The sequence below is a fragment of the Massilia sp. BSC265 genome, from assembly GCF_000740675.1.
Taxonomy (GTDB): Bacteria; Pseudomonadota; Gammaproteobacteria; order Burkholderiales; family Burkholderiaceae_D; genus Telluria.
The window spans coordinates 1-113,176 of sequence record NZ_JPXI01000030.1 but is presented as its reverse complement, the minus strand read 5'-3'; the positions used below and the strand labels follow the sequence as shown (position 1 = coordinate 113,176).

Here is a 113,176-nt window from a genome sequence, read left to right as displayed (position 1 = left end):
CCGGCCAGCACTGGCACGCCGGCCTTCACCAGCGCGGCGGTGACGCGCTTGGGCGCCGCCAGCATCGCCCCACGTTCCTTGGTGCCGTAGCGCGCCTTGAGCGGGGCTTGCCCATCCTTGTCGAGCAGGCCGGCAAAGGCGGGGTCGGCGAGCAGGTCGTCGCCGCGCCAGGCCGCCATGCTTTCCAGCACGGCGAAGGTCGGGATCACGAATGCGTTCCGGCTGGCGGCCAGCCGCGCCAGTCCTTCCGCGTCTTTTGCGTCGCCCGGGAACAGGTGGACCAGGCCGTCGGCGCCGGCCTCCAGCACGTCGCGCGCATCCTTTTCGTTGCCGATGTGGACCACGGCCAGCTTGCCGCGCTTGTGGGCCGCATCGATCACGGCCTTGGCGGTCGCCAGGTCGAGCGGCTTGAAGCCGTAGCCGCCCTCCATCACGATCTTGATGAAGTCCGAGCCTTCGGCGATGCGGGCGTCGACGAAGGCCTGGGCCTGTTCCGGCCCGGTGATGGTCGGGATCGGGATGCCGAACTGGGTGCCGTGGCCGTTCGGGCCGGTGACCAGGGTGCCGGCCGAGAACAGGTCGGCATGGCGGTGGTTGCCGCCCCGTGCCATCTCCCCCTTCGCCTTCTTCATCATGCCGACCTCGGTGAACATGTCGACCTGGGTGGTCACGCCGAACAGCACCGGCAGCTCGTGGAAGCGGAAGGCGTGGGTGTGGGCGTCGATCAGGCCCGGCAGCAGAGTACGTCCTGCGCCATCGACGACGCGCGCATCGACGGGCGCCGGGCCGCGGAAGTCGGCGTCGACGATGACGCCCTTGTCGAACAGGACCGAGCGGCGTTCGTGCACGCGCTCGCCGTCGAAGACGCGCACGTCCTGGACCAGGGTGGGAGCGGCATGGGCGGAGGCAGCCAGCAACAGGGCGGCGGCGGCGGACAGGACTTTCAGGGCAATGGGCTTCATACCTTCCTCGCTTGGGTTGATGTGAAGCCAGTATGCGAAAACGACGATGGCGCCGGTAGAAGCAGGCGCCATCGGTTTGTCATGACAATTGTCATGTACCGGATCTAGCCGGGAGGGAGGTTATCCCAGAGATCGCCCGTCGGGCTGATGCGGGGCGCGGTGACGCCGAAGTGTTGATACGCCAGCGGCGTGGCAATGCGCCCGCGCGGGGTGCGCTGCAGGTAGCCCTGCTGGATCAGGTAGGGCTCGAGCACGTCCTCGATGGTGTCGGCCGCCTCGCCGATCGCCGCCGCCAGGTTGCCGATGCCCACCGGACCTCCTGCAAACTTGAACAGCACCGCTTCCAGCAGCTTGCGGTCCATGACGTCGAAGCCGACGGTGTCGACATCTAACATCTTCAGGGCGCGGTCGGCCATGTCGACGGTGATCTCGCCGGTACCCTTCACTTCCGCGTAGTCGCGCACGCGGCGCAGCAGGCGGTTGGCGATACGCGGCGTGCCGCGCGCCCGCTTGGCGACTTCACGCGCGCCCTCCTCGTTGATGGGGGCTTCGAGCAATGCCGCGCTGCGGGTGACGATCTTGGTCAGCTCCTCGACGTTGTAGAACTCGAGGCGCGCGACGATGCCGAAGCGGTCGCGCAGCGGGTTGGTCAGCATGCCGGCGCGGGTGGTGGCGCCCACCAGCGTGAAGGGCTGCAGGTCGAGCTTCACGGAACGCGCGGCCGGGCCCTCGCCGATCATGATGTCGATCTGGTAGTCCTCGAGCGCCGGGTACAGGATCTCCTCGACCACCGGCGACAGGCGGTGGATCTCGTCGATGAACAACACGTCGTTCGGCTCGAGGTTGGTGAGCAGCGCGGCCAGGTCGCCCGGACGCTCCAGCACCGGCCCCGAAGTCTGGCGCAGGTTGACGCCCATCTCGCGCGCGATGATGTGCGCCAGCGTGGTCTTGCCGAGGCCCGGCGGGCCGAACAGCAGCGTGTGGTCGAGCGCCTCGCGGCGCTTGCGCGCGGCACTGATGAAGATCTCGAGCTGGTCGCGGATCTTGGCCTGGCCGACGTACTCGTCCAGCTGCTTGGGGCGCAAGGCGCGCTCGATCGCCTCCTCGTTGGGCGAGGCCGGCGCCGCGTCGATCACGCGGTGCTCGGTGAAATTGTCGGTCTGGATGCTCATGCTTATGCTTTGGACAGTGCCTTGAGTGCGAACTTGATGCCGTCGGAAACGCTCGACCCGGCCGGCATGTTCTTGGTCGCGAAGAGTGCTTCCTTGTCAGAATACCCCAAAGCGACCAGCGCATTGAGCACGTCGGCCTGCGCATCGTCGCGCACTACCCCGCCGACCACGCCGATGTCGGCGCCCAGCTTGCCCTTCAATTCCAGCAGCAGGCGCTCGGCGGTCTTCTTGCCGATGCCCGGGATCTTCACCAGACGGCCGGCTTCCTGCAACGTGACGGCCTGCGACAGGTCGGCCACCGTCATGCCCGACAGGATAGCCAGGCCCATGCGCGCACCGATGCCGGTGATCTTGATCAGTTGGCGGAACAGCGCGCGTTCGGAGGCGGTCCCGAAGCCGAACAGCAGGTGCGCATCCTCGCGCACGACCAGATGGGTGAACAGCACCACCTTTTCGCCGGTGTGCGGCAGGTTGTAGAAGGTGCTCATCGGCACGTCGACTTCATAGCCGACGCCATTGCAGTCCACCAGCACGTGCGGCGGCGCTTTTTCAAGCAGGATTCCGGAGAGACGACCGATCATCGTGTGTTCCTTTTTTTCTTCAACGCTTAAACGAGGCGGCTGCGTTTCATGCGCAGCGTGCTTGTCGTGGGCGACAGGGCGCCGACCAGGGACAGCGTGTCGATGCTGTGAGCGTGGCAGATCGCCACGCCGAGGGCATCGGCGGCGTCGGTGCCAGGCAGGCCCGGCAGCTTCAACAAGCGCGACACCATATCCTGGACCTGGGCCTTGGCCGCCTTGCCGGTGCCGACCACGGCCTGCTTGACCTGCACGGCCGTATATTCGGCCACGTCGAGGTCGGCCCCGACCAGGGCCGTGATCGCGGCGCCGCGCGCCTGGCCCAGCAGCAGGGTCGACTGCGGGTTGACGTTCACGAAGACTTTTTCGACGGCCGCGCAGGTGGGTCCGTAGGCGGAGACGATTTCGCCCACGCCGTTCAGGATGACCTTGAGCCGCGGGGGCAGCGCGCCTTCCGTGCCGGTCTTGATGGTGCCGGACGCAATGTAGCGCAGCTTCGTGCCGTGTTTTTCAATGACGCCGAACCCCGTCGTACGCAGGCCCGGGTCGATGCCGAGAATAATCATTGTGGAATGATATACGGCTGCGCGGTGTTCGTGGGAAAAATACTGTGCAAAAACACAGTGCGTGGCGAATGTTACCACGTAGGGTGGGCGGCTTTGCCGCCCACGCGTTCAACGACAGCAAAAGAACCGGTATGCGTCCATACCCAAGCTGGTTGAACGCGTGGGCGGGAAAACAGTCCACTGGACTGTTTCCCCCCGCCCACCCTAAGGTGAGCGGTTCCGTCTGATGGATCAGTGACGGAAGTGACGGGTACCGGTGTACAGCATCACGACGCCGCGCTCGTCGGCCGCATCGATGACTTCCTGGTCACGCATCGAGCCGCCCGGATGGATCACGCAGGTCGCGCCCGCATCCACCACCACGTCCAGGCCGTCGCGGAACGGGAAGAAGGCATCCGACGCCACCGCCGAACCAGTCAAGGAAAGACCGGCATTCTGCGCCTTGATCGAGGCGATGCGTGCCGAGTCGATGCGGCTCATCTGGCCGGCGCCCACGCCCAGGGTCATGCCGTTGGCGCAGAACACGATGGCGTTCGACTTGACGAACTTGGCCACGCGCCAGGCGAACATCAGGTCCTGCAGCTGCTGCTGGGTCGGCTGCTTCTTGCTGACCACGCGCAGGTCGCCCAGGCCGACGTTCTTGGCATCCGGCGCCTGCACCAGCACGCCGCCGCCGACGCGTTTCAGGTCATAGGCGTTCTGGCCTTCGCCCAGCGGGATCTCGAGCAGGCGCACGTTCTGCTTGGCCGCCATGATCTGGCGCGCCTCGGCGGTGAAGCTCGGTGCGATCAGCACTTCCACGAACAGCTTCGATACGGCCTCCGCCGCACGGCCGTCGACGTCGACGTTGAAGGCGATGATGCCGCCGAAGGCCGAGGTCGGGTCGGTCTGCAGCGCGCGGGTGTAGGCGTCCAGCGCATCGACGCCGATCGCCACGCCGCACGGATTGGCGTGCTTGACGATCACGCAGCCGGCCGGCTGCTGCATTCCGCCGAGCGACTTGACGCATTCCCAGGCCGCATCGGCGTCGGCGATGTTGTTGTACGAGAGTTCCTTGCCCTGCAGCTGGCGGTAGTTGGCCAGCGCGCCCGGGGTGGCGACCAGGTCGCGATAAAAGGCGGCGCCCTGGTGCGGGTTCTCGCCGTAGCGCATGTCCTGGACCTTCTCGAAGCTCATGTTCAGGGTCTGCGGATAGCCCGAGCGGGTCGCATGCAGGCGGTCTTCGCCCAGGCTGGTCAGGTAGTTGGTGATCGCACCGTCGTACTGCGCGGTGTGGGCGAACACCTTCTTGGCAAGGCGGAACTTGGTCTCGTAGCTGACCGGGCCGGCGGTGGTGCCGGTGCCCTTCATTTCGGCCAGCACCACGCCGTAGTCGGCCGGGTCGACGATCACGACCACGTCGCGGTGGTTCTTGGCCGCCGAGCGCAGCATGGTCGGGCCACCGATGTCGATGTTCTCGATCGCGTCTTCCAGCGAGCACTCGTCCTTGGCGACGGTCTGCTGGAACGGGTACAGGTTGACCACCACCATGTCGATCTGCGGGATGCCGTGCTCATCCAGCTTGGCGACGTGCTCCGGCAGGTCGCGGCGTGCCAGGATGCCGCCGTGCACCTTCGGGTGCAGGGTCTTGACCCGGCCGTCGAGCATTTCCGGGAAGCCGGTGTAGTCGGCGACTTCAGTGACTTGCACGCCATTTTCCTGCAGCAGCTTGGCGGTGCCGCCAGTGGACAGGATGTTGACGCCGAGGGCTGCCAGGGCCTTCGCGAAGTCGAGGACGCCGGTTTTGTCGGAAACGGAAATCAGTGCTTGTTTGATCATGGTGAGGCCTGTGGTTGAAAATTCTTGCGCCCGTCAGATGACGAAGGCGGCGGACGGCGAACCGGCCGCGCCCAGACGCACGGCCACGCCATGCAATGAGCTTTAGAGGAGCCCGTGCTCCTGCAGTTTCTTGCGCAAAGTATTCCGGTTGATACCCAGCATCTGCGCAGCGTGCGACTGGTTGCCGTCGGCGCGCGTCATGACCACTTCAAGGACCGGCTTTTCGACCGTCAGGACCATCATGTCGTAGATGTTCGTCGGCTTCTGCTCGCCCAGATCGTTGAAATAGTCCTCGAGGCTTTTCTGGACGACTTCCTGGATACTTTCTTTGCTCATGTTCTCTGCTGCTTCATCCTGGTTAATGATTGCTCGCCACGTTTTTTGGCGCAGCGTGTCCCCGTCTTATTCTGATTCTTGTGACTGCTTTGTATGCTGCTATTACCTGTACTTATGCTGCCATCGCCGCATCGACCACATGCGCGGCAGGATGAGCGGGGCGGTATTGTAACCGCTCGCCGTGCCGGAGTTGCGATTTGAAAAACGCGTCGACTGCTGCCAGTTGCTCGGCGGTCGATTCCAACAGGTTCATGCCCTGGCGGAATTCTTCCCCGCCCGGCAAGTCCTGCACATACCACCCGATGTGTTTACGGGCGGTGCGCACGCCGACGTACTCGCCATAGAAGGCATAGTGCGCCGGCAGGTGTTCGTTCATCAGGCCGCGTACTTCTTCGACCAGCGGCGCCGGCAGATGCTCCCCCAGGCGCAGGTAGTGGTCGATCTCGCGGCAGATCCAGGGCCGGCCCTGGGCGGCGCGGCCGATCATCACGGCATCGGCGCCGGTGTAGTCGAGCACGTACTTCGCCTTTTCCGGGGTGGTGATGTCGCCGTTGGCGACCACCGGGATGCCGACCGCCGCCTTGACGGCGCGGATGGTGTCGTACTCGGCCTCGCCCTTGTAGCCGTCGGCGCGGGTGCGGCCGTGCAGGGTCAGCATCTGGATGCCGGCCTTTTCGGCCATGCGGGCGATGCGCAGGGCATTCCTGTTCTGGCGGTCCCAGCCGGTGCGGAATTTCAGGGTGACGGGGACGTCGACGGCCTCCACCACGGCATGCAGGATGCGCTCGACCAGGTCTTCGTGCTGCAGCAGGGCCGAACCGCACCAGCTGTTGCAGACCTTTTTCACCGGGCAGCCCATGTTGATGTCGATGATCTGGGCGCCGCGCTCGACGTTGAACTTCGCGCAGTCGGCCAGGTCTTTCGGGTCGGCGCCCGCGATCTGCACCGCTTTCGGTTCCATTTCCCCCGCATGGTCGGTGCGGCGCGAGGTCTTTTCGCTGGCCCATAGGCGCGGGTTCGAAGCCGCCATCTCGGACACCGCATAGCCGGCGCCCAGCTGCTTGCACAGCTGGCGGAACGGGCGGTCCGTCACTCCGGCCATGGGGGCGACGAAGACATTGTTACGCAGGATGTATGGACCGATTTGCACAGCGGAAAAGTCTCGAAAGTTTCTCGGGGAACCTATTATTTTACCTCAATCGCTGCTCAAAATAGCGGCAGAATTTTTTTGGATTGTTGCGTGTGTGATATTGGCAGGGGTGAAGAGTGGGGGTAGCGACTACGTCAGATCATCCAACACCGCCGGCTGCAAGTGAGAAACCTCGCCCCAGCTTACCAAGCGCAGCACGCCCTCCTCCATCACAAACCGGTTCACGCTCGCATTCAGCACCTTAAAATCGCGCGGCGTCTCCAGCGACAAGCCGAGCGCGGCCCGGTACGCACACTCCAGCACCCCGCCATGCGCCACCAGCGCGATGGTCTTACCTGGATGCGCCGCCGCATGCTCTGCGATCGCCCCGGTCACCCGCTCGTAAAACTCGCGGAAGCTCTCGCCCCGGTTTGCACCGGGCGGCAGCACGCCATCGACGTCGCGCGCCTGCCAGGCCGCGAACTCGAGCGGAAAGCGTGCCGCGATCTCGCTATACAGCAAGCCCTCAAAACCGCCATAGCAGCGTTCGCGCAGCGCCGGCTCAATGTCCACCTGCGTGCCGATCTGCGCCCCGCGCGCGCGGGCAATGGCGTCAGCGGTCTGGCGCGCACGCTGCAGGTCGCTGGAAACGATGTGGTCGATCCGCTCGGCCGCAAGTGCGGCGCCCAGCAGGGCGGCCTGGCGCTCGCCCTCGGCGTTGAGGGCGATGTCGAGGTGGCCCTGGAGGCGCTTCTCGGCATTCCAGGCGGTCTCGCCATGGCGGATCAGGAGGATGGTGGTTGGCGCTACTGCGTTGTTTTTGGAAAGCATGAGGTCCGCTCGCCCGAACCTCGGGGCAAGTGTTAAGTTATCAAAGTTGCTACCACTTCAGGATTCAGCGAATACACGCCGAAGGTACGCGCTTCGTCCAGGATATGCCCGTGGATCGCCAGGCGCAGTTCCGTCCCGGCAAAGCGGCCGACCAGCGGCAGGCGCGGGATGTCGAGGGCATACAGCGTAAACACGTAAGTATGCACGCGCTCGTCGTTCCAGGGCGGGCACGGGCCATCATACCCGTAATACTCGCCCGCCATGGTCGGGTCGTTCGCGAACCAGCCGGTGTAGTCGTTGATGCCCTGGCGCAGCTGGTGCTCGGTGCCGTTCTTGATCGTGAACGGTACCAGCGGACCCGGCTTGCCGTGCGGTGTGACCATGTCGGAAAACATGCCCTCGGACAGCGATTTCAGACAGACCGGGATGTCCACCAGCGACCAGTGGAAGAAATCCACCCGCGGCAGGGAGGCTGGCACGGTCTTGCCCTCCTGGTTGACGTCGTCGCCGACGGACGGCACGTCAGGGTCATGGCAGATCAGCACCAGGGACTTGGTGCCGGCAGGCACGTCGTCCCAAGCGAGATGCGGATTGCGGTTGTCGGACAGCCTGACGTGGCTGTCGGGATCGCCCACCGCAAACGCACAGTGCGGCGGGATCGGCCCGCCTTCGGTAAATGAATCGCTCCAGATTCGCATACGTCCTCCCAGCCGTTGATATTATTGACCCTTGTCGACGGCGGGGGTTTCAGCGCTGCACACCACCTACCGCGACAGGATCAACCTGCAGCCAGAAAGTGACGGGACCATCGTTGATGAGTGAAACTTTCATGTCCGCGCCGAATCTGCCGGTCTCGACAATGCCATGGCGTTCGCGGGCTTGCCGCACCACATGGTCGAACAGGCGCCGCCCGTCCTCCGGCGCGGCGGCCGGCGAGAACGAGGGACGCGTGCCCGACTTCGTATCGGCAGCCAGCGTAAACTGCGGCACCAGCAGCAGGCCCCCTAGCGTGTCCGTGATGCTGCGGTTCATCTTGCCGGCCTCGTCGGAGAACACGCGGTAAGCCAGGAGCTTGGCCAGCAGGGCCTCGGCTTCGCGCTCGGTGTCGCCCTTCTCGGCGCACACCAGCACCATCAGGCCGGCTTGAATCGCACCGACGGTTTCGCCGTCGACGCGCACGCTGGCTTCGCTGACGCGCTGCAGAAGACCGATCATGCGAGCGTCACACGGGCAAACTTGCGCTTGCCCACCTGCATGACGAAGGTGCCGGCGTCGACCTGCAGCCCCTTGTCGCTGACGACCGCGCCGTCGATGCGCACGCCGCCCTGGTCGACCATGCGCATGGCTTCCGAGGTCGAGGCGCACAGGCCGGCTGCCTTCAGCAGCTGGGCCACGCCCAGCGGCGCGCCGGACAGCGCTACTGCCGGCACGTCGTCCGGGATGCCGCCCTTCGAGCGGTTGACGAAGTCGGCCAGCGCATCCTCGGCCGCCTGGGCCGAGTGGAAGCGTGCCACGATTTCCTTGCCGAGCGCCACTTTCGCATCGCGCGGGTTGGCGCCGCCAGCCACCTCGGCCTTGATGTTCCGGATGTCGGCGATCGAGCGGAAGGACAGCAGGTCGTAGTACTTCCACATCATGTCGTCCGAGATGCTCATCAGCTTGCCGAACATCGTGTTGGGCGCTTCGGTGATGCCGATGTAGTTATTCTTCGACTTCGACATTTTTTCGACCCCGTCCAGGCCCTCGAGCAGCGGCATGGTCAGGATGCACTGCTGTTCCTGACCGTAATCTTTCTGTAACTCACGGCCAACAAGGAGGTTGAACTTCTGGTCTGTGCCTCCAAGTTCCAGGTCTGCATGCAAAGCGACCGAATCGTAGCCCTGCATCAGAGGATAAAGGAACTCATGCACCGCAATCGGTGTCCCACTCTTGTAGCGCTTGGTGAAATCATCGCGCTCCATCATGCGGGCGACGGTATAACGTGAGGCGAGCTGGATCATGCCGCGCGCGCCCAACGGGTCGCACCATTCGGAGTTATAACGAATTTCCGTGCGCGCGGCGTCCAGCACAAGGGAAGCCTGGCGGAAATAGGTCATGGCGTTTTCCTCGACCTGTTCGCGGGTCAGCGGCGGACGCGTGGCATTGCGGCCCGAAGGGTCGCCGATCATCGAAGTGAAATCGCCGATCAGGAAGATCACCTGGTGGCCGAGGTCTTGCAGCTGGCGCATCTTGTTCAGCACCACGGTATGGCCAAGGTGCAGGTCAGGCGCAGTCGGGTCCAGGCCCAGCTTGATGCGCAGCGGCTTGCCCGACTGTTCGGAGCGCGCCAGTTTCTGGGCGAATTCGCTTTCGATCAGCAATTCATCGACACCGCGCTTGGCAATGGCCAGGGCCTCGAGCACCTTGTCCGTCAACGGCAGGGGGGCGGAAGAATTCACCGGAGCACCGCTACCGGACGAAACATTGGAAGTCATATATGCGAGTTAAGTATTCGTGTAGGAAGTTTGCCAAGATGGTTGTAGGACCAGTTCTTTTGGTATAATTCACGATCGTTTTTAAGTTTCCCGAAGAAAACTTTGCAGAACGATAAGAAACGGGATCCTGAAAGTTCAGCCGCAAATTTTAACTGATTGCATGAACCCTATACATAAAATCACTGGCAAGAGCCTGCTCCAGCTGCTGCCCCGAACTCGCAAGGCGCGTATCATCGGCGCCGGCGCCGCGCTCCTGAGCGTGTGTGCCTTCGGTGCAGTAGCAGTGGCCCCGATCGCTCCCGATGCGGCAGACATGCCGGTCAAGTCGATCGAACAGGACCTGGAACTGCCGAACCTCGCAGACCAGATCGCCGCCCTCCAGCAAGCCGAGCAGCAGTTCATCCACGAAGAACGCATTCGCCCAGGCGATTCGCTCGCTTCCCTCTTCACCCGCCTTGGCGTCAACGACGCCGACGCCCACAAATTCATCCGCACCGACAAGACCGCGTGCCGCCTGCTGTCGCTCAAGACCGGCAAGCGCGTCCAGGCCGAAACCGATGAAAATGGCCTGCTGCTGTCGATGCGCGCCACGATCACCGACGGCAAGGCCGGCGATGCGCGCCAGATCACGGTCGAGCGCCAGGGCGAGAAATTCGTCGCCACCGATGCTCCGGCCAAGCTGGAGCGCCGTGTCGAGATGCGTTCGCGCGAAATCACCACCTCGCTGTATTCCGCGACCGATTCGAACGTGGACGGCGGCAGCATGCCGGACTCGGTGGTCGGCCAGATGATCGAGATGTTCTCGACCAACATCGACTTCCGCTCGGACCTGAAGCGCGGCGACCGTTTCAGCGTCGTCTACGAAACCTTCTGGCTCGACGGCGAACTGGTCAAGACCGGCCGCATCCTGGCAGGCGAATTCGTGAACCGCGGCGTGGCTTACCAGTCGGTCTGGTACGAAGACCCGGTCACCAAGCAGGGCGGCTACTACAGCCTGGACGGCAAGGCACTCAAGAAAGCCTTCCTGAAATCCCCGCTGCAGTTCTCGCGCATTTCCTCGGGCTTCTCGATGCGCGTGCACCCGATCTCGGGCAAGTGGAAACAGCACAAGGGCGTCGACTACGCCGCCTCGACGGGCACGCCGATCCGCGCGGTCGCCGATGGTGTCATCGACTTCGCCGGCAACAGCGGCGGCTACGGCAACCAGGTCGTCCTCAAGCACTGGTCGAACTACAGCACCGCTTATGCCCACATGAGCCGTTTCGCCCCGGGCATCCGCAAGGGCAGCAAGGTCAGCCAGGGCCAGATCATCGGCTATGTCGGCTCGACCGGCTGGTCGACCGGCCCGCACCTGCACTACGAGTTCCGTGTCGCCGGCCAGGCGCAGAATCCGGAAAAGTTCAAGTCGCTGGCACAGCAGCCGCTGAGCCAGGCGGAACTGAACCGCTTCCGCATGGCCGCCGCCGAGATGAACCACCGCTTCTCGCTGCTCGCACCGAGCGGCAACGCGATGGCGGCACGCTAAGCCCCTCCGACTCCCCTCAACGCCCCGCCGCATCGTGCATGCCGCGGGGCGTTTTGTTTTCCCATATCGACAATACGAGGGGGCGAACCGTGCTCAGGCTTCTCAGCCTCATCCTGCTCATCCTCATCGGCGCACCATCGAGTGCCCAGCAGGCTTTTCCCTTCCATAACAAAGCCGGGCAGCTTCCCGGTTGGTTTTCGCGTGGTGGAGCAAGTGGACCCGAGCCGCAGCTATCCTTCGACCGCGCCGCAAGGTACGCGATGGAGCACGTCTATTTCGGCACCAGCTACCTGCGCCTCGATCCGCTCGACTTCAGCGACTATACCCGCGATGAAGTGGCCCAGTCCTATGCCCTGAGCGCGCGCTATGTCCTCAACTTCCTGAACGGCGCCTTGAAGGGCGACAAGAGCGGCTTCGCCTACCTGATGAAGAAACCCGAACAGCTCGGCATGCCGCGCCACAGTGTCGACAGCCAGTTCTTCGCGGCGCGTCCGTGATCGCATATTTATATAGACAGGAGACCAGATGAAACCCGTTTTCGCCACCGCCTCGCTGTGCCTGGCCCTGTTCGCAAGTGCGCCGCGAGATGCTTTTGCGGAAAACCCGGCGGAAAGCCGGCAACAGATCGAGGCAGTGATCAAGGCCTTCGGCTCGGGCAAGCGAGAAAGCTTCACTGCCCGCTGTTCATCCTGTCGCAGGTCTCGCGGTCGAGGATCGCCCGAATTGCCGCGGTGAGGGGATGGGCAGCGGTATGGTGTTGGCCATAGCCCAGGTTGAAGGCGTAGTCGAAACCGGGCGGGTTCTTGCCCTGGTTGTGCTGCAGCACGGTTTCCAGCTTGTCCAGGGCCTTGGCCAGCCGCGCTTCAGGCGTCTCGGCCGCGTCGTACTCTTCCCATAGCGACATCACCTGGGTGCGCAGCGGCGCGTCCAGTGATGCGGTCAGCTCCAGCATGTCCTGCCGTTCCTGAAGCTGCTTGGCTTCCTTGTCCACTTGCGCAACGGCGGGAATGTCGCCATGAATTGCTTCGCCGAGGTCGTGCACGATGCACAGCTTGAGCAGCCTGAGCATGTCCACGCCCGGCAACTGGTCTTCGAAGGCCAGCGCCAGCAGGCATAAGCGCCAGCTGTGCTCGGCCGTGCTTTCCGAACGGCCGCCCGCGGTATGGCCGCTGCGCAGCGTGTCCTTGAGCGCCTCGGCCGCCTTCAGGAAGGCTAGCCTGCCTTGTATTAACTGCTCGTCCATGTCCTGAAAGATACCACGGGCGGCCGCGTCGAACTCCACCAATTCCCGCAGTCCGCGTGGGCCAGCGGCTTCCGCTTTTTGGCTCGACCGTTTAGACTGCATGACCGGCAAGTCCGCACCAGGATTGCCTATTCCATTCGAGAGAACATGAGCGAGACCTCTTCCCTGATCATCGGCCTGATGTCCGGCACCAGCCTCGACGGCGTGGACGGCGTGCTGGCCGACTTCGCCGGCGACAGCATCCGCAGCATCGCAGCCGCCTTCACGCCCTTCCCGCCCGAACTGCGCAGCGAGCTGATGGCCCTGCAGGCCACCAGCGAGAACGAACTCGAGCGCGAAGCGCTGGCCGCCAATGGCCTGGCCCTGTGCTACGCCGACTGCGTGCGCCAGTTGCTGCCGTCCAGCCCGGGTCCGGTCGCGGCCGTGGCCGTGCACGGCCAGACCATCCGCCACCGCCCGGAACTGGGCTTCACGCGCCAGACCAACAACCCTGCCCTGCTGGCCGAACTGACCGGGGTCGATGTGATCGCCGACTTCCGCACCCGCGACATCGCGGCTGGCGGCCAGGGTGCACCGCTGGTGCCGGCTTTCCACGAGGCCGCCTTCGGCAAGCCGGGCACGGCCCGCGTGGTGGTGAACATCGGCGGGATCGGCAACATCAGTGTGCTGCACGGCGACGGCCGCGTCACCGGTTTCGATACCGGTCCCGGCAATGTGTTGATGGACCTGTGGATTGGCCGCCACCTCGGCAAGGCCTACGATGAAGACGGCGCCTGGGCCGCCAGTGGCGCCGTCTACCTGCCGCTGCTGGATGCACTGCTGGACGAGCCGTTTTTCCGCCAGCCGGCGCCCAAGAGCACCGGCCGCGACCTGTTCCATGCGGGGTGGCTCGATGCAAAGCTGAAGGACTTCGGCGCACTTGCAGCGCAGGACGTGATGGCAACCCTGACGCGCCTCACGGCGGTGACGATCGCCGACGCCATCCGCGGCGAACATGCGGCCGTGGATGCGGTGTACATCTGCGGCGGCGGCGCCTACAACGCCACCCTGCAGCGCGAGATCGGCACGGCGCTGGGCGGGGCATTGGTGCAATCGACGGCGGCGCTCGGCATCGCGCCGAACCGGGTCGAGGCGCTGGCCTTCGCCTGGCTGGGCTACCGCTTCCTGCAGCGCGCGCCGGGTAACCTGCCGGCCGTCACCGGGGCACGCGGCCTGCGCATCCTCGGCGCCCTGTATCCGGCATAAGCGCCGGCGACAACGACAAAAGGCCGGCATGTGCATGTCGGCCTTTGAAAGGAACGGCCCGGATGCACCGGGCCGTCGGCTGCCCGGACTAGCGGGCGGCCTGGGGGACTGATGGTCGTACGGAGGCCGTCAGTGCCGTACGGAGGCTGTTACGCGGAGAACGACGAGCCGCAACCGCAGGTCGAGGTGGCGTTCGGGTTCTTGATCACGAACTGGGCGCCTTCGAGGTCGTCCTTGTAGTCGATCTCGGCGCCGACCAGGTACTGGTAGCTCATCGAGTCGATCAGCAGCTGGACACCGTTCTTTTCCATCGTGGTGTCGTCTTCGTTGACAATTTCGTCAAAGGTGAAGCCATACTGGAAGCCGGAGCAACCGCCGCCCTGCACGAACACGCGCAGCTTGAGGTCGGGATTGCCTTCTTCCTCGATCAGCTGTGCAACCTTCTGTGCGGCGCTGTCGGTGAAGTTGATCGGGGTCGGGATCGTGTCGTGCTCTTGCACTTCGGCGACTGCGGTCATGAAACACTCCTGGTGAAAATACGCGAATTACGCTATGCGGCCATTATAGACCGTTGGCGCAACTACTGCTGGAACTCGCCTGCTACCCGGCCGTCAGGGAAGGCTCGGCGTCGGCCAAATGAAACACCGGCTCGCCCGCGGGTTCGTGCGTCAGTTTCCCGGTCACGAGGGCGCCGCCATGCATTTCAAGCAAACGGTAATGTACATCACCATGTATGCGGCCTTTCGGCTGCAATTCAAGAAGTTCTGACGAATATACCGATCCGGCGATATAGCCGTTGACCACCAGGCTGGCGCAACGCACCTCCCCCTCGATCCGCGCATGCTCCGACACGATCAGCATGCTGTCGGCCCCTTCCGCCGCGACCACGTTGCCGTGCACCTCACCGTCGATGCGCAGCCCTCCGGTGAAGCACAGGTCGCCCTCGATCCGGGCCGAGATACCGACCAGGCTGTCAATCTCGCTTTTTACTTGTCGACCGAACATGTTCCACCCCTTCCAGTAGGACGCCGGCACGCCATCGCCGGGCGCTGTAATCAACCTGTGCATCGGTCAATTTACCGTTCTCAACAAGAGTGGCCTTGATCTAGATCGCTTGGCGCGGAGTGTTGCCAAAATGCAGGAAAGGAAGGGGACGCCGCGCGGGCAAAGCCGCGCGGCGGGAGGGAAAGATTACGGCAGCAATGCGACCTGCTTCAGGCCGGTGGCTTCGTCGAGGCCGAACATCAGGTTCATGCACTGCACCGCCTGGCCGGAGGCGCCCTTGACCAGGTTGTCCTGCACCACCAGGATCACGACAGTATCGCCGCCGTCCGGGCGGTGCAGCGCCAGGCGCAGCATGTTCGAGCCGCGGGTCGAGCGGGTTTCCGGGTGCGAGCCGAAGGGCATCACGTCCACGAACTCGCTGTCCTTGTAGGTCTCCTCGAACAACGCCTGCAGCGCCGCATCGTCGATGTCCTTGGTAAGGCGCGCGTACAGGGTCGCGTGCATGCCGCGGATCATCGGCACCAGGTGCGGGGTGAAGATCAGGCCGACTTTCTGGTCGGTGTAGCGCGCCAGCTGGGCCGAGGTTTCCGGGGTGTGGCGGTGGCCATGCACGCCGTAGGCCTTGAAGTTGTCGCTCGCTTCCGAGAACAGCGTGCCGATCTCGGCCTTGCGGCCGGCGCCCGAGACGCCCGACTTGCAGTCGGCGATCAGGCTGCCCGCGTCGATCAGGCCGGCCTTGAGCAGCGGGACGAAGCCGAGCTGCATGGTGGTGGGGTAGCAGCCCGGGTTGGCGATCAGGCGCGCGTTCTTGATGTCCTCGCGGTTCAGTTCCGGCAGGCCGTACACGGCCTCCTCGATCAGCTCGGGGGCGGTGTGCGGGATCTTGTACCATTTTTCGAACGTTGCCTGGTCCTTCAGGCGGAAGTCGGCCGCCAGGTCGATGACCTTGACGCCGGCCGCCAGCAGCGCCGGCGCCTGGGCCATGGCGACGCCGTGCGGGGTCGCGAAGAACACCACGTCGCACTGGGTCAGGTCGGCCTTGTCCGGGCTCGAGAAGGCCAGGTCGACGACGCCGCGCAGCGATGGGAACATGTCGGCTACCGGCAGGCCGTCTTCCTTGCGCGAGGTGATCGCGGTCAGCTGCACGTCGGGGTGCACGGCCAACAGCCGCAGCAATTCCACGCCCGTGTATCCGGTTCCGCCAACAATGCCAACTTTGATCATGTTTCTTCCTTCGGTAATGGTGAAAAGGCCCCTTCCGGATCCCTCCTCCGGGACGAGGCTGCAATTTTAACAGCCTTGTACGGAGCAGGCTTCGCCGCGGCCGCGTTTCCTCCGCGTGCCAAGGACTATAATTTCCTAATGAAAATAACCACGTCGGATGGATGAGCATGCTGTCGATCGGCGAACTGTCGAAACAGACCGGCGCCAGCGTACGTTCGCTGCGCCACTACGAACAGGCCGGCCTGCTGGCATCAAGCAGGGGGGCGAACGGCTACCGCCGCTTCGACCCGTCCGCGGTCGGCTTCGTCGAACGCATCCGCATCCTGCTGCGCAACGGCTTCACGCTGGAAGAAATCCGGCCCGTGGTGTCGATGCTCGGAGCGCAGCCGCCCGACCTGCGCAGCATCTGCCCCGAGGTGATGGCCCTGTATCGCGTCAAGCTGGGCGAGCTCGACGGTCGCATCGCGTCCTTGCAGCAGATCCGCGCCAGCGCCGCCGCGCGCCTGGCCTTCCTCGAAGCGCAACAGCGGGACGGCGGACCTTGACTATCGCCCCGTACGGTCGAGCCTGACCGGAATCGGATGCGCCGCGGTCTCGGCGTCCCAGGTGAGCGACAGCACGCACCAGCGGGTGCCGTCGTGCAGCAGCTGGAAGCTGTTGACGCCGCGTACCCGCACCGGGCCGTCCGGTCGGTCGCGGGTTTCGTAGCTGCTGTAGACGTGCGCCAGATGGCCCCAGTCCTGCACCTCGTGCGCGATCTCGCGTTCGTAGAAGCCGCGGTGGCCGAGCAGGCGCTCGTTGAGGTCGGCGAACTGGCGCGGCGTCTGGGGCGCGGCGAGGAAGCCGGCCGTTCCGTGGGTGGTGGCCGTCACCAGCGCGCCCGGTGCAAACAACTTGTACATCCGCTCCCAATCCTTTTTCGCGCCGGCAGCTCCCGAGACGATCTCGTACAGGGCCTGCACGACGGCCTGGGGCGAGCGCCCGTCCGGATGGTCCTGGACCGGGCCGCAGGCCGGGGCGGCCCCGAGCGGATTGTCCTGGGCCAGGGCCGGGAACGCCAGCGCCCAGGCAAGCAGCGCGGCGGCAAGGGAAAAGCGGGTGGACATTGCGGTGTTCCTTTCGTAGAAGCGCAGTGCGCGGAAACACCATGCTGCGGGCTGACGCTAGTGGCAGGGTCAAGCGGTTTTTCACGTGCAAAAAATATTTGCACTCCTGGCACCACATGCAAATATTATTTGCGTGCTGCGCTGCAGACCAAAACTTCGCACGTTTGCCATCGTGTTTGCACAGTTGGCTGGCTGAGTCAACATGGCTCCCTGAACGCGCCCTCTTGATGCTGCTGCGCTTGCGCCCGGCGTTCCGGGTACCCTAGGCCGTGCCGCGCGCGCCGGCCCCGGTATGGAGTTCGGGATAGTAGAGCGCGTGCGCTTCCAGCGTGGAGCGCACGCCGACCTGCTCCGCATGCTCGTCGAGCCAAAGGCTGGCGGCTTCCCGGCCGGCCTCGTGCATCTGCAGGATAAAGGGCCACTCGACATTGAACTTGCTCGATATGTCCAGGTTCGACAAGGTGCCGTTGCCGCTGATCAGGTGCAGGCGCATGGGTGCGGCATGCACCTGCTCGCCGTGCTCCTCGTCGACCAGGGCGCCCAGATGCTGGATGGCGCTCACTTCGCGGATGAAGCTGACGTTGAAGGCGACTTCGGTGACACGGTTGCTGATATCGGCCACGTTTTGCGGCAGCTGGTTGCGCGCGATCGGATTGTTCTGAACGATCAGGATGTCGGCTGAGCCGCCATCGTCCGCCAGCGGCGACAGCGCCGGATTACCGACGAAACTGCCATCCCAATAGGCCTCTCCGTCGACCTCGACGGCGGCGAACACCTGGGGCAGGCAGGCTGATGCTGCCACCCGCCGTGCGTCGAGCTCGTCGCGCACGAATATCTTGGCCCTGCCGGTGCGGATGTTGGTGGCGGGGACATACAAACGGATCTCCTCGCAGTTGCGCACCCGCTCGAAGTCGATCAGCGCGGACAGCAGGGCCTGCAGCGGATTGGCTGCCACGGGGGCAGCCCCGGGCGCCAACATGCCGCTCATCATTTGCAGCAGGTGGTAGGCGGGCGAAGCCTGCATCGAGCCGGCACCCGCCAGGTAGTCCATCGGCGTGCGCCGTAGCGGGCTGAACATATGGGTGCCGCTGAGCGCCTGCCAGAAGCGCCGCAGCGCCTGGCGTGCACCCTCGCGCCCGCCGCCGCGCGCATAGCCATCCGCCAATACCGAGGCGTTGATCGCGCCGCCGCTGGTCGCGCTGATGGCGGTGATGTCGAAGCGGCCATCCTCGAGGAGGCGGTCGAGCACGCCCCAGCCGAAGGCGGCGTACGCGCCGCCGCCCTGCAGGCCCAGGCTGATTTTTCTGTTGGCATTCGTCACGGAGGAACCTTCGGCAGATGGGAGCATCAGCCCAGTCTACTCCGGGGGCACGGGAATCGACGCGCGCCAGCCAGGTATGCCTTGCCCGCGTCAACCCGCCTTGCCGGGCCAGGCGGACAGCGCCTGCCCGGCCACTGCCTGCAGCATCTCGCGGCTGAAGCCGGCCTTGACCTGCACCGCGATCCCGTGCGTCACGGCCATGATGAAAGCGGCCAGCGCAGCGGGCTTGGCCGATGCCGGCAGATCCCCTTCCGCCTGCGCACGCTCGAAGCGCTCGCGCAGCCGCGCCTCGCCCTGGGCGCGGCATTCGATCAGCGCCTGGCGTACCGGCTCGGCATTGTCCGATCCAGCCAGCACGCCGTTCACGCCGAGGCAGCCGCGCTGGTCCTCGAACATCGTATTGAGCTCGACCGTCCGGTGCAGGACGTGGGCCGCCACCTCGCGCGAGGTCGGCAGGACGAGGGCTTCCGGGATGAAGGCCAGGTAGCGCTCGTTATAGCGGGCCAGCGCCTGGCGGAACAGGGCTTCCTTGTTGCCGAAGGCGGCATACAGGGCCGGCCTTTCCACCCCGGCCGCCTCGGTCAGGTCGACATAAGCCACTGGTCGACCGCGTGATCGACCATTGCGGCGGCTCGACATCCTGGTCAACAATGCGGCCATCGCGGTGCAGGGCAAGACCGTCGACGATCCCGCCCTCGACCCACCCAACCTGGACCGCCGGTGGCAGATCAACGTGCTGGACACGGTGGCCCCACGCGCGCCGCGGCCCCACGGCTGGCGGACGGCGGCCGCATCATCTTCATCGGCTCCCTGCCCGGCACCACGGTCCCCTTCCAGGGCGCCGCCGACTACGCCGGCACCAAGGCGGCCCTGATCGGCTATGCGAAGGGCGTCGCCCGCGACCTCGGCCCGCGCAACATTACCGCCAACGTGGTCCAGCCCGGCGTCATGCCGACCGACATGTCGGCCGACGTGCTGGGCGACGAGGTGCCCGCCGCGCTGCTCGACCTGCACCCGGTCCGCCGCATCGCGACGCTCGAGGAAGTCGCCGGCGTGATCTGCTTCCTCGCCGGCCCGCACGGGGGCTACACCACCGGCGACGTGATCAGCGTGTCCGGCGGACTCGGCATCTGACGCAGGCCCGCCAGCAAAGGAGCAGCAATGCACACACGATTCGATACGCCATCGACCGTCGGCGTCCCGGCACCCTTGGCCGACGGCGCCAGCTCGTATGCGCTCGCCCCGGACAGGGGCGCGCGATTGTGGACGACAACCGCGGAATGGAGCGGCGCGGCATGACCACCATCGGCATCGTGGCGCAGGCGAAGTCGGCGGCCAGATCGCGCGCGCCGCCATCGCCAGCGGCTACCGGGTTGTCATCGCGAATTCGCGCGGCCCGGAAACCCTGGCGGCGCTCATCGAAGAACTGGGACCGGCGGCGCGTGCGGCAAGCGCTGCCGGCGCGGCGGACGCTGGTGAAGTCGTCGTCATCGCCGTGCCGCTCAAGCTGGCGAACGACATGCCCGTGAATGAACTTGCAGGCAAGATTGTCCTGGACACCAATAACTACATGGCCTGGCGCGACGGACACTTCCCGGCCGTCGAGGCGGGAACGAAGACGGTGTACGAACTGCGCCAGGAGCATTTGCCCCGGTCAAAGGTCGTGAAGGTATTCACGCACATCCAGGCGTTGGCGAATAAGGATGAATTTGGCGGTGCCTTACGCGGGGGTGCATGAATCGCTTGAAATTGCGGCACAAAAACAAAAAGCCGCCCACCTTGCGGAGGACGGCTTCTGCAGCAGCACCCGGAGGCGCTGCCAGACAGCAGTGAAACGAATTAACGCTTCGAGAACTGCTTTGCGCGGCGTGCTTTACGCAGGCCGACTTTCTTACGCTCGACTTCACGGGCGTCACGGGTGACGAAACCGGCACGTGCCAGGTCGCCCTTGAGGCCTGCGTCGTAGTCGATCAGAGCGCGGGTGATGCCGTGGCGGACGGCGCCTGCCTGGCCCGACTCGCCACCACCGTGCACGTTGACCTTGATGTCGAAACGCTCGACGTTGCCGGTCAGTTCCAGCGGCTGACGGATGACCATCAGGCCGGTTTCGCGCGAGAAGTATTCCGATGCCGGCTTGCCGTTCACGATGATCTGGCCGGTGCCGGCCTTGATGAACACGCGAGCGACTGCACTCTTGCGACGGCCGGTGCCGTAGTTGTAGTTACCGATCATGTCAGTTCCTTAGAGGGTCAGTGCTTGTGGTTGCTGTGCTGCGTGCGGGTGGGTGGGTGCCTTCCGCGTACACTTTCAGCTTCTTGATCATGGCGTAGCCCAGCGGGCCCTTCGGCAGCATGCCTTTGACAGCCTTTTCCAGGGCACGGCCCGGGAAGCGCTGTTGCATTTTCAGGAAGTTGGTTTCGTAGATACCGCCCGGGTAGCCCGAGTGACGGTAGTAGGTCTTCTCGGTGGCCTTGGTGCCGGTCACGCGGAGCTTGCCTGCATTGACGACGATGATGTAGTCGCCGGTATCGACGTGCGGAGTGAACTCCGGCTTGTGCTTGCCGCGCAGTCGGAGTGCCACTTCGCTGGCAACACGTCCGAGGACCAAGTCCGTCGCGTCAATCACAAACCAGTCGCGCTGGACTTCATGGCCCTTAGCGGAAAAAGTTTTCATGTTGACTTCCTAATAGGTTAAATGCTCACTGTGGTGGTTCCGCCCTTGTTGCAGCGGACTCTGCCTTATTATCTTCCCCGAGCAAAGGGAAAGCCCACGATGATAGCCGAACAGCGGCCAGCCCGTCAATGCGACGATCACGGCCTGTCGCATTTTCCGCCCGCTTGTCTGATCTATTCCTTTCTTCTGAGACAAAGCGTTCCCGGCTCGCATAAATTCATGCGATGGTGCAACTATCCGTTGACCATCAAAACGATGCCAATCTACTATGCATGCATCGTTTGAGGAGATTGTGTGAAGACAAGATCGTTACTCCCCGTCGCTGTTCTCTGGCTGGCGACAAGCACGGTTGCAGCGGCATCGGCACCACCCGCCCAGGCCGGGCCCGCCGCCGCCCGAAACTGCCATCTTCCCGGCGTCACCGACACCTTGCACTGCGTCACCCTCGACGTCCCGCTGGACCATGCCCGGCCGGCCGGCGGCAAGCTGAAACTGCACGTCACGGTCGCGCCGGCGCACCGCAAGGGGGTGCGCAATGACCCGCTGTTCGTGCTGGCCGGCGGTCCCGGCCAAGCGGGCAGCGAAGTGGTCGGCCTGCTGACGACTGCCTTCAGCCGTGTGCGCGCCACCCGCGACATCGTGTTCATCGACCAACGCGGCACCGGCCGCTCGGGCAAACTCGATTGCAAGAACAAGCCTGAGCACGAGCACATGACCGAAGAGCAGATGAATGCCGAGGCGCTCGCCTGCATCACCGGCACCAAGGCCCAATGGAGCGCCTACACCACCGACGCCTCAGCCCGCGACATTGAACTGGTGCGCCGTGCTTTCGGCTACGGTGCGGTCAATGTCTGGGGCGGCTCCTACGGCACCCGCCTTGGGCAGGCCTATGCACGCCTCTATCCTGCCAGCGTGCGCAGCCTGGTGCTGGATGGCGTCGCCGCACCCGACCAGGTGATCCAGGCGGGCGCCCGCGACGCCCATGCCGCGCTCGACAAGCTGTTCGCCCAATGCGCCGCCGATGCCGGCTGCAACAAGGCCTTCCCGAACCTGCGCACCCAATTCGACGGCCTGCTGGCGAAGCTCGAAGCCGGCCCTGTGCGCGTGACGCTGCCCAATCCGCGCACCGCACAGCCGATCGACATCACCATGACCGCATCGCGCTTCCTGAGCACCGTGCACGGCATCCTGTACTCGCCGGCGGATGCGCGCCGCCTGCCTTTCCTGATCCATAACGCTGCCCAGGGGCGCTGGCAGCCCTTCGTGGCGCGTCAGAACATCGTCGGCGATCTCGGGGGGCCCGGCCACATCGCGGTACTGATGCACCTGGCCGTGGTCTGCGCCGAAGACGTGCCGCGCCTGACGCCCGAGCTGATGGCCTCCGACGCCGGCAAGCTCACCAAGCCGCTGGCCCGGCAGATGCCGGCCTTCTGCAAGCAGATGAACGTGCCGGCCGTTCCGTACAAGGAACCGGCGCGCATCGACGCGCCGACCCTGCTGCTGTCCGGCGCGCTCGATCCGGTCACGGCGCCGCGCCGCGCCGAGAGCGCGGCCCGCTACATGAGCCGCGCCCAGCACGTGGTGGTCGACAATGTCGGCCATGGCGTCTCGCAGCTCGGCTGCGCGCCGCGCCTGCTGCGCACCTTCCTCGACAAGCCGCAAGACAAGCTGGACGCCAGCTGCCTCAAAGAGATCCCGCCCCCGACCTTCCAGCTCGGCAGCGCCGGCCCGCAACCATAAGGCACAGAACATGATTGAAGTCCACGATGTACGCAAGAAGTTCGGCGCCGTCCAGGCGCTGGGCGGCGTCAGCTTTACCGCGCGCGACGGCCAGATCACCGCGCTGCTCGGCCCCAACGGCGCCGGCAAGACCACCCTGCTGCGCACCCTGGTCGGCCTGCTCAAGCGCGACCACGGCAGCATCTCGATCGACGGCGTCGATCCGGAAAAAGACCCGATGAAGGTACGCCGCAACATCGGCTTCCTGACCGACCAGTTCGGGCTGTACGAGCGCCTCACCACGCGCGAATACCTCGCCTACTTCGGCGAACTGAACGGCATGGAGCGCCCCGCCATCGGCAAGCGCATCGACGAAGTGTCCGAACTGCTCGGCATGGAAGACATCATGGCGCGCCGTAGCAAGGGCTTCTCGCAGGGACAGCGCATCAAGGTGGCATTGGCGCGCACCCTGCTGCACCGCCCGCGCCACCTGCTGCTCGACGAACCGAGCCGCGGCCTGGACGTGATGAGCACGCGCGCGCTGCGCACCGCCCTGAACGCCCTGCGCGCAGACGGCTGCTGCGTGATCATGGCGACCCACGTGATGCAGGAAGTGACGGCACTGTGCGAGGACGTGATCGTCATCGCCGGCGGCCATACCGTGGCCCAGGGCTCGCCCGACGAACTGTGCCGGCGCACCGGCATCACCGACCTGGAAGACGCCTTCGTCAGCCTGGTCGGCACCGAGGAGGGGATCGCATGAAGTCCAAACTGATGATTGTCTTGCGCAAGGAACTGCGCGAAACGCTGCGCGACAAGCGCACCCTGGGCATGCTCGCCCTGGTCACCCTGCTGTACCCGTTCATGATCGGGCTGGTCCTGCACCAGTTGATCGACAAGAACACCAAGTCCGAACGCGAAGGCATCGAGTTGGCGGTGATCGGCGCGGCCAAGGCGCCGACCCTGATGGCGCAGCTGGGCCAGAAGAACATCACGGTCAAGGACACGGCGCCGATGGAGGAAGACGCCATCGGCGAACTGCTGCGCGCCAAGAAGGCCGTCGCGGTGCTGCGCCTGCCGGATGACTTCACCGAGAATTACTATGCCATGCGTCCTGCCCGTGTCGAGATATGGTACGACTCGGCGGCGGAAAACTTCAGCCAGCGACGCGAAGTGGAAGATGTGCTGGAGGCCTATGGCAGGAACGTCGCCAGCGCCCGCCTGCTGGCGCACGGGGTGTCGCCGGCTGCGCTGGCGCCCATCATGGTGCAGCAGTACGACACGGGCACCAATGCTTCGCGCTCCGCGGCCCTGATCGGCGGCCTGCTCGGCATGCTGTTCCTGCCCGCCTTCATCATGACCATGTCCGCCGCGGTCGACAGCACGGCGGGCGAGCGCGAACGCCGCTCGCTCGAAGTGCTGATGGCGCAACCGGCGACTACCTGGGAACTCATCGGCGGGAAAATCCTGGCCGTCAGCCTGCTGGGCATCGTCGGCGTCACCATCGAGCTGATCCTCGGGCACCTCATCCTCAAGTGGCTGCCGCTCGAGGAAATCGGCCTGTCGTGGAGCCTGGGCTGGGGCCAGTTGCTGCTGGTATGCCTGGTCACGGTGCCGCTGTCGCTGCTGGCAGCCGCGCTGTACGTCACGCTGGCGATGAATGCCAAGACCTTCAAGGAAGCGCAAACCATCCTGAGCATTGTGATGCTGGTGCCCTTCATCCCGAGCATGGTCGTTTCCTTCATGGACCTGAAGACCGCGCAATGGATGTACCTGGTGCCGATGCTGTCGAACCAGACCCTGGCCAAGGAACTGTCCAAGTCCGGCGACATCGGCGCGCTGCCCTTCCTGCTGACCTTGCTGTGTTCGGCAATCCCGGCCCTGCTGCTGGCGGCCTTCGCCAGCTGGCGCATGAAGAGCGAGCGCTACGTGCTGGCGGTCTGAGGCCGCCGTCGCAATGATGTACCGAGGGGGCGCCGGCAAGGGCGCCCCTTCTGTTTTACAATGCTTCGGCAACAGACCTCAGCGGAGAAAATACATGGAAGTGAAAGTCAGCTGGAACGGCCCGTCGGGCATGAGTTTTCGTGCCGAGACCGGCAGCGGCCACATGGTGACGATGGACGGCGCGCCCGAAGGCGGCGGCCACAACCTGGCGCCGCGCCCGATGGAGATGGTCCTGGTCGGCACCGGCGGCTGCACCGCCTATGACGTGGTGCTGATCCTCAAGCGCGGGCGCGAGGACGTGCGCGGCTGCGACGTGACCTTGCAGGCCGAGCGCGCGGAGACCGACCCGAAGGTGTTCACCAAGATCAACTTCCACTTCACGGTCACGGGACGCAACCTGAAGCCGGCGGCGGTGGAGCGCGCGGTCAGCCTGTCGCACGACAAGTACTGCTCGGCGTCGATCATGCTGGCCAAGACGGCCGAGATCACGCACACGGTGGAGATCGTCGAGGTCTGAACCCCGTTCAGATGCGATAGGCCGTCGTCGTCATCACTTTCGACATCGCCGTCATCAGCATCCGCACCGGCAGCGGCGTCTCCGCCGCTCCCAGCGCCTGCGCCGATGCGCCGTGTGCGATTTCGTCGACCCGCATCTGTTCCACGATCGCACGCGATTTCGCGTCCTGCGGCGGCAGGTCTTGCAGGTGGCGGTTCAGGTGGGCCTCGACCTGGCGCTCGGTCTCGACCACGAAGCCGAGGCTGTGCGGATCGCCCAGCTTGGCAGCGATACTGCCCAGCACGTAGGAACCCGCATACCACAGCGGATTGAGCAGGCTCGGCTGCGAGCCGAGCTCGGACAAGCGCTCGGCTGTCCAGGCCAGGTGGTCTTCTTCCTCGCGCGCCGACTTCTCGAACTGCTTGCGGATCGCCGGGCTCTTGCCGAAGCGCGCCTGCGAGTCGTACAGCGCCTGCGCGCACACTTCCCCGACATGGTTCACGCGCATCAGGCCTGCGCTGTGGCGCCGCTCGTCGTCGCTCAGTTCACAGTCGGTGGCGTGGACGCCCGGGTTCGGGCGCGAGGACGAGGCGACGCCGCCGACCACGCGCAGGGCCTTGTCGAAGCCGGCGATCAGGCCGTCGAGGGAGGAGTTGGAACGGTATGCGCTCATGATGCTCGTGATTTTATCAATGCGATATTCGAAAACATCATTATAGGCCCAGCGACGGAAGTTCAGGCGTCCGGCGCCTGGGGTGCGGCCTTCCTGCGGACGATCCAGTCCGCCAGCGGACCCGTTGCCTCCAGCCCCGAGATGTTCTTCGCCACCCCCAGGTTCAGCTCGAGCAGGAAAGGAATCGATTCGATCGGGATTTCCGGGCAGTGGCGCTGGAACGCGTCCATGAAGCGCCCCGACTCGACGGTCGGCATCACTTTTTCGCCGCTCATGAACTGCAGCACGCTGGTGATGGTATGGCCCTTGCCGAGCGTGTGATAAATGAAACGGTTGAACTCACGGTCGACCTTCTTGAAGTCGATCGCTTCCTCCGTCATCAGCGCCGCCAGGTAGAACAAGCCCAGCGACACCCGGAACCAGTCGGTCGACTCGGTCCGGTCACGTCCCTCGCGCATCAGCGCCAGCAGCTTGTCCTGGATGGCCTTGTTCATGCTGCCATTATCCATGTTTCCAGAATTTACGCGAGTAATGTTCATTAAGGGAAACTAGTGGTGCGTGGCGTCATCCGCTCTGTCACCGGATTATGCAGTCTGGACCATCAAAGCACCCGTGCGTCGCAGAGAACCCACGCATTCCAAGACAATTTAATACAATGCAAGTGTTGAAAAAGGTTTATATGCACGCTTGAGGACATGGCATGGAATTAAAGATCCGCAATTTGTCGAAGACGTACGCCAATGGCGTGGTCGCGCTCGACCGTGTCACCCTGAACATTCCGGCCGGGATGTTCGGGCTGCTCGGTCCGAACGGCGCCGGCAAATCGACGCTCATGCGGATTCTTGCCACCCTGCAGGAGTGCGATTCGGGGTCGGTCTTCCTGGACGACATCGATGTCCTCGACGAAAAGGACGAGGTGCGCCGCATGCTCGGCTACCTGCCGCAGGATTTCGGCGTCTACCCGAAAGTGACTGCTTACGAACTGCTCGACCATTTCGCCCAGCTCAAGGGCCTGTCGCACAAGCACCGACGGCAGGAGGTGGTCGACGGCCTGCTCCAGCAGACCAACCTCTGGGATGTGCGCAACCAGCGCCTCGGCACGTTCTCGGGCGGCATGCGCCAGCGCTTCGGCATCGCCCAGGCGCTGCTGGGCGACCCGCGCCTGATCATCGTCGACGAGCCCACCGCCGGCCTGGACCCGCAGGAGCGTGTGCGCTTCCACAACCTGCTGTCCGAGATCGGCGAGGACAAGACCGTCATCCTGTCGACCCACATCGTGTCCGACGTGGCCGACCTGTGCGCCAACATGGCGATCATCCACAAGGGCCACGTGCTGCTGTGCGGCGACCCGCAGGAACTGACCTATGAGGTCGAAGACTATATCTGGGCGCGCTTCGTCACGAAGCAGGAACTGCCGGTGTTCCAGAAGCGCCACCAGGTCATCTCGACCCGCCTGCTCACCGGCCGCACCCTGATCCACGTGTATTCCGAGACCGACCCGGGCGACGGCTTCGAGCCGGCCCGCGCCAGCCTGGAAGACGTCTATTTCGCCACCATCGCCGGCAAATTCAACGCCGCCGCCGGGAACTGCTAGCCGATGGCCCCGCTCTTTGCCATCGCCGGCTTCGAGGCGCGGCAGCGGCTGCGGCTGCTGTCGACCTGGATCTACTTCGGCATGTTCCTGGCGCTGGCGATGCTATGGATGGCGGCGGCGGGCGGCGCCTTCCGCGACGCCATCGTCACCTTCGGCGGCCGGGTCCTGATCAATGCGCCGCGCCAGATCGCGCTGACCGCGTCCTTCCTCGGCTGCTTCGGCGTGGTCGTGGTGGCGGCCGTGATGGGCCGCTCGGTGCAGCAGGACTTCGAATACGAGATGCAGCACTTCTTCTTCAGCGCGCCGATCCGCAAGGCGGACTACGTGCTGGGGCGTTTCCTCGGCGCCTTCGCCGTGCTGGCCGTCATCCTGTCGAGCATCGTGCTGGGCGCCTGGCTCGGGACTTTCATTCCCGGCATCGAGCCCGACCGCCTGGGACCGAACGGCCTGGCGAGCTACCTGCTGCCCTACCTGCTCACGCTGCTGCCCAACACCTTCATCTTCGGCGCCCTGTTCTTCGTGCTGGCCGCGCTGTCGCGCCGCATGCTGCCGGTCTACGTGGCCAGCATCGTCATGATGATCGGCTACATCGTCGCGCCCTCGCTGGCGCGCGACCTCGACTACAAGACCCTGGCCGCGCTGATCGACCCCTTCGGCACCACGGCCCTGATCCGCCTCACCGAATACTGGCCGATCGCCGAGCGCAACACGCGCCTCCTCACGCTGGAAGGCGTGTACCTGGTGAACCGCCTGGTCTGGGTGGGCTTCGGGCTGGTGGTCCTGCTGCTCGGCTACTGGCGCTTCCACACCACCGGCAATCTCGACCTGCGCCACAGGAAAGGCCTGGGCCAGCAACTGAGCGATACCCTGGCTGTCCCTGCTCCGCAACAACTGTCGCACGCTGCCGTCGATACCCGCGAGCCACCCGACTTCGAGCGCCGCAGCCTGGCCGCGCTGCTGGGGAAGTCGGTTCTGTACAATCTGCGCGAGTCGAGCAGGAACGTCTACTTCCTGGCGCTGGCCATCGCCGGCGCCCTGATCCTGGTCGCCAGCTCGCTCGACCTCGGCTCGATCTACGGCACCAGCACCCTTCCCGTTACCTACATGGTGCTCGACCTGATCCGCGACGTGTTCGAGCTGTACATGCTGGTGGTGACGACCCTGTTCGCGGGCGAGATGGTGTGGCGCGAGCGCGAGGCGCGCATGTCGCAAATGCTCGACGCCATGCCGGCGCCGACATGGCTGCCCCTGGTGGGCAAGACCCTGGCCCTGGTCGGCCTGCAGGCCCTGCTGCTGGCCATGGCAATGCTGGTCGGTATGCTGATCCAGCTGTTCAAGGGCTACTTCGGGCTCGAGCCGGGTCTCTACCTGCGCTTCCTGTTCACGGTGCTGCTGCCGCAGTATGCGCTGCTGGCGGTGGCGGCCATCGCGGTGCAGGTGATCGTCAACAACCGCTACCTGGCCTACTTCATCCTGATCGCCGTCTACCTGGTGTTTGGAACCGCGCGCGGCTTCGGCTTCGACCACCCGATGCTGGTGTACGGCAGCACGCCGTCCTTCACCTATTCGGCCATGAACGGCTTCGGCCATTTCCTGGTACGCGAGCACCTGTTCCAGCTGTATTGGAGCGGCCTGGCCCTGATGCTGATGGTGGCCGCGCGCGTGCTGTGGGCCCGCGGCGTCGACAGCGGCTGGCGCGAGCGCCTGCGCCTGGCGCGCCGCAACCTCTCCCGGCCGGTGCTGGCCGGCTTCGGCGCGGGCCTGCTGGTCTTCGTGGGCACCGGCGCACTGCTGGCCTACGAACTGCACGCCGGAGGCTACCGCACCAGCGCGCAGCAGGAAGTCCTGCGCGCCGAATACGAACTGCGCTTCCGCCGCTACGCCAAACTGCCGCAGCCGCGCATCACCAATGTCGACCTGCAGGTCGACATCCGCCCCGAGGCGCGCACCCTGGCCGTGAAGGGTTTCTACCAGCTGGAAAACCGCACCGGAGCGCCACTGCGCGACATCGTCCTGTACCAGCAGCGTGGCGCCGAACTGGCCGTCCGTTTCTCGCAGGCCGCGCAGCAGGTGAGCGCCGATCCGGAACATGGCTTCTACCTTTACCGACTGGCCCGGCCCCTGGCGCCCGGCGAACGCCTGGCACTCGAGTTCAGCGTGCGCTACCAGCCGGGCGGCCTGCTCGGACTCGGCCGCGATACACCGGTCGTCAAGAACGGCACCTTCTTCACCAACGAGGTCATGCCGCGCATCGGCTACCAGCGGTCCGTGGAACTGGTGGATGACCGCGACCGCAAGCGCCGCGGCCTGCCGCCCAAGGACCCGCTGCCGGCGCGCGAAGACCCAGCGGCACGTGCCAACAACTTCCTGGGCCCGGACGCCGACTGGATCGGCTTCCAGGCCGTGGTCAGCACAAGCCCGGACCAGATCGCGATCGCCCCGGGCACCCTGCAAAAGGAATGGATGGACAAGGGACGGCGCTACTTCCACTACCGGATGGACAAGCCGATCCTCCACTTCTACGCGGTCCAGTCGGCGCGCTACGAAGTGCGGCACGACCGCTGGCAGGACGTGACCATCGACGTGTTCTACCACCCGGGCCACGACACCAATGTCGAGCGCATGATCCGCGGCGCCCAGGCCGGCCTGGACTACGCCTCGCGCCGCTTCGGCCCCTACCAGTTCAACGAGCTGCGCATCGTCGAGTTCCCGCGCTACGCCACGTACGCGCAAGCCTTCCCCGGCACCATCCCGTTCTCGGAAAGCGCGGGCTTCATCGCCCGCATCGACGACGATTCGCCGAAGGACATCGACTATCCCTTCTACGTCAGCGCCCACGAAACCGCGCACCAGTGGTGGGGCCACCAGCTGGCGGGCGCCCACGCGCGCGGTTCCACCGTGCTCTCGGAGAGCCTGTCCGAGTACACCGCGCTGATGGTCATGAAGCGCGCGGTCGGCGGCCAGAAGATGCGCCGCTTCCTGCGCTACAACCTGGACGCCTACCTGAGGGGCCGCGCCACCGAGCGCCGCAAGGAGCTGCCGCTGGCGCAGAACGAGAACCAGGACTACGTCCACTACCGCAAGGGCAGCCTGGCGCTCTACCTGCTTGCCGACCTGCTGGGCGAGGATGTCGTCAACCATGTACTGAGCAGCCTGCTGCAGGAATACGCGTCCAAGGGCGCGCCCTACCCGACCGTGCTGGCGCTGGTCGATCGGCTGCGCGCCGTGACACCGGCGGACAAGGCCTACCTGATCGACGACCTGTTCGAGCACATCGTACTGTACGAAAACCGCACCGACAGCGCCACCGTCCGCCAGCGGCCGGACGGCAAGTTCGAGGTGACGATACGGGCACATGCGGGCAAGGTGCGCGCGGACGAGCTGGGCGGCGAGAAGCCGGCGCCGCTCAGGGACTACATCGAATTCGGCGTCGACGACCGTAACGGCAATCCGCTGGCGCGCGAGCGGCGCCTGGTCGACAAGGCCAGCCAGACCGTGACGCTGGTGGTCGGCGGGCGTCCCGCGCGGGCCGGCATCGACCCCGACAATAAATTAATCGACAGAAAACCCACGGACAATATGGTTCCTGTCGACAACCTATAAAAGCCAAGTTATTATTTCAAAACTATTACCTGAAGGAACATCATGTCGAACCTGGTTGCCGAGATCGCGGAAAAGATCCAGATGCTGAGCACTGAGGAAAAACACGCGCTGGTGCGCCTGCTCCTCCAGGATAGCGATGGTCTCGACGAGGATGCCGACGAAGCCTGGCACAACGAAGTCGTGCGTCGCGTCAAGGCGATCCGCAACGGCGAAGCGGCCATCCGTTCACTGCAGGAATGGCAGGAATAGGCCCCTGCCCTCACGATGCACACCGAGAAACCGCGGCCTGGCCGCGGTTTTGCATTTCAGACTCCCGCGGTATGTACGGAACCGATGAAGCATTCGTTCGCTCTGCTCCTGTTCGGTCGGCAGACCGTGATCGGCGTGGCCATCGTCAGCGCGGTTGGCCAAGCCGACCGCGCTACGGAAAGCCACCGTTTCAAGCCTGGGTCCAGTAATCCACTACGAGCGAACGCTCCAGGCAGCTGCCCAGGGTGCCCACGAAGCGCTGGTGCGCCGGGTGCACCAGGTAGGCGTCGCGGTCGGCGTCGCTCATGAACGTCAGGGTGAAGCAGTGGGTGAAGCCCTGGTTCAAGCCTTCCGGGCTCACGTTCGTGCCCCACTCGTAGGCGTTGATGCCGGGAATCTCGGCGGGCAGCCGGCCGAAGTCGGCGACGACGGCGTCGACCGCCTCCTGGCTGGCGCTTTCCTTGAATGCGAACAGCACGACGTGACGCAGGGATGGTGTGGCTGGCATACGACTCCTCTATGGTTGGTTGCGCTTGGTTGTCCCTTGCTTCGCTCATTATTTTGCCCACTGGAGCGAAGGGATGTATTCGGGACTCTCGGAAATCGAATTGTGCCCCGTCCCGGCGAGCACCCGCAGTTGCGCCACGCCTCCAGGGAAGCGCGCCAGCAGGCGCTCGCTGCTTGCCGCCGGGATGATCTCGTCATGCTGGGCGGCGATCAGGAGCGTGGGCGCCTGCACGCGCGGCGCATACTCGGACGAGGCATATGTGTCCCGCAGCAGCCAGCGTACCGGAAAATACGGAAACTGTCGGGCAGCGATTCCCGCCAGGCTGTCATAGGGCGTGACCAGCACCAGCCTGCTCACCGGCCGCTGGCTCGCCACCTGCACCGCCACGCCGGTGCCAAGGCTGCGCCCGACCACCACGACGTCGCGGTGCTCGCGCGCCACCCGGTCGAACAGGGCCAGCGCATCGCCGACCAGGGCCCGTTCGGATGGGCTGCCGGTGCTGCCGGTATAGCCGCGGTAATGCAGGAGGTAGAGGGCGCGCCCGGGAAAGGCGCGCTCCAGGATGGGCAGGCTGCCCGTGACGTCCTCGGCATTGCCGCCAAGGTAGATCAGAGCCCGCTCACCAAGCAGCGGCCGCTCCGACACCTTCACCGATGCCCCGTCCACCTCGAGCGTCCAGGTCTCTGGCGCCTGGTAGGCGGCCACTGCCGGAGGGTAATAGATCAGCGAGCGCTGCAGGAAAAACAGCGCCAGGCAGGCGGCCGCGTAGACGGTCATGGCCAGCAGCAGGATAACGATGAGGGCCTGCTTCATGCAGCCACTTGCCCTCGTGTGCCTAGTTCAGCTTTGTGAGCTGGAGCGTGAATTCCTGCTCCTTGCCGTCCGCCGTCCAGCGCTGCCGGGCTTCCAGGGTCGCGTCATCGAGCCGGCGCCAGATGAACTGGCTCGGCGCATTCACGGGTTCGAAGGCGGCCGAATCGGCGCCGATGCTCGACGCCTTCCAGGTGAATTCCCCCCACTGCGAGATCACCTCGCCATCCTTCAGGCTGATGGTGGCGCCGTCCGTATGCCCTGTAAAAGCGCTGTCCGGGAAGCGGTGCGACTGGAACACGGCGGGATCCGGCCGGGTATATTCTTCGAAGAACTCCTTGCCGTCCGGGGCGACGCCCTTCCAGCGACCTTCCAGGAACTGCAGCTGCGCGAAATCGTCGAGGCTGAACATACCGGTCTCCTTGTCGGGTGCAGGCCATCGATCTTACACGCAGATGCTGCAGCATCCGCGTTCGCCACGAGACAAATCCGGGACGTTCAGGTTTCGGCAGCCTCGGCCGGGGCTGGCGCACTTGCGTGTGACTTGCCGGCACGCGCCGGCTGGCGGCCGCGCGGCAAGGCGGCACGTGCCGGCGGCCGCGGCAGGGCCTGGGCAGGGGCTTGCGCATTGCCCTGTGCATTGCTTTGATCCGCGAGCTGGAAGGTATCCACCAGCCGGGCCAGCCCGGCGGCCTGTTCGCGCATCGCGGCCGCGGCGGCGGCGGCCTGCTCGACCAGCGCCGCGTTCTGCTGCGTCACCTGGTCCATCTGCACGAGCGCGCCGTTCACCTGCTCGATGCCCTCGCGCTGCTCTTCGCTGGCCGCCGCGATCTCGCCGATGATGCCGGAGACGCGCTTCACGCTCGCCACCACCTCGTCCATCGTGCGACCGGCCTGGTCGACCAGGCGCGAACCGGCTTCCACGCGCGACACCGAGTCGCCGATCAGGCCCTTGATCTCCTTCGCCGCCGCGGCCGAGCGCTGCGCCAGGTTGCGCACCTCGCCCGCCACCACCGCGAAGCCGCGGCCCTGCTCGCCGGCCCGCGCCGCCTCGACAGCGGCATTCAGCGCCAGGATATTGGTCTGGAAGGCGATGCCGTCGATGACGGTGATGATGTCGGCGATCCTGCGCGAGGCTTCGTTGATCGATCCCATCGTGGTCACCACCTCGGCCACTACTTCGCCGCCGCGCGCTGCGGTGTCGGCGGCGCTCGCGGCCAGCTGGTTCGCCTGGCGCGCATTGTCGGCGTTCTGGTTGACGGTCGAGGTCAGCTCTTCCATCGACGACGCGGTTTCCTCGAGCGAGGCGGCCTGCTGTTCGGTGCGGCTGGAGAGATCGTGGTTGCCGGCCGAGATCTCGGCGGCTGCAGTCGCCATGGTTGCGGTCCCGGCGCGCACCTTCGAGACGATGGACGCCAGCGAGGCGTTCATGTCCTTCAGCGCGGCCATCAGTTCGCCCGCTTCGTCCCTGGTGCGGACCTTGACCTCGGCGGTCAGGTCGCCCTGCGCCACCTTGCGCGCCAGGCCGACTGCGCGGTCGAGCGGGATGCTGATGTTGCGGCCCAGCTGGTAGGCCATGAAGACCGCCAGGATACCGGCGACCACGCCGCCGCCGATGAGGGTGTGGCGCATGGCGGACTGCAGTTCGGCGATTTCCCGGGCGTGCTGGGCCAGTTCCTCGGCTTCGGCGCGCTTCAGCTGCTCGACCATGGCGCGCATCGCATCCATGCCGGCCTTGCCCTTGCCCGCCTGCTCGTCGGCTACCACCGCCGACAGGTCGGCCTCCAGGGCGCCGCGGCGCAAGGCAATGGCCGGGTCGATCGCCTGCGCCAGCCAGTCGCGCTGCTGCCGCGCCAACTGCCTCAAACGGTCCTGCTGCGCCTGGTCGCCGGCGGTGAGCAGCAAAGCCTTGTCGAGGTGCTGCTGGAAGTCGCGCTTGCCGGCCGTATAGGGCTCGAGCGACGCCTCCTTGCCCGTCAGCGAGAAGCCCCGCTGGCCGGTCTCGATGTTCACCAGCGCCAGCATGGCCGCGTCCACTTCGGCGGCGGTCTGGTGACTGCGGATGTTCGTTTCGTCGGCCTCGCCCAGTGCGGTGAAGTTGGCGTAGGCCATGGCGACCACGATGGCGGTGATGCCCATCAGGATGCCGTAGCCGAGGTACAGGCGGGTCGCGATTTTCAGGTCGGAGAGCTTCATGGGTTCGGACGGGTCTCGATATCGTTGTAAGTGTTATGCCTGTGGTCAGGCGACCGAATGAAGAAACTTCAGGGGGAATACTTGTTCGATTATTACCGGAACATATGATTAATGAAAAGCAAATTTTTATGATCTGGGGAATGGAGACACTGGGATATGCGCGGGAAGTATGCGGACCCTTGGCGCAAAAAAAAAACGCGAACCACAGGTTCGCGTTTTCCACTGACGGGAGCGCAGCGCTTTTACTTCTTTGCCGCCGCCGATGCGATCTTCTTCGCCGCCGGCTTGCGCACCGCCGTCTTGGCAGCCGCTTTCGCTGCGGTCTTCGCCGGCGCTTTCTTGGCAGCCGGCTTCGCCGGTCCCTTCACGGCCGGCGAAGCCGCGCCATCGGCGCCATCGGCAGCACCATCGGCGCCGTCAGCCGCTGCCGCCTTGCCCTTCGCGCCTGGCTTGGCCTTGCGCTCCTCGAACTCGAAGCTGATCTTGCCGTCCTTGCCGCGCACCAGGAAGGCCTTGAAGGCACGGCGCGTGCGCTGCGAAACGAAGCCCGGCAGCAGATCGGTCTTGCCGTCGCCCAGCAGCTTGGCCATCTGCTCCGGCAGGATTTCCTGCTGCAGGATGATGCGGCCGCTGCGGAAGTCGCAAGCCTTGGGCTTGGCCACCGTCTTCTCGCACACGTAGGCCAGGCCCATCTCGTACACGCCGCTATTGCACTTCGGGCAGGGGCCGAGCGCGGTCTGGCCGGTGAAGTCGACGCCCTCGCCTTCCTCGCCTTCGTCCTGGTCCTGGCCGAAGTCGAACTCGAGCTTGAAGTTCTGGATGTCCTCGTCACGCACGATGCGCAGGATCGCCGCGAACGGACGGCCCATCTTCGAGCGGAAGCCCTGCAGCGGGCCGATGGTGCGCTTCTCCAGCAGCTCCTCGACTTCCTCGATCTCGAACTGGCGGCTGCCCGGCGTCTTCGACATCGAGAAGTCGCACTTGGTGCAGGCGAAGCGGCGGTAGTTTTCCTTGACCACGCCCTGGCAGTTCGGGCAAGGGGTCTTCAGGGTCGCGTACTCGCCCGGGATCGTCTCGTTGTCGTATTCCTTGGCGCGCTTGACGATAATCTGCGTCATCTGCGCGATCTCGCGCATGAATTCGTCGCGCGAAATCTTGCCCTTCTCCATCTGGGAGAGCTTGAACTCCCATTCGCCGGTCAGCTCGGGCGCGGTCAGTTCGTTCACACCCAGGCCGCGCAGCAGCGTCATCAGCTGCGATGCCTTGGCGGTCGGGATCAGCTCGCGCCCTTCGCGCACCAGGTATTTTTCGGTCAGCAAGCCTTCGATGATGGCCGCGCGCGTCGCCGGCGTGCCCAGGCCCTTGCCGGCCATGGCGTCGCGCAGCTCGTCGGAGTCGACCAGCTTGCCAGCCCCTTCCATCGCCGACAGCAGCGTCGCTTCGGTATAGCGTGCGGGCGGCTTCGTCACCAGGCCGTTCGGCGTGACCTTGTCGGCCAGGACCTTCTCGCCCTTCTGCACCGGCACCAGGTTGGCGCCGTCCTTGTCGTCGCCGGTGGTGTCCTTGCCGTACACGGCCAGCCAGCCGGGGTTGGTCATCACCTTGCCCTCGGTCTTGAACTGGTGGCCCGATACTTCCGTGAAACGGGTCGTCACCAGGAACTCGGCCGGCGGGAAGAACACGGCCAGGAAGCGGCGCGTGACCAGGTCATAGAGTTTTTGTTCCGGCTCGGTCAAATTCTTGGGGATGACGCCGGTCGGGATGATCGCGAAGTGGTCCGAGATCTTGGTGTTGTCGAAGATGCGCTTGTTCGGCTTGACCCAGCCGTTCTTCAGGACCTGCTTCGAAAACTGCTGGTAGTTGTTGGTATCGTTCAGCGACTCCATCGTGCTCTTGACGGTGGCGATGTAGTCTTCCGGCAGATGGCGCGAATCGGTACGCGGGTAGGTCAGCACCTTGTGCTTCTCGTACAGTGCCTGCGCCAGGCCGAGCGTGTTCTTGGCCGAGAAACCGAAGCGGCCGTTGGCCTCGCGCTGCAGGCTGGTCAGGTCGAACAGGGCCGGCGCCATCGAGGTGGTCGGCTTCGATTCTTCGGTGACAATGCCCTGCTTGCCGCGGCAGGCGGCGACGATCGAATCGGCGGCAGCCTTGCTCCACAGGCGCTCGGCCCGCTTTTCCGGATCGTTCTCGTCCTTCTTGAAGTTCTGGTCGAGCCAGCGCCCTTCGTAGACGCCGGCGGCGCACACGAACTCGGCGCGCACTTCCCAGTAGTCGCGCGGGACGAACTTCTTGATCTTCTCTTCGCGCTCGACCACGATCGACAGGGTCGGCGTCTGCACCCGGCCCACGGTGGTCAGGTAGAACCCGCCTTCTTTCGAATTGAAGGCGGTCATGGCGCGGGTACCGTTGATGCCGATCAGCCAGTCGGCCTCCGAGCGGCAGCGCGCGGCGTCGGCCAGCGGCAGCATCTCTTCGTCGCTGCGCAGGTGGGCGAAGCCTTCGCGGATCGCGGCCGGCGTCATCGATTGCAGCCACAGGCGCTTGACCGGTTGCTTGGCCTTGGCGGCCTGTGCAATCAGGCGGAAGATCAGTTCTCCTTCGCGCCCCGCGTCACATGCATTGATCAGGGTGGTGACGTCCTTGCGCTTGATCAGCTTGTTGAGCACCTTAAGGCGCGATTCGGTCTTGGCGATCGGGTTCAGCGCAAAGTACGGCGGGATCACCGGCAGGTGGGCGAAGCTCCATTTGCCGCGCTTGACGTCGTACTCCTCGGGCACCGTGATCTCGAGCAAGTGGCCGACGGCGGACGACAGGATGTATTCGTCGGATTCGAAGTACTCATCGTGCTTGGTGAAGCCGCCCAGCGTCTTCGCGATGTCGTTCGCGACCGACGGCTTCTCTGCGATGATGAGGGATTTGGTCATAGTGTTTCTCAGGTGCTCTATATATAAGTGGCTTTTGCCCGCGCATCATACATGCTCCCGGGCTGGACGGTTGTCAACAACCGTAGTGTCTGAATAGTAACAATTGGATTGAGCGGCCAATGATAAGCGCGATGACAGCCGCACCGCAAGTGTGCGTATCGGCGCAGGCAGCAGCTTGCGGCCTCGTCGGCTTGGTGCGAAACGGCTCGTTTGCCCCTTCGGCGTCAAGGAAAAACAGTGCGCAGCCATCCAAGAAAAATAAGGCTTTCAAAATTATATAAGCGCTTATATGATTAGGTCGTCGTCCGACAACACCCTTTTCCCGGGAGCGCTCATGAATGCCACCACTGCCTCGCCCGCCCTGCCCCCCGCCGCCCCAGGCACCGGCATCGCCCGCTTCACGTTTGTCCGCATCCTGCTGGCGCTGCTGGCCGTCTGTGTGCCGGTCGCGCTGGTGCTGGTGCTGTCCAGCCAGATCCCCGACAAGGCCTTGCGCGCCTACTGGCCGCCCCTGCTTGCGGCCCTGGCCGGGTATGCCGGCTACGCCTTCTACGTGCGCCGCATTGAACGGCGCGCGCTATCGGAGCTGCGCGGCCCCACGGCCGTGCGCGAACTCGGCGCAGGCCTGGCCATCGGCGCCGCGATGTTCCTGGCGGCGGTCGGGATCCTGGTTGCCAGCGGCAGCTACGCGCTCACCGGCACCGGCGACTGGACGATCCTGGCGAAGTCGTTCACCGACATGGTCTTTGTCGCCCTGGTCGAGGAAATCCTGTTCCGCGGCGTACTGTTCCGCCTGCCCGAGCGCTCGCTCGGCACCTGGTGGGCCCTGCTCGTGTCCGCGGCGATCTTCGCGTTGGCGCACCTGCCGAACGCCGACATCACCCTGCTTGCGGTCCTGAACACGGCGCTGGCCGGCCTCGTATTCGCCGCCGCCTACCTGGCCACGCGCCGCCTGTGGCTGCCGATCGGCGTGCACTTCGCCTGGAACTTCATCTCCGACGGCGTGTTCTCGCTGCCGACCTCCGGGCATCCGGCACGCGGCGTGCTGCAGGGCCGGCTCACGGGCCCCGAATGGCTGACCGGCGGCGCCTACGGGCTGGAAGGCTCGGTCATCACCTTCACCGTGCTGGCCCTGGCCACCGCGCTGCTGCTGCGCCGTGCCGTGCGCGCAGGCCACATCCTGCCGCGGCCATGAAGCAGGGTTTGGGCACGCAGTTGCGCCACCTGATCGAACTGCTCGATGGCGCGGTGGGGCAGTCCTACGTCGAGGCGGGACTGGCCTACCGGCCGCGCTATACGCCGGTGATGCGCGCCCTGCTCGCCTCGGCGCCGTTGACGATCGGCGAGATCGCGGCGCGTGCCGGCATCACCCAGCCGGCAGCCACGCAGACGGTGGCCCTGATGATCAAGGAAGGCCTGCTGGTGGCCGACGCAGGCAAGCTGGATGGACGCCAGAAGATGATCAGCCTGAGCGAGGCCGGACGCGCGATGCTGCCGCGCCTGGAGGGGTGCTGGAAAGCGACGGCCTTGGCCGCAGCGAGCCTGGATGCCCAGCTGCCTTATCCGCTGTCGCAAGTGCTGGCCGAGGCCATCGACGCATTGAAGCAGGAGTCGTTCGGGGACCGGATTCGCGCGGCACGCAAGGAGCAGGACGGCTGGTAAGGTTTCCAAAACGGTCGAATCTGTCATGCCGTCGTCATTCGCGGGTGTCACCATGCCGGCACTTTTCAATGACCGGAGCAATGCATGTCCCGTTACCTCCCCGCGTTCGCCAGCGCCGCCGTGCTGGTCCTGCTGTCCGCCTGCGGCAGCGATGATCCGTCCACGCCGGTGCAGACCGCGCCGGTGGTCCAGCAGCCGGCGCCGCCGGTGGCCGAGACCGCTACCGCCGTCGCCTTCATGTCCGACGTCCACTTCCACAATGTGTACGGCGACTTCAAGAGTCCCCAGTTTGCCGGCATCCCCACGAAGGACGGCAAGAACGCGACCATCCGCACGATGTATGCGCAACTCACCTCGACCCGCCTGTTCAACGAAAACTACTTCGCCTTCCGCGCCGCGCTCGACGATGCCTACGCCAAGGGCATCCGCCACGTCGCCTTCCCCGGCGACTATTCCGACGACGCCCAACCGATGAACATCGACGGCATCGCCGAGGTGCTGAAGGAGTACCAGGCCAAGGGCATGCGTTTCTTCCTGGCGCCGGGCAACCACGACCCGAACGAGCCCTTCGACGACCTGGAGGCGGGCAAGAACGACTTCCTGACCAAGGACGGCAAGGAACAGAAGGTGTACGCCACGTCGAATCCGGCCTGCCTCGCCAAGGACCCGACCGTGGTCTGCACCGACCAGCTGATGGAACAGGGCTACGACAAGCTGCTGGCCAAGCTCGGCGAATTCGGTTTCAACCCGAACAAGGCCGACCTGCACTGGGAAACCCCGTTCACGAAGTACACCAACAACAAGTACAGCTACGACGAAGCGCTGGCACAGTCGGCCGCGAACAAGCGCGAGTTCGAGATCTGCGCCGAAGGTTCGGGCGGCAGCTACAAGGCCGCCGGCGAGGCGAAACTCGGCAAGCCCTACACCAGGTGCGCCACCATGGTCGACGCCAGCTACCTGGTCGAACCCGTCAAGGGCCTGTGGCTGCTGGCGATCGACGCCAACGTGTTCGTGCCGAGCGCAAGGTTCGATCCAAGCAATCCGAAGAAATTCAGCGGCTACGACGGCGCCGGCAACGCGGGCTGGAACAAGGTCCTGACCCACAAGATGCACCTGGTCGACTGGATCAAGTCCGTCACCGCGCGCGCCAAGCTTGAGGGCAAGCAGCTGATGGCCTACTCGCACTATCCGACCATGGACTTCTATGCCAACCAGACCGAGGCCATGAAGGCCGCCTTCAAGCCGGGCGCCTTCCAGACCGCGCGCGTGCCGGATGCGGCCACCGCGGCCGGCGTGGCGGCGACCGGCCTGCGCTGGCACGTGGGCGGCCACATGCACTTCAACGGCACCAACGACTATGCGGACGCCAACGGCAACTACCTGGTCAACGTGCAATCGCCTTCGCTGGCGGTGTACGGTGCAGCCTACAAGATCATCAGCTACAAGGACCTGGACACCGTCGAGGTGCAGACCGTGGCGCTGAACTCGGTGGCCCGCTTCAACGAGCTGTTCCCCTACTACCAGGTCGAGAACGATTACCTGAAGGCGAGCACGCTGCCGGCCGACGTGGCCAAGCGCTGGGACCGCGCGATCCTCGACACCCGCTCGTACGGCGAATACACCCGCAACTACTTCGGCGAGCTGTCGCGCCTGCGCTTCATGGACGAATACTGGCCATGCGAGATGAAGGAAGCGGCGATGAACCTGAACGGCAGGCAGATGCTGGTGCTGTCGCAGCTCCAGACCCGGGTCACCCTGGCCCAGTTGAAGGATAACGCGAACGTCGTGCCCTTGAGCGCGAACTGCGCCGCCGCCGGCACGGCGTCGAGCATGCCTGTGGCCGCCGTACAGCTGACCGCCGACTGGGCCGAAGCGACTGCGCGTGCCGAGAAGCTCGCCGCCGCAGCGGGCCTGAGCCTGGACTCGTTCGCGAAGATCACGCCATATGATTTCTACGGCGACTTCCACCGCACCGTGTATGCGGGTGAGCTGGCCCTGCGCGACATGGGCAGCGAGCGTGTCAGCCAGTACAAGGTCCTGATGTCGGCCTTCCCGGCGGCGACGAGCGCTCCCGTGAAGATCGGTGACAAGCTGTCGGACCAGAACCCGGTACACCTGGCTTTCCAGCACCAGTTCAAGCAGGTGTTCTCGATCTTCAAGGGCCTGGGATCTGCCAAGCCGAGCGACCGCTTCACGATCGACCTGAAGGGCAAGAAGATCAACAACGCCAATGGCGCGGGCCTGAGCTTCAACTAGCGTGATCCGGCGGCGCCTGCGGGCGCTGCCGGATCACGCACATGAAACGGGGCTTTGTATGAGCTGGCCCCGTTTTCCTGTTCCGGATGTGACCCCGTGTTCAGTTGCCTTACAGCTGGTTCAAGGGAATGGCGATGCCGACCACGCGGTATTGGTTCGGGAAACTGCCACGCAAGCTAGCCTTGCCGCTCGGCAGACTGATGCTGTACAGGCTGTTCATCATGCCGGCGCTGTATACGGATGCCAGCGCATGGGCATTGGTGGCCGCCCCCGAACGAATCGTGCTGTGAATGTCGAAACCGACTGCCGCGCCGGCATCGACGCCCAATTTGCCGGTGGCGGCCAGCGTGCCGTCGTTCGGCGGCGACTGCAGCGCAATCTGGTCCAGCATGGTGTCGAGTGCGTACAGCGTGGTCGCGGTGCTTGGGGACAGGTCGTTGTTGGTGTAGGCCGAACCGGTGACCCAGGTGGCCGTCGGCCCGATAGCATTAAGCGCCGTGGCGGGCGGGTAATCCAGGGGATCGTCGACGATGGTGGTGCCTCCGGCATTGACGTTGTGCCGCAGGTTCTGCCCGGTATCGCTGACGACGCGCAAGCGGTCCGCCGCCGGGTTGAAATCCACGCCGAACGAGGTCCCTTCGAGCATCACCGACAGCTGGCTGACCTTGCTGGCCATGGCATTGCGCAGGTCGAGCATGTACACACCACCCATCTTGCTGACGCCGTAGAGCTTGCCGTCCTGGACACGGTAATCGATGCCGACCAACATATCGCCGCGCATCAAGCCGCTAATAAAGCCGATGCTGCGCGCATTGCCGGGGCGGTTTTCGTTGAAGCAGAGCAGTTGCATGTCGTCGGTCAAGCCGACCACCCAGAGTGCGCCGGGATGGCCGCGGCGGTCGGGGTCGGCGCAATGCGATCCTGCGCGCTTGCTGCCGTTGTTGCCGGCATAGTTGTCGGAAGAAAGGCTTGGCAGGGATGCGACGGCAAGGCCGGCGGCAACGGCGATAGTGACGATTTTTTTCACGATACTTCTCCTGAGAAATGCGGTCTCATGGGTCGAAACCGCGGTACTCCTGTGAACGAAAATGTCGAACCGGATGATTCGATGCCAGTACTACGCAGCGCAGGGCCGGATGGATGCAGCAAGGCCTAAATATATTTCGAGCATGTTGCCCCAACGGTGCCGATCGGCTTGCCGCACGGTGACAACAGTCAGCTTGTAGAGAAAAGCCGCTCGTCCGCGTGAACCCGACCGTGAATGGCAAGCGACCAAGGGCACGCCCTGCCCCCATCCACCCGACCATGGACTGCCGTGCGGACAGCACCCGACCAGTTCGACTATGAAGCAGCATTACGCGCCTGCGCCAGGGGGACCGGCAAGCCTTGCGCGGCCTGTACGACCAGGAGGGTGCACGGCTGCTGGGCGTGGCATTGCGCGACATGGTCGTGCTGGCAGCACCGCAGGATATGGCGCCCGGATGGGTGCTCGAACTGGACGACGGGCACGCGCTGCGCCTGCAGCCGCTGGCCCGAACCGCCGTCCCCGACCAGCGCGTCTTGCAGTTGTGGACCAAGGCCGAGGGCTGGAAAGGACCGGTATCCTTGGGCCTCGTCACGCCTGGCCAGCCAACCCGGGTACGGCTCGACAAGCTGCTGCTGCCCGTGCAGCCGAACCAATTGTTCGAGATCACGCTGGAGCCGCGCGGGGGCTCTCCGATCGGCCGTCCGACCGGCCCGATCCTCTATATCGGACGTGCAGCGAAAATGTCTGAAAAATGAAAAACGGGGCTCGTGGCCCCGTTGGTGTTTTCTGGTTCAGAACTCAGTGCAGCAGGCGTGGTTCCTGCTCGTCGTCACCGAAGAGGTCGTCGAACATGAGCGCATCGGGCTCCTTGCCCTGGCTCCACAGGACCATCAGCACGATAATCTTGAGCTTGCCCAGCGCCACCGGCGATTCGTCGCAGGCCAGCGCGCGTTCGATGACGATCTCGCGCTGCACGGGGCTCAGCACCTTGGCGCTTTCGAGGAACTGGATGAAGCCGATCGCGGCGCTACCCAGTTCGATGTACTCCTCGTCCACATAATAGCGGATGCCGGTGCATGCATCGATGGCGTCGGAAACTGCCGCTTCGGTCAGCCCGGACAGCCAGTCCAGCGCCTCGGAAATCTCGATGTCATCGAAACCGACGGCGGACAGCTTGCGTGCCAGGGCCGCCGGCTCGGGGCAGGCGTCAGGACGATAGTACGTCTCGTAGAGGTAGACCAGGATGTCGAACATAGTGACGCTACTGTAGCAGCTAAGCTCGCCGAGGCACAAGTGTGGCACGCGACGTGGCGTCCTCCGCGTAAAAAACGTTGTTTCGCGGCCTTGTTCGTTCGCTCAGTTTTGTCGATATTTAACAATTTACAGGCCAAACATTTCACAAAAATATCTCAAGAAGAATACTCTTTCCTGCATTGCCCCATGCGGCATGCATACGCTAGCACAGGCATACTTCAGGGTTTACGCCGTTCGAACCACGCGCTGCACCCGGCCATCGGGCAAGCGTTCGAGCAGCCCTGCAAGTTCGCGCGCCAGCAGTTCTCCGGCCAGTGCGCCGGCATCGATGCCCAAACGATCGAGCAGCGCATCCGGTTCGATTGGATCGTGGCCGAGTACATCCAGCAAGGCGTCGTTGCCGCGAGCGACCGGCCTGGGCATGGCATGCCGCACGAGCGGTGAAACACGCAAGGCCTGCAGCACTTCGTCGACGGTCTCGACCAGCTGTGCGCCTTCACGGATCAACTGGTGGCAACCCTTGGCCAGTGCCGAATGGATCGACCCGGGCAATGCGAATACGTCGCGCCCCTGCTCGGCCGCCATCTGCGCCGTGATCAGCGAGCCCGACTGCGCCGCCGCTTCGACCACGAGCACGCCGGCCGCCATGCCGCTGATGATGCGGTTGCGGCGTGGGAAGTTGCCGGCAACGGGCGGTGTGCCGAGTGCATATTCACTGAGGATGCAGCCTTCGTCGGCAATGCGGTGCGCCAGTAGACGGTTGCGTGCCGGGTAGACACGGTCCGCTCCGGTGCCGATGACCGCGACGGTCGATCCCGGGCCGCGCAGGGCACCTTCGTGTGCGGCGGTATCGATGCCGAGCGCCATGCCCGACACCACGCACAGGCCCGCCTGCGACAGGCTTTCGGCAAAGGCTTCCGCGTTGGCCCTGCCCTGCACGCTCGCATTGCGGCTGCCGACCACGGCGATCATGGGCGCGGACAACAATGCCCGCTGTCCATTTAAATAAAGCAGGAGCGGAGGATCGGAGATGTGCCGCAGGGCTTCCGGATAATCGGCGTCGTACAGCGTGAGGAGGTGGTGGTTCGCCTGCGACAGCCAGGCCAATGTGAGCTCGACCTGCCGTGCCAGTTCGGACGAGATGGGCGCGCACAGCGCGGCGGCCTGCGCGGCCGGCACGTGGGCGGCAAGGGCCGCATGGCCGGCGCGGAAGATGGCCGCGGGGGAACCGAATGCAGCCAGCAGCAGGTTCGCGGTCCGGCACCCCACCCCGGCCGTCTGCTCCAGTCGGATCCAGTCGGCAATGGCGCGGGTGTCTGGAGGGCTGGATGGGTGGGGGGCCGTGTCCTGCACGGTAGGATTTACTCCGGTGAGCGCGCCACGTCGCCGACTTCCACCGGCGCCGTCACTTGCATGATCAGGCCGTACGAGACGTTACTGAACACGCGGAAAATGAACAGGCTGCCGTATTCCTCGTCGGGCAGCTTGATGGTCTGTCTGCCGAAGCCGAGCACGCCTTTCTTGGCGGGGTCCGGCACCGTCTTCCCGAGATGATAGAGCTGCAGCACGGAACCGACATCGAGTCCGTCAATACTCCCTCGATTGACGGTGACCACCTGGCTCTGGCCGGCGTAGCTCACGCCTGCATGGATCGACATCACGCGCGCGTCGACCGCCTGCGCCGGCGCATGCGGCATGTAGTTGCGCACCGGGGTCGGCGGCATCGGGATCAGGAGATCGCCGACGCCCATTTCCTGGCGCGTCTCGGCAACGCGGAAGGTATGCGCATCCACGCCAGGCGCCGCTTCGCGGTCGAGCGTGACGGTGCCCAGGTAGGCGGCTTCGTGCGCCAATACCTTGCCGGTCTGCGGATCGCGCAAGGGGCCGCTCGGACGGAAGACCTGGAAGGTCTTACCGCCCTGCAGCTTGCCTTTGACATAGACACGGTCGCCGGTGCCGAGGTAGACGCGTCCTTCCTGCGACGCGACGATGCGCGGGGCGGCGGCCAGCGCGCTGGCTTCGACCAGCAGCGGCTGGGTCAGGTAAGGCTCGATCATGCCTGCCGGGATCGATTGCACGGCGTCGCGCTCGAGCGATTCGCTGCGCAGTTGCGGCGACAGCTTGGTGAGGGGCGGCTCGTTTGGCCCGTCGCCACGGCGGCCGTCGCTGCCCGGGCGGGTCAGGGACAGGCGCCCGCGCGTACGGTCGAAATAAATGACCTGGCCGGGATAGATCCAGTGCGGGTTGCGGATCTCTTCGCGGTTCATGCCCCAGACCTGGGGCCAGCACCAGGGGTTCTGCAGGAAAGTGCCGGAGATATCCCAAAGGGTATCGCCCTTGACCACGACATGCTGATCAGGGGCGTTCGGGCGGAACGCGCAGCTTGCGGCTGATGCTGGAGCGGCCTGGACCGGGCTTGCCACGGCACACGCGACGAGCGCCGCGGCAGCAGCGCGGGTCACGACTGTGCTAAAATTTTTCATTGAAACGTCCGTCATTGCGTCCGTAAATTCTCGGCTTTGACACCGGATGGCTGGCAGCGCGCATCGTCTGCTGGAAATTGACAGCACGATGACCCGCTCCTGATCGACAAAAGGTTGCCGTACTGAATCAAATTCTGCACATAAATCCCTGAACTAGCAAGACAAACCGCGTCCTGCCGGAGCGGCGATGTGTTGCATTTCCGTACGCCCTCCGCGTTTGCCAGACCTCTTATTGAACTGATATTCCCTCTTACTATCCGACCATGGCCTTACTGAAGATCCTCCGCTACCCCGACCCACGCCTGCACAAGGTTGCCAAGCCGGTCACCGAATTCGGCACCGAGCGCCTGCGCCAGCTGGTCAGGGACATGGCCGACACCATGTACGATGCACCGGGCGTCGGCCTGGCCGCGACCCAGGTGGACGTGCACGAGCGCGTGATCGTCATCGACGTCAGCGAGACCACCGACCAGCTGATGGTCTTCATCAACCCGGAAATCACCTGGGCCAGCGAAGAGAAGCAGGTCTACGACGAAGGCTGCCTGTCGGTGCCCGGCATCTACGACGGCGTCGAGCGTCCGGCGCGCGTCAAGTGCAAGGCCTATGACGTCGAAGGCAAGGAGTTCGAGGTCGAGGCCGACGGCCTGCTGGCCGTGTGCATCCAGCACGAGATGGACCACCTGATGGGCAAGGTCTTCGTCGAGTACCTGTCGCCGCTCAAGCGCAACCGCATCAAGGCCAAGCTGCAGAAGGAAGAGCGCAGCATGGAGCGCGACGCCGCGCTGCGTAGCGCCCGCCGCTGATCCGCCGATGAAAGTCGTTTTTGCCGGCACCCCCGAGTTCGCCGCCGTCGCCCTGCGTGCCCTGCACGAGGCCGGCTTCGAGATTCCCCTGGTCCTGACCCAGCCCGACCGCCCCGCCGGGCGCGGCATGCAGCTGCAGGCATCGAGCGTCAAGCAGTACGCGCTGGCGCACGACATGGAAGTAGCGCAGCCGCTGTCGCTGCGCATGGACGCGAAAGACCCGCAGCGCGCCGAAGAAGCGCATGCCGCCCATGAACGCCTGCTGGGGCTCGATTACGACGTGATGGTGGTGGCGGCCTACGGCCTGATCCTGCCGCGCAGCACGCTCGCTATCCGCCCCTGCATCAACATCCACGGTTCGCTGCTGCCGCGCTGGCGCGGCGCCGCACCGATCCACCGCGCGATCGAAGCCGGCGACCTTGAAACCGGCGTGACCATCATGGGCATGGAAGAAGGCCTCGACACCGGGCCGATGATGCTGATCGAGCGCGTCGCCATCGAAGACACGGACACCACCGGCAGCCTGCACGACAAGCTGGCCGCGCTGGGCGGCCGCATGATCGTCGAGGCGCTGCGCAAGATGGAAGCCGGCCAGTTGGAAGCCGTGCCGCAGCCGGAAGAAGGCGTGACCTACGCCGCCAAGATCAGCAAGGAAGAAGCCAAGCTGGACTTCGGCTTGCCGGCCGAGCTGCTGTGGCGCCGGGTGCGTGCGTTCAATCCCTTCCCGGGGGCGCACGGGCTGGTCGACGGCGTGACCGTCAAGGTGTGGAATGCGGAACTGGCCTCCGGCGATGGCGAACCAGGCCAGGTGCTGGCGACGGGTCCGGATGGCATCGTGGTCGCCTGTGGCCAGGGTGCACTGCGCATGACTGAACTTCAAAAGCCTGGCGGCAAGCGCCTGGCTGCGGCGGAGTTTCTCAAGAGCTTCCCGTTGACCGGAAAAAGCTTTTCGTAGGTCGGCAAGCCGGCCACCCTACGGCAAAGCGCTCTACAAAAGAAAATCGGGGCATCCGCCCCGACCATTCACTTCATCACTTCTCTTGCGATGCTACCGCGCGCTGCGCTTCCATGTACTCGCGCAGTACCTGGTTGATACGGGTCTGGTAACCCGGACCAGCCGACTTGAACCATTCGAGCATGTCCACGTCCAGGCGGATCGTCACGATCTGCTTTACGCCATTGATCGTTTGTGGCTTTACGGCGACAGCCGGTTCTTCGATGCGGTTCACCGGCTGATCCCAATCCGGCTCATATTCTTTGTTCATGCAATCATCCCGTTAAAAGCTCCGCCAACACTGTGGCGACGGCGTTAATTGTCGTCCGTGTATGTAACGTAAAGATTGCGGATGTGTGAGGTTTTGTAACGCCATGTAACAGTTGGGGAAATCCATACATAAAGATACATACACGGATCGGCAATTCCGGCCTCGGCAGAGCGATGCCGCGTCATGACGTATAATCGTAGACCGCCCAACAGTAAACGGCCAGTAAAGCCGTTTTTCGAGAAAGACGCCAACATGAACGCCCCACTTCGCCCCATCTCTCCGATCGACTCGCAGCTGCGCGACATCCTGAAGCGCCGCATCATGATCCTGGATGGCGCGATGGGCACCATCATCCAGCAGTACAAGCTGGACGAAGCGGCCTACCGCGGCGAACGATTCGCGGACTTCAGCGCGCCGCAAGGCGCCGGCCGGCGCGAGCTTTTTGTGAAGGGTAACAACGAACTGCTCACCCTCACCCAGCCGCAGGTGATCCAGGAGATCCACGAGCGCTACCTCGCTGCCGGTGCCGACCTGATCGAAACGAATACCTTCGGCGCGACAAGCGTGGCGCAGGAGGACTACCACATGGCGCATCTCGCCTACGAGATGAACGTGCAAGCCGCCAGGCTCGCGCGCGCCGCCTGCGACAAATACAGCACCCCGGACAAGCCGCGCTTCGTGGCCGGCGCCCTCGGCCCGACCCCGAAGACCGCCTCGATCTCGCCCGACGTGAACGACCCGGCCGCGCGCAACATCACCTTCGACCAGCTGGTCGAGAGCTACCACGAACAGGTGCGCGGCCTGGTCATTGGTGGCGCCGACGTGCTGCTGGTCGAGACCATCTTCGACACCCTGAACTGCAAGGCCGCGCTGTTCGCGATCGACCAGTACTTCGACGAGCATCCGGAAACGCCGCGCCTGCCGGTCATGATTTCAGGCACCGTCACCGACGCTTCGGGCCGCATCCTGTCGGGCCAGACCGTCCCCGCCTTCTGGAACTCGGTGCGCCATGCCAAGCCCATCACCATCGGCCTGAACTGCGCCCTCGGCGCCGCGCTGATGCGCCCCTACGCCGAAGAGCTTGCTAGAATCGCCGACACCTTCGTGTGCATCTATCCGAACGCCGGCCTGCCCAACCCGATGAGCGACACCGGCTTCGACGAGCTCCCCAGCGACACCTCGTCCCTGCTGGCCGAATTCGCCGACGCCGGCTTCGTCAACATTGCCGGCGGATGCTGCGGCACCACGCCCGAGCATATCGCGGCCATTGCGAAGGTCCTCGAAGGCCGCGCTCCGCGCCAGGTGCCGGAGATCCCGGTGGCGATGCGCCTGTCGGGCCTGGAGCCCTTCACCATCGACGACAGCTCGCTGTTCGTCAACGTCGGCGAGCGCACCAACGTCACCGGCTCCAAGGCCTTCGCGCGCATGATCCTGAACGAGCAGTTCGACGAGGCGCTGTCGGTGGCGCGCCAGCAGGTCGAGAACGGCGCCCAGGTCATCGACATCAACATGGACGAGGCGATGCTCGACTCGCAGGCGGCGATGACGCGCTTCCTGAACCTGATCGCGTCCGAACCGGACATCTCGCGCGTGCCGATCATGATCGACTCCTCCAAGTGGAGCGTGATCGAAGCCGGCCTCAAGTGCGTGCAGGGCAAGGCCATCGTCAACTCGATCTCGATGAAGGAAGGCGAAGAGGAATTCATCCGCCAGGCCAGGCTGTGCCGCCGCTACGGCGCCGCCGTCATCGTGATGGCCTTCGACGAGCAGGGACAGGCCGACACTTTCGCCCGCAAGACCGAGATCTGCGGCCGCGCCTACAAGGTGCTGACCGAGCAGGTAGGCTTCCCGCCGGAAGACATCATTTTTGATCCGAACATCTTCGCGATCGCCACCGGCATCGAGGAGCACAACAACTACGCCGTGGACTTCATCGAAGCCACCGCCTGGATCCGCAAGAACCTGCCGCACGCGAAAGTCTCGGGCGGCGTATCGAATGTCTCGTTCAGCTTCCGCGGCAACGACCCGGCGCGCGAGGCGATCCACACCGTCTTCCTGTACCACGCGATCAAGGCCGGCCTGACCATGGGCATCGTCAACGCCGGCATGATCGGCGTCTACGACGACCTGTCGCCGGAGCTGCGCGAGCGCGTCGAGGACGTGGTGCTGAACCGCCGTCCGGACGCCACCGAGCGCATGATCGAATTCGCCGGCACCCTGAAGGCCGGCGGCGGCAAGCAGGAACAGAACCTCGAATGGAGGGAAAGCCCGGTCGAGAAGCGCCTGGCGCACGCGCTGGTGCACGGCATCACGCAGTGGATCGTCGAAGACACCGAAGAGATGCGCCAGCAGGTGGCCAACAGTGGCGGGCGCCCGATCCACGTGATCGAAGGCCCGCTGATGGACGGCATGAACATCGTCGGCGACCTGTTCGGACAGGGCAAGATGTTCCTGCCCCAGGTGGTGAAGTCGGCGCGCGTCATGAAGCAGGCCGTGGCCCACCTGGTGCCCTTCATCGAAGAAGAAAAGGCGGAAGAAGAACGCCGCACCGGCGTGGTCGCCAAGCCGAAGGGCAAGATGGTCATCGCGACCGTCAAGGGCGACGTGCACGACATCGGCAAGAACATCGTCTCGGTGGTCCTGCAGTGCAATAACTTCGAGATCGTGAACATGGGCGTGATGGTCCCGGCCGCCGACATCCTGGCCAAGGCCAAGGAAGAGAACGCCGACATCGTGGGTCTCTCCGGCCTGATCACGCCTTCGCTGGAAGAGATGGCCCACGTGGCGCGCGAGATGCAGCGCGACCCCTACTTCCGCGAGAAGAAGATTCCGCTCCTGATTGGCGGCGCCACCACCAGCCGCGCCCACACCGCCGTCAAGATCGCGCCGCACTACGAAGGCCCGGTCGTCTACGTGCCGGACGCCTCGCGTTCGGTGTCGGTAGGCCAGTCGCTGCTGACCGAGGACACGCGCGACGCCTACATCATCGAGCTCGCCCAGGACTACGAGCGCATCCGCGTGCAGCACGCCAACAAGAAGGCGCTGCCGATGCTCACGCTCGAACAGGCGCGCGCCAACAAGGCGCGCCTGGAATACATCCCGGCCAAGCCGAAATTCATCGGCCGCCGCGTGTTCAAGAACGTCGACCTTGGCGAGCTGGCGCGCTACATCGACTGGGCGCCCTTCTTCCAGACCTGGGACCTGGCCGGCCCCTACCCTGCCATCCTCACCGATGACGTGGTGGGCGAAGCGGCCACCAAGGTGTTCGAGGAAGCCCAGGCGATGCTCAAGAAGATCATCGAAGGCCGCTGGCTGACCGCCAACGGCGCCATCGCGCTGCTGCCCGCGAACTCGGTGGGCGACGACGACATCGAAATCTACACCGATGAATCGCGCGAGGCGGTCGCCTTCACCTGGTACGGCCTGCGCCAGCAGGGCGTCAAGCCTGTGGTCGACGGCGAACAGCGCCCGAACCAGTGCCTGGCCGATTTCGTGGCGCCGAAGGAATCGGGCATCCCCGACTACATCGGCATGTTTGCGGTCACGGCCGGCTTAGGGATAGAGAAGCACGAGCAGCGCTTCGAGGCGGCCCACGACGACTACTCCTCGATCATGCTCAAGGCCCTGGCCGACCGCCTGGCCGAGGCCTTCGCCGAATACCTGCACGAGCGCGTGCGTACCGACCTGTGGGGCTATGCGGCCAACGAGGACCTGTCGAACGAGGCCTTGATTGCCGAGTCCTACCAGGGCATCCGTCCGGCGCCGGGCTACCCGGCCTGCCCGGAACACACGGTGAAGGCCGAGCTGTTCCGCACCCTGCAGGCGGAAGAGATCGGCATGGAACTGACCGAGTCCTTCGCGATGTACCCGGGCGCGGCGGTGTCGGGCTTCTACTTCGCGCACCCGGAATCGAAGTACTTCGTGGTCGGCAAGATCGGCGAAGACCAGCTCGAGGACATGGCGCGCCGCCGCGGCATGGACAAGAGCGAACTCGAGCGTTACCTGGCGCCGAACCTGTCGTAATCCCTGCGCCGCCGCGCTGCCATGAAGATGGCGCGGCGGCCTGTCTTCCGCCTTCAAAAAAACTTCTTTCTGGCGACACTGTCTAAGGCAGTGTGTGCGATCCTGCTTGAAAGGAGGACATCATGGCTCTTGCGTCCAAGCGCTGGCAGGACCAGCTCATGGTCCTGATCGGGGTCTGGCTGTTCGTCTCGCCGTGGGTACTCGGCTACCCTCCCGACTCGCCTCCGGCCATGAACGCCTATATCGCCGGCGCGATCATCGCGCTGCTGGCCGCATTCGACCTGGTCAAGACCCGTGTCTGGGCGGTGCTGCTGAATATCGTCGTGGGAGTGTGGGTGGCGGTATCCCCCTGGCTGGTCGGCGTCGTGCGTGACCCGGCCATGACATGGAGCCTCGTCATCGCGGGCGTCGCCACGATCGTGCTGGGAGTGTGGGAGCTGCGCAGCGATCCGGAGCTGCACAGGCAGTGGACGCACTCCGGCACGACCGGATAATCCGCTGACGCGCTGTTGTAGGGTGGGCAGGAAACCTGCCCACCCTACGTTGACACGGCCAATCCGACGCTACGAAATCGCGAATCAAATCGCATAGCGAACGACCTTGTCGCTCCATTCGAAGGCCGATATCTCGAGTTCGGCCAGGTCATCCCCATCCATCGACAGTTCCTGCAACGCAGGCATCACTTCGTCCTGCGCATCGTCCATGCGCTCGATCGCCTCCGCCAGGCGCAGCAGCTCGCCGAAGAAGCCGCGGCGCACCAGCAGCGCATGGCGCACTTCGTCGATTACGGGAATCTGTTCGACGATGTCCTGCATCGGGATGCAGAACAGCGTATCCATCAGCGACATCATACCCACCGTGAAGGCGACGTCCGAGACGTTGCGCTGGCCAGGGCGCAGGCGCTGCGCCAGCAGTTCCATCAAGCGCGCACGGGTGGTGGCCAGCATCAGGAGCGGGCTCATGTTATGGCCGCGCACGCCGGGTTCGGCATACAGCAGGATCTGCAGCCAGCGCTGCAGCTGGCGGCGGCCCAGCAGCATCAGCGCCTGGTTGACCGACTCGATTCTCCGCCCTGCCCCGGCCGCCGGCGTGTTCACCAGTCGCAGCAGGTTCAGCCCGAGCGTCACGTCCTTTTTCACGGCATGCTCGATCTCGGCATTGTCCGCGTCCGAGGTCACCAGGTTCATCAGGTCCATCACCGCCGCCTGCGACGGCGACAGTTTGCGGCCGGCGATGACGGTCGGCTTGGCAAAATAATACCCCTGGAAGTAGTCGAAACCGATGTCCAGGCAAGTGCGGTACTCGTTGTGGGTTTCGACCTTCTCGGCCACCAGGCGCTTGCCGGTGCCGCGCAGGCGCGGCGCCAGCGACAGCAAGGTCACTACCGGCAGTTCGCGCAAGTCAATCTTGACGTAGTCGATCACCGGCAGCAGGCGGGCCAGGCTAGCGCCGTGGGCCGAAGCCTCGGCCGCGAAGCGAAAGCCGTGCTGCGACAGTTCGGTCATGCGTTGGATCACGGCATCGTTCGGCTCGACCGAGCGCACGATCTCGAGCACGGTGCGTTCGCGCGGCAGGAAGGCGAACATGTCGCTGTTCAAGACGTCCGTGTCGACGTTCAGGAAGGCGGTGGCGTCGCCGATGGCGCGCGCCAGGCCCAGTTGCGAGGCATGGTGGATCACGCTGGCGCTGGCCGACAGGCCGGAATCGATCTCTGCCTTCCCCTGAGCGCTGCCGCGGAACAGCAGTTCGTAGCCGAACAGCGCCTGGTTACGGTCGAGCACCGGTTGGCGCCCGAGGTAGAAGTTGCGCAGTGTCAGAGGCTGGGAAGCCTGGTCATGGCTGGCGGTATCGGTCATGTCGTCTCGGAAGGCTCGCGAACATGGTTACTTTACCGTATCCGCCCCTGTTAGTGGATTAGTAGCATTAATTAATCGGTGGAATGTTAGCCCTTGTCATTATTGAGGCAGCCCATCCACGAAGAGCTTCAGTTCGCCGGGCGCGAAGTGGGTCCAGGTTTCGTTGCTGGTCAAGGGTTCGGTCACGATGATGGCGACCCGGTCGTTCGGGGTGGTCACCTGCGAAAAGTCGACCGACAGGTCTTCGTCCGACAGGTGCGCTGCGGCGAACGGGTACTGGCGCACGATGTAGCACAGCTTGGTCGAGCAGTGCGTGAACAGCGCGGTGCCGTCCGAGAGCATCATGTTGAAGGTACCATGGGCGGCGACTTGCGGCACCAGTTTTTCGAGTGCGGCGCGCAGCTCGGCAAGCGAGGGCGCCGTGCCCGACGAGCCGTCGCCGAACTCGTCGCGCAGGCTTTGCATCAGCCAGCAGAACGCCAGCTCGCTGTCGGTATTGCCCACCGGGCGGAACGGCCCGTGCAGCGCGGGTGCGAAGTCCTTCAGGTCGCCGTTGTGGGCGAACACCCAGTAGCGGCCCCACATCTCACGCACGAAGGGATGGCAGTTCTCGAGCGCGACCTGGCCTTGGGTAGCCTTGCGGATATGGGCGATGACGTTGGTGGACTTGATCGGGTAGCGCTTGATCAGTTCGGCGATGGGCGAGGCGATGGCGGCCTGGTGATCGACGAAGTGGCGTACACCCTTGCCTTCGAAAAAAGCGATGCCCCAGCCGTCGTGGTGGGTATCGGTGCGTCCGCCGCGGTGGGCGAAGCCGGTGAAGGAGAAAACGATGTCCGTGGGGACGTTGCAGTTCATTCCGAGGAGTTGGCACATGCGCGCAGCTTACCACGCCAGAGGTGCCGGAGGCAGCGACACTGCCCCACGAAACGGCGAGTCACTGTCCCTGGATGGGGCAGTGACGCCTTTCTGAAGATCAGTGCAGCACTACAGGCTGGCTCATCAGGGTGTCATAGGAACCCAGGAAGTCGTCGATTTCTTCCATGGTCGGCTCGCTGGCGATGAGGTTGTTCACATCGCGGCGGAAAGATTGAGCCAGTTTGCCGCCGATGAACGCTTCGCGCCGGCCGGCCTTGTCGACGATCTCGTACCCGCCAAAGCGCAGGGCTTCGAGGTCGCGATCAACGCCAAATTCGACGACGCTGTACTGTTCGCTGTTGTAGATCATGTTCATGATGACTCCTTCTCTCGATCAGAGTGGTTGTGCGATCAACCGCTTGGCGGCAGGCGGTTGATAGATCACTTCGGTTAAGAGGTGGGGCTCGCTGAACCGATTTCAAGTACACGCAAGGTCAAACAAGGATGTCAGGCGTGGACGGTCGGACCCAGGGCCAACAGCTGATCGTATGGCGCTGCTTGCAGCCACGATCGCAACTGATCAAGATGCTCACTGCTCGCCACACCGATGAACAGGCGTTCGGGGCCTTGGCGCAACAGTCGATTCAATGTTACACGCAAAACCAGGTTCCCGGTACAGCACACGCACCCGGGTGCGAGTCGGATAAGTCTTACGGAAGGAAGATCGGGGATGGGCGTGCTGCCTGAGGCAAGCCCTTCGAGGATGACGGCGCTGAAGAATTCAGCCTCTGCCGCCCGACCGACTGCCGGCACGGGGCCATCGAGCAGTGTGGCAATGGCGGCCTCGCGCGCGCCCGCGCTGGGGCCGGTGACCAGGGTAACCGGAACAGGTCCGGCCAATCAGACGCCCTTCTTGGCGAGCTTGCCCGGCTCGACGCCGAGCTGCTTGAGCTTGCGATACAGGTGGGTGCGTTCCAGGCCGGTCTTCTCGGCCACGCGCGTCATGCTGCCGCCTTCGCGGCCCAGGTGGTGTTCGAAATACATGCGCTCGAAGGCGTCGCGCGCTTCGCGCAGAGGCAGGTCAAAGGACAGCGTGTAACCTGTTCCTTCGCCCTGCGAAATCGCATGCACCAGGCGCGAGCCGTTGGCCATCTGCGGCGCCGCCTGCGCGAACATCGGGCTAGCCGCGGCGCTGGCCATGCCGGCGCCGCCGCTGTCCGCCACGGGAATGGTGGCGGCCACGACCGGGCGCGGCGGCACCAGGGGAGCGCGCGCCACTTCCTGCGCGCGGGTCAGGCCCTGCTGCACGGCCTTGAGCAGTTTCTGCAGGGCGATCGGCTTTTCCAGGAAATTCAGGGCGCCGATGCGGGTCGCTTCGACGGCGGTGTCGATGGTGGCGTGGCCGGACATCATGATGACCGGCATGGTGAGCAAGCCGTCGCGCTGCCATTCCTTGAGCAGGGTGACGCCGTCGGTATCCGGCATCCAGATATCGAGCAGCACCAGGTCGGGGGCGCCGGCGGCGCGCGCCTCGCGCGCCTGCTGCGCATTCTCCGCCAGCGTGATGGCGTGGCCTTCGTCGCCCAGGATTTCCGAAAGCAACTCCCGGATGCCCATTTCATCATCAACTACGAGTATGTTCGCCATCTGTTTGCCTTCCTGATCTCTTACCCGTCTTGGAGCGCCTGACAAAACCTCCATAGCCGCGCTGCAGCTCCTTGCCGTACAAGCGTACCGTCTTGTTCGCTGCGTCGGAGGGCCGAATCCCTTGCTCTGAAGGTGTTGTCAGGCGCTCTTGGCGTGATTGTATGCCTCTATTATATTTCGGCCAAGTTCGCCTCGGGAGCTAACTTTAACAGCAAAATGAATACTGACGCGCCACATCCGTCCGGACGGTTTCCGATATCGATCCGGCCACCGTGTTCGTCGATGATCTTTTTGACCATCGGCAGGCCCAGGCCGGTGCCGCGCGCCTTCGAGGTGACGTAGGGTTCGAAGGCGCGCGCCAGGATGCGCGGCGAGAAGCCGGGGCCGTTGTCCGTGATCGCCAGGCGCACCGCGGTGCCGGCGGCGCCGTCCGCGCCTTCGTAGTGGATCGCCTCGGTGGTGACGTCCACCCGCGGGGCCGGCGCATCGGGCGCGCGGTCGACCAGCGCATCCTGGGCGTTCTGGATCAGGTTGTGGATCACCTGGCGCAGCTGGGTGGCGTCGCCCATCACTTTGGGCAGGTCCGGGGCCAGCGCGGCGTGGATGATGTCGGAGCCGTCCTCGGCCAGGTAAAGCTGCAGGATCTCGTCGATCAGGCCATTCAGGTCGAGCGGCTCCAGCACCGCCGGCGGCGTGCGCGCATAGTCGCGGAAGTCGTCGACCATGCGTTTCATGGCGTCGACCTGGTTGACGATGGTGCTCGTGCTCTTCTTCAGCAGTTCGGCTTCCTGGGGCGGCAGGCTCGATTCCAGCTTCATCTGCAGGCGTTCGGCCGACAGCTGGATCGGGGTGAGCGGGTTCTTGATCTCGTGCGCCAGGCGGCGCGCCACCTCGCCCCAGGCCACCGAGCGCTGGGCCGAGATCACGTCCGAGATATCGTCGAACACCACGATGAAGCCGCTGCCGGTGCCCACCGGCAGGCGCGAGCCGCGCGCCAGCAGCGTGATATCGTGGTCGTGCTCGTCGCCGCTGCCGCGGCGCGGGATCTCGATCTGCTGCTGCCAGTGGGCGCGTTTGCGCCCGCTGCCGGCCGCCGACTGCGCGCTCTGCGCCGAGATCGCGCGGGTGACACAGTTGTAGAAGGTCTCCAGGCCCGGGATGCTGGCCAGCGGACCGGCCAGCGCACCGGGCTCGACCTGCAGGATGCGATAGGCGGCGTCGTTCGAGTTCACCACCCGCCCTTCGGCGTCGAGCACGATCACGCCCGCCGACATATTGGCCAGCACCGACTCCAGGTGGGCCTTGGCGTTCTGCAGCGCCATGCGGTTGCGCTCGACCGCGCTGCGCGCCTCGAACAGCTGGCCGGTCATGGCATTGAAGGAGCGCGTCAGGGTGCCGAGTTCGTCGTTGGTTTCGACGGTCGGGCGCGGCGACAGGTCGCCCTCGGCCACCGCCTGCGTACCCTCGGCCAGCACCAGCAGCGGCTGCGCCAGGTTGCCGGCGATGAGGAAGGCGCTGCCGATTGCCCCGAAGATCGCCAGCAGCAGGGTCAGGGTCAGGGTCACGACGTACATCTTGCGCAGGCCGCGCCGGGCCTGGTCGCGCGAGCGGTATTCCTCGGAGGCGCTGCGCAGCACCACTGCATTGGAGGCCAGGTTCACCGGCACCGACTGCAGCAGCTGCAGGTAGCGCGGCTCCATGCCGGACGCTTCGGGCACCGCCAGCACGACCCGCAAGCGCAGGCCGGTGGCGGCGTCCAGCGCGTTCTGGCCTGGCGCCCCCGCCTGTGCGGACGCCTCGCGGTCGATCGTGCCTTCCGGGCGCGCATAGCCGCCCGGAAGTGCCGCCGACTTGAGCATGTCAGGCGTCGGGCGGTCCAGTTCGAGCTTGGCGTTGCGGTCCTGCGCGCTCGATGCCAGCACCGTGCCGTCGGCCGTGAGCAGCATCGCACTCTGCAGCCCGCTGATGTCGTTCACCAGGCCGGTCAGGACGCCCTGCACCATCACCGCATCCTGGCCCGCGAGCGTGGCGGCCGCGGTCTGGCCGGTGGCGCCCAGCTCGGCCACGGCTTCGTCGAGGGCGGCGCGGCCCAGGTTCAGGCCGGACTCGATGGCAGCTTCGATCTTGACGTCGAACCAGCTCTCGATCGAGTGCGAGACGAACTGCACCGACACCATGAAGATCACCAGCCCCGGCAGGATGCCGATGCCGGCAAACAGCAAGACCAGCCTGGCGACCAGGCGCGAGCCGAACTTGCCGGCCTTGTAGCGTGAGTACAGGCGCGCCAGCGCGACGATCACCAGGATCAGCAGCAGCCCCGCAATGCCGGCGTTCACGCCCAGCAGCCAGGTGTAGTAACGGTCGAAGAAGCCCGAGTTGTCGGATGCCGAGGCGAGCAGGAACAGCAGGATCGAGCCGATGGCGCAGCCCACCACCAGTGCGTAGCGCAGCGCCCGGTTGAACGATTTACCCCGCATTGCGTTACTCCGCACGGTAGGTGAAGGTCTTCCGGTTGGTGCTCAGGCGCCAGCTTGAGTCATTGATGGCGTTCACCTGCAAAGGCTTGTTCAGGAAGTCGCGGTCCATGAACATGCGCACCGACACGTTGTAGACCTCGCCCTTCTTGAGGGCGTCCCTGGGTGCGATCAGCCAGCGCGCCGGGCGCCGGATCAGCGACAGGGCGTCGTCGAGGGTATTGAAGGGCTGCGGTACGCTGCCGCCGGTGGTGACGATGTACTGGCGCGTGAGCATGTCGTAGGAGATGCCGATGGTGCGCCTGGAGAGCACCGCCTTCTCGTCGCGCCACCACCAGCGCGGGCGCGTCATCTCGATCTCGGTGGTGAAGTGCAGCTTGATGCCGTGCTGGAGCGCGTCCTGCAGTTCGTGGTTCAGGTCGAAGGCAAACGCGGTGTTCAGGCGGTAGCCGTCTTCGCTGGCCTGGATTTCGACCTTGGTGATGTCGATGACCTCGGCCGCCCGTGCCTGCGTGCACGCGAAGACCAGCAGCAGCTGGCAAGCGAGGAGGCAAAGAAAACGTAAGGTCACAGGTACGCCGGAGCCTAAAAATTGAAAGCCGAGGTTGTCTAATGGATCATCGCGCCATTTATTTTTTTTGGAATAGCGCATAGAACAAGCCGTCATGATCCTGCCCGGCACCGCTGGCTGGCAGCAGCTGGCCCGGCGCGTCGAGGCGGAGGGCGTCGTGGCGCGCCGCGAACGCGGCAGCCTGCGCCTCCGATTCCTGGGGCCAGAGCGAACATGTCACGAACAGCAATTTACCATTGGGCAGGAGCATCTGCCAAAGATTGTCGAGTATTTTCGTGGAAAGTGTTGCAAGTTGGAGCGTGTCGGACTTGCGGCGCAGCCAGCGGATGTCCGGGTGGCGGCGCACGATGCCCGAGGCCGTGCACGGCACATCGGCCAGGATGCGGTCGAAGGGACGGCCATCCCACCAGTCCGAAGTCTGGGCCTCGGCCGCAACCAGCTTCGCACCCAGGCCCAGGCGGCCCAGGTTGTCCTTGATGCGCGCCAGGCGCTGCGGATCGGCATCGACCGCGGTCAGGTCGACGTCGGCGGTCTCGAGGATGTGTCCGCTCTTGCCGCCCGGCGCCGCGCAGGCGTCCAGCACGCGCATCCCATCATGCAGGTCGAGCAGCGGCGCGGCCAGCTGGGCGCCGGCGTCCTGGACCGACACCACGCCCTCGTGGAAGCCCGGGATGTGGCTGACGTTGACAGCCTGCGCCAGGCGCACGGCGCTCAAGCCCACCTGCGCCGCCTCGATACCGGCATCCGCCAGCGTCTTCAGGTAGGTCTCGACGTCGAGACGGCGGCGGTTCACGCGCAGGGTCAGCGGCGGATGCACGTTGCCGGCCGCGAGGATGCGTTCCCACTCGGACGGGTATGCGGCACGGGTACTGTCGATCCACCATTGCGGATAGTTCCAGCGCGCCAGCGGCTGCTTCAGCGCTTCCGCCACCAGGGCCTCGCGCTCGCGCAGGAAGCGGCGCAGCACGGCGTTGACCATGGCCTTGGCGTGGGCAAAGTCCGGATGGCTGGCGGCGGCCCCCACGGCCTGGTCCACCACGGTGAAGGCTTCGTAGGGCGCACTCGCGCCCGGCGGCGGGTCGAGCAGGGCCAGCGCGGCGCACAGGAGGCCGCCCAGCATCGGCGGCTCGGGCGCCTTCGTCGTCATCATGCCCAGCAGGGTTTCGCTGCGGCCCAGCTGGCGCATGCTGCGGTAGGCGATGTCCTGGATCGCGCCGCGGGCTTGCGGGGTCACCTCGTAGGCCGTAAACACGGCGGCAAGCGCCTGCGGCAGCGCGGTGCCCCCGCGCACGCGCGCCACGGCATTGGCCGCGCCCAGCAGGGCCAGGGCCAGGGAATCCGCCTTCAGGTCAGGTCGGTAGTCGCGCTGCGGCGCCACCTTGACTTCATGGCTCGGGCGCAAACCCGCCGTGCCGCGCGGTGCGGCGTGCTCGGGCCGCTCGCGGCGGGCGACGGCCGCCTCGCGCTCGGGCGAAGGGCGGTACGTCGGTTTCGAACCCGCTGGCGCGCCACGCTCCTGGCTCGGCTTGGCAGCCGGTTGCGCCCCGCCCCGCGGCGCAGGGGAACGCGCCGGCTTGGCTTTGGGTTTCAGGGTGAGCGTCGGGCGCTTGTCGGTCATGGCGAGGTCAATATACGGTCGAAAAAGGCCCTCATTGTAACGGCTTAGGCTTTGGTACCGCTTAAGCAATGCATGAGCGGTGCATCAGCAGCGCATCAGCAACGCATGAGCCGGATACGCGCAAAACACGGCAACTTGCCGAGGTGAACATATTGCGTGCTGCGCCAAACCAGTATAATGATTGCTGTTTGCCTGCCCGCAGGCCCGCCATTTTTATCAGACCGACATCCCATGCTCGCCCAACAAAAACAACAAATCGTTGCCCTGTTCCAGGCCGCCCTTGCGCCGATCGTCGCCGGCACCGATCTCACCCCGAACGTCGTCCTTGAGCGTCCGCGCGACCCGAGCCACGGCGACATCGCCTGCAACATCGCGATGCAGCTGGCCAAGCCGCTCAAGACCAACCCGCGCGAGCTGGCTACCCGCCTGGTCGCCGCCCTGCTCGCCGAGCCTGGCGCTGCCGGCCTGGTCGAATCGGCCGACGTTGCCGGCCCCGGCTTCATCAACCTGCGCGTGGCCCCCAAGGCCAAGCAGGCGGTCGTCAAGACGGTGCTGGAGCAAGGCGATGCGTTCGGGCGCGGCACTTCGGGCCATGGCCACCACGCGATCATCGAATTCGTCTCGGCCAACCCGACCGGCCCGCTGCACGTCGGCCACGGCCGCCAGGCCGCGCTCGGCGATGCGCTCTCGTCCCTGTTCGAATCGCAGGGCCACCAGGTGACCCGCGAGTTCTATTACAACGATGCCGGTGTCCAGATCGCCACCCTCGCCACCTCGGTGCAGGCACGTGCGCGCGGCTTCAAGCCGGGCGATGCCGAATGGCCCGAGTCGGCCTACAACGGCGACTACATCGCCGACATCGCTAGCGACTTCCTGGCCAGGAAAACCGTCGCGGCCAGCGATGGCGAGCCGGCCACCGCCTCGGGTGACGTGAACGACATCGAATCGATCCGCCGCTTCGCCGTGACCTACCTGCGCAACGAGCAGGACCAGGACCTGCAGGCCTTCGGCGTCAAGTTCGACAACTACTACCTCGAGTCCTCGCTCTACGCGGACGGCAAGGTGGAAGCGGCCGTGCAGGCGCTCGTGGATGCAGGAAAAACGTACGAGCAGGAAGGCGCGCTGTGGCTCAAGACCACTGACTACGGCGACGACAAGGACCGCGTGATGCGCAAGTCCGACGGCACCTATACCTACTTCGTGCCGGATGTGGCCTACCACATCCAGAAATTCCGCCGCGGTTTCGACCAGGCCATCAACGTGCAAGGCAGCGACCACCACGGCACCATTGCGCGCGTGCGCGCCGGTTTGCAGGCGGTGGACATCGGCATCCCGCAGGGCTATCCCGACTACGTGCTGCACAAGATGGTCACCGTGATGAAGAACGGCGAAGAGGTCAAGATCTCCAAGCGCGCCGGCTCCTACGTCACCGTGCGCGACCTGATCGAATGGTCGGGCAACGGCGACGTCACCCGCGGTCGCGACGCCGTGCGCTTCTTCCTCATCTCGCGCAAGGCCGACACCGAATTCGTGTTCGACGTCGACGTCGCGCTCAAGACCTCGGACGAGAACCCGGTGTACTACGTGCAGTACGCCCATGCCCGCATCTGCTCGGCGCTCGCCAACTGGGGCGGAGATGAAGCCCAACTGGCGCAGGCCGACCTGTCGCTGCTCGACACGGCACACGAAGCAAGCCTGCTGGCGAAGCTGGCTGCCTATCCGGAAATGCTGGAGCGCGCCAAGCTGGAACTGAGCCCGCACCACGTCGCCTTCTACCTGCGCGAACTGGCCGGCGAGCTGCATAGTTACTACTTCGCACACAAGTGGCTGCTCGACGACAACGAGCCGCTGAAGCTGGCGCGTCTCGCCCTGGCCCTTGCTACCCGCCAAGTGTTGCGCAACGGCCTGGCCCTGATCGGCGTGTCGGCACCAAGCAAGATGGAACGCGCCCCGACCGAAGCCCAAGAGTAACCCTCCATACCCAGCGCAACATGACCGCCATCCGTACCTTCTCACCGCTGCGCCAGCGCGGCAGCACCCTGACCGGCATCATCATCGGCCTGATCATCGGCCTGGGGATCGCGGTGGCGGTCGCGCTCGTGATCACCAAGGGCCAGTCGCCCTTCACCGACCGCTCCAACAAGATGGGCCGTCCGGCCGACCTCGAGCCGAGCCAGGCAAGCGATCCGAACAAGCCGCTGTACGGCAAACGCGACGCCGCACGCGAAGCGAACCGCGAAATCGCCGAGCGCGCCAGCCGGCCGGCGCCGGCAGCAGCGCCCGCACCGGCACCGGCAGCGGCAGATGCCGACCCGCTGGGCCAGGCCATCGCAGGCATGCAGGGTGCCGTGGCGCCGGCCGCTCCGTCCACCGCGCCCGCCCCTGCCCCGGCAGCCACTGCAGCAGCACCGGCCGCCGGCAGCGACGGCTACATCTACTACCTGCAAGCCGGCGCCTTCCGCGAGATGTCCGATGCCGAGAACACCCGCGCCAAGCTGGCCCTGCTCGGCTTCGAAGCCGCGATCACCGACCGCAGCACCGACAGCGGCGTGCTGCACCGCGTGCGCGTCGGCCCGTACAGCGGCCCGGAAGCCATGAACAAGGCGCGCGCCAAGCTGCTCGACAGCGGCATCGACGTCGCCATCGTCCGCAACCAGCGCTAACCCGTTCCCATCGCACTGAAGGAACCGCATGAACCCGCTTCGCCGCCTGATCTGCTCCGCCGCCATGCTTGCCGCCCCCGCGCTGGTGACCGGTACTGCCGCAGCCTCGCCCGCAGCACCGAAGGAAGGCGCCGAGTATCAGGTCCTGCCGGAAGCGCAGCCGACCGACAGCGGCGGCAAGGTCGAGGTGATCGAGTTCTTCGCCTATTACTGCCCGCACTGCTACGCCTTCGAGCCGCACCTGGCTGAGTGGGTGAAGAAGCAGGGCGACAACATCGTGTTCCGGCGCGTGCACGTGCCGCGCGGACCACAGGTTCAGGCGCAGCAGCGCCTGTTCTTCACGCTTGAATCGCTCGGCCTGCTCGAGCAGTTCCACGGCAAGGTGTTCAACGCCTACCACGTCGACCGCGTGTCCTTCGCCCAGGACGAGCAGGTGTTCGACTGGGCCAGCCGCGCCGGCATCGACCGCGCGAAATTCATCGACGCCTACCGCTCCTTCGGCGTGCAGGCCAAGGTGCGCCGTGCCCAGGCGATGATGGAAGCCTACCGCATCACCCACTGGCCAATGATCGCGGTCGACGGCCGCTTCCTGACCTCGCCCGGCATGATCGGCGAATCCGGCAACGTCAGCGGCAACGAGGCGCTGCAGGGCACCCTCCAGGTGATGGACAAGCTGGTCGCGCGGGCGAAAGCGGACAAGAAATGACCGTAGGGCCGGCCCGCGCGGACCGGGTGTTCATCACCGGCGCCTCGAGCGGTATCGGCGCAGCGCTGGCGCGCGAATACGCGGCGCGCGGCGCCTCACTCGGCCTGCTGGCGCGGCGCCGCACTGTATTGGAAGAGCTCCAGGCCAGTCTCCCCCATCCCGGACGCCACCGCATCTACGCAGTGGACGTCACCGACCGCGAGGCGGTGGCCGGCGCAGCGGCCGACTTCATCGCGGCAAACGGCGGCGCCGACATCGTGATCGCCTGCGCCGGCATCTCGCACGGCACCCTTACCGAGCGCCCCGGCGACCTGCCGGTGTTCGACGCCGTGTTCGCCACCAATGTCGGCGCCACCATCTCCACGTTCGCGCCCTTCATCGCCGGCATGAAAGCCCGGCAGGGCCCGCGCCGCCTGGTCGGGATCGGCAGCGTGGCGGGCATCCGCGGCATGCGCGGCGCCGGCGCCTACTGCGCCTCCAAGGCCGCCGTGCACAGCTACTGCGAATCGCTGCGCCTGGAACTGCGTGCTTCCGGCATCAAGGTGGTGACCATCGCCCCCGGCTATATCGATACACCCATGACCCGCAACAACCGTTTTCCCATGCCTTTCCTGATGCCTGTCGAGCGCTTCGCGGCGCAGGCAGCCGACGTGATCGCGCGCGGCGCCAGCTACCGCGTGCTGCCCTGGCAGATGGGCGTCGTGGCCAAGCTGCTGCGCCTGCTGCCGAATGCCTTGTTCGATCTTGCGTTCTCGCGCGCTCCGACAAAACACAGGATCGATGAACCGCGGGGGCAAGCATGAACGCGGACCGTATCGCCTCGCTGTCCCGGGCCGGCGTCGCCGTGGAGGTCGTGCCCGAGACCGGCTCGACCAACGCCGACCTGCTGGCGCGCGCCGCACAGCTGACGCAACCGGTACTGCTGGTCGCCGAGCACCAGACCGCCGGGCGCGGCCGCGCAGGCCGCAGCTGGCTTTCCTCCGCCGGGAATTCGCTCACCTTTTCGCTGGCCTGGAAGTTCGACGGTGGCCTGCAGCAGCTCAGCGGCCTGCCGCTGGCGGTCGGGGTGGCGCTCGGCGACGCGCTGGGCCAACTGGGCGTGCAAGTCCAGCTCAAGTGGCCGAACGACGTGCTCAAGGACGGCGACAAGCTTGCCGGGATCCTGATCGAGACCCAGTCCGCCTCGGTCGACAGCGGCGGCGGCACCTGGGCCGTGATCGGCATCGGCCTGAACCTGATCATGCCGGACGAGGTGGAAGCGCTCCTCGGCCGCAGCGCCGCCGGCGCGCCCTGGCTGGCGCGCATGGAGCGCGACGTCCTGATGGCCGCCCTGCTCGACGCGCTGGCCGACGCGCTGCGCCTGTTCGCGCAGCAGGGTTTTGCCGCCTTCAGCGCACGCTGGAACCTGCGCCATGCCTGGCAGGGCCGCCCGGTCGTCATCCTCGACGACGGTCAGGTGCTGCAGGAAGGCCTGGCGGCGGGCGTCGACGACTCAGGCAGGCTGCTGCTCGACACGGCCGAGGGACGCACTACGGTGCTGGCCGGTGACGTGTCATTGCGGCTCGGTGAGTGAGACAAGAGAATGAATCTGCTGCTGATCGACGCGGGCAATACCCGCATCAAATGGGCGACCGCTGCGCCGGGCGCTGCGCTGGGCGCCTGGACGCAGGCCGATGCGGTCTCGCACGCCGGGCTCGATGGGGCGGCCGATGCCTGGCGCCGGGCCTGCGTGGCGCGCGCCATCGTCTCCAACGTCGCCGGTGCCGCCCTGCGCGAGCGCATCGCCCAGGCGCTGCCGGCCGGGATTGCCGTCGAATGGTTCGCCTCCACGGAGGCGCGCGCAGGCCTGCAGAACGGCTACCGCACCCCCGGCCAGCTGGGCTGCGACCGCTTCGCCGCCGCCATCGGCGCCCGCGCGCTGGCGCCCGGACAGGACGTGGTCGTGGCAACCTGCGGCACCGCGACCACGGTGGACGCCGTCACGGCGGACGGGCGTTTCATCGGCGGCATGATCCTGCCGGGCCTGGCCCTGATGGCCGGCTCGCTGGCCCGCAATACGGCCCAGCTGCCCCAGGTGGCGCCGGGAGCAGCGCCTCCTCCGGTCTTCGGCGACAACACCGACGACGCCATCGTCTCCGGCGTCCTGTCGGCGCAGGCCGGCGCCATCGAGCGCGCCTGTACGGCGCACGGCGCCACGGCATGCATCGTCTCCGGCGGCGCGGCGCCCTATATCGCGCCGGTCCTCAAGTTCCCGCATCGGGTGGTCGATAACATCGTGCTGGTCGGCCTGCACGCGGCGGCCGCCTGAGGATGGAGGAGCACACTTGGTGAAATTCGTATTCTGGGCACTGCTGGCGCTGAACGCCCTGCTGCTGGCCTACGGCCAAGGCTACCTCGGCAGGCTCGAGGGCGGCGAGCGCGAACCGCAGCGCCTGAAGAACCAGCTGGCCGTCGAGCGCATGGTGATGCTCACCGCGGCCGAAGCAAGGGCAGCCGCCGAGACGGCCGCGCCCCCGGCCGCACCGGAACCTGCCGCACCCGAGCCCGCACCTGCGCAGGCGCCTGCGCCGGCGGTTGCGACCATCGCCTGCACCCAGGCCGGCGCGTTCACGGTCGCCGACGCGCGCCGCTTCGAGACGCGCATCGCCCGCCTGGGCCTGGGCGGGCGTGTGTCCCGCACCAGCGTGCCCTTCCAGGAAGTCACCAGCCACCTCGTCTACCTGCCGCCCAACGGCGGCAAGGAAGGCGCCGACCGCCGCGTGGCCGAACTGAAGGAACGCGGCGTCGAGAACTTCTTCGTGATGCAGGGCGAATCGCCGCTCAAGTGGGCGGTGTCGCTGGGCGTGTTCAAGACCGAGGCCGCCGCGCAGAGCCTGGTGGCAGCGCTGGGCAAACAGGGCGTACGCGACGTGCGGGTGCTGCCGCGCGGGCCGCAAGGCACGCGCGCGGCATGGCAGTTCCGCGATTTGACGCCGGACGAGCGTGCACGGGTGGCGGGCATCGCCGACGATTTCGCCGGGGTGCACGTGCGGCCTTGCCCGTAAGGTAGGCGGATTTCCGGCCACGCGGCGATACCCGCAAATCATTCAGCCGCGAATCTGCTGGCGGCCGTCGACCGCGGAGCCGGGACGCCCCGCCCCCCGTACCAACACCCGTTGAGTGAGCTCAGCGCTTGACGACGATCGGCTTCAGCCCGAACGAAGACGGCACTGCACGTGCCGCCGCAGCCGCATCCTCGCGGCTGGCGAAGGGGCCGCCGTACAAGCGATTCACCGATCCCACCTTGACCACTTCCAGCTTGCCGACTTCGACACCGGCACCGATCAGCTTTTCGCTCATGGCTTCGGCGGTGCCGGAACGGCCGTAGGCGCCGAGCTGGACGTAGAAACTGCCTCGCGGGACCAGCTTGGCGACCACATTGGACACCTCGGCCACCGCCGCGCTATCGGTCCGCACGCGGTCTTCCAGCATCAACGCAGCGATTTCCGGCGGGGCCGACTGCGCTTCCGAGGTGGCGCTGCGGCGCTCGGACGCCATCCGGATTGGATCATCGGGGAACAGGCGCTCGACCTCCACCTCATGGCTGCCCCTGCCCAGCAGGCCGAGCTTCAGCGCCGCCGTGTACGAGACGTCGACAATGCGGCTGGCGTGAAAGGGACCGCGGTCGTTGATGCGCACCACGACCGATTTGCCGGTCTCGACGCTGGTGATGCGGGCGTAGGAAGGAATCGGCAGCGTCGGGTGCGCCGCCGTCATCTTGTACATGTCATAGAGCTCGCCAGATGAGGTCTTCTGGCCGTGGAACTTCACGCCGTACCAGCTGGCGACACCACGTTGCACGAAGGGATCCCGGTGCAGGATCGGGGTATAGGTCTGGCCGAATACCGAGTAAGGACGGTTGGCCCAGCGCGAATAGGGTTCGTCCTTGACCACCGCATCGGGCAGGTCCATCAGGCCCGGCGGCGGATTGAGGCCGGGGCCGTCGTCCTTGTAGTAGCCGCCGCGCCCGGAATTGGCGGGCGGCAGCTTGGGCACATCCGTGTGTTTCGCCGCGGGATGCTTCCACGGCAGCGGAATCAGGCTTTTACGTTCACCGGAATCGGTGGTGCCGCAGCCCGTCAGTTGCGTTGCGAGCAATGCCAGGGTGATGACCGCAGCAAGTTGTTTTCTTGGAACGGCCATGCACGGTCCCTATTAAATTACGTCTGCACTAGTTTACGATGTCTTTGAATACTCATCAATATACCAGCGCCGAGGCCGAGCGTAATGAAGGCTGTTCCGCCATAGCTCATGAAAGGCAAGGGAACGCCGACGACGGGCAGGATACCGATCACCATGCCCATGTTGACGAAAGCATAAGTGAAGAACATCATCGTGATCGCGCCGGCCAGCAGGCGCGAGAATGTATTCGGAGCATTGGCCGCAATCATCAGCCCGCGCCCGATCAGGAGCAGGTAGACGAACAGCAGGAACAGGTTGCCGACCAAGCCGAACTCTTCCGAATACACGGCGAACACGAAGTCCGTGGTCTGCTCGGGGACGAATTCCAGAGCGCCCTGCGTGCCCTGCAGGTAGCCCTTGCCGAACATGCCGCCGGAACCGATCGCGATCTCGGACTGGATGATGTGGAAGCCCTTGCCCAGCGGGTCGGAGGTGGGATCGATCAGGGTCATCACCCGCTCGCGCTGGTAATCGTGCAGCATCGACCAGGCGATCGGCAGCGCCGCGGCGCCCGACACGGCCAGCGCGATGATGGCCTTCCACGGCAGGCCGGCCAGGAAGATCACGTAGAAGCCCGAGGCGCCCACCATCAGCCCGGTGCCGAGGTCCGGCTGCTTGGCGATCAGGGTAAACGGAATCAGGAGGAGTACGGCGGCGATGACGTAGGTCTTCCAGGTGTTGGCATTGGCGCGCTGCTGGAAGTACCAGGCCAGCATCAGCGGTGTCGCGATCTTCAGGATTTCGGAGGGCTGGATATCGACGCCCACGTAGAGCCAGCGCCGTGCGCCCTTCTTGATAATGCCGAACATCGCCACCGCGATCAACAGCCCCACCCCGACCGTGTAGATCGGCACGGCGAGCCGCATCAGGGTTTGCGGCGGCACGTTGGCCGCGATCCACATGACGGCGAAGGACAACATGAAATTGCGAATCTGGTGCTCGACGCGGTCCGGGTACTCGGCGCCGGCCGAGGTCATGGTGATCACGCTGGTCATCATCAGGATGAACAACACGAGGCCGAGCGGCCAGTCGAAGACCGTGAAATAGGGACGCAGGCGGCGCCGCAGCGAGCGGCGTTCTGGAATGTGCGCCATGACTTATTCCTTTCGAGTACTGGGTACGCCAGGCGTCGCCGGAGCTGCCGCGTGGACGATCGGTGCGGCAGCGGGTACCGCCGGCTGCGCGGCTTTCGGGGTCGCGACCGCGGTGCCGGTAGCCTTGGCGACGCCGGCCCCTTCTTTCGGTATCGGCGGCGCCGGACGCTTGCCCAGCAGGTAGTAGTCAAATGTCTTGCGCGCGATTGGCGCCGCGGTCGAGCCTCCGGAGCCGACGTTCTCGACGATCAGTGCCAGCGCGATGGTCGGCTTGTCGGCCGGGGCGAAGCCGATGTAGAGCGCGTTGTCGCGGTGGCGCTCGTCGATGGCGTTGGCATTGTACTTGGCGCCCTTCAGGCCGATCACCTGGGCGGTACCGGTCTTGCCACCAGAGACATAGCCGGCATTAGCGAAGGCGCGGAAACCCGTGCCGTAGGATTCCTGGGTCACGCCGACCATGGTGTGCTTGATGAAGTCGATGTTCGCCTGCTTGAGCGGGATGCGGCGGGATTCCTTCGGCACCGTCTGGGTGCGCTGCTTGGTGGCGCCGTCCTCGATCAGCTTGACCAGGTGCGGCTTCATCACGATCCCGTTGTTGGCCAGGGTCGAGACCGCGTGCGCCAGCTGGATCATGGTGTAGTCGTTGAAGCCCTGCCCGATCGAAACCGAGATGGTGTCGCCGCCAACCCATTTGCCGGCACGCGGGTTCTTGGCGAAACGCTTGGCCTTCCATTCCTTGGACGGGCGCACGCCGGTCTTTTCGTGCTCGAGGTCGATGCCGGTCAGCTCGCCGAAGCCGAACTGCTTCATGAAATTCGAGATGTTATCGATACCCATCTCGTTGCCGAGCTGGTAGTAATAGGTATCGCAGGATTGCACCACCGACCTGTACATGTCGACCACGCCGTGGCCGCCCGGCTTGACATCGCGGAAGCGGTGCCCGCCCAGGATGTAGAAGCCGGGATCGCGAATGGCGTCCGAGGGCTTGCGAAAACCCATTTCGAGCGCGGCGAGCGACATGAAGGGCTTCAAGGTCGAAGCCGGCGGATAGGTGCCCGACAGCGCGCGGTTCATCAGCGGCCGGTCGAGCGAGGTGTTCAGCTCGTTCCAGCTCTGGGTGTCGATGCCATCGACGAACAGGTTGGGGTCGAAGCCGGGACGCGAGACGTAGGCCAGCACGTCGCCGGTGGAGGGCTCGATCGCCACCAGCGCGCCGCGGTTCTCGCCGAAGGCTTCCTCAACCACCTTCTGCAGCTCGATGTCGATCGACAGGATCAGGTTGCTGCCCGGCGTCGGCGGCGTGCGCGACAGCGTGCGGATGGCGCGTCCGCCGGCGGTACGCTCGACCTTTTCGTAGCCGGTGGTGCCGTGCAGGTAGTTCTCGTACTTCTTCTCGACGCCTTCCTTGCCGATATGCTCGGTGCCGTTGTAGTTGGCATTCAGGCCGTCCTCTTCGAGCTGGGCCTTCTCCTTCTGGTTGATGCGGCCGATGTAGCCGATCACGTGCGAGGCGGTCTCGCCCAGTGGATACTGGCGGAACAGGCGCGCCTGTACTTCCACGCCCGGAAAGCGGAAGCGCTGCGCGGTAAAACGCGCCACTTCGTCGTCGGTCAGCCGGGTACGCAACGGCACACTGGCGAACGTGCGCGACTCTTCCAACAGGCGTTTGAAGCGGCGCCGGTCGCGTGCGTCGATCTCGACCAGCTTGGACAGCTCGTCGATCACCGACTCCATGTTGGCCTGCAGCTTGGACGGCGTGATCTCGAGCGTGTAGGCCGAGTAGTTGCGCGCCAGGACCACGCCGTTGCGGTCCACGATCAGGCCGCGGTTGGGCACGATGGGCACCAGCGCGATACGGTTGCCCTCGGCCTGCAGCGCGAACTGGTCGTGGCGCAGCACCTGCAGCCAGACCAAGCGCGCTACCAGCAGGCCGAAGCAGATGAAGACGAGCGCCACCAGCGCCGTGAGGCGCATGCGAAACAGGTGGATCTCGCGGTCGTTGTCCTTGAATTCGGTCACAGCGGAGAACTCGGTAAATGCGGTCGGATTGGTCAGATCGGCCGGGTATGGTCGCGGTCGACGGCGCGGCGCTGCGGCGCCAGCAATAGCCAGGTAATCACCGGCCACAGGGCGACAGCGACCAGGCTCTCGGCGAAGTGCAGGATGCCGGGGAAGCGGCCCGAGGCAGTAAAGTGGACGAAGGCCTGCACCGCCTGCGCCAGCAGCAGCAGCGGGAACACATGCATGGCCTGGGTCACCAGGCGGAACCACAGCACGCGGCGGTGGATCATGATGGCAAGGTAGGACAGCAGCGTGTAGGCGAGCGCGTTCTCGCCCAGCAGGCTGGCGTCGTGCACGTCCATCAGGAGGCCCATGACGAAGGCGACGCCGATGCCGACCTTGCGCGGCTGGTGGATGCCCCAGAACACGAGCACCAGCGCGACGAAGTCGGGGGCGCCGACCCAGCGGCCCATCGGCAGCAGGTTGAGCATGAAGGCACAGACCAGGCTGAAGGTGATGAACAGCGGGCTGACGGGCAGCAGGATGTAATGCGGACGGTTACCGGGCATTATTGGCCCTCCCTGGTGGCCGGGCTGAGTTTGTTGACCGCAGTCGCCGCGGCGTTGCCGGCAGGCGCCGGCGCTTGCGCGGACGGCGGCGTGCCCCCCCCTGCCGTGACGGCCGGGGTGCCGCCCGGGTTGACGGTGGCGGCCTGCGGCTGGGCCGCGGGCGTGCGGGACGGCGCGGCGGCGCGCGGTGTGGCAGGCGTCGTACCGGCCTGCTGGGCGGGAGGGGCAGCGGCCGGCACGCCTGCGCCGGCCGCGGGCTGCGCCGGCACGCCCTGTGGCGGCAGCGGCGAAGGCGCCAGTGGCGGAGCGGGAATCGGCGCCATGTCCGGCAGCTTGCGGCGCGCGGTGGTGGCGCCCGGCTTGGCTCCGGCCTGGGGCTTCGGCGGCAGGTTCGACTGCGACATGATGATCAGGAGCTGGCGGTTGCGGTCGATGCCGCCCAGCGGCTGGCCGACCACGCGGCCGAAGGTGCCGCCGGCCACGCTCTCGACCTGCACCACCTTGGCCACCGCCAGGCCGGCCGGGTACATGCCGTCCAGGCCCGAGGTGACGAGCACGTCGCCGACCTGGATGTCGGCATTGGCCACCACGAAGCGCAGGTCGAGCAGGCCGGACTGGCCGCGGCCATAGGCGATGCTGCGCAGGCCGCTGCGCAGCACCTGGACCGGGATTGCCTGGTCCCTGTCGGTCAGGAGCGTGACTTCGGAGGTGAACGGGTAGACGCGCGTGACCTGGCCGACCACGCCCGCATGGTCGATCACCGGCAGGCCGGGCACGACATCGTGGCGCGAGCCGCGGTCGATCACGATGCGGCGCGTCGACGGGTCGCGCGCGTCGTACAGGATCTCGGTCATCTGCGCCTGGACCGGCAGGTGCTGTTTCGCATCCATCAGGCGGCGCAGCTGCGCGTTCTCGGCCATCTGGAGCTGGGCCTGCTGCAGCAGGCGCGCCTGCGCCAGCTGCTGGGTCTTGAGCTCGTGCACTTCCTTCTGGAGCGAGGAAATCGAGGAAAAGTAGCCGGCCATGTTGCCGAGCGCCTCGCGCGGCAACAGGGCGGCCATCTGCAGCGGATAGAGGACCGTGGCGGCGACCTGGCGCACCGAGGCCAGGGTCTGGTAGCGCGCGTCGACTACGAGGAGCATCACCGAGATGAGCGCAAAGACGATCGCCTTCACCCGTGCGGGGGCACCCTGTTTGAAAAGCGGCGGAGGACTGTATTGCATGCCCTGTTGGCGTCCTGTCTAGTCGGCGCGCGCTGCGAATGTCAACGCGGGCAGACGCGCGCGGACTGATCCGCACGCCCTGCCCGCTGCAACATCGGCCGCGCCGCTGTTATCGGTGAATTTATTCGTAGGAGAAAATCGAGCCCAGCTTGTCCATGCGCTCGAGCGCCATGCCAGAGCCACGCACCACGCAGGTCAGCGGGTCTTCAGCCACCAGCACCGGCAGGCCGGTCTCTTCCATCAGCAGACGGTCGAGGTCGCGCAGCAGCGCGCCGCCGCCGGTCAGCATCATGCCCTTCTCGGCGATGTCGGCGCCCAGCTCCGGCGGCGCCTGTTCCAGCGCGTTCTTGACGGCCGAGACGATGTTGTTGAGCGGGTCGGTCAGGGCTTCCAGGATCTCGTTGGACGAGATGGTGAAGGAACGCGGGATGCCTTCGGACAGGTTGCGGCCCTTGACTTCCATTTCCTTGACTTCCGAACCAGGGAAGGCCGAACCTATTGCCTTCTTGATGGCTTCGGCGGTCTGCTCGCCGATCAGCATGCCGTAGTTGCGGCGGATGTAGTTGACGATGGCCTCGTCGAACTTGTCGCCGCCCACGCGCACCGAACCCTTGTAGACCATGCCGCCCAACGAGATGATGCCGACTTCGGTGGTACCGCCGCCGATGTCGACCACCATCGAGCCGGTCGCGTCCGAGACCGGCAGGCCGGCGCCGATCGCGGCCGCCATCGGCTCTTCGATCAGGTAGACCTGCGAGGCGCCGGCGCCCAGCGCCGATTCGCGGATCGCGCGGCGCTCGACCTGGGTCGAACCGCAGGGCACGCAGATGATGATGCGCGGCGACGGGCGGAAGAACTTGGAGTCGTGGACCATGCGGATGAACTGCTTCAGCATCTGCTCGGTGACCGTGAAGTCGGCGATCACGCCGTCCTTCATCGGGCGGATGGCCTCTATGTTGCCCGGCACCTTGCCCAGCATCTGCTTGGCTTCCTTGCCGACCGCCTGGATCGTCTTCTTGCCGTTCGGTCCGCCTTCCTGGCGGATCGCGACGACCGACGGTTCGTCCAGCACGATGCCCAGGCCGCGCACGTAGATCAGGGTATTGGCGGTACCGAGGTCGATCGCCAGGTCATTCGAGAAGTAGCTGCGTAAAAAACCAAACATGTGTGTCCTGATTGCGCGGTCCAGCTGCGCGTCAAAAGATTGATCGGGATTGTTCTCGCCGTGCGTGCCTGGCATGAGGGCCACGGCACCGCGGTCTTTCCTGCGGCGGGCAGCCTTTCAGCCCGACAGCGCATTAGCCCGCCATTCTACCTTATAATTCGTCGATTAAATGCTGAAAACGGGTGGTTTTACCCCCCATTTCCGAAGCGAGATCGACGGTGTTTCCAAGGTTTTATCGGACGTAGCGCGCCGTTCGCTGACCGCTTGCCAACTTTCGTTATTAGCCCAACCACATTTTGCACGCGGCGGCAGCCGCGCCCTTTGCCATGTCCCTGACACTTTCAGACGTAAAACGCATCGCCAACCTGGCCCAGCTCGAGATGGACGAAGCCCACGCGGAGACCGCGCTGGCCGAACTGAACGGCATCTTCGCCTTGGCCGAGCAGATGCAGGCGGTGGACACGACCGGTGTTGCGCCCTTGTCGCAGCCGCTGGCGGCCATCATGGCGCTGCCGCTGCGCCTGCGCGACGACGTGGTGACCGAAGAGAACCGCCGCGAGGACTACCAGGCGCCGGCGCCCAAGGCGCAGGACGGCCTGTACCTGGTCCCGAAAGTCATCGAGTAATCCCGCACCCGAGCACCCGCTCCTGCCTCCAGAATCGACACGCACATGCACAACAAGACCATCAAAGAGCTGTCCGCGCTCCTGCAATCGAAGCAGGTCTCGAGCGTCGAACTGACCAGCCACTACCTCGACCGCATCGACGCGAGCAGCCACAACGCCTTCCTGCACCTGGACCGCGAACGCACCCTGGCACAGGCTGCCGCGGCCGACGCGCGCATCGCCGGCGGCACGGCCGGCCCGCTGACCGGCGTGCCGATCGCGCACAAGGACATCTTCGTGACCCGTGGCTGGCGCACCACAGCCGGCTCGAAGATGCTGGCCAATTATGAAAGCCCCTTCGACGCGACCGTGGTCGAACGCTTCAACCGTGCCGGCATGGTCACCCTGGGCAAGGTCAACCTCGACGAATTCGCGATGGGCTCGGCCAACGAGAACTCGGCCTTCGGCGCGGTGAAGAACCCCTGGGATCCGCTGGCAGTGCCGGGCGGCTCCTCGGGCGGCTCGGCCGCCGCGATCGCCGCGCGCCTGGCGCCGGCCGCCACCGCCACCGACACCGGCGGCTCGATCCGCCAGCCGGCCGCCTTCTGCGGCGTCACCGGCATCAAGCCGACCTACGGCCGCGTGTCGCGCTTCGGCATGATCGCCTTCGCTTCCTCGCTGGACCAGGGCGGCCCGATCGCCCAGACCGCCGAGGACTGCGCCCTGCTGCTCAACGAGATGATCGGCTTCGACGAGCGCGATTCGACCAGCCTGACCGTCGAGCAGGGCAACGTGACTGAAGACTACACCCGCGACCTGAACAAGCCGCTGACCGGCCTGCGCATCGGCGTGCCGAAGGAGTACTTCGGCGAAGGCCTGGCGCAGGACGTCGAGCAGGCCGTGCGCGCCGCGCTGGACGAATTCGTCAAGCTGGGCGCCTCCCTGGTCGAGATCTCGCTGCCGAAGACCGCGCTCTCGATCCCGACCTACTACATCATCGCCCCCGCGGAAGCCTCATCGAACCTGTCGCGCTTCGACGGCGTGCGCTACGGCCACCGCGCCGCGGAGTACAAGGACCTGCAGGACATGTACCGCAAAACCCGCGCCGAAGGCTTCGGCCGCGAGGTCCAGCGCCGCATCATGGTCGGCACCTACGTGCTGTGCCACGGCTACTACGACGCTTACTACGTGCAGGCGCAGAAGATCCGCCGCCTGATCGCGGACGACTTCCAGGCCGCGTTCAAGGACCAGTGCGACGTGATCATGGGCCCGGTGGCGCCGACGGTGGCCTGGGACCTGGGCAGCAAGGCCAACGACCCGGTGGCGAACTACCTGGCCGACATCTTCACCCTGTCGACCAGCCTGGCCGGTTTGCCGGGCATGTCGATCCCGGTCGGTTTCGGCCAAGGTGAAAAGAACGGCAAGCGTCCGGTCGGCCTGCAAATCATCGGCAACTACTTCGCCGAAGCCAAGCTGCTGAACATCGCGCACCAGTACCAGCAGGTGACCGACTGGCATACCCGCGCGCCGGAAGGCGTCTGAGCCCGGACCGATAGAAAAGAGAGAACACACTATGCAATGGGAAGTCGTCATCGGTCTTGAGAACCACGTGCAGCTCACGACCAACTCGAAAATCTTCAGCGGCAGCTCGATCCGCTTCGGCGCCGAGCCGAACACCCAGGCCAGCCCGGTCGACCTGGCGCTGCCGGGCGTGCTGCCGGTACTGAACCGCGGCGCCGTCGAGCGCGCGATCCGCTTCGGCCTGGCCGTCGGCGCCAAGATCGCGCCGCAGTCGGTCTTCGCCCGCAAGAACTACTTCTACCCCGACCTGCCGAAGGGCTACCAGATCAGCCAGTTCGAGGACCCGGTGGTCCAGGGCGGCACCATCAGCTTCGCCTACGAAAAGGACGGCAAGCTGGAGACGAAGACCGTCAACCTGACCCGCGCCCACCTGGAAGAGGATGCCGGCAAGTCGCTGCATGAGGACTATGCCGGCATGAGCGGCATCGACCTGAACCGTGCCGGCACGCCGCTGCTCGAGATCGTGTCCGAGCCGGAGATGCGCAGCGCCGCCGAGGCCGTGGCCTATGCCAAGGCCTTGCACTCGCTGGTGGTGTGGCTGGGGGTCTGCGACGGCAACATGCAGGAAGGCTCCTTCCGCTGCGACGTCAACGTCTCGGTGCGCCCGGTCGGCCAGAAGGAATTCGGCACCCGCTGCGAGATCAAGAACCTGAACTCCTTCCGCTTCATGGAAGAAGCGATCCACTACGAAGTGCGGCGCCAGATCGAGCTGATCGAAGACGGCGGCAAGGTGATCCAGGCCACCCGCCTGTGGGACCCGGACAAGAAAGAGACCCGCTCCATGCGCACCAAGGAAGACGCGCAGGACTACCGCTACTTCCCGGACCCGGACCTGCCTCCCCTGGTCATCGGCCAGGACTGGATCGAGCGCATCAAGGCCGACATGCCGGAACTGCCGGGCGCCCTGCGCGCACGCTTCACCGGCGAGTACGGCCTGCCGGAGTACGACAGCCTGGTGCTGACTTCCTCCAAGGCCATGGCGACCTACTACGAAGCCGTGGTGTTAGCTGCCGGCAAGGAAAACGCGAAAGCCGCCGCGAACTGGATGATGGGCGACGTTTCGTCGACCCTGAACCGCGAAGGCGTCGAGCTCGACCAGTCGCCGGTGAGTGCCGCCCAGTTGGCCCTGCTCCTGAAGCGCATCGCCGACGGCACCATCTCGAACAAGGCCGGCAAGGAAGTCTTCGCCGCCATGTGGGAAGCAAAGTCGGATGACGTGAACCTGGCCGACACCGTGATCGACCAGAAGGGCCTGAAGCAGATCTCGGACACGGGCGCGCTGGAAGCGATCGTCGACGACGTGCTGGCCGCCAACGCCAAGTCGGTCGAGCAGTACCGCGCCGGCAAGGAAGCCGCGATCAACGCGCTGATCGGCCAGACCATGAAGGCATCCAAAGGCAAGGCCAACCCGGCCCAGGTGACCGAGCTGCTGAAGAAGAAGCTGGCAGGCTGACGAAGCTGCTTGAACAAAAAAACCGGAGCATGCTCCGGTTTTTTTACGCTTTCAGATTCAGACGCCGTAGCGCGTGCGGTAAGCCGCAACGGCCTCTTTATGCGCACCCAGGTCGGCGCCGGCCTCGTTCGAGAGATAAGTGAACAGGTCGTCCAGGTTGGCGATCGAGATCACCGGGATGCCGAATTCCTGCGACACCTGCTGCACCGCCGAGTGCTCGGACAGCGCGCCGTCCTTGCCGGAACGCTCCATGCGGTCGAGCGCGATCAGCACGGCGGCCGGCTCGGCGCCGGCGGCGCGGATCATGTCGACCGATTCGCGCACCGAGGTGCCGGCCGAGATCACGTCGTCGATGATGACCACCTTGCCCGCCAGCCTGGCGCCGACGATGGTGCCGCCCTCGCCGTGGTCCTTGGCTTCCTTGCGGTTGTAGGCAAACGAGGTGTTGCGGCCCTTGGCGGCCAGCGCCACGGCGGTAGCGGATGCGAGGGTGATGCCCTTGTAGGCCGGGCCGAACAGCATGTCGAACTGCACCCCCGAATCGAGCAGGGTCTGCGCATAGAACTGCGCGAGCTGGCCCAGGGTCGCGCCGTCGTGGAACAGGCCGGCATTGAAGAAGTACGGCGACTGGCGCCCGGCCTTGGTGGTGAATTGACCGAACTTCAATACCTCGGCCTTGACCGAAAATGCAATAAATTCCTGGCGCAGGTCGCTCACGTGCTTCTCCTGAAGATTCAAAAGCCCGTATTGTAAACCGCGCGCCTGAAGCCGCGCAGCTTAGGTCGACTCACTCCTGGCGCGGCTGGTCTCGGGCCTGTCCGGCAGTTGCTTGCGCTTTCGAGGGCTGCAGGATGCCCAGACGACGGGTGCGCACACTCCCTGTGACGTCGACTACCACGGCCATCACTCCATGGCGCTTGCCGCTAGCCTGGTACAGGGCCTCCAGGTCAATCTTGAAAAAGCGCTCCTCCGGCATGCCGTCCGCATTCGGCAGCACCAGGCCCAGCTCCCTCCCGCACCAGGGCTGGCCGGTCTCGAACACGTGCTCCAGCGCCGCTTCGACCTCGCTATATCGCAGTTGCGGCAACGCCTCGACCAGCCGCTTGCCGACCAGTTCGCGTCGGCCAAACAGGTCGCAGAAGTGCCGGTTGGCGAGGCGAAAGCGCAGATCGGGCGCCATGAAGAGGGCCACGGCTATCGGAGAGTTGAGCAGAAGCCGGTCGCGTTGCGTCAGTACTCCGGCACTCTCGTTGCGCTTGGTGTCGTCCCGTGTGATACAGGCGCTGTAACGTAGCCTGCCATCCTCGAAACAGCTGCTCGAACACATCTGCACGTGGCGGATCGTGCCGTCCTTGCACCTCAGCCGTGCCGGCTGGTCGACCAAGACGCCGCCCGACAGCAAGGTGTCCAGAATCAGGTCGACCATCTCGACGTCGACATGGAAGTTGGCGATGTGGCGACCTACGTACTCTTCCCAGCGGTAGCCGAGCATCTGCAGTTCGGCGCGGTCGGCCCAGAGAATAGTGCCGTCGGGACCCACGTGGTGCATGCCCTCGACGGCGTTACCCGGCCCCTGTTCCTGCCGATACCCCGACGCCTCCCCCCCGAGCGCAATTTCCATCTGTTCGCGACGCGCCTGCTCGAGCGAGCGTCCCTTGAGATCAAGATTGACGCCGTGCACCGTGCTGCCACAGGCATGACCGTGCTCGCCGCAGATGTCCTCAAAAACCTGGGCCTGGGCCGCATCCGGGAACACGCGCCAGGGATAAGCGCAGAAGAAGGTCAAGCGGTAGTCCGCGCACAGGCAGTTCAACAGCTGCTCGAGCCGCAGTGCGGCTTGGTATCGGCCCTGGGCGCACAGCAGCGCGGCCATCTCGACGAAAATATGTATTGGGCCGGCGCTCGCTGAGGCGTTGGACAACAACGGCCCCAACACGGCGCGAAAACGCGGCTCATCGGGCCAGCCATCGACCAGCAACTGCGCGAGGGTGTCTTTGGCGTCGAGAAACACCACGCCGCTTGGGGCAGCCAGCAGGTCCCGGATCCCCGCGCAATGGCTCGCGGTAGCGATCACGATGCCGGTGCCAGGCGCAGCCAACGCCCTGTCGATGAAACCGGCGACTTCGGCCAGCAAGGGGGCGTCGTCGGCATAGAACCGAACAATGTGGGAAACATCACTGTCGGGAAAAACACTGTGCGTATCGATCTTCATGGGTCTTGCTTAGAAAGTGAAGTAACAACACACATCCTAATTTCCAAAAACTTAGAATCGTGCGATGACGTAGACCAATAGTCTAGCATGGTGCAACGCAGCAATTTTTCACTTTACTTCGACAAGGATCAAGTTCCTGATGGATACAAAACGCGCTAAACTGTGGATGTATTTGGCCGTAAGCCGGCTATCATTTCCATCCCAACACGATCCATGCCAAGAATCATCTCTGCTAATCTGAACGGTATTCGTTCTGCGCACAAAAAAGGTTTCTTCAACTGGCTCGCCACCCAGTCCGCCGATTTCATTTGCGTGCAGGAACTGAAGGCGCAGCAGGCCGACATGACCGAGGAATTCCTCTCGCCCCACGGCTACCACGGCCACTTCCACTACGCCGAGAAGAAAGGATATTCGGGCACGGGCGTCTACAGCCGCGTCGCGCCGGACAACAGGCGCATCGGCTTCGGCTGCACGGAATTCGACGCCGAAGGCCGCTACACCCGCTGCGATTTCGGCAACCTGACCGTCATCTCGGTCTACTGCCCGTCCGGCTCCTCGTCGCCGGAGCGCCAACTGGCCAAGTTCCGCTTCATGGAAGTGTTCCTGCCGCACCTGCAGGAGCTAAAGGCGGAAGGCCGCGAGGTCGTCATCTGCGGCGACTGGAACATCGCGCACAAGGAAATCGACCTCAAGAACTGGAAGGGCAACCAGAAGAATTCCGGCTTCCTGCCGGAAGAACGTGCCTGGATGACCCGCATCTTCGACGAGGTCGGCCTGGTGGACGTGCACCGCGTGGTCCACCCGGACGCAGAGCATTACACCTGGTGGAGCAACCGCGGCCAGGCCTATGCGAAGAACGTGGGCTGGCGCATCGATTACCACGTCGCCACCCCGGGAATGGCCGCATGCGCCAAGAATGTGTCGATCTACAAGGACGAGCGCTTCAGCGACCACGCCCCGCTGATCATCGATTACGATCTCTAATACTTCATCTAGGATTTAGAAGCTCAGCTTCTAAATCCTGACCTGCGCCTGCCCCCATTCCGGGGGGATTCGCTGTCGAAATGATGCGAAAAAGCATTATTTCGGCTGCTTTAGCGAAATGGCATGTCTGTTTGTTGATACTATCCGCGTGGCAACTTTCAGACCAGAATGTTCCATTGACGGAACAACAATACGCGCAGGCCATGTCCACGACCACAACTACTTCCTCCACCTTCCCGACCACCACAGCACGGACAGTCGACGGGGTGACCCGGATCGACCTGAATTTCGCGACGACGATGGGCAAGGGCAGCGGCTCGATCTTCGTCACCGACGGGGCCGTGCAGACCGTGATCGACCGCGTCAGCGGCGAGCCCAAGCTGCGTGTGGTGGGCGCTACGTTCACGAAAGAGATTCCGCTCGACCAGGTCAGCGTCAGCGGCACCCACGTGAGCTTCAACGCGGCCGGCCTGCCGGCGGGCGCCACCCTGAACGTCTATATGGCTGCGGGCACGCTGCTCAGCGGCGGGAAGGCGCTAGGGGCCATCACGGTGCCGGGCAGCGCCGCCTTCACCATGCCGGTGGGCGAGCCGGTCCTGGCCTTGAGCGCGACGGTGTCGATTGCGGACGGCGTGTTGAAGGCCGGCGCGCCGCTCGAGATGGTCGTGCGCTTTTCACATGCGGTCAATGAAGTTCCCCTCTCCGTCTTCGACGCCGAACATGCGCGGGTGGAATACGTATCGCGCAGCACGGACGGCCTGACCTGGCGCTTCCGCCTGGTGCAGGACGACAGCGTCGATTCCGCGGCCAATGTCGTGCGCCTGAACCTGGCCGGCGTGCAGCCGCGCGACACGCTGCCGCACAGCGGCACTGTCGCATCCTCGCCCTATGCGGTCGACACGCTGGTCGACTCCCATGTCGGCGCCCAGATCCTGCTTATCCATGACAACGGCGCCAGCGCGAGCGACGGCATCACCAACGACCCTCGCCAGGTCGTTTCCGGCACCCTGGTCGGCACCATCGACGAAGGCGAGCACCTGGAACTGGTCATCAACGGCCGCACGGTCAACCCATCGAAGATCAGCTTTGCCACCAAAGGCGGGGTCACCACCTGGCGCTACGACAGCGAGAGCGAGCGCGCCGGGGACGAGCCGCCCCATCTTTTCCGTGACGGACCCAACAAGATCGAGGCACGCGTCATCGGCAATGGCCATGCCAGCCCGACGGCGACACGCATCATCACGGTGGACACCGATGCGCCCGGCGTGGACAGCGCACCCGTCGGCGACGTTGCCATCGACCTCGATGCCGACCTGGTGATTACCTTCACCGAAGCCGTGTACTGGTTCGCCGATCTTGAAAGCAGCGACCCCGACTACAAGGAAGACGTGCTGACGATCTGGATCGGCGACGGCCACCGCCGCATCCCCTTCGACACCGGCTGGCTGTCGGAGGACGGCCTCACCCTGCGCATTCCGGCAGCGGTGCACCAGCTCATGCTCGACACCGGCTACAACATCGTCCTGCCGCGCACGCTGGCCGACATCGCCGGCAATCCCTTCGGCGAGTACGAGATCTACTTCCATACCGACGACGGTTTCGCGCCCAGCGCCGACCGCGTGACCGTGTACGGCTCCGACGCCTACTACCGTGCCGGAGAAGAGATCCAGTTCTACGTCAGCTTCAGCGAACATGTGGACGTGGCGGGCGACACCGCGCCTTCGCTCATCCTCAGCAACGGCAAGCGGGCCGTGTTCGAGGGCGCGTACGGCAGCGAGATGCTGTTCACCTACAAGGTGGAAGCCGGCGACGACATCGCCAGCCTGCGCATTGCCGACACCTCGCTCCTGGCGGGCAGGGTGGCCGACCTGTCGGGCAAGCTGCTGGACGCGGCCCATATCGACTTCAGCGACGGCATCTACAACGGCAGCGGCTATGGAGGCAAGATCGACCTCGTGGTCGATACCGTCGCCCCCACGGCCCCGACCGCCGCCACCCTGGCTGCGGCAAGCGATTCCGGCACGCTGGGCGACAACATCACCAACGACGCCTCCCCCGCCCTGCACGGGAAAGGCGAAGCCCATGCGCGCATCAGCATCTACAAGGGCACGGCCTGGCTCGGCAGCACCACCGCCGACGCCGCCGGCGTGTGGAGCATCGGGTCGATCTTCCCACTCGAGAACGGCGTGCACGCGCTCACCGTCGTCCAGCAGGACCGCGCCGGCAACAAGAGCCCCGCTTCCAGCGCGCTGACGCTGACGATCGACACCGCGATTCCGGTCGCGCCGGCGGCGCCGCTGCTGGATGCCGGCAGCGATTCCGGCACGCCGGGGGACGGCAGCACCAGCGACAATACGCCCACCTTGTCCGGCACTGCGGAAGCCCATGCCACGGTCGAGATCTACGAAGGCAGCACCCTGCTCGGCAGCGCCACCGCGAATGCTTCCGGCGCCTGGAGCGCGACCGTCGGATCGGGCACGCCGCTGGCGGATGGCCTGCACAACATCACGGTCAGGCAGGTGGACCGCGCCGGCAACAGGAGCGACGCCTCGCCTGCCCTGGCGCTGACGATCAACGGCGGCACGACGGGCGGGCCGACCGCACCGGCGGCGCCGGCCGCACCGGTGCTGGCCCCGGCCAGCGACTCGGGCATGCTGGGTGACGCGATCACCAACGACAATTCGCCGACCCTGTCCGGCATGGCCCTGGCCCATGCCACGGTCGAGATCTACGCAGGCAGCGTCCTGCTCGGCACCACCACTGCGAATGGCGACGGCGCCTGGAGCGCGCTACTTGGCAGCGCGACGGCTCTGGCGGACGGCGTGCGCGATATCACGGTCAGGCAGGTGGACGGCGGCGGCAACCGCAGCGCCGCTTCCGCGCCGCTGACGCTGACGATCGATACCGTTGCGCCGGTGGCTCCCACCGTTCCGGCGCTGACACTCGAAAGCGATACGGGCAACTACGGCGATCGCGTCACCAGCGACAACTCGCCCACGCTGTCCGGCATCGTCGAAGCCTATGCCAGGGTCCAGCTCTACGAAGGCACGACCCTGCTGGGGACGGCCGATGCCGATGCCGACGGCCTGTGGTTCGCGACCCTTGGCGCGACGACGCCGCTGTCAGACGGTAAACACGGCATCACGGTGAAGCAGGTCGACCGCGCCGGCAACGTCAGCGCCGCATCGTCGCCACTGGAGCTGACGATCGATACCAAGGGGCCCGGCGCCCTGCCCAATGCCATCCTCGACAGCGACACCGGCATCTCGGACAGCGACGGCATCACGAACGAGCGCTACGCCGTCCTGCGCGGCAGCGGTGCGGAACCGTACACGCAGGTCAAGATCTTCGCCGGTTCGGCCGAACGCGGCAGCGGCTACAGCGACGGGACCGGCAACTGGATTGCCTATGTGAGCTCGCCGCTGGCGGAAGGCGAGCACACTTTCACGGTGCGCCAGGTCGACGTGGCTGGCAACCTCGGCGCCGAATCGCCCCCGGTCCGCTTCGTGGTCGACCTCACCGGCCCGGCCAGCGCGCCGCCCAAGCCGCTGCTGGCGACCGCGAGCGACACCGGCGCCTCGAGCAGCGACGGCATCACCAACGACACGACCCCGACCTTCATCGGCAGCGGCGCCATGGCCAACAGCGTCGTGGCGCTGTTCGTGGACGAACGCAAAGTGGGCGAGACGGTCACGGACGCCTTGGGTAACTGGACGATCACCAGTACCGTCCTCGGCGAGGGCTATCACAGCGTCGGCCTGAAACAGTTCGACGTCGCGGGCAACAAGAGCGGCTATTCGGAATCGTTCAACCTGCAGATCGATACCACAGCACCGGCCAAGCTCGCCGCGCCGGACCTGGCCGAGGCCAGCGACACTGGCAGTTCGACCATCGACAACATTACCAACGCCACCACACCGACTTTCACCGGCAGCGGCGCGACAGTGGGCGGCCAGGTCGCCCTGGTCGTGGGGAACAGCGAGGTCGGCCGCGTTAGCGTGGACGCCACCGGCAACTGGTCGATCACCAGCAGCGCGCTGGCGAACGGCGTCCACCAGGTACGCGTGCGCCAGTTCGACCTGGCCGGGAACCAGGGGCCCGATTCGGATCCGCTGAGCGTGACCATCGACACCGTGGGCCCGTCGCTGACCATCCTTAACGGCAGCCTGATCGGCCGCCGCTTCGACCTGAGCTTCAACGAAGCAATCCGCTTCCACCCGAGCGGCCGGTTCGAACTACAAGGCACCAGCAGTTCCGAAGTCTACGACGCAGGAAACGGTGGCAATGGTTGGGAGATCACTGGAGGCAATGTGCTGAGCTTCAACATCTCGCTCACCGGGCTGCTGCGGATGCAATGGGAGAGCAACACCGTGACCGACCTCGCGGGCAACGCCGCCGTCATTGGGGTGCCGGAATGGGAATTCTCGATCTTCTGACCCGATTCAGGGCCAGTCGAGCCGGAAGCCGCTTTCGAAGCGGCGCGGCTCGCCGCTGAGCGGATCCTCGAAAGCGATCGAGCGCGCCAGCAGCTGCAGCGGCGCGCTGAAGTCGTCGCCCTTGCACGGCAGCGCCACCGGATAAAAGGCGTCGTTCAGGATCGGCGCGCCGAGCGCGGACAGGTGCAGGCGCAGCTGGTGCTTGCGGCCCGTATGCGGGTGCAGCCGGTAATGCGCCACCTCGCCGCGCTGCTCGATCAACTCGATCAGGGTCTCGGAATTCGGCTCGCCCGGCACTTCCGCGCTGACGAAGAACTGCTCCGCATCCTGCATGCGGCTGCGGTAGGTGAAGGGAAAGTCCCGGCCCACGAGCGGGCTGCCCTCGAGCGGGCGCGCCAGCGCCTCGTAAACCTTCCTCACCACGCGTTTCTGGAACATCGACTGGTAGGCTCCGCGCGACTCCGGATTGTGCGAGAAGATCACCACGCCCGCGGTCTCGCGGTCGAGCCGGTGGATCGGCACCAGGTGCGGCAACCCGAAGCGCTTCTTGAGGCGCACCAGGAGGGTCTCGTGCAGGAAGCGGCCGGTCGGGATGGTCGGCAGGAAGTGCGGCTTGTCGGCCACGAGCAGGTGCTCGTCCTGGTACAGCACCTGTTCCTGGAACGGGATCGGGGTTTCGGGCTCTTCCAGCTCGCGGTAGTACCAGATGCGCATGCCCTGGCGCACGTGGCTGTCGGCGCCCAGGGCCACGCCCTTCGCGTCGACGATCTCGCCGCGCGCCAGACGGCGCGCCCAGGCGGATTCCGGCACGTCGGGAAAGCGTTCGGCGAGGAAGCGCAGCATGCCGCCGGCGCGGGTCTCGGTCAGCCACAGGTAGCTGGGCGCGACACCGTCGCGGGTCGGCAGCGGAACATGGGCGTTGGCTTCGGCCTGGTGGCCCTTCCTGGTCCTAGCCATCAACCCCGCTCATCAACGCAGGGCGACATTGGTCTGGTAGGGCGGCAGCTTGTTGACGGTGGTGCCCTTGCTGCGCGCATACAAGGGCAGCAGCACGTCCATGTGCGCCTGCATGTCCCTGATGCGGGTCTCGCCGCCCGGGTGGGTCGAAAGCAGCTCGATCGGGGCGCGCTGGTTCAGGGCCGCCATCTTGCGCCACAGGGCGATGCCGGCACGCGGGTCATAGCCGGCGCGGGAGGAGATGTCCAGCCCGACCAGGTCGGCCTCGCGCTCGTCGTCGCGCGAGAACTTCAGGCCGGCGAACTGGGCACCATAGCTGGCCACGGTGCCGGTGATGTTCGGATCGATGCCGAAGATGCCCGAGATCAGGGCGCCGCCGACACGCGCGCCGAGATTGGTCAGGCCCTGCTTGGCCATCTTCTCGCGGCTGTGCTCGCGCAGCGCATGGGCGATCTCGTGGCCCATCACGGCCGCCACCTCGTCGTCGGTCAGCTTCAGCGAGGTCAGGATGCCGGTGAAGAAGCCGATCCGGCCGCCCGGCATGCAGAAGGCGTTCACGTCCTTCGAGTCGATGAGGTTGACCTGCCATTGCCATTGGGTCGCATCCTGGTTCCAGCGCGTGGTGTGCGGAATGATGCGCTTGGCGATGGCGCGCAGGCGCTGCACTTCCGGGTGCGACTGGGGCAGCAGTACGCCTTTCTGCTGCGCCTGGCTCATCATCTGCGCGTATTGCTGCGCTGCCGCTTCGTTGAGCTGTTCCGGGGGAATAAGTTTGCTCAGGCGCGACAGCGGCCTGACCTCGATCCCATCCTGGACCGTCGTGTTGCGATCGTTCTGCGCGATGGCGTCGCCGATGCCCGCCGTACCGACTGCGGCAAGCAGGGAAAAGCAGGCCGCCAGATGCTTGATTTTTTTCATTTCGTCACCGATAGGCTGTTCTTAGCAGCACTATCTCCAAAGAAAGTAACTCGGTGGAGACTCACTATGAGGCCGATCATCGTGGATCGTAGCCGGCTCTTCAAGCCGCCACCGCACATAAGCCAGGCGAAATCAGGCGACCACGCCCGATTTCTTGCGCAGACGAAACACCGCCAGGCTGCCCCGCAGGTTCGGCAGGAAGCTCACCGGCCTTCCTTCGGCCAGGGCGACGTATTCGAGCACTTCCAGCCCGCATTTCTCGGCCAGGTCCTTGAAGTCGTGGATGGTTGCATAGCGCACGTTCGGCGTGTCGAACCATTGGTAAGGCAGCGAACGCGACACCGGCATCCGCCCGCGGATCAATGCTACCCGGTGCGGCCAGTAGGCGAAGTTCGGGAACGAGACGATGGCTTCCTGGCCCACGCGCACGATGTCGCGCAGGCGCGCCTCGACATGCTGCATCATCTGCAGCGAGGACAGGCACAGCACCATGTCGAAGGCATTGTCGCGGAACAGGTCCAACCCTTCCTCCATGTCGTGCTGGATGACGCTGATGCCGCGCTGGGTGCTCTCCAGCACCTTGTCGTCGGCGATCTCGACACCGTAGCCGGTGCAGCCCTTGCTCAGTTCCAGGTAGCGCAGCATGGCGCCGTCGCCGCAGCCGACATCCAGCACATGCGCGCCCTGGCGCACCCAGTCCGCAATGAAGGCCAGGTCGGGACGCAGCGCGTTCAGGTCGTTCAGGTTCATGCTGCCTCCTTGCCGGCGAGCTCGAGAGCAATGCGATCATAGTAAGCGCGCACTACGCCCATGTAGCGCGGATCTTCCAGCAGGAAGGCATCGTGGCCGTGCGGGGCGTCGATCTCGGCATAGGTCACCTTGCGCCGGTTGGACACCAAGGCCTCGACGATCTCGCGGCTGCGCTCGGGCGAAAAGCGCCAGTCGGTGGTGAACGAGGCGATCAGGAACTGCGCCTGCGTGCCGCCGAGCGCCTTGGTCAGGTCGCCGCCATGGGCACGCGCGGGGTCGAAGTAGTCGAGCGCCTTGGTGATGATGAGGTAGGTGTTGGCGTCGAAGTATTCCGAGAATTTGTCGCCCTGGTAGCGCAGGTAGGATTCGATCTCGAAGTCGATGCCGAAATCGAATTTGTAGTCGTCGTTCTCGGCGGCGTTGCGCAGCTTGCGGCCGAATTTCTCCGCCATGTCGTCGTTCGACAGGTAGGTGATATGGCCGACCATGCGCGCCACCTTCAGGCCGTTCTTCGGCACCACGCCGTGTTCATAAAAATCGCCGCCATGGTAGTCGGGGTCGCTCAGGATGGCCTGGCGCGCCACGTCGTTGAAGGCGATGTTCTGGGCCGACAGCTTGGGCGTGGAGGCGATCACGATGCAGTGGCGCAGGCGTTCCGGAAACATGATGCTCCAGGAGAGCGCCTGCATGCCGCCCAGCGAGCCGCCCATCACGGCCGCGAAGCAGTCGATGCCGAGGCGGTCGGCCAGGCGTGCCTGCGCCGCCACCCAGTCTTCCACCGTCAGCAGCGGAAAGGCCGCGCCATAGGGCTTGCCGGTGGCGGGATTCGTGTGCATCGGGCCGGTCGAGCCGAAGCAGGAGCCGAGGTTGTTCACGCCGATGACGAAGAAGCGGTTGGTGTCGACCGGCTTGCCCGGTCCCACCATGTTGTCCCACCAGCCCTGGCTCTTGGGCTTGTCGGCATAAGTGCCTGCCACGTGGTGCGAGGCGTTCAGCGCATGGCAGATCAGGACGGCGTTCGACTTGTCGGCGTTCAGGCTGCCATAGGTTTCATACATCAGCGTGTAGTCGCCGATGCTGGCGCCGCTTTGCAGGCGCAGCGGCTCGGCGAAGTGCATCGCCTGTGGTGTGACTGTTCCAATCGATCCCATGGATGGTGTTCTTGTCGTTCTTGTAGGGCGCGACCGGGAGGCCGCGCCGGGTGAAACTTCAATGCGTTATCAGAGGGTTTGCAGCTGCTCGACCGCGGCGGCGATCTCGTTCGGCTCGATCGAGCGCAGGATGCGGCGCGTGCGCGTGGTGATCGCCGACAGGTCGCTGTTCAGGATTTCCTGCTTCACCGACAGCAGCTGGGCCGGATGCATCGAGAATTCACGCAGGCCCATGCCGAGCAGCAGGCGGGTGAGCTTGGTGTCGCCCGCCATCTCGCCGCACACGGCGACATCCAGGCCGGCCTTCTGGCCGGTGGCGATGGTCTGGGCAATCAGCATCAGGACCGCCGGGTGCAGCGGATTGTACAGGTGCGCCACTTCGTAGTCGACGCGGTCGATCGCCAGCGTGTACTGGATCAGGTCATTGGTCCCGATCGACAGGAAGTTCATGCGCTTGACGAACATCGGCAGCGCCAGCGCGGCGGCCGGAATCTCGATCATGGCGCCGACTTCCACGCCCGGATCGTACTTGACGTTCTCTTCGCGCAATTGCAGCTTGGCCTGCTCGATCATGGAGAGCGTCTGGTCGATCTCGAAGGCGTGCGCCAGCATCGGGATCAGGATGCGCACTTTTCCATACGCGGAGGCGCGCAGGATCGCGCGCAGCTGGGTCAGGAACAGCTGGGGCTCGGCCAGGCAGTAGCGGATCGCGCGCAGCCCCAGCGCGGGATTGAGCGCGGTGTGCTCGGTCGGGTCGAGCGGCTTGTCGGCGCCGACGTCGAGGGTGCGGATCGTCACCGGGCGCCCCTTCATGGCCACCACCGCCTTGCGGTACTGCTCGAACTGCTCGTCCTCGCTCGGGATCCTCAACGCGTGGCCGAGGCCATGCGACCGCCCCATGAACAGGAACTCCGAGCGGAACAGGCCGACGCCCATGGCGCCGGCTTCCAGCGCCGCCGGGCAGTCTTCCGGCAGCTCGATATTGGCCAGCAGCGTGACCGGGGTGCCGTCCCTGGTCACCGCCGGGGTCTTCTTGAGCTTGAGCAGGCGCTTGCGCGCCTTGAGCAGCGCGGCCTGGCGCGCCCGGTACTGTTCCAGCACCAGCTGGCTCGGGTTGCAGATCACCACGCCGGCATCGCCGTCGATGATCACCCAATCGTCCTGCTCGATCAGCCGCGAGGCCGAGCTCATGCCGACCACCGCCGGAATGTCGAGCGAACGCGCGACGATCGCCGTGTGCGAGTTCTGGCCGCCGACGTCGGTGACGAAACCGATGAAGGAACGGGTTGCGCCTTCGCGGTCGCGGAAGGCCAGCATGTCGGCCGGCGAGATGTCGTGGGCCACCACGATCATCTGCGGGGCGGCCTGGTCCTCGCCCGCCAGCGGCGGCGGGATCTCCAGGGCGGTGCCCATCAGGACCTTCAGCACCCGCTCGGCCACCTGCTGGATGTCGTGCTTGCGCTCGCGCAGGTACTCGTCCTCGATCTCGTCGAACTGCGCCGACAGCTCGTCGATCTGGGTCACCAGCGCCCATTCGGCGTTGTAGTGGCGGGTGCGGATGATGTCGAGCGGCGCTTCCGAGATCATCGGGTCGGACAGGATCAGCGCGTGCACGTCGATGAAGGCGCCCAGTTCGGTCGGGGCATCCTTGGGCAGTTCGGTCCACAGGGCCTGCAGGCCGCGGTGCACTTCGGCGATGGCGTGCTGCAGGCGCTGGACCTCCGCCTCGACCTGTTCTTCGGGGACCAGGTAGTGCTTGACGTCGAGCGCGGCCGGCGTGAGCAGGTGCGCGCGGCCGATCGAGATGCCGCGCGAAACCGGAATGCCGTGGAGCGTGAACGATGCCATCGATGGTCCCGTATGGCGGGGAGCTGCCGCTTCGCGCGGCATTACTCGCCTTCGCCGAACTTGTCGTTGATCAGGCCACTCAGGGCGGCGACGCAGGCCTGTTCGTCCGGGCCGTCGGCCTCGAGCAGGACTTTGGCGCCCTTGCCGGCGGCGAGCATCATGACGCCCATGATCGATTTGGCATTGATGCGGCGTCCGTTACGGGTGAGCCAGACGTCGCTCTGGAACTTGGCGGCCAGTTGGGTGAACTTGGCGGAGGCGCGGGCGTGCAGGCCCAGCTTGTTGATGATCTCGAGTTCCTGTTGAATCATGTTGTCGCTTATTGTCCCGTTCTATGCCCGCGGCCAAAATAAAGTTCGTCGTTCAGCTGGACCCGACGCGGATCCGGTTATCCACCCGCACGGCGCCGTTCTGGGCGCCGGCCAGGGCCATTTCCACCACCACGTCGAGGGTGTCGCGGCGGTAGGTGATCGCGCGCAGCAGCATCGGCAGGCTGATGCCCGCGATGACTTCCACGTGACCGGCCTCAAGCAGCGAGTTGCAGCAGTTGGACGGCGTGCCGCCCTTGATGTCGGTGATGACCAGCACGCCGTCGCCGTCGTCCAGGCGCGCGATCGCCTCCTTGGCAAGGCAGTTCACCTCGTGCAGGTCCTGGTCGGCGGTCACGTCGATCGCCTCGAAGCGCTCGGTGGGGCCACGGAATACGTGCGCCACCGCGGAGATGAATGCCTGGCCCAGCGGAGCGTGGGTCATCAGCAAAATGCCAACCATGTCAGTGTTTTTCGAAGGTGTTGCCAATGAGCTTCAGTTCGACCGCGTCGATGAACATCGCGGCCACGTCGAATCCGGTCTGGTCGGTGATCTCCTGGAAGCAGGTCGGGCTGGTGACGTTCACTTCGGTCAGGAAATCGCCGATCACATCCAATCCTACCAGCAACAGGCCACGCGCCGCCAGTTCCGGGCCGATGGCCTCGGCAATCTCGCGCTCGCGCTCGGTGATCGGCTGCGCCACGCCCAGGCCGCCGGCGGCCAGGTTGCCGCGGACTTCATTGCCCTGCGGGATGCGGGCCAGCGTGAACGGCACCGGCTTGCCGTCGATGACCAGCACCCGCTTGTCGCCCTGCTTGATGGCCGGGATGAATTTCTGGGCCATGATCGTGTGCCTGCCGTTGCCGGTCAGGGATTCGATCACCGAACCCAGGTTCATGCCGTCGTCCTTGACGCGGAAGATACCGGCGCCGCCCATGCCGTCCAGCGGCTTGAAGATCACGTCGCCGTGCTTCTCGTGGAAGGCGCGCAGGCGCGCCGGGCTTGAGCTGACCAGGGTCGGCGAGGTGTACTGGCTGAATTGGCCGATGGTGAGCTTCTCGTTGTGGTCGCGGATCGCACCCGGGCGGTTGAACACCCGCGCGCCCTGGCGCTCGGCCAGCTCCAGCAGGTAGGTGCCGTAAACGTATTCCATGTCGAAGGGCGGGTCCTTGCGCTCGATGACGGCGTCAAAAGCCGACAGCTGCACGATCTCGGGCTCGTCGGCGCGGTACCAGGCCTCAGGCTCGCCGGTCAGGTGGATGCGCATGACCCGGGCCGTCACGATGCCCTCTTCCAGCACCATGTCGCGCTGCTCGAAGGCGTAGACGGCGTGGCCGCGTTTCGCGGCTTCGCGCATCATCGCGAAAGTCGAATCCTTGTAGATCTTGAACGTGGAGATCGGGTCGGCGAGGAAGGCGATTTTCATGGGGCATCCATTACAGGCAATGCGTCGATTTTAGCCGGAAACGCGAAACCTCGCGGACGGGCCTGCAATGACGCCCCATTCGGGTGCAAAGCGAAAGTGCGGTGATCGCTGTGTGAAAACTCGATCGTGCAGCCTGAGTCACCTCACACCTTCGAAGTCCTCTTGCGTGACCATGGCTTCATGAGTACACGCACCAGTAGGCAGACTGAACTGGAGCGCACTATGGATGTCTACCGGCAGTGGCATGGTGGCACCGCACTCTCGCGCTATGCGTGGCCGACCTGCTGGCCGCGGCGGCGCCGCTGCGTTCGCACTTTGTGTACATGCTGCAAAAGGGCGGATAGCCCAGCCGGAATGGTGTTATCGTCCTGCAAACGATTTCGGGGCATGGCATGACACCAGAAGACCGCAGGACAGCAAACGAAGACTTGTTGCGGGAGCGCGGGATTCCGGTCAATCCCCATTTGCCGATGATCGAAGCCGAGGACTCCGTTACGCTGCGTTCCGAAGATGCGCTATGGCGTCGCTTGGTCGCCCTGTGGGGCGTGGTCGGCACGGCCATGCTGCGCGAGAACGGCTACTTCAAGGAGTATTTCTCGGTCAGCAACCGCCGCGGCTGGCTGTCGAGCGACGAAGCGGCCTTCCTCTTCAATGATGCGCGGAGCGAGGGCGACATCGTCCGGTTCTCGTGGCGGCTGGAGGCGATGGTCTTCCTGGCCTGGTGCGGCGGGCTGGTCGACGCGCTACCGATGCCGGAACATCCTTCGAGCGTGGAGGCCGTGCTGCCGCTCTACCCGCATGACCTGGGCGACGCCACCATGCTGCGCCAGGCGCTGCGCCTGCGCAGCAAGGCCGAGATCCTCGACTGGTCCGATCGCCTCTACCGCCTGCACTGGGCGGTGCGCGACGCCCAGCTGAACGGGCGCGAGCCGCCGCCCGGGATCAACCCGGGCATGGTGCTCGAATGGCACCATGCGGCAAATTGGATGACCGGCTACGGCGATGAGGAAGACTGGGACGCCGTCTCTACCGACACCTGAGCGCGGGCGCTTTCCTCTTTAATAGACTTCAGGGTTGGGGTCGGTGCGCTCGAGTTCGAGCGAGGCCGCCAGCAGGCCCAGGCGCGCGACCACGCCGTACACGTAGAAGCGGTTCGGCGCCGCCGTGCCCGGCTTGGCCTTGGGGTCCGGCACCGCGTGCTGCTGGGCGAAGGCCAGCGGCACATACTGGGAGCCAGGCGCGTTCAGGTTCTGGTCGACGCCGCGCTCGGCATGCACGCGGTAGAAGCCGCCCACCACGTAGCGGTCGATCATGTACACCACAGGCTCGGCCACGGCATCGTTGACGGTTTCGAAGGTAGGCACGCCTTCCTGCACGATCATGTCGGTGACGGCCACGCCATCCTTGATGACGGTCATCTTGTTGCGCTGGGCGCGGCTCAGGTCGCGCACCTCGCTGGCGTCCTTCACCGTCATCACGCCCATGCCGTAGGTGCCGGCGTCGGGCTTGACGATCACGAAGGGCTTCTGCTCCTTCATGCCGTATTCCTTGTACTTCTTCTTGATCTTCGAGAGCAGCGCCGAGACGGCATCGGCCAGCTGCTCGGTGCCGACGTCCTGCTGCAGGTCGATCTCGCCGACCTTGCTGTGCAGCGGGTTGACCAGCCAGGGATCGATTTCGATCAGCTTGCCGAACTTCTTGGCCACTTCGTCGAAAGCCTTGAAATGGTTGCTCTTGCGGCGCAGTGCCCAGCCCGCGTGCAGCGGCGGCAGCAGCGACTGCTCGTGGATGTTTTCCAGGATCGATGGAATCCCGGCCGACAGGTCGTTGTTCAGCAGGATGGTGCAGGGATCGAAATCGGCCAGGCCGACGCGGCGGCCGTTCGGCGAGCGCACCAGCGGCTCGACCACCAGCATGTTTCCGTCCGGCAGCGCCAGCGGGGTCGGCTGGGTGACGTCCGGCGACAGCGAGCCGAGGCGCACGTGCAGGCCGGTCTGGCGGAAGATCTGCATCAGGCGCGCCACGTTCTGCAGGTACATCGGGTTGCGCGTGTGGACTTCCGGGATCATCAGGAGGTTGCGCGCATCCGGGCAATACTTGTCGATCGCGGCCATGGCGGCCTGCACCGTCAGGGGCAGCATCTCGGTCGACAGGTTGTTGAAGCCGCCCGGGAACAGGTTGGTGTCGACCGGCGCCAGCTTGTAGCCGGCGTTGCGCAGGTCTACCGAGCAATAGAAGGGTGGCGTATGCTCCTGCCACTCGAGGCGGAACCAGCGCTCGATGGCGGGGGTGGCTTCGAGGATCTTCTTTTCCAGGTCCAGGAGGGGACCGGTCAGGGCAGTGGCGAGGTGCGGAACCATGGTATGGACGTCCTAGTGGTGGCTTATTCGAATTATATCGGTAGCCTCAGATATGGACGAATATCCTTATTTAAAGTCCGCATACTTGTCATAAACGTAAAAAGCGCCCACGTGGGCGCTTTTCTTTGTACGGCGGACTGCTTACAGGTGGTAAGCCGACTCCCCATGGCTGGTGATGTCCAGGCCTTCGCGCTCGGCATCCGCCGGCACGCGCAGGCCGATCACCACGTCCACCAGCTTGAAGGCGACGAAGGCAACGAACGCCGACCACACGATGGTGATGCCGACCGCCTCGGCCTGCACCAGCAGCTGCCCGGCGATCGAGTAGTCCGGCGAGGCCTTGTTGGCCACGTAGTCCCACACGCCCTGACCGCCCAGCTGCGGCGCGGCGAACACGCCGGTCAGCAGCGCGCCCAGGATGCCGCCCACGCCGTGCACGCCGAACACGTCGAGCGAGTCGTCGGCGCCCAGCAGGCGCTTCAGGCCGGTCACGCCCCACAGGCAGACCACGCCGGCCAGCAGGCCCATCACCATTGCGCCCATCGGGCCGACGAAGCCGGCGCCCGGGGTGATCGCCACCAGGCCCGAGACCGCGCCCGACACCGCGCCCAGCAGCGAAGGCTTGCGCTTGAAGGCCCACTCGCCGAACATCCACGACACGGCGGCCGCGGCGGTTGCCAACAGGGTGTTGATGAAGGCCAGCGCAGCGATGTCGCCTGCTTCCAGCGCCGAGCCGGCGTTGAAGCCGAACCAGCCCACCCACAGCAGCGACGCGCCGATCATGGTCATGGTCAGCGAATGCGGGGCCATCGATTCGCGTCCCAGGCCGATGCGCTTGCCGATGACGTAGGCGCCGACCAGGCCGGCCACCGCCGCATTGATGTGCACCACGGTGCCGCCGGCGAAATCGAGCGCGCCGTGCTGCCACAGGAAGCCGGCATTCTCGGTGACGGTCGCCAGGGTGGCGGCGTCTGAAATCGCGTCGGGGCCGGCCCAGAACCAGACCATGTGGGCCACCGGCAGGTAGCCGAAGGTGAACCACAGCACCATGAACAGCAGCACGCTTGAAAAGCGCACGCGCTCGGCAAAGGCGCCGACGATCAGGGCGCAGGTGATGGCGGCGAAGGTGCCCTGGAAGGCGACGAAGATGAACTCGGGGATCATGGTCTCCTTGCTGAAGGTGGCGGCCTGGCTGAAGGTGCCGGCCGCGGCATCGTAGATGCCGTTCAGGAAGACGCGGTCGAATCCACCGATGAAGGCATTGCCCTGGGTGAAGGCCAGCGAGTAGCCGTACAGGCACCACAAGACGATGATCAGCGAGAACACCATGAACACCTGCATCAGCACCGACAGCATGTTCTTGGCGCGCACCAGGCCGCCGTAGAACAGGGCCAGGCCCGGGATCGACATCATGATGACCAGCAGCGTGGCGACGAACATCCACGCGGTGTCGCCCTTGTTGATGCTGGGCGCGGCGAGCGCCGGCAGCGCCAGGCCGGCGCTGGCCACGCCGGCGAGGACTTTGGTAACGGTATGCTTCATTCGAATTCCCCTTACAGTGCTTCGTTGCCGGTCTCGCCGGTACGGATACGGATGACCTGGTTGAGGTCGGCCACGAAAATCTTGCCGTCACCGATCTTGCCGGTGCGGGCGGCGCCCGAGATGGCGTCGATCACCTGGTCGACCACGGCGTCGTCGACTGCCGCTTCGATCTTGATCTTCGGGAGGAAATCGACCACGTACTCCGCGCCGCGATACAGCTCGGTGTGGCCTTTCTGGCGGCCGAAGCCCTTCACTTCGGTCACGGTCATGCCCTGTACGTTGATCTCCGACAGCGCTTCGCGGACTTCGTCCAGCTTGAAGGGCTTGATGATGGCGGTAATCATTTTCATGGTGATGCCTCTATGGATATCAGAAGGTTTTGGACAGGGTCAGGACGGCGCCTGACTTGCCGAGGTTCTTGCCCTGCGGGCTCAGGTAGGCATCCGTGTTGGCCTTGATCCAGGCCAGCGACAGGGTCGCCACACCGAGGTCCTTGCTGACGCCGACCTTGTAGTCGTTGTACGAGAACGCGCTGTTGTTGTTCACTTCCTGGCGTCCGGCATGCAGGTTCAGGATGAAGCCGTTGCCGACGTCCAGGTCGGCGCCGACGTCCAGGTAGCCGCTGCGCTTGCTGTTCGCGGTGCCGAACAGATTGGTCGTCGAGTGCGAGTATTTGACATAGGCCGGGCCGAAGCCCAGGCGGCCGTACACCTCGAAGGTGTTGGCACGCGGGTTCAGGCTATTGTCGGGGTACCAGTAATACAGGCCGCCGACGTCATAGGTGAGCGTCTCGCCGAGGTTGCCGCGCTTGCCGGCATACAGATCCCATTCGATGTTGCCGTCGCCGCCGAGATCCTTCGTCCATTTGATGGTGGACAGCCAGGTGCCCACGTACAGGCCGGTCGGGCCGTGCACGTAGTCGACGCCGCCCTGCAGCGCCGGGTCCAGGCGGGTTTGCGACAGGCCGCGGTAACGGTAGTCGCTGGTGATGGCGGCGTTGTAGCTGATTTGATGCTCAGTTGCTTGCGCTTGGGCAGCTTCTTGCGCAAGCGCCGGGATGCTGGAGAGGGCCAGCACTGCCCAGGTGACTGCTGCACTTGTGTTGCACTTCATGACATTCCCCTTATTTTCAACGGCTGCGTTCGACGGCTGAACCGTGCCGCAGGCCGTTGCGGTTTACAATCTGGTTTGCTACACGCCTGACAACTCTTTAGCAGGATGCGTGCCAGCTCAAAAAAACCATCGGAACGGTGGCGGCGTGCCCCATGAATGCTTGTTTTCTCAGCCATCCGCCCCATTTGCGATTCGAATAACCGGGCAAACCTCTGCGCCAGGCATCCGCCACGGCGCGGCGCACCAAAGCGGAGTGCAACGCACTGTCGTGGTGCAGTGCGATCCGACTGAAAGGAAATGGACATGAACAGCTTCTTCAACGACATCCAGGGCAAGATCAACCAGGCGCTGGAAAGCTCGCCGGCCAAGGACATCGAGAAAAACGTCAAGGCGATGATGACCCAGGGCTTTTCGAAGCTCGACCTCGTCACCCGTGAAGAGTTCGACATCCAGGCCCAGGTGCTGGCCAAGACCCGCGCCAAGCTCGAAGCGCTCGAGCTGCGCGTGGTGGAGCTCGAATCGCGCCTGGCGGCGCAGGGCGGAACCGGCGGTACGGCGGCAGCGTCCACGACGATTGCTTCGGCCGCTTCGGCCAGCACGGCGGCCGCCTCCAGCGATCCGCTTCCCGGCGCCACCGATCCGGCCGCGCCGCACATCATCATCGACAAGCCCTGATCAGGTGGCGGAATCCATGCCAGGGCGCTGCGCACCATGAATGCGGTCGACCAGCCGGCAGGCAGCCCCGTGGCGCCGCAGGAAGTCTCGCTCGACGTCCTGCGCGAGAAATACGCCAAGGGTGAGGAAAGCAGCATCCTGGATGTGCGCCGGCGCGTGGCACGCGCGCTGGCGGCCCTCGAGCCGGAACACCTGCGCGAGGAACTCGAGGCGCGCTTCCTTTGGGCCCAGGAGCACGGCTTCGTTCCGGCCGGACGCATCAATTCGGCCGCCGGCCTGGGACTGCAGGCCACCCTCATCAACTGCTTCGTCCAGCCGGTCGGCGATTCCATCTCCGGGACGGACGAGGACGGCCTGCCGGGCATCTACACTGCGCTCGCCGAAGCGGCCGAGACCATGCGCCGCGGCGGCGGCGTGGGCTACGACTTCAGCGCGATCCGCCCGCTGGGCAGCAAGGTCCACGGCACCCGCTCGCGCGCGTCGGGCCCGGTGTCTTATATGGAAGTGTTCGACGCCTCCTGCCGGACGGTGGAGTTGGCCGGCGCCCGGCGCGGCGCCCAGATGGGCGTGCTGCGCATCGACCATCCCGACATCGAACGCTTCATCGCCGCCAAGGACGAAGGCGGGCTCACCAACTTCAACATTTCGGTCGGCGTCACCGATGCCTTCATGCACGCGGTGGAAAGCGACGCGCTGTTCGAGCTGGTGCACCGTGCCGAGCCGGGCATGGATGACGCTCCGAACGCGTATCGCCGCGAGGACGGCCTCTGGGTCTACCGCCAGATCCGCGCGCGCGAACTGTGGGACAAGATCATCGCCTCGACCTATGACCACGCCGAGCCCGGCGTGCTCTTCGTCGACCGCATGAATCTTGAAAACAACCTCTGGTACGCGGAAGAACTGCGCGCCACCAATCCCTGCGGCGAGCAGCCCCTGCCCAGCTACGGCTGCTGCGACCTGGGCTCGGTCAACCTTACCGCCTTCGTGGTCGACCCGTTCGGCGCCAATCCGCAATTCGACTTCGATCGCATGTGCGAGGTCGCCGCGGTGGGCGTGCGCATGCTCGACCTGGTGCTGGACGCGACCGAATGGCCGTTGCCGCAGCAGGCCGCCGAATCCCGGGACAAGCGCCGCATCGGCCTAGGCTTCCTGGGACTGGGCAGCGCCCTCGTCATGCTGGGGCTGCGCTACGATTCCGACGAAGGGCGGGCCATGGCGGCGCGCATCGCCGAGACCCTGCGCGACGCCGCCTATGCCACCTCGGTGGCGCTGGCGCGCGAAAAAGGCGCCTTCCCGCTGTTCGATGCGGACGAGTATCTGGACAGCCACTTCGTGGGCCGCCTGCCGGGCTGGCTGCGCGACGCGATCTACACCTATGGCATCCGCAATTCGCACCTGCTCTCGATCGCGCCGACCGGCACCATCTCGCTGGCCTTCGCCGACAATGCCTCGAACGGCATCGAGCCGCCCTACGCCTGGACCTACCAGCGCAAGAAGCGCATGCCGGACGGGTCGATGCGCAGCTACGACGTCGAGGACCATGCCTGGCGCCTGTACCGCCGGATGGGCCATGACATGTCCTCGTTGCCGCCACAGTTCGTGACGGCGCTCGAGATGCGCGCGATCGACCACCTGCGCATGGTGCAGGCGGTGCAGCCCTTCATCGACACCGCGATCTCGAAGACCGTCAACGTACCGGAAGACTATCCCTTCGAGGACTTCCGCAACCTGTACAGCCAGGCCTGGCATGCCGGCCTGAAGGGGCTGGCGACCTACCGGCCGAACACGGTGCTGGGCAGCGTCCTGTCTACCGCGCCGCAAGCACAACAGACCGCGCCACAGGCCGCTCTCCCGGACGATGACCCGCTGCGCAAGCGCTTCGAGCGCCGCCCGCTGGGCGAGCTGGAATCGGTCACCTCGAAGATCGAATACTCGACCCAGGAAGGCCGCAAGAGCGCCTACCTCACCGTCAGCTTCCTCCGCGCCGACGGCGTGCACGAAGGCCGGAAGGTCGAGATCGAACGGCCCTTTGAATTCTTCATGCCCTCGAACCAGCGCACCGGCGGCCAGCAATGGATCACGGCCTCGATGCGCCTGCTGTCGATGGTGGCGCGCGCCGGCGGCCCGATCGCGCGGGCGCTCGCCGACATGCGCGACGTGGTCTGGGAAAAAGGCCCGGTGCGCTGCGGCCATCTAACGCGCGAGGACGGCACCCAGGTGCCGGTCTACCACGACTCGGAAGTGGCGGCGATCGCCTTCATGCTGCAACGCGTGCTGATCCGGCGCGGCTTCCTCGACGCCTGGGGCAACCAGGTGCCGGTGCCGGAACTGGCGCGGCGCTTTGCAAGCCGTGGCGAGCTTGTGGTGCCGGAGGCCGAGCCGCAGCCTACCAGCGCTGGCGCCCTGCCGGCCACCAGCGGCGCCAAGTGCCCGGAATGCGGCGCGCGGGCGCTGCGCAAGGTGGACGGCTGCACCCGCTGCGACGAATGCCATTACGTGGGGGAATGCGGCTGAGGCAGCGAGAACGCCTTCCGAGAACATGCGAAAGTTTGCGCTAACATTTCACTGAGATAATGTGATATGGTTGGCAGCCCAACATAATGGTTGCGCAAACATGTTCAATCGGAAGATCAGAGGGCTACGCTGGTGGATGATCGGCCTGGTGATGCTGGGGGCGGTCATCAACTACCTCACCCGCAGCAGCCTGGCGGTTGCCGCTCCCACCGTGCTGAAGGAACTGGATATCAGCACGGCCGAGTATTCCTATATCACGGCGGCCTTCCAGGGCGCGATCATGCTGCAGCCGCTGTGCGGCTATGTGCTGGACGTGATCGGCCTGAAGTTCGGGTATGCGATGTTCGCGGTGGCCTGGTCGATCATCTGCATGCTGCACGGTTTCGCCACCAACTGGCAGACGCTGGCCGTGCTGCGCGGCCTGCTGGGCCTGGCGGAAGGTTCGGCCAATCCGGCCGGGATGAAGGCGGTGTCCGAGTGGTTCCCGGCCAAGGAACGCGGCATGGCGGGCGGGATCTACAACATCGGCGCATCCTTCGGGTCGATGCTGGCGCCGCCGCTGGTGGTGTGGGCGATCCTGCACTACAACTGGCAGTCCGCATTCGTGATCACCGGCGCGCTCGGCCTGGTGTGGGTGGCCATCTGGCTGCTGCTCTACGACGCCCCGGCGCGCCACCGCCGCTTATCAAAAAGCGAGGCCCAGCACATCGCTGCCGGCCAGGAGCAGCACCTGCAGGGCGACGGCAAGCGCCCGTCCGTGTCCAGCATCCTCAAGCAGCGCAACTTCTGGGGCATCGCCCTGCCCCGCTTCCTCGCCGACCCGGCCTGGGGCACCCTGGCCTTCTGGGTGCCCCTGTACCTGACCACGGTGCGGGGCTTCGACCTGAAGCAGATCGCCATGTTCGCCTGGCTGCCTTTCCTCGCGGCCGACCTAGGTTGCCTGTTCGGCCCGACGGTGGTGCCATGGCTGCAGAAGCGCGGCGTACGCCTGATCAATGCACGGCGCGGCGCCTTCACCGTGGGCGCCGTCATGATGATGGGCGTGGCTTTCGTCGGCTTCGTGGACAATGCCTATGCGGCGATCGCCCTGCTCAGCGTCGCGGGCTTCGCGCACCAGACGCTCTCGGTCACCGTGATCACCATGTCCTCCGACCTGTTCCGTCGCAATGAGGTGGCCACCGTGGCCGGCATGTGCGGCACCTTCGGCAACCTGGGCCTGCTGATCTTCTCGCTGCTGATCGGCGGCCTGATGAGCAGCGTGGGCTACACGCCTTTCTTCGTCAGCCTGGCAGTGCTGGACCTGGTCGCTGCCGTGCTCCTGTGGACGCTGGTGCGCGAACCGCTGCGTGCCGACTCTCCCGCCGACTCTCCCGTCAAAGAATCAGCATGATCCATAATCCGATCCTCCGCGGCTTCAATCCCGACCCGTCCATCGTGCGCGTGGGAGAAGACTACTACATCGCCACCTCCACCTTCGAGTGGTACCCGGGCGTGCAGATCCACCATTCGCGCGATCTGGTCAACTGGCGGCTGGCGGGCCGCCCGTTGAACCGCGCGAGCCAGCTGAACATGCTCGGGGCACCCGACTCCTGCGGCGTGTGGGCGCCCTGCCTCACTTATGCCGATGGCCTGTTCTGGCTGGTCTACACCGACGTCAAGCGCTACGGCCGCACCTCCACCGGCGGCGCGACCGGCAGCGCCTCCTTGCGCGACTTCCACAACTACCTGGTCACCAGCCCCGGCATCGACGGCCCCTGGTCGGACCCGGTGTACCTGAACAGCAGCGGCTTCGACCCGTCGCTGTTCCACGACGACGACGGGCGCAAGTACCTGCTCAACCAGCTATGGGACCACCGGCCCGGCGGCAACCGCTTTGCCGGCATCGTGCTGCAGGAGTATTCGGTCGACGGGCGCAAGCTGGTCGGACGGCGCGAGAACATCTTCAAGGGCACGCCGCACGGGCTGACCGAGGCGCCGCACCTGTACAAGCGCAACGGCTACTACTACCTCCTGACCGCCGAAGGCGGCACCGGCTGGAACCATGGCGTGACGATGGCGCGCTCTTTCCAGCTGCGTGGACCCTACGAGCTGCATCCGGACGTGACCATCCTCAGTTCCCGCAACCGGCCGGATGCGCCGCTGCAACGCGCGGGCCATGCGGACCTGGTCGAGACGCCGGACGGCGACACCTGGATGGTCTACCTGTGCGGTCGCCCGTTGCGCAACCGCGGCACCTGCACGCTGGGCCGCGAGACCGCGATCCAGCCGATGGTGTGGGGCGAGGATGGATGGCTGCGCACGCGCGACGGCCTCGGCACGCCGGAACTGCAGGCCGAGGCGCCGCAACCGGCGGAGCATCGCTTCCCGCTCGAGCCCGTGCGTGAAGACTTCGACGAGCCGCAGTTGCCGATCGCCTTCCAGTGGCTGCGCACGCCATGGCCCGAGGAGATCTTCAGCCTCGGTGAGCGTCCGGGCCACCTGCGCCTGTTCGGGCGCGAATCCATCGGCAGCCAGTTCCGCCAGGCCTTGGTAGCGCGCCGGCAGCAGGCGCATTGCTACAGCGCCGCCACGGTCGTCGATTTCGAGCCGCAGCACTACCAGCAGCAGGCAGGCCTGGTGTGCTACTACGGCGCGGCGAAATTCCATTACCTGTACCTGACGCACGACGACGAGGTGGGCAGGCACCTGCGCGTGATGAGCAGCCTGCCGAACCACATGCAGTCGGATGCCTTCAGCGCGCCGATCCCCGTGCCGGCAGGCGTGCCGGTCGAGCTGCGCGTGGAGGTGGACGAGGAACGGCTTCTCTTCGGCTATCGGCTGCACGGAGGCGCATGGCAGTGGCTGCCACAACAGTTCGATGCAAGCATCCTGTCGGACGAGGCATCGGCGCCCGGACAGCCTAACTTCACCGGCGCCTTTGTCGGCATGGCCTGCCAGGACATGGCCGGCACCGGCCTGCATGCCGACTTCGACTACTTCGATTACCGCGAACGGCCCTTCGTTACCGATCCGCGCGCGACCACAGTCGAGCACAGCTGAGGCATACTGCGCGGGTTACCAACTCGTGAACCCGCCATGCCCTATATCGCACTCAAGCACCTGCACGTCAGCTTCGTGGCCCTCAGCGGCCTGCTGTTCCTGGTCCGCGGCATCTGGATGATGCGCGCGTCGCCGAACCTAGGACAGCGCTGGGTGAAGATCGTCCCACACGTGGTCGATACCCTGCTGCTGGCAAGCGCCGTCGGCCTGGCGGTGGTGAGCCATCAGTATCCAGGCCAGATGCCCTGGCTGACGGCCAAGCTGGTGGGGCTGGTGGCCTACATCGTACTCGGCACCATCGCGCTCAAGGGCGGCCGGACCAAGGAAGTGCGCAGCGCCGCCCTCATCGGCGCGCTGGCCAGCTTCGCCTACATCGTGGCGGTTGCGGTGACGAAGAACCCGCTGGTCGTCTTTTAAAGCAGGTCGTAGCCGACGTGCTGGCGCGCCTCGCGCAGCACGGCCTGCGGCGGCTTGCCCAGCGTGCGCACGAAGGCGCGGCTGAAATGGCGCGGGCTCCAGTTGACGTGCTCCGCCAGCTGCTCGACCGACAGCGGCGTATGCAAGTTCTCCTTCGCGTAGCGCAGCGCCAGCCGGATGCGGTCGGAGCCGCCATCCATCTCGGCCAGTGAGGAGAACTGCGACTGGCCGCCGGTGCGCCGGTGGTAGACCACCATCTTGCGCGCCACCGCCTTCGCCACCGCCGTTCCCAGGCCGGCCTCGACCAGCGCGATCGCCAGGTCGATGCAGGCCGTCATGCCGGCCGAGGTCCACATCGGGCCATCGTTTACGAAGATCTTGTCGTCGTCCAGTTCCAGGGCTGAGAGCCGGCCGCGGGCGTGAACACGGTAGTGTTCTTGATGTTCGCTGCCCGCGTAGATCCACATGGGCTCGGTCTTGCCGGCCCGCTCGAAACCCAGCGCCTTGTAGAAGTCGATCGCGGCGCCGCCGGCGGTCGGCATCATCTGGTGGAAGCCGGCATACCTGGCCAGCATCGGCCCCCTCATCAGGCGCCCGACGCCCTTCCCCTGGTGCGCGGGTGCACCAGCATGTGGGGAAAATAGACGTCCAGGTGGCCATCGGAAATCGCGTTGCCGAGTCCGGCCAACTCGCCGCCGATGCGCGCCGTCACCAGCGCATGCAAGTTACGGAGTGCCGCCATCAATTGCACCGGCTTTTCGGCCGACGACCAGCCGTTGGCGCGGTACAGCCGGATCACCTCGTCCTCTTCGATCGGGTCTGCGAGTGACACTGCAATGTCCATGATGGTCTTGTTGTGGTTGCCAAATCGTCCATGGTGGCACGCTTCGAGACAGGCTGCACAAGCTGCTCCCCTGACGCAGCGCGGGCAGCCTTTGCGCAGACCGGCGATAATCGTCGCTCACCCACCTATTCGCTTCACCACACGAACTCTTATTTCCCATGAACGATTTCAACAGCGTTCCGCTGGAGTTTTTCCAGGATTACCCGGAGCCGGGCGTCAACTTCATCGACGTCGGCTGCATCTTCGATAATCCGGAGCATTGGCGCCTGGCCATCGACACTCTGAACGAAAAGACCGATGCACTGCACTTCGACTTCATCCTGGCCATGGACGCGCGCGGATTCATGATTGCCGGCGCCCTTGCCTTGAAGCACAAGGTCGGCTTTGCCATGGCACGCAAGGCCGGTAAATTACCCGGCAAGGCGATCAGCATCGATTACAAGCGCGAATACGGCAACGCGACCATCGAGATCCAGCCGGAACGCATCAAGGGCCAGCGCGTGCTGATCGTCGATGACGTGCTGGCCACCGGCGGCACCATCGAAGCGGCGGCTTCCCTGCTGCGCCAGCTGGGCAAGGAGGTGGTCGGCGCGGCGGCCCTGTTCGACATCGCTTTCTTCAAGGACAAGCGCGCGTTGACCATGCCGGTGGTGACCTTGCGCGACGTTTAACGCTTCCTGCAGGCGCCTGAGCCCTGAAACGGCGCACGCTTGGGTGCGCTCAACGAGCCTTCTGCGAAGCGGTGTCACCATCCTGCGAGTCCTCAATCGCCAGGAAGCCCATGAGTCTCGCCGTCTTACGAAGCCGCGCCCTCGCCGGCATGGACGCCCCCGCCGTCAGCGTCGAAGTCCACCTGGCCAACGGGCTCCCCGCGTTCACCATTGTCGGCTTGCCCGATGCGGAAGTACGCGAAGCCAAGGACCGCGTCCGCGCAGCACTGCAGAACTCCGGCTTTACCATTCCCCCGCGCCGCATCACCGTCAATCTGGCCCCGGCTGACCTGCCGAAGGAGTCCGGCCGCTTCGACCTGGCGATCGCGCTGGGCATCCTGGCGGCATCGCAGCAGATCCCGGGCGAGGGGCTGGCGCGCTACGAGTTTGCCGGCGAGCTCTCGCTGTCCGGCGAACTGCGCCCTATCCGCGGTGCGCTGGCGATGAGCTTCGCCATGCAGCGCGAACGCGAGGAAAAAGCGCGCGCCTTCATCGTGCCGTTGGCGAATGCCGACGAGGCCGCACTGGTCAGCGAGGCCGCCATCTACCCCGCGCGCACGCTGCTCGAGGTGTGCGCCCACTTCGTACGCGGGGCAGGCAGTGTCCAGCTGGCGCGCCACCAGGGCAAGGCGCCCGCAAGCCCTGTCGACTATCCGGACTTTGCGGAAGTGAAGGGGCAGCAGACGGCCAAGCGCGCGCTCGAAGTGGCGGCTGCAGGCACGCATTCGGTCTTGCTGATCGGTCCGCCGGGCGCCGGCAAGAGCATGCTGGCCTCGCGCTTTCCGGGCCTGCTGCCGCCGATGGGCGAGGACGAGGCGCTGGAATCGGCCGCGGTGCAGTCGATTGCCGGGGGCTTCTCGCCGCAGCGCTGGCGCCGGCGTCCGTTCCGCAGTCCGCACCACACTACCTCAAGCGTGGCGCTGGTCGGCGGCGGCAATCCGCCGCGTCCCGGCGAGGTCTCGCTGGCCCACCACGGCGTGCTGTTCCTGGACGAGCTGCCGGAGTTCGACCGGCGCGTGCTCGAGGTGCTGCGCGAGCCGCTCGAATCGGGCCAGATCACGATCTCGCGCGCGGCGCGCCAGGCCGATTTCCCGGCCCGCTTCCAGCTGGTGGCGGCGATGAATCCCTGTCCCTGCGGCTGGCTCGGCCATGTGTCCGGCAAGTGCCGCTGCACGCCGGAGGCGGCCCAGCGCTACCAGGACCGCGTCTCCGGCCCGCTGCTCGACCGCATCGACATCCAGCTGGCGGTGGCGGCCATGCCGGCGGAAAGCATCGGCGCGCAGGCCGATGGGGAAAGCAGCGCCGCGATTGCGGCGCGCGTGGCGCAGGCGCATGCCTGGCAGCTGGCGCGGCAGGGCAAGCCGAACCAGCGCCTGGCCCCGCGCGAGATCGACCGCTACTGCCGTCCGGACGCGGCCGGCGACCGGTTGCTGCGCGCCGCGATGCAGCAGCTGCACTGGTCGGCGCGCGCCTACCACCGCGTGCTCAAGGTGGCGCGCACGATCGCCGACCTGGGCGGCGCGGAGCACGTGGCGCCCGAGCATATCGCGGAAGCGATCCAGTACCGGCGCGCGCTCAGGGAGCATTGACGGCCGAAAGTATGCGCGCGCCACGCGTCCTGCTAACATCGTGGCATGCACATCAAACAACTCTTCCTTGCTTCGCTGTCCGCGATCATACTGGCGGGCTGTTCGCCGACCTACAACTGGCGCGACTACACCAGTGCCGACGGCGCCTTCCGTGTGCTGTTCCCTGCCAAGCCGGCGACGCACACCCGCGGCATCGACCTGGGCGGCATCAAGGTCGACATGACGATGACGGCCGCCGAGGTGGAAGGAACGACCTTCGCCGTCGGCACCGCGGTGGCGCCGGATGCGGCCCTGGCCCAGGCCACCCTGCCCGCAATGCGCCGGGCCCTGCTGCGCAATATCGGCGCCGGCGATACCGAAGAAAACAAGGGCGCAGCACCCGGCAGCGCGGCGCTGGAGGTCGACGCGCTCGGCAAGGGCAACAATGGCCCGGTACGCCTCGTGGGCCGCTTCTTTGCCAAAGGCACGCGCATGTACCAGGTGATCGTGGTGGGCACGCCCGGTGCGATGCCGCCCGAGCAGACCGAGCAGTTCCTGTCCTCGTTCAAACCGCAATGATGACGGATACCGCTCCGGCACTGCGGACGAGCGGACTGTCCAAGTCCTTCGGCCGCCCTGCAGTCGATGGACTGGACCTGGAAGTGCGGCGCGGCGAGCTGTATGCCCTGCTCGGCCCCAACGGCGCCGGCAAGACCACGACGCTGCGCATGGTGACGGGCCTGGTGGCGCCGGATGCCGGCCGCATCGAGGTGCTCGGTATCGACCTGGCGCAGGCGCCGCTCGATGCCAAGCGCAAGATGGCTTACCTGCCCGACGACCCCATGCTGTACGGGAAGCTCAAGCCCACCGAATACCTGGAATTCGTGGCCGGCCTGTGGGGCGTGGAGGCGCGCGAGGCCGAACCGCGCGCACGCGAGCTTCTCGACTGGCTGGATCTCAGCCCGCATGCGCACGCGCTCACGGAGGGCTTTTCGCGCGGGATGAAGCAGAAGCTCGCCCTGGCCGGCGCGCTGATCCACGCGCCCGAACTGCTCATCCTCGACGAACCGCTGACCGGGCTCGACGCGGCTGCCGCGCGCCAGGTCAAGGACCTGCTGCTGTCGCATGTGGCCAGGGGCGGCACTGTCATCCTCACCACGCACATCCTCGAAGTGGCGGAACGGCTGGCGCAGCGCATCGGCATCATCCGCGACGGACGCTTGATCGCCGAAGGCACGCTGGCCGAACTGCGCGAGCGCACCAGCGGCGGCAGCCTCGAGGATGTGTTCCTGCAGCTGACAGCGCGACCATGAAGGGCCTGCCAGGCAGCATCGGCTGGCTGCTCCGGCACGAGATCCGCCTCGCGTGGTACAACGCGGCGGCAGGCAAGGCGACAGGAACGCCGCGCCGACCCGGCATGGCCGGGCTGGCGATCGCCGCCGCGGTGTGGCTGGTCCTGCATGGCATTGCCTGGTTCGTCCTTGCCCGCAGCACAGCCATTGACACCGACGATCCCCGCGTCCTGGTCGCGGTGACGGCACTGCTGTTCGGCAGCATGACCTTCATGCTGTCGAGTGCACTCAAGTCCAGCGTGGTGGTCCTGTTCGAGCGCGGCGACCTGGATTTACTGCTGTCGTCGCCACTGCCCTCCCGCAGCATCTTCACCGTTCGCCTCGGCGTGGTAGCCGCCGGCACCTCCGTGCTTTACCTGTTCCTGCTCACACCATTCGCGCATGCGGGCGCGCTGCTCGGCTACGGGCGTTGGCTGGCGGTCTATCCTGTCATTCTCGGCTGCGCGACGATCGTCGCCTGCATGGCCATGCTGGTTACCTTGGGCCTGGTGCGCGTGCTCGGTGCGCGCCGCACGCGGGTCATCGCCCAGCTCATCGGTGCGCTGGCAGGGGCGCTGCTGTTCATCCTGGCACAGCTGCTCAATGTCATGTCGCAGTCCCGGGAAGCCGAAGCGGCGGCCGTCTTCGAACGGGCCTTTGCCTCGCAAGGCCTGCTCGGCGCAGCGAGCCTCCTGTGGCTGCCCGGCCGCGCCCTGCTGGGCGAAGCGCTGCCCGTAGTGGGGCTGGTGGCGCTTGCCGTCGCAGCGTTCATGCTGACCACCGGGCTTACCCACGGTTTCTTCGTGTACGGCCTGCAGCAGGCGGCTTCTTCCGCCAGTGCCGGGCGGCGTCCATCGGGCGGCGTGCACTACCGGTTCGGGCACGGACTGTTCGACACTGTCGTACGCAAGGAATGGCGGCTGATCGTGCGCGATCCGCAACTGATCTCGCAAGTTGCACTGCAGTTGCTGTACCTGCTGCCGCTGTGTCTCGTCATGTTCCGTCGCAGCGACGTCCACGTCCCGGCCCTGATCGCGGGATTGACGCTGCTGTGCAGTTCGCTGACGGCATCGCTGGCCTGGATCGTGGTATCCGCCGAGGAGGCGCCTGATCTGCTGGTCCTCGCCCCCGCGCCTCAACCCGTGGTGCGGCTTGCCAAGCTGGCGGCGGGAGTCATGCCCGCGCTTCTCATCGCATCCATCCCCCTCGCCTGGCTCGTACTGACGGTGCCGATCCCTGGTCTGCTGGCCTGCTTCACCGTCAGCGGCGCGACTTGCACCGCCGCCTTGATCGTTCACTGGTGTGGAAAGGCCGGTTCTCGCAGCGATTACAAGGCGCGCGGCCGTAGCGATACGCTGACTTCGATATTAGGAATGCTCAATAGCCTGTCGTGGGGCGGACTCGGGTGGTGCCTGGCCACGGTCGCCGGCGGTGCAGCCTCGGGTGCCTACATGGCGGGGGGCGCATTCGCCGGCTTCTTCGCTAGCGCCACCTTAGTGACGGCCTGGCTGTTGCGGCGCCGCGCGGCATCCTGAATGTGTGCGAGGGATGACCGGTTCTCCAACTCGTGTTATCGTTTAAGCACTAACAAAAGAACGGAATAGCCATGTTGATCACATTTAAATGCAAGTCCTATCCTGAGGTCCTGATGTACCAGGAACATGCCAAGCGCATCCTCGACCTGCTGCATAAGGATATGGAACGCGGTGTCATTACCGCCGAAGAAGCCCCCCGCGCTGTTGCCCTGCTCGAGGGCGAAATCGAGGAAAGCCGCAGGCACCAGATCTCGGAACAGGTGGAACGCGACGTCCAGGCGCACCACGGCGACACCGAGGACAACGAACACGAGCCGATCGAAGTCGTCAGCTTCCCGACACGTGCCTTCCCGCTGCTCGAAATGCTGCGTTCGGCGCGTGACAACAAGACCGACGTGCTGTGGGGCGTGTGACGGTTTTCTCTGTACGCATCAAGCAAAAGCCCGCTTGACGAAAGCGGGCTTTTTTCATAAGGCACTGTAAAGATTCGCAGTGCGAATCCGAAAGCAAAAAGCCCGCTCAGTCGATACTGAGCGGGCTTTGCTTATAACTAGCCTGACGATAACCTACTTTCACACTGGTTGCAGCACTATCATCGGCGCAAAGTCGTTTCACGGTCCTGTTCGGGATGGGAAGGGGTGGGACCGACTTGCTATGGTCATCAGGCTTTGACTTGTCTGAGCTTTTACCGATCGGTAAAAAACTCACAATCCGGGAAGAAGTATCGTTTTTTTATTCTTGGGGTAGCAGTATCAACAAACTGCAGCTGTATTCCTGACTTGTCTATAGCCTACCAAGGTTATAGGGACAAGCCGTACGGGCAATTAGTACTGGTTAGCTTAATGCATTACTGCACTTCCACACCCAGCCTATCAACGTCCTGGTCTCGAACGACCCTTCAAGGAGCTCAAGGCTCCGGGAAATCTCATCTCAAGGCAAGTTTCCCGCTTAGATGCTTTCAGCGGTTATCTCTTCCGAACTTAGCTACCCGGCAATGCCACTGGCGTGACAACCGGTACACCAGAGGTTCGTCCACTCCGGTCCTCTCGTACTAGGAGCAGCCCCCTTCAAATTTCCAACGCCCACGGCAGATAGGGACCAAACTGTCTCACGACGTTTTAAACCCAGCTCACGTACCACTTTAAATGGCGAACAGCCATACCCTTGGGACCGGCTACAGCCCCAGGATGTGATGAGCCGACATCGAGGTGCCAAACTCCCCCGTCGATATGAACTCTTGGGAGGAATCAGCCTGTTATCCCCAGAGTACCTTTTATCCGTTGAGCGATGGCCCTTCCATACAGAACCACCGGATCACTATGTCCTACTTTCGTACCTGCTCGACTTGTCGGTCTCGCAGTTAAGCACGCTTATGCCATTGCACTATTAGCACGATGTCCGACCGTACCTAGCGTACCTTCGAACTCCTCCGTTACACTTTAGGAGGAGACCGCCCCAGTCAAACTGCCTACCATGCACTGTCCCCGATCCGGATAACGGACCAAGGTTAGAACCTCAAACGAACCAGGGTGGT

At 65.3% G+C, this 113,176-nt stretch carries 103 protein-coding genes, 2 rRNA genes and 3 pseudogenes (1 of these 108 cut by a window edge); 45 read left to right on the top strand and 63 right to left on the bottom strand.

Features of this window, described 5'->3' with window-relative positions; all coding sequences use genetic code 11:
• From MA09_RS10325 to tyrS, 11 genes are all read right to left on the bottom strand, one after another.
• A protein-coding gene (locus tag MA09_RS10325) for a CIA30 family protein (RefSeq protein ID WP_036248016.1) crosses the window boundary here: on the bottom strand, positions 1-962 show its 5' portion. The gene continues 832 nt to the left of window position 1, outside the view; only the first 962 of its 1,794 coding nucleotides appear in the window; its start codon is at positions 960-962; its stop codon lies beyond the left edge, outside the window.
• Positions 963-1,066: 104 nt separating this feature from the next.
• Positions 1,067-2,134, bottom strand: coding sequence for a Holliday junction branch migration DNA helicase RuvB (gene ruvB / locus MA09_RS10320; RefSeq protein ID WP_036247800.1), 1,068 nt, complete (start codon positions 2,132-2,134; stop codon positions 1,067-1,069).
• Between the two features lie 2 nt (positions 2,135-2,136).
• A complete protein-coding gene (gene ruvA / locus MA09_RS10315) occupies positions 2,137-2,715 on the bottom strand; it encodes a Holliday junction branch migration protein RuvA (RefSeq protein ID WP_036247798.1) in 579 nt (192 codons plus the stop codon).
• A 26-nt stretch (positions 2,716-2,741) separates the two neighbouring features.
• Positions 2,742-3,278 carry a crossover junction endodeoxyribonuclease RuvC gene (ruvC, locus tag MA09_RS10310; protein WP_036247796.1) on the bottom strand — a complete coding sequence of 179 codons (537 nt, stop codon included), beginning with the start codon at positions 3,276-3,278 and terminating at the stop codon, positions 2,742-2,744.
• A 231-nt stretch (positions 3,279-3,509) separates the two neighbouring features.
• Positions 3,510-5,096, bottom strand: coding sequence for a bifunctional phosphoribosylaminoimidazolecarboxamide formyltransferase/IMP cyclohydrolase (gene purH, locus MA09_RS10305; RefSeq protein WP_036247794.1), 1,587 nt, complete (start codon positions 5,094-5,096; stop codon positions 3,510-3,512).
• A 102-nt stretch (positions 5,097-5,198) separates the two neighbouring features.
• A complete protein-coding gene (locus MA09_RS10300) occupies positions 5,199-5,432 on the bottom strand; it encodes a helix-turn-helix domain-containing protein (RefSeq protein ID WP_027865797.1) in 234 nt (77 codons plus the stop codon).
• 112 nt (positions 5,433-5,544) lie between these two features.
• Positions 5,545-6,582 carry a tRNA dihydrouridine synthase DusB gene (gene dusB / locus MA09_RS10295; protein ID WP_081897536.1) on the bottom strand — a complete coding sequence of 346 codons (1,038 nt, stop codon included), beginning with the start codon at positions 6,580-6,582 and terminating at the stop codon, positions 5,545-5,547.
• A 129-nt stretch (positions 6,583-6,711) separates the two neighbouring features.
• The gene (locus MA09_RS10290) at positions 6,712-7,392 is read right to left on the bottom strand and encodes a histidine phosphatase family protein (protein ID WP_036247787.1); all 681 of its coding nucleotides are present in this window, start codon (positions 7,390-7,392) and stop codon (positions 6,712-6,714) included.
• Between the two features lie 32 nt (positions 7,393-7,424).
• The gene (locus tag MA09_RS10285) at positions 7,425-8,090 is read right to left on the bottom strand and encodes a YbhB/YbcL family Raf kinase inhibitor-like protein (protein ID WP_036247785.1); all 666 of its coding nucleotides are present in this window, start codon (positions 8,088-8,090) and stop codon (positions 7,425-7,427) included.
• A 49-nt stretch (positions 8,091-8,139) separates the two neighbouring features.
• Complete coding sequence (gene dtd, locus MA09_RS10280; protein WP_036247782.1) at positions 8,140-8,607, bottom strand: D-aminoacyl-tRNA deacylase; 468 nt, start codon at positions 8,605-8,607, stop codon at positions 8,140-8,142.
• Positions 8,604-9,866, bottom strand: a complete 1,263-nt coding sequence (tyrS, locus tag MA09_RS10275) for a tyrosine--tRNA ligase (RefSeq protein WP_036247781.1) — start codon at positions 9,864-9,866, stop codon at positions 8,604-8,606. The genes dtd and tyrS overlap by 4 nt, the downstream gene beginning before the upstream one ends.
• A gap of 160 nt (positions 9,867-10,026) precedes the next feature.
• Between tyrS and MA09_RS10270 the strand changes: the two genes are divergently transcribed.
• Together MA09_RS10270 and MA09_RS24555 are read left to right on the top strand one after the other, a co-directional pair.
• Entirely contained in the window at positions 10,027-11,391 is a 1,365-nt protein-coding gene (locus MA09_RS10270) for a M23 family metallopeptidase (protein ID WP_036247778.1), read from the top strand.
• Between the two features lie 89 nt (positions 11,392-11,480).
• Positions 11,481-11,888, top strand: a complete 408-nt coding sequence (locus tag MA09_RS24555; protein ID WP_152594617.1) for a hypothetical protein — start codon at positions 11,481-11,483, stop codon at positions 11,886-11,888.
• A 173-nt stretch (positions 11,889-12,061) separates the two neighbouring features.
• On the opposite strand, the gene MA09_RS10260 is transcribed toward MA09_RS24555, so the two are convergent.
• Positions 12,062-12,634, bottom strand: coding sequence for an HD family hydrolase (locus tag MA09_RS10260; protein ID WP_036248014.1), 573 nt, complete (start codon positions 12,632-12,634; stop codon positions 12,062-12,064).
• Between the two features lie 147 nt (positions 12,635-12,781).
• Between MA09_RS10260 and MA09_RS10255 the strand changes: the two genes are divergently transcribed.
• Positions 12,782-13,879, top strand: a complete 1,098-nt coding sequence (locus tag MA09_RS10255; RefSeq protein ID WP_036247774.1) for an anhydro-N-acetylmuramic acid kinase — start codon at positions 12,782-12,784, stop codon at positions 13,877-13,879.
• A gap of 149 nt (positions 13,880-14,028) precedes the next feature.
• Here the strand turns inward: MA09_RS10255 and erpA are convergent, their stop codons facing one another.
• The 3 genes from erpA to argC form a co-directional block, all read right to left on the bottom strand.
• Positions 14,029-14,397 carry an iron-sulfur cluster insertion protein ErpA gene (gene erpA, locus MA09_RS10250; RefSeq protein WP_036247772.1) on the bottom strand — a complete coding sequence of 123 codons (369 nt, stop codon included), beginning with the start codon at positions 14,395-14,397 and terminating at the stop codon, positions 14,029-14,031.
• Positions 14,398-14,479: 82 nt separating this feature from the next.
• Complete coding sequence (locus tag MA09_RS10245; RefSeq protein WP_036248012.1) at positions 14,480-14,884, bottom strand: polymer-forming cytoskeletal protein; 405 nt, start codon at positions 14,882-14,884, stop codon at positions 14,480-14,482.
• A 186-nt stretch (positions 14,885-15,070) separates the two neighbouring features.
• Positions 15,071-16,108, bottom strand: coding sequence for an N-acetyl-gamma-glutamyl-phosphate reductase (gene argC, locus MA09_RS10240; RefSeq protein WP_036247770.1), 1,038 nt, complete (start codon positions 16,106-16,108; stop codon positions 15,071-15,073).
• Between the two features lie 161 nt (positions 16,109-16,269).
• Here argC and MA09_RS10235 point away from each other — a divergent pair, with 161 nt between their 5' ends.
• Positions 16,270-16,653 carry a MerR family transcriptional regulator gene (locus MA09_RS10235; RefSeq protein ID WP_081897535.1) on the top strand — a complete coding sequence of 128 codons (384 nt, stop codon included), beginning with the start codon at positions 16,270-16,272 and terminating at the stop codon, positions 16,651-16,653.
• Here MA09_RS10235 and MA09_RS10230 read toward each other — a convergent pair whose 3' ends face one another.
• The 3 genes from MA09_RS10230 to MA09_RS10220 all read right to left on the bottom strand — a co-directional run bounded on the left by MA09_RS10230 (position 16,654) and on the right by MA09_RS10220 (position 19,135).
• Entirely contained in the window at positions 16,654-17,214 is a 561-nt protein-coding gene (locus tag MA09_RS10230; RefSeq protein ID WP_051933357.1) for a hypothetical protein, read from the bottom strand.
• A gap of 262 nt (positions 17,215-17,476) precedes the next feature.
• The gene (locus MA09_RS10225; RefSeq protein ID WP_229440652.1) at positions 17,477-18,562 is read right to left on the bottom strand and encodes a patatin-like phospholipase family protein; all 1,086 of its coding nucleotides are present in this window, start codon (positions 18,560-18,562) and stop codon (positions 17,477-17,479) included.
• Positions 18,563-18,625: 63 nt separating this feature from the next.
• On the bottom strand, positions 18,626-19,135 hold the full coding sequence (locus tag MA09_RS10220) for a TetR/AcrR family transcriptional regulator (protein ID WP_229440650.1): 510 nt from the start codon (positions 19,133-19,135) through the stop codon (positions 18,626-18,628).
• 120 nt (positions 19,136-19,255) lie between these two features.
• Here MA09_RS10220 and MA09_RS10215 point away from each other — a divergent pair, with 120 nt between their 5' ends.
• Together MA09_RS10215 and MA09_RS10210 are read left to right on the top strand one after the other, a co-directional pair.
• Entirely contained in the window at positions 19,256-19,669 is a 414-nt protein-coding gene (locus MA09_RS10215) for an SDR family NAD(P)-dependent oxidoreductase (RefSeq protein WP_200883059.1), read from the top strand.
• A 97-nt stretch (positions 19,670-19,766) separates the two neighbouring features.
• Positions 19,767-20,273 (top strand): NADPH-dependent F420 reductase, encoded by a 507-nt coding sequence (locus MA09_RS10210; protein ID WP_200883058.1) that lies wholly within the window; start codon positions 19,767-19,769, stop codon positions 20,271-20,273.
• Between the two features lie 101 nt (positions 20,274-20,374).
• On the opposite strand, the gene rpsI is transcribed toward MA09_RS10210, so the two are convergent.
• Together rpsI and rplM are read right to left on the bottom strand one after the other, a co-directional pair.
• Positions 20,375-20,767: a 30S ribosomal protein S9 gene (gene rpsI / locus MA09_RS10205; protein WP_005667904.1), complete on the bottom strand. Its 393-nt coding sequence runs from the start codon at positions 20,765-20,767 to the stop codon at positions 20,375-20,377.
• Positions 20,768-20,776: 9 nt separating this feature from the next.
• Positions 20,777-21,209, bottom strand: a pseudogene (gene rplM, locus MA09_RS10200) (50S ribosomal protein L13).
• 294 nt (positions 21,210-21,503) lie between these two features.
• On the opposite strand from rplM, the gene MA09_RS10195 reads away from it, so the two are divergent.
• The 4 genes from MA09_RS10195 to MA09_RS10180 all read left to right on the top strand — a co-directional run bounded on the left by MA09_RS10195 (position 21,504) and on the right by MA09_RS10180 (position 25,389).
• Positions 21,504-22,949 carry an alpha/beta fold hydrolase gene (locus tag MA09_RS10195; protein WP_036247766.1) on the top strand — a complete coding sequence of 482 codons (1,446 nt, stop codon included), beginning with the start codon at positions 21,504-21,506 and terminating at the stop codon, positions 22,947-22,949.
• A gap of 10 nt (positions 22,950-22,959) precedes the next feature.
• Positions 22,960-23,691, top strand: coding sequence for an ATP-binding cassette domain-containing protein (locus MA09_RS10190; RefSeq protein WP_036247763.1), 732 nt, complete (start codon positions 22,960-22,962; stop codon positions 23,689-23,691).
• Positions 23,688-24,872, top strand: a complete 1,185-nt coding sequence (locus MA09_RS10185) for an ABC transporter permease (protein ID WP_036247759.1) — start codon at positions 23,688-23,690, stop codon at positions 24,870-24,872. Before MA09_RS10190 ends, MA09_RS10185 begins: the two co-directional genes overlap by 4 nt.
• 94 nt (positions 24,873-24,966) lie before the next feature.
• Positions 24,967-25,389, top strand: coding sequence for an OsmC family protein (locus MA09_RS10180; RefSeq protein ID WP_036247757.1), 423 nt, complete (start codon positions 24,967-24,969; stop codon positions 25,387-25,389).
• 7 nt (positions 25,390-25,396) lie between these two features.
• Here the strand turns inward: MA09_RS10180 and coq7 are convergent, their stop codons facing one another.
• Together coq7 and MA09_RS10170 are read right to left on the bottom strand one after the other, a co-directional pair.
• Positions 25,397-26,041 (bottom strand): 2-polyprenyl-3-methyl-6-methoxy-1,4-benzoquinone monooxygenase, encoded by a 645-nt coding sequence (coq7, locus tag MA09_RS10175; protein ID WP_036247755.1) that lies wholly within the window; start codon positions 26,039-26,041, stop codon positions 25,397-25,399.
• 62 nt (positions 26,042-26,103) lie between these two features.
• Positions 26,104-26,535, bottom strand: a complete 432-nt coding sequence (locus tag MA09_RS10170) for a hypothetical protein (RefSeq protein WP_036248000.1) — start codon at positions 26,533-26,535, stop codon at positions 26,104-26,106.
• 206 nt (positions 26,536-26,741) lie between these two features.
• Between MA09_RS10170 and MA09_RS10165 the strand changes: the two genes are divergently transcribed.
• The 3 genes from MA09_RS10165 to MA09_RS10155 are packed head-to-tail and all read left to right on the top strand — an operon-like array spanning position 26,742 to position 31,487.
• On the top strand, positions 26,742-27,635 hold the full coding sequence (locus MA09_RS10165; protein ID WP_036247753.1) for an ABC transporter ATP-binding protein: 894 nt from the start codon (positions 26,742-26,744) through the stop codon (positions 27,633-27,635).
• 3 nt (positions 27,636-27,638) lie between these two features.
• Entirely contained in the window at positions 27,639-31,238 is a 3,600-nt protein-coding gene (locus tag MA09_RS10160) for a M1 family aminopeptidase (protein ID WP_036247750.1), read from the top strand.
• A 42-nt stretch (positions 31,239-31,280) separates the two neighbouring features.
• A complete protein-coding gene (locus MA09_RS10155) occupies positions 31,281-31,487 on the top strand; it encodes an addiction module protein (RefSeq protein WP_036247747.1) in 207 nt (68 codons plus the stop codon).
• A 190-nt stretch (positions 31,488-31,677) separates the two neighbouring features.
• Here the strand turns inward: MA09_RS10155 and MA09_RS10150 are convergent, their stop codons facing one another.
• From MA09_RS10150 to MA09_RS10130, 5 genes are all read right to left on the bottom strand, one after another.
• Entirely contained in the window at positions 31,678-31,995 is a 318-nt protein-coding gene (locus MA09_RS10150) for a Dabb family protein (RefSeq protein WP_051933355.1), read from the bottom strand.
• Positions 31,996-32,043: 48 nt separating this feature from the next.
• Positions 32,044-32,808 carry an alpha/beta hydrolase gene (locus tag MA09_RS10145; RefSeq protein WP_036247744.1) on the bottom strand — a complete coding sequence of 255 codons (765 nt, stop codon included), beginning with the start codon at positions 32,806-32,808 and terminating at the stop codon, positions 32,044-32,046.
• A 22-nt stretch (positions 32,809-32,830) separates the two neighbouring features.
• Positions 32,831-33,217, bottom strand: a complete 387-nt coding sequence (locus MA09_RS10140) for a hypothetical protein (protein ID WP_036247741.1) — start codon at positions 33,215-33,217, stop codon at positions 32,831-32,833.
• 86 nt (positions 33,218-33,303) lie between these two features.
• Positions 33,304-35,001 carry a methyl-accepting chemotaxis protein gene (locus tag MA09_RS10135; protein ID WP_036247738.1) on the bottom strand — a complete coding sequence of 566 codons (1,698 nt, stop codon included), beginning with the start codon at positions 34,999-35,001 and terminating at the stop codon, positions 33,304-33,306.
• Positions 35,002-35,243: 242 nt separating this feature from the next.
• Entirely contained in the window at positions 35,244-37,925 is a 2,682-nt protein-coding gene (locus MA09_RS10130; protein ID WP_036247736.1) for a DNA topoisomerase III, read from the bottom strand.
• 334 nt (positions 37,926-38,259) lie between these two features.
• Here MA09_RS10130 and MA09_RS10125 point away from each other — a divergent pair, with 334 nt between their 5' ends.
• The 3 genes from MA09_RS10125 to MA09_RS10115 all read left to right on the top strand — a co-directional run bounded on the left by MA09_RS10125 (position 38,260) and on the right by MA09_RS10115 (position 41,843).
• The gene (locus MA09_RS10125) at positions 38,260-39,120 is read left to right on the top strand and encodes a CPBP family intramembrane glutamic endopeptidase (RefSeq protein WP_036247734.1); all 861 of its coding nucleotides are present in this window, start codon (positions 38,260-38,262) and stop codon (positions 39,118-39,120) included.
• Entirely contained in the window at positions 39,117-39,587 is a 471-nt protein-coding gene (locus MA09_RS10120) for a MarR family winged helix-turn-helix transcriptional regulator (RefSeq protein ID WP_036247732.1), read from the top strand. Before MA09_RS10125 ends, MA09_RS10120 begins: the two co-directional genes overlap by 4 nt.
• A gap of 84 nt (positions 39,588-39,671) precedes the next feature.
• Positions 39,672-41,843: a metallophosphoesterase gene (locus tag MA09_RS10115; RefSeq protein ID WP_036247730.1), complete on the top strand. Its 2,172-nt coding sequence runs from the start codon at positions 39,672-39,674 to the stop codon at positions 41,841-41,843.
• A gap of 109 nt (positions 41,844-41,952) precedes the next feature.
• On the opposite strand, the gene MA09_RS10110 is transcribed toward MA09_RS10115, so the two are convergent.
• On the bottom strand, positions 41,953-42,870 hold the full coding sequence (locus MA09_RS10110; protein ID WP_051933354.1) for a DUF4394 domain-containing protein: 918 nt from the start codon (positions 42,868-42,870) through the stop codon (positions 41,953-41,955).
• 404 nt (positions 42,871-43,274) lie between these two features.
• On the opposite strand from MA09_RS10110, the pseudogene MA09_RS10105 reads away from it, so the two are divergent.
• A pseudogene (locus tag MA09_RS10105) lies at positions 43,275-43,625 on the top strand (anti-sigma factor domain-containing protein); the annotation flags it as partial.
• Between the two features lie 43 nt (positions 43,626-43,668).
• Here MA09_RS10105 and MA09_RS10100 read toward each other — a convergent pair.
• From MA09_RS10100 to MA09_RS10090, 3 genes are all read right to left on the bottom strand, one after another.
• Positions 43,669-44,124, bottom strand: coding sequence for a DUF494 family protein (locus MA09_RS10100; RefSeq protein ID WP_036247727.1), 456 nt, complete (start codon positions 44,122-44,124; stop codon positions 43,669-43,671).
• A 225-nt stretch (positions 44,125-44,349) separates the two neighbouring features.
• Complete coding sequence (gene dprA, locus MA09_RS10095) at positions 44,350-45,477, bottom strand: DNA-processing protein DprA (RefSeq protein ID WP_036247725.1); 1,128 nt, start codon at positions 45,475-45,477, stop codon at positions 44,350-44,352.
• A gap of 8 nt (positions 45,478-45,485) precedes the next feature.
• The gene (locus MA09_RS10090; protein ID WP_036247722.1) at positions 45,486-46,607 is read right to left on the bottom strand and encodes a LysM peptidoglycan-binding domain-containing protein; all 1,122 of its coding nucleotides are present in this window, start codon (positions 46,605-46,607) and stop codon (positions 45,486-45,488) included.
• A gap of 263 nt (positions 46,608-46,870) precedes the next feature.
• On the opposite strand from MA09_RS10090, the gene def reads away from it, so the two are divergent.
• Complete coding sequence (gene def, locus MA09_RS10085; protein ID WP_036247719.1) at positions 46,871-47,410, top strand: peptide deformylase; 540 nt, start codon at positions 46,871-46,873, stop codon at positions 47,408-47,410.
• 7 nt (positions 47,411-47,417) lie between these two features.
• A complete protein-coding gene (gene fmt, locus MA09_RS10080; protein WP_036247717.1) occupies positions 47,418-48,365 on the top strand; it encodes a methionyl-tRNA formyltransferase in 948 nt (315 codons plus the stop codon).
• 76 nt (positions 48,366-48,441) lie between these two features.
• Here the strand turns inward: fmt and MA09_RS10075 are convergent, their stop codons facing one another.
• The gene (locus MA09_RS10075; RefSeq protein ID WP_036247715.1) at positions 48,442-48,675 is read right to left on the bottom strand and encodes a BrnA antitoxin family protein; all 234 of its coding nucleotides are present in this window, start codon (positions 48,673-48,675) and stop codon (positions 48,442-48,444) included.
• A 252-nt stretch (positions 48,676-48,927) separates the two neighbouring features.
• On the opposite strand from MA09_RS10075, the gene metH reads away from it, so the two are divergent.
• Positions 48,928-52,698 (top strand): methionine synthase, encoded by a 3,771-nt coding sequence (metH, locus tag MA09_RS10070; RefSeq protein WP_051933353.1) that lies wholly within the window; start codon positions 48,928-48,930, stop codon positions 52,696-52,698.
• A gap of 122 nt (positions 52,699-52,820) precedes the next feature.
• Positions 52,821-53,192, top strand: a complete 372-nt coding sequence (locus tag MA09_RS10065; protein WP_036247713.1) for an SPW repeat protein — start codon at positions 52,821-52,823, stop codon at positions 53,190-53,192.
• Positions 53,193-53,276: 84 nt separating this feature from the next.
• On the opposite strand, the gene MA09_RS10060 is transcribed toward MA09_RS10065, so the two are convergent.
• The 7 genes from MA09_RS10060 to rsmB all read right to left on the bottom strand — a co-directional run bounded on the left by MA09_RS10060 (position 53,277) and on the right by rsmB (position 61,722).
• Positions 53,277-54,554: an EAL and HDOD domain-containing protein gene (locus MA09_RS10060; RefSeq protein WP_036247704.1), complete on the bottom strand. Its 1,278-nt coding sequence runs from the start codon at positions 54,552-54,554 to the stop codon at positions 53,277-53,279.
• Positions 54,555-54,653: 99 nt separating this feature from the next.
• Positions 54,654-55,430 (bottom strand): class II glutamine amidotransferase, encoded by a 777-nt coding sequence (locus MA09_RS10055; RefSeq protein WP_036247701.1) that lies wholly within the window; start codon positions 55,428-55,430, stop codon positions 54,654-54,656.
• 100 nt (positions 55,431-55,530) lie between these two features.
• Positions 55,531-55,788 (bottom strand): DUF3567 domain-containing protein, encoded by a 258-nt coding sequence (locus MA09_RS10050; protein ID WP_027865841.1) that lies wholly within the window; start codon positions 55,786-55,788, stop codon positions 55,531-55,533.
• Between the two features lie 524 nt (positions 55,789-56,312).
• Entirely contained in the window at positions 56,313-57,059 is a 747-nt protein-coding gene (locus tag MA09_RS10045; protein ID WP_036247698.1) for a response regulator, read from the bottom strand.
• Positions 57,060-57,229: 170 nt separating this feature from the next.
• Positions 57,230-59,536, bottom strand: a complete 2,307-nt coding sequence (locus tag MA09_RS10040; RefSeq protein ID WP_036247696.1) for an ATP-binding protein — start codon at positions 59,534-59,536, stop codon at positions 57,230-57,232.
• Positions 59,537-59,540: 4 nt separating this feature from the next.
• On the bottom strand, positions 59,541-60,104 hold the full coding sequence (locus tag MA09_RS10035) for a DUF4390 domain-containing protein (RefSeq protein ID WP_036247694.1): 564 nt from the start codon (positions 60,102-60,104) through the stop codon (positions 59,541-59,543).
• 58 nt (positions 60,105-60,162) lie between these two features.
• Positions 60,163-61,722 carry a 16S rRNA (cytosine(967)-C(5))-methyltransferase RsmB gene (gene rsmB / locus MA09_RS10030; protein WP_081897532.1) on the bottom strand — a complete coding sequence of 520 codons (1,560 nt, stop codon included), beginning with the start codon at positions 61,720-61,722 and terminating at the stop codon, positions 60,163-60,165.
• A gap of 231 nt (positions 61,723-61,953) precedes the next feature.
• Between rsmB and argS the strand changes: the two genes are divergently transcribed.
• The 7 genes from argS to MA09_RS09995 are packed head-to-tail and all read left to right on the top strand — an operon-like array spanning position 61,954 to position 68,135.
• Positions 61,954-63,693 (top strand): arginine--tRNA ligase, encoded by a 1,740-nt coding sequence (gene argS / locus MA09_RS10025; protein ID WP_036247692.1) that lies wholly within the window; start codon positions 61,954-61,956, stop codon positions 63,691-63,693.
• Positions 63,694-63,713: 20 nt separating this feature from the next.
• A complete protein-coding gene (locus MA09_RS10020; protein WP_036247691.1) occupies positions 63,714-64,385 on the top strand; it encodes an SPOR domain-containing protein in 672 nt (223 codons plus the stop codon).
• Between the two features lie 28 nt (positions 64,386-64,413).
• Entirely contained in the window at positions 64,414-65,091 is a 678-nt protein-coding gene (locus MA09_RS10015; RefSeq protein WP_051933352.1) for a thiol:disulfide interchange protein DsbA/DsbL, read from the top strand.
• The gene (locus MA09_RS10010; RefSeq protein WP_036247688.1) at positions 65,088-65,894 is read left to right on the top strand and encodes an SDR family oxidoreductase; all 807 of its coding nucleotides are present in this window, start codon (positions 65,088-65,090) and stop codon (positions 65,892-65,894) included. The genes MA09_RS10015 and MA09_RS10010 overlap by 4 nt, the downstream gene beginning before the upstream one ends.
• Entirely contained in the window at positions 65,891-66,664 is a 774-nt protein-coding gene (locus MA09_RS10005; protein WP_036247685.1) for a biotin--[acetyl-CoA-carboxylase] ligase, read from the top strand. Before MA09_RS10010 ends, MA09_RS10005 begins: the two co-directional genes overlap by 4 nt.
• A 9-nt stretch (positions 66,665-66,673) precedes the next feature.
• Positions 66,674-67,399 (top strand): type III pantothenate kinase, encoded by a 726-nt coding sequence (locus MA09_RS10000; protein ID WP_036247682.1) that lies wholly within the window; start codon positions 66,674-66,676, stop codon positions 67,397-67,399.
• A gap of 19 nt (positions 67,400-67,418) precedes the next feature.
• On the top strand, positions 67,419-68,135 hold the full coding sequence (locus MA09_RS09995; protein ID WP_081897545.1) for an SPOR domain-containing protein: 717 nt from the start codon (positions 67,419-67,421) through the stop codon (positions 68,133-68,135).
• A gap of 121 nt (positions 68,136-68,256) precedes the next feature.
• On the opposite strand, the gene MA09_RS09990 is transcribed toward MA09_RS09995, so the two are convergent.
• The 6 genes from MA09_RS09990 to MA09_RS09965 form a co-directional block, all read right to left on the bottom strand.
• Positions 68,257-69,273: a septal ring lytic transglycosylase RlpA family protein gene (locus MA09_RS09990; RefSeq protein ID WP_036247677.1), complete on the bottom strand. Its 1,017-nt coding sequence runs from the start codon at positions 69,271-69,273 to the stop codon at positions 68,257-68,259.
• A gap of 17 nt (positions 69,274-69,290) precedes the next feature.
• The gene (rodA, locus tag MA09_RS09985; RefSeq protein ID WP_036247675.1) at positions 69,291-70,406 is read right to left on the bottom strand and encodes a rod shape-determining protein RodA; all 1,116 of its coding nucleotides are present in this window, start codon (positions 70,404-70,406) and stop codon (positions 69,291-69,293) included.
• Between the two features lie 3 nt (positions 70,407-70,409).
• Complete coding sequence (gene mrdA, locus MA09_RS09980) at positions 70,410-72,425, bottom strand: penicillin-binding protein 2 (protein ID WP_036247672.1); 2,016 nt, start codon at positions 72,423-72,425, stop codon at positions 70,410-70,412.
• 32 nt (positions 72,426-72,457) lie between these two features.
• Complete coding sequence (mreD, locus tag MA09_RS09975; protein WP_036247670.1) at positions 72,458-72,976, bottom strand: rod shape-determining protein MreD; 519 nt, start codon at positions 72,974-72,976, stop codon at positions 72,458-72,460.
• Entirely contained in the window at positions 72,976-74,199 is a 1,224-nt protein-coding gene (mreC, locus tag MA09_RS09970; protein WP_081897531.1) for a rod shape-determining protein MreC, read from the bottom strand. Before mreC ends, mreD begins: the two co-directional genes overlap by 1 nt.
• Before the next feature lie 121 nt (positions 74,200-74,320).
• Positions 74,321-75,364: a rod shape-determining protein gene (locus tag MA09_RS09965; protein ID WP_036247668.1), complete on the bottom strand. Its 1,044-nt coding sequence runs from the start codon at positions 75,362-75,364 to the stop codon at positions 74,321-74,323.
• A 326-nt stretch (positions 75,365-75,690) separates the two neighbouring features.
• On the opposite strand from MA09_RS09965, the gene gatC reads away from it, so the two are divergent.
• Genes gatC through gatB form a run of 3 tightly spaced genes read left to right on the top strand, consistent with a single transcriptional unit; the run spans position 75,691 to position 79,003 of the window.
• Positions 75,691-75,990 carry an Asp-tRNA(Asn)/Glu-tRNA(Gln) amidotransferase subunit GatC gene (gatC, locus tag MA09_RS09960; RefSeq protein ID WP_036247667.1) on the top strand — a complete coding sequence of 100 codons (300 nt, stop codon included), beginning with the start codon at positions 75,691-75,693 and terminating at the stop codon, positions 75,988-75,990.
• 45 nt (positions 75,991-76,035) lie between these two features.
• The gene (gene gatA, locus MA09_RS09955) at positions 76,036-77,511 is read left to right on the top strand and encodes an Asp-tRNA(Asn)/Glu-tRNA(Gln) amidotransferase subunit GatA (protein ID WP_036247666.1); all 1,476 of its coding nucleotides are present in this window, start codon (positions 76,036-76,038) and stop codon (positions 77,509-77,511) included.
• A gap of 31 nt (positions 77,512-77,542) precedes the next feature.
• Positions 77,543-79,003: an Asp-tRNA(Asn)/Glu-tRNA(Gln) amidotransferase subunit GatB gene (gatB, locus tag MA09_RS09950; protein WP_036247665.1), complete on the top strand. Its 1,461-nt coding sequence runs from the start codon at positions 77,543-77,545 to the stop codon at positions 79,001-79,003.
• A 57-nt stretch (positions 79,004-79,060) separates the two neighbouring features.
• Here gatB and pyrE read toward each other — a convergent pair whose 3' ends face one another.
• Complete coding sequence (pyrE, locus tag MA09_RS09945) at positions 79,061-79,720, bottom strand: orotate phosphoribosyltransferase (RefSeq protein WP_036247663.1); 660 nt, start codon at positions 79,718-79,720, stop codon at positions 79,061-79,063.
• A gap of 70 nt (positions 79,721-79,790) precedes the next feature.
• On the bottom strand, positions 79,791-81,215 hold the full coding sequence (locus MA09_RS09940; RefSeq protein WP_051933351.1) for a PAS domain-containing protein: 1,425 nt from the start codon (positions 81,213-81,215) through the stop codon (positions 79,791-79,793).
• Positions 81,216-81,428: 213 nt separating this feature from the next.
• On the opposite strand from MA09_RS09940, the gene MA09_RS09935 reads away from it, so the two are divergent.
• Positions 81,429-82,199 (top strand): exodeoxyribonuclease III, encoded by a 771-nt coding sequence (locus tag MA09_RS09935; protein WP_036247661.1) that lies wholly within the window; start codon positions 81,429-81,431, stop codon positions 82,197-82,199.
• Positions 82,200-82,402: 203 nt separating this feature from the next.
• Positions 82,403-86,635 (top strand): Ig-like domain-containing protein, encoded by a 4,233-nt coding sequence (locus tag MA09_RS09930; protein ID WP_152594615.1) that lies wholly within the window; start codon positions 82,403-82,405, stop codon positions 86,633-86,635.
• Positions 86,636-86,641: 6 nt separating this feature from the next.
• Here MA09_RS09930 and MA09_RS09925 read toward each other — a convergent pair whose 3' ends face one another.
• The 8 genes from MA09_RS09925 to gshB form a co-directional block, all read right to left on the bottom strand.
• Complete coding sequence (locus MA09_RS09925; protein ID WP_051933350.1) at positions 86,642-87,592, bottom strand: pseudouridine synthase; 951 nt, start codon at positions 87,590-87,592, stop codon at positions 86,642-86,644.
• Between the two features lie 12 nt (positions 87,593-87,604).
• Positions 87,605-88,510, bottom strand: coding sequence for a M48 family metallopeptidase (locus tag MA09_RS09920; protein ID WP_036247659.1), 906 nt, complete (start codon positions 88,508-88,510; stop codon positions 87,605-87,607).
• Between the two features lie 132 nt (positions 88,511-88,642).
• A complete protein-coding gene (gene metW, locus MA09_RS09915; RefSeq protein ID WP_036247657.1) occupies positions 88,643-89,260 on the bottom strand; it encodes a methionine biosynthesis protein MetW in 618 nt (205 codons plus the stop codon).
• On the bottom strand, positions 89,257-90,411 hold the full coding sequence (locus MA09_RS09910; RefSeq protein ID WP_152594614.1) for a homoserine O-acetyltransferase: 1,155 nt from the start codon (positions 90,409-90,411) through the stop codon (positions 89,257-89,259). Before MA09_RS09910 ends, metW begins: the two co-directional genes overlap by 4 nt.
• Positions 90,412-90,480: 69 nt before the next feature.
• Positions 90,481-92,259, bottom strand: coding sequence for a phosphoenolpyruvate--protein phosphotransferase (ptsP, locus tag MA09_RS09905; RefSeq protein ID WP_036247974.1), 1,779 nt, complete (start codon positions 92,257-92,259; stop codon positions 90,481-90,483).
• Between the two features lie 41 nt (positions 92,260-92,300).
• Positions 92,301-92,570: an HPr family phosphocarrier protein gene (locus MA09_RS09900; protein ID WP_036247653.1), complete on the bottom strand. Its 270-nt coding sequence runs from the start codon at positions 92,568-92,570 to the stop codon at positions 92,301-92,303.
• A 52-nt stretch (positions 92,571-92,622) separates the two neighbouring features.
• Positions 92,623-93,030, bottom strand: coding sequence for a PTS sugar transporter subunit IIA (locus tag MA09_RS09895; RefSeq protein ID WP_036247651.1), 408 nt, complete (start codon positions 93,028-93,030; stop codon positions 92,623-92,625).
• Between the two features lies 1 nt (position 93,031).
• Entirely contained in the window at positions 93,032-93,994 is a 963-nt protein-coding gene (gshB, locus tag MA09_RS09890) for a glutathione synthase (protein ID WP_036247649.1), read from the bottom strand.
• A gap of 392 nt (positions 93,995-94,386) precedes the next feature.
• On the opposite strand from gshB, the gene MA09_RS09885 reads away from it, so the two are divergent.
• Positions 94,387-95,034, top strand: a complete 648-nt coding sequence (locus tag MA09_RS09885) for a DUF4272 domain-containing protein (protein ID WP_036247647.1) — start codon at positions 94,387-94,389, stop codon at positions 95,032-95,034.
• 18 nt (positions 95,035-95,052) lie between these two features.
• On the opposite strand, the gene gshA is transcribed toward MA09_RS09885, so the two are convergent.
• From gshA to MA09_RS09865, 4 genes are all read right to left on the bottom strand, one after another.
• Positions 95,053-96,354, bottom strand: coding sequence for a glutamate--cysteine ligase (gene gshA / locus MA09_RS09880; protein ID WP_036247644.1), 1,302 nt, complete (start codon positions 96,352-96,354; stop codon positions 95,053-95,055).
• 141 nt (positions 96,355-96,495) lie between these two features.
• A complete protein-coding gene (gene amt / locus MA09_RS09875; RefSeq protein ID WP_036247641.1) occupies positions 96,496-97,896 on the bottom strand; it encodes an ammonium transporter in 1,401 nt (466 codons plus the stop codon).
• A gap of 11 nt (positions 97,897-97,907) precedes the next feature.
• Positions 97,908-98,246, bottom strand: a complete 339-nt coding sequence (gene glnK / locus MA09_RS09870; RefSeq protein WP_036247637.1) for a P-II family nitrogen regulator — start codon at positions 98,244-98,246, stop codon at positions 97,908-97,910.
• Between the two features lie 19 nt (positions 98,247-98,265).
• Positions 98,266-99,009 carry a TorF family putative porin gene (locus tag MA09_RS09865; RefSeq protein ID WP_036247635.1) on the bottom strand — a complete coding sequence of 248 codons (744 nt, stop codon included), beginning with the start codon at positions 99,007-99,009 and terminating at the stop codon, positions 98,266-98,268.
• 297 nt (positions 99,010-99,306) lie between these two features.
• Between MA09_RS09865 and MA09_RS09860 the strand changes: the two are divergent.
• The 5 genes and pseudogenes from MA09_RS09860 to MA09_RS09840 all read left to right on the top strand — a co-directional run.
• Positions 99,307-99,534: pseudogene (locus MA09_RS09860) on the top strand (accessory factor UbiK family protein); the annotation flags it as partial.
• Positions 99,535-99,720: 186 nt separating this feature from the next.
• The gene (locus MA09_RS09855) at positions 99,721-102,198 is read left to right on the top strand and encodes an adenosylcobalamin-dependent ribonucleoside-diphosphate reductase (protein WP_036247633.1); all 2,478 of its coding nucleotides are present in this window, start codon (positions 99,721-99,723) and stop codon (positions 102,196-102,198) included.
• A gap of 100 nt (positions 102,199-102,298) precedes the next feature.
• Positions 102,299-103,588: an MFS transporter gene (locus MA09_RS09850; RefSeq protein ID WP_036247631.1), complete on the top strand. Its 1,290-nt coding sequence runs from the start codon at positions 102,299-102,301 to the stop codon at positions 103,586-103,588.
• Positions 103,585-105,237 (top strand): glycoside hydrolase family 43 protein, encoded by a 1,653-nt coding sequence (locus MA09_RS09845; protein ID WP_036247629.1) that lies wholly within the window; start codon positions 103,585-103,587, stop codon positions 105,235-105,237. Before MA09_RS09850 ends, MA09_RS09845 begins: the two co-directional genes overlap by 4 nt.
• A gap of 36 nt (positions 105,238-105,273) precedes the next feature.
• Positions 105,274-105,654 (top strand): SirB2 family protein, encoded by a 381-nt coding sequence (locus MA09_RS09840; RefSeq protein ID WP_036247626.1) that lies wholly within the window; start codon positions 105,274-105,276, stop codon positions 105,652-105,654.
• Here MA09_RS09840 and MA09_RS25585 read toward each other — a convergent pair.
• Positions 105,651-106,241, bottom strand: a complete 591-nt coding sequence (locus tag MA09_RS25585; protein ID WP_200883057.1) for an AraC family transcriptional regulator — start codon at positions 106,239-106,241, stop codon at positions 105,651-105,653. The genes MA09_RS09840 and MA09_RS25585 overlap by 4 nt on opposite strands.
• Positions 106,241-106,486 carry a hypothetical protein gene (locus MA09_RS25035; protein WP_200883056.1) on the bottom strand — a complete coding sequence of 82 codons (246 nt, stop codon included), beginning with the start codon at positions 106,484-106,486 and terminating at the stop codon, positions 106,241-106,243. The genes MA09_RS25585 and MA09_RS25035 overlap by 1 nt, the downstream gene beginning before the upstream one ends.
• Before the next feature lie 170 nt (positions 106,487-106,656).
• Between MA09_RS25035 and MA09_RS09825 the strand changes: the two genes are divergently transcribed.
• The 6 genes from MA09_RS09825 to MA09_RS09800 all read left to right on the top strand — a co-directional run bounded on the left by MA09_RS09825 (position 106,657) and on the right by MA09_RS09800 (position 112,055).
• Complete coding sequence (locus tag MA09_RS09825) at positions 106,657-107,169, top strand: adenine phosphoribosyltransferase (protein ID WP_051933348.1); 513 nt, start codon at positions 106,657-106,659, stop codon at positions 107,167-107,169.
• 110 nt (positions 107,170-107,279) lie between these two features.
• Positions 107,280-108,797 (top strand): YifB family Mg chelatase-like AAA ATPase, encoded by a 1,518-nt coding sequence (locus tag MA09_RS09820; RefSeq protein WP_036247623.1) that lies wholly within the window; start codon positions 107,280-107,282, stop codon positions 108,795-108,797.
• A gap of 45 nt (positions 108,798-108,842) precedes the next feature.
• A complete protein-coding gene (locus tag MA09_RS09815; RefSeq protein WP_051933347.1) occupies positions 108,843-109,355 on the top strand; it encodes a hypothetical protein in 513 nt (170 codons plus the stop codon).
• Entirely contained in the window at positions 109,352-110,089 is a 738-nt protein-coding gene (locus MA09_RS09810; RefSeq protein ID WP_229440649.1) for an ABC transporter ATP-binding protein, read from the top strand. The genes MA09_RS09815 and MA09_RS09810 overlap by 4 nt, the downstream gene beginning before the upstream one ends.
• Positions 110,086-111,642 carry a hypothetical protein gene (locus tag MA09_RS09805; protein WP_036247620.1) on the top strand — a complete coding sequence of 519 codons (1,557 nt, stop codon included), beginning with the start codon at positions 110,086-110,088 and terminating at the stop codon, positions 111,640-111,642. The genes MA09_RS09810 and MA09_RS09805 overlap by 4 nt, the downstream gene beginning before the upstream one ends.
• Before the next feature lie 71 nt (positions 111,643-111,713).
• Complete coding sequence (locus MA09_RS09800) at positions 111,714-112,055, top strand: DUF1840 domain-containing protein (protein ID WP_036247617.1); 342 nt, start codon at positions 111,714-111,716, stop codon at positions 112,053-112,055.
• Between the two features lie 140 nt (positions 112,056-112,195).
• On the opposite strand, the gene rrf is transcribed toward MA09_RS09800, so the two are convergent.
• A 5S ribosomal RNA gene (gene rrf / locus MA09_RS09795) occupies positions 112,196-112,308 on the bottom strand.
• A gap of 137 nt (positions 112,309-112,445) precedes the next feature.
• Positions 112,446-113,176 (bottom strand): 23S ribosomal RNA (locus MA09_RS09790); the annotation flags it as partial.

Excerpts from the sequence above, each read along its gene's own strand:
- MA09_RS10125 (WP_036247734.1), top strand. The coding sequence starts at position 38,260 with ATGAATGCCACCACTGCCTCGCCCGCCCTGCCCCCCGCCGCCCCAGGC.
- purH (WP_036247794.1), bottom strand. The coding sequence starts at position 5,096 with ATGATCAAACAAGCACTGATTTCCGTTTCCGACAAAACCGGCGTCCTC.
- argC (WP_036247770.1), bottom strand. The coding sequence starts at position 16,108 with ATGATCAAAGTTGGCATTGTTGGCGGAACCGGATACACGGGCGTGGAA.
- MA09_RS09840 (WP_036247626.1), top strand. The coding sequence starts at position 105,274 with ATGCCCTATATCGCACTCAAGCACCTGCACGTCAGCTTCGTGGCCCTC.
- MA09_RS10115 (WP_036247730.1), top strand. The coding sequence starts at position 39,672 with ATGTCCCGTTACCTCCCCGCGTTCGCCAGCGCCGCCGTGCTGGTCCTG.
- MA09_RS09990 (WP_036247677.1), bottom strand. The coding sequence starts at position 69,273 with ATGGCCGTTCCAAGAAAACAACTTGCTGCGGTCATCACCCTGGCATTG.
- ruvC (WP_036247796.1), bottom strand. The coding sequence starts at position 3,278 with ATGATTATTCTCGGCATCGACCCGGGCCTGCGTACGACGGGGTTCGGC.
- MA09_RS10230 (WP_051933357.1), bottom strand. The coding sequence starts at position 17,214 with ATGTCCACCCGCTTTTCCCTTGCCGCCGCGCTGCTTGCCTGGGCGCTG.
- MA09_RS10165 (WP_036247753.1), top strand. The coding sequence starts at position 26,742 with ATGGAATTAAAGATCCGCAATTTGTCGAAGACGTACGCCAATGGCGTG.
- MA09_RS09910 (WP_152594614.1), bottom strand. The coding sequence starts at position 90,411 with ATGGGATCGATTGGAACAGTCACACCACAGGCGATGCACTTCGCCGAG.
- MA09_RS10235 (WP_081897535.1), top strand. The coding sequence starts at position 16,270 with ATGAGCATGCTGTCGATCGGCGAACTGTCGAAACAGACCGGCGCCAGC.
- gatA (WP_036247666.1), top strand. The coding sequence starts at position 76,036 with ATGCACAACAAGACCATCAAAGAGCTGTCCGCGCTCCTGCAATCGAAG.
- MA09_RS10055 (WP_036247701.1), bottom strand. The coding sequence starts at position 55,430 with ATGTGCCAACTCCTCGGAATGAACTGCAACGTCCCCACGGACATCGTT.
- MA09_RS10050 (WP_027865841.1), bottom strand. The coding sequence starts at position 55,788 with ATGAACATGATCTACAACAGCGAACAGTACAGCGTCGTCGAATTTGGC.
- ruvA (WP_036247798.1), bottom strand. The coding sequence starts at position 2,715 with ATGATCGGTCGTCTCTCCGGAATCCTGCTTGAAAAAGCGCCGCCGCAC.
- coq7 (WP_036247755.1), bottom strand. The coding sequence starts at position 26,041 with ATGAGCGCATACCGTTCCAACTCCTCCCTCGACGGCCTGATCGCCGGC.
- MA09_RS10075 (WP_036247715.1), bottom strand. The coding sequence starts at position 48,675 with ATGAACAAAGAATATGAGCCGGATTGGGATCAGCCGGTGAACCGCATC.
- MA09_RS10170 (WP_036248000.1), bottom strand. The coding sequence starts at position 26,535 with ATGAACAAGGCCATCCAGGACAAGCTGCTGGCGCTGATGCGCGAGGGA.
- MA09_RS10285 (WP_036247785.1), bottom strand. The coding sequence starts at position 8,090 with ATGCGAATCTGGAGCGATTCATTTACCGAAGGCGGGCCGATCCCGCCG.
- MA09_RS09845 (WP_036247629.1), top strand. The coding sequence starts at position 103,585 with ATGATCCATAATCCGATCCTCCGCGGCTTCAATCCCGACCCGTCCATC.
- MA09_RS10190 (WP_036247763.1), top strand. The coding sequence starts at position 22,960 with ATGATTGAAGTCCACGATGTACGCAAGAAGTTCGGCGCCGTCCAGGCG.
- MA09_RS10155 (WP_036247747.1), top strand. The coding sequence starts at position 31,281 with ATGTCGAACCTGGTTGCCGAGATCGCGGAAAAGATCCAGATGCTGAGC.
- MA09_RS09865 (WP_036247635.1), bottom strand. The coding sequence starts at position 99,009 with ATGAAGTGCAACACAAGTGCAGCAGTCACCTGGGCAGTGCTGGCCCTC.
- MA09_RS10140 (WP_036247741.1), bottom strand. The coding sequence starts at position 33,217 with ATGTTCAGCCTCGACGATTTCGCGCAGCTGCAGTTCCTGGAAGGTCGC.
- MA09_RS10065 (WP_036247713.1), top strand. The coding sequence starts at position 52,821 with ATGGCTCTTGCGTCCAAGCGCTGGCAGGACCAGCTCATGGTCCTGATC.
- MA09_RS09920 (WP_036247659.1), bottom strand. The coding sequence starts at position 88,510 with ATGAAAAAAATCAAGCATCTGGCGGCCTGCTTTTCCCTGCTTGCCGCA.
- MA09_RS10045 (WP_036247698.1), bottom strand. The coding sequence starts at position 57,059 with ATGGCGAACATACTCGTAGTTGATGATGAAATGGGCATCCGGGAGTTG.
- MA09_RS09805 (WP_036247620.1), top strand. The coding sequence starts at position 110,086 with ATGAAGGGCCTGCCAGGCAGCATCGGCTGGCTGCTCCGGCACGAGATC.
- MA09_RS09895 (WP_036247651.1), bottom strand. The coding sequence starts at position 93,030 with ATGGTTGGCATTTTGCTGATGACCCACGCTCCGCTGGGCCAGGCATTC.
- mreC (WP_081897531.1), bottom strand. The coding sequence starts at position 74,199 with ATGCAATACAGTCCTCCGCCGCTTTTCAAACAGGGTGCCCCCGCACGG.
- MA09_RS09850 (WP_036247631.1), top strand. The coding sequence starts at position 102,299 with ATGTTCAATCGGAAGATCAGAGGGCTACGCTGGTGGATGATCGGCCTG.
- MA09_RS10270 (WP_036247778.1), top strand. The coding sequence starts at position 10,027 with ATGAACCCTATACATAAAATCACTGGCAAGAGCCTGCTCCAGCTGCTG.
- MA09_RS10020 (WP_036247691.1), top strand. The coding sequence starts at position 63,714 with ATGACCGCCATCCGTACCTTCTCACCGCTGCGCCAGCGCGGCAGCACC.
- MA09_RS10000 (WP_036247682.1), top strand. The coding sequence starts at position 66,674 with ATGAATCTGCTGCTGATCGACGCGGGCAATACCCGCATCAAATGGGCG.
- gatB (WP_036247665.1), top strand. The coding sequence starts at position 77,543 with ATGCAATGGGAAGTCGTCATCGGTCTTGAGAACCACGTGCAGCTCACG.
- MA09_RS10040 (WP_036247696.1), bottom strand. The coding sequence starts at position 59,536 with ATGCGGGGTAAATCGTTCAACCGGGCGCTGCGCTACGCACTGGTGGTG.
- rpsI (WP_005667904.1), bottom strand. The coding sequence starts at position 20,767 with ATGATCGGTAACTACAACTACGGCACCGGCCGTCGCAAGAGTGCAGTC.
- MA09_RS10160 (WP_036247750.1), top strand. The coding sequence starts at position 27,639 with ATGGCCCCGCTCTTTGCCATCGCCGGCTTCGAGGCGCGGCAGCGGCTG.
- MA09_RS10180 (WP_036247757.1), top strand. The coding sequence starts at position 24,967 with ATGGAAGTGAAAGTCAGCTGGAACGGCCCGTCGGGCATGAGTTTTCGT.
- MA09_RS09940 (WP_051933351.1), bottom strand. The coding sequence starts at position 81,215 with ATGAAGATCGATACGCACAGTGTTTTTCCCGACAGTGATGTTTCCCAC.
- MA09_RS09815 (WP_051933347.1), top strand. The coding sequence starts at position 108,843 with ATGCACATCAAACAACTCTTCCTTGCTTCGCTGTCCGCGATCATACTG.
- argS (WP_036247692.1), top strand. The coding sequence starts at position 61,954 with ATGCTCGCCCAACAAAAACAACAAATCGTTGCCCTGTTCCAGGCCGCC.
- MA09_RS10260 (WP_036248014.1), bottom strand. The coding sequence starts at position 12,634 with ATGGACGAGCAGTTAATACAAGGCAGGCTAGCCTTCCTGAAGGCGGCC.
- MA09_RS09810 (WP_229440649.1), top strand. The coding sequence starts at position 109,352 with ATGATGACGGATACCGCTCCGGCACTGCGGACGAGCGGACTGTCCAAG.
- MA09_RS09965 (WP_036247668.1), bottom strand. The coding sequence starts at position 75,364 with ATGTTTGGTTTTTTACGCAGCTACTTCTCGAATGACCTGGCGATCGAC.
- MA09_RS10135 (WP_036247738.1), bottom strand. The coding sequence starts at position 35,001 with ATGAAGCTCTCCGACCTGAAAATCGCGACCCGCCTGTACCTCGGCTAC.
- def (WP_036247719.1), top strand. The coding sequence starts at position 46,871 with ATGGCCTTACTGAAGATCCTCCGCTACCCCGACCCACGCCTGCACAAG.
- MA09_RS10145 (WP_036247744.1), bottom strand. The coding sequence starts at position 32,808 with ATGAAGCAGGCCCTCATCGTTATCCTGCTGCTGGCCATGACCGTCTAC.
- MA09_RS10015 (WP_051933352.1), top strand. The coding sequence starts at position 64,414 with ATGAACCCGCTTCGCCGCCTGATCTGCTCCGCCGCCATGCTTGCCGCC.
- ptsP (WP_036247974.1), bottom strand. The coding sequence starts at position 92,259 with ATGGCATCGTTCACGCTCCACGGCATTCCGGTTTCGCGCGGCATCTCG.
- MA09_RS09800 (WP_036247617.1), top strand. The coding sequence starts at position 111,714 with ATGTTGATCACATTTAAATGCAAGTCCTATCCTGAGGTCCTGATGTAC.
- MA09_RS10150 (WP_051933355.1), bottom strand. The coding sequence starts at position 31,995 with ATGCCAGCCACACCATCCCTGCGTCACGTCGTGCTGTTCGCATTCAAG.
- glnK (WP_036247637.1), bottom strand. The coding sequence starts at position 98,246 with ATGAAAATGATTACCGCCATCATCAAGCCCTTCAAGCTGGACGAAGTC.
- MA09_RS10255 (WP_036247774.1), top strand. The coding sequence starts at position 12,782 with ATGAGCGAGACCTCTTCCCTGATCATCGGCCTGATGTCCGGCACCAGC.
- MA09_RS09885 (WP_036247647.1), top strand. The coding sequence starts at position 94,387 with ATGACACCAGAAGACCGCAGGACAGCAAACGAAGACTTGTTGCGGGAG.
- rsmB (WP_081897532.1), bottom strand. The coding sequence starts at position 61,722 with ATGACCGACAAGCGCCCGACGCTCACCCTGAAACCCAAAGCCAAGCCG.
- MA09_RS10010 (WP_036247688.1), top strand. The coding sequence starts at position 65,088 with ATGACCGTAGGGCCGGCCCGCGCGGACCGGGTGTTCATCACCGGCGCC.
- MA09_RS09855 (WP_036247633.1), top strand. The coding sequence starts at position 99,721 with ATGAATGCGGTCGACCAGCCGGCAGGCAGCCCCGTGGCGCCGCAGGAA.
- dtd (WP_036247782.1), bottom strand. The coding sequence starts at position 8,607 with ATGATCGGTCTTCTGCAGCGCGTCAGCGAAGCCAGCGTGCGCGTCGAC.
- MA09_RS10090 (WP_036247722.1), bottom strand. The coding sequence starts at position 46,607 with ATGAAAAATTTTAGCACAGTCGTGACCCGCGCTGCTGCCGCGGCGCTC.
- MA09_RS09925 (WP_051933350.1), bottom strand. The coding sequence starts at position 87,592 with ATGGCTAGGACCAGGAAGGGCCACCAGGCCGAAGCCAACGCCCATGTT.
- MA09_RS09825 (WP_051933348.1), top strand. The coding sequence starts at position 106,657 with ATGAACGATTTCAACAGCGTTCCGCTGGAGTTTTTCCAGGATTACCCG.
- metW (WP_036247657.1), bottom strand. The coding sequence starts at position 89,260 with ATGAACCTGAACGACCTGAACGCGCTGCGTCCCGACCTGGCCTTCATT.
- MA09_RS10100 (WP_036247727.1), bottom strand. The coding sequence starts at position 44,124 with ATGTTCGACATCCTGGTCTACCTCTACGAGACGTACTATCGTCCTGAC.
- gshA (WP_036247644.1), bottom strand. The coding sequence starts at position 96,354 with ATGGTTCCGCACCTCGCCACTGCCCTGACCGGTCCCCTCCTGGACCTG.
- MA09_RS10210 (WP_200883058.1), top strand. The coding sequence starts at position 19,767 with ATGCGCTCGCCCCGGACAGGGGCGCGCGATTGTGGACGACAACCGCGG.
- MA09_RS10060 (WP_036247704.1), bottom strand. The coding sequence starts at position 54,554 with ATGACCGATACCGCCAGCCATGACCAGGCTTCCCAGCCTCTGACACTG.
- amt (WP_036247641.1), bottom strand. The coding sequence starts at position 97,896 with ATGAAGCATACCGTTACCAAAGTCCTCGCCGGCGTGGCCAGCGCCGGC.
- MA09_RS10300 (WP_027865797.1), bottom strand. The coding sequence starts at position 5,432 with ATGAGCAAAGAAAGTATCCAGGAAGTCGTCCAGAAAAGCCTCGAGGAC.
- tyrS (WP_036247781.1), bottom strand. The coding sequence starts at position 9,866 with ATGACTTCCAATGTTTCGTCCGGTAGCGGTGCTCCGGTGAATTCTTCC.
- erpA (WP_036247772.1), bottom strand. The coding sequence starts at position 14,397 with ATGACCGCAGTCGCCGAAGTGCAAGAGCACGACACGATCCCGACCCCG.
- gatC (WP_036247667.1), top strand. The coding sequence starts at position 75,691 with ATGTCCCTGACACTTTCAGACGTAAAACGCATCGCCAACCTGGCCCAG.
- gshB (WP_036247649.1), bottom strand. The coding sequence starts at position 93,994 with ATGAAAATCGCCTTCCTCGCCGACCCGATCTCCACGTTCAAGATCTAC.
- rodA (WP_036247675.1), bottom strand. The coding sequence starts at position 70,406 with ATGGCGCACATTCCAGAACGCCGCTCGCTGCGGCGCCGCCTGCGTCCC.
- MA09_RS09900 (WP_036247653.1), bottom strand. The coding sequence starts at position 92,570 with ATGATTCAACAGGAACTCGAGATCATCAACAAGCTGGGCCTGCACGCC.
- mreD (WP_036247670.1), bottom strand. The coding sequence starts at position 72,976 with ATGCCCGGTAACCGTCCGCATTACATCCTGCTGCCCGTCAGCCCGCTG.
- MA09_RS10225 (WP_229440652.1), bottom strand. The coding sequence starts at position 18,562 with ATGCTCCCATCTGCCGAAGGTTCCTCCGTGACGAATGCCAACAGAAAA.
- ruvB (WP_036247800.1), bottom strand. The coding sequence starts at position 2,134 with ATGAGCATCCAGACCGACAATTTCACCGAGCACCGCGTGATCGACGCG.
- metH (WP_051933353.1), top strand. The coding sequence starts at position 48,928 with ATGAACGCCCCACTTCGCCCCATCTCTCCGATCGACTCGCAGCTGCGC.
- MA09_RS10185 (WP_036247759.1), top strand. The coding sequence starts at position 23,688 with ATGAAGTCCAAACTGATGATTGTCTTGCGCAAGGAACTGCGCGAAACG.
- MA09_RS10120 (WP_036247732.1), top strand. The coding sequence starts at position 39,117 with ATGAAGCAGGGTTTGGGCACGCAGTTGCGCCACCTGATCGAACTGCTC.
- MA09_RS09935 (WP_036247661.1), top strand. The coding sequence starts at position 81,429 with ATGCCAAGAATCATCTCTGCTAATCTGAACGGTATTCGTTCTGCGCAC.
- MA09_RS09930 (WP_152594615.1), top strand. The coding sequence starts at position 82,403 with ATGTCCACGACCACAACTACTTCCTCCACCTTCCCGACCACCACAGCA.
- MA09_RS10130 (WP_036247736.1), bottom strand. The coding sequence starts at position 37,925 with ATGACCAAATCCCTCATCATCGCAGAGAAGCCGTCGGTCGCGAACGAC.
- MA09_RS09820 (WP_036247623.1), top strand. The coding sequence starts at position 107,280 with ATGAGTCTCGCCGTCTTACGAAGCCGCGCCCTCGCCGGCATGGACGCC.
- MA09_RS10005 (WP_036247685.1), top strand. The coding sequence starts at position 65,891 with ATGAACGCGGACCGTATCGCCTCGCTGTCCCGGGCCGGCGTCGCCGTG.
- MA09_RS10245 (WP_036248012.1), bottom strand. The coding sequence starts at position 14,884 with ATGTTCGGTCGACAAGTAAAAAGCGAGATTGACAGCCTGGTCGGTATC.
- MA09_RS25585 (WP_200883057.1), bottom strand. The coding sequence starts at position 106,241 with ATGAGGGGGCCGATGCTGGCCAGGTATGCCGGCTTCCACCAGATGATG.
- fmt (WP_036247717.1), top strand. The coding sequence starts at position 47,418 with ATGAAAGTCGTTTTTGCCGGCACCCCCGAGTTCGCCGCCGTCGCCCTG.
- MA09_RS10290 (WP_036247787.1), bottom strand. The coding sequence starts at position 7,392 with ATGCTTTCCAAAAACAACGCAGTAGCGCCAACCACCATCCTCCTGATC.